Source organism: Bradyrhizobium sp. UFLA05-153 (assembly GCF_054185185.1).
This window is the reverse complement of the sequence record NZ_JBBIAM010000019.1, coordinates 1-114,706: the sequence shown is the minus strand read 5'-3', so window position 1 is coordinate 114,706 and position 114,706 is coordinate 1. Positions and strand designations below refer to the sequence as shown.

Here is a 114,706-nt window from a genome sequence, read left to right as displayed (position 1 = left end):
CGGCGATGAGGTGCTTGGCCGAAAGCACTTGGAGGACGGGCAGTTCGGCTACGGGGGCCAGGGCGTGCGAATACAGGTCCAGCGCTGCCGGCCCGGTCCAAGCACCTTTCACGGTGATCGCTTCGAGGTGGTAGCGGACCAGCTCGCAGATGCGCGCCGAGCCGTCGACATGCGGGATGATCTTGAGCAGGAAATTGGGAGCGGCGAGTTTCCTGGCCTCGGCTTCGATGTCGAGGGCGCGGTGCTTGTAACCCATGGTGCCGGTCGCGATGCGCACCGAGCCGTAGTTCAGGGTGCCGACCAGGGTATCGATCTCGACCGCGAGCTTCGGTTGCGCCAGCTTCTTGGGAAAGCCCCACAGCTCACGCCCGCCGGCGATGGGCGGATGATCGTTGAGGAACATCTGATGGGTAAAGCTGCCGGCCTGACCTTGATAGGATACCGGGATGACCTGGCCGCTTTCGGTGTAGTCGCCAAACCCAGTTGAATCCGGCATGCGGATGAACTCGTAGTTCACCACAGGTTCGGTCAGCTCGAGTGGCGCCGGTACAATCCGGCGCAGCGCCTCGGGATCCGTCCGGTACTGGATGATGAAGTACTCGCGATTGATGAAGCGATAGGGGCCGGGTGGAAAGGCCGGGTTCGTCAACGGCATGGCGAACGCGCTCGTGCGGACGGTCTCGTGTTTCATCGTGGTGAGCTCCAGTTTGGTCGATAGCGAGGGAGCCGCGCTTCTGCGTGGGAAGTGCGGCCGTGTCGCGTGAGGCCCTCAGACCTCGGTGACGTGATCCGGATCGGCCGACGCCAGCGCGGCGGCACGCTCGGCGCGCGGCGGGTAGATCCACACCGTGTTGATCTCGTGCTTGGTCTTCTTTGCAACCTCGCCGACGATCTCGACTTTCCGTTCCCAGCCTCGCGTGAAGAGCGCGCCGGCTTCGCCGAGGTCGAGGCACGTGACGTAGGCCTTCTGGTGATACGGCTTGGTCGGGACGCCCAGGAGCTCTGCGGCGGCGTTGTTGCCCGCGAAGGCGCCCATCCTGGTGGCGTGCTGGCAGGACATCAGCGCAAAGTTGCCGGCATCGTCGCACGCTGCCTTTGCGGCATCGCCGGTGGCAAAGACGCCAGGCACCGATGTCACACGCAGATCCTGATCAACCAGCAGCCGGCCGAAATTGTCGCGCTCGGCGGGGATCTGCTGGGTCAATGGCGCGGCGCGAATGCCTGCCGCCCAGACTACGGTTTCCGCTTCGATGCGTTCGCCATTTGAAAGCGTGACAGCGGTTTCATCGAGCGAGGTAACGCCAGCGCCGACCCGGGTCTCTACGCCGACCTTGCGCAGGGCATCCTCGATGATGGGACGAGGGCCAGCGCCCATATCGGGAGCGATCGCACCGTTGCGTTCGACGATGATCACGCGCGGCTTGGCATCCTTGCCGAGAATCGCGCGAAGCCGCGCAGGCATCTCGGTCGCCGCTTCGATGCCGGTGAAGCCGCCGCCGGCAACGACGACGGTGTCGCGCCCGTTTCTTGCCGGCCGATCCGCCAGGCTGTGCAGATGCCGGTCGAGCGCAACGGCATCATCGAGCGAGTCGACACTGAAGCCATGCTCGGCGAGGCCCGGAATATTCGGACGGAACAGCCGGCTGCCGGTGGCCACGACCAGGCGGTCATAGGAGAGCGTCTTTCGCGTGCCCTTGGCAGTCGCGACCTGCAGCATGCGGGACTTGGTATCGACCGTTTCGGCGCTGCCTTGCACGTAGACAACGTCGATGGACTTGAGAACATCCAGCAGAGGCGCCGTCAGGGTTTCCGGCTTCGCTTCGTAGAGCCGCGGCCGAATCACCAGCGTCGGCTCCGGTGCAACCAGCGCGATCTCGAGTTCTTCCGGCGAAGCGCCCTGAATGTCCCGCACTCGGGCGGCGGAAAGTGCGGCGTACATGCCGGCGAAGCCGGCGCCGATGATGACTATTCGCATGTGATCTTCTCCTGTGGTTGATCTTCGGGCATACGCGCGTTGCCGCCGCCGCTGCTGTTGCGGTTTCGTGTGGTCGACGCGCGAAGACGTGAAATGGAGTCGTTAGGTCTTAAGGGGAGGGGCAGCTCGGCATCGATGACGCCCGCAGCGGCCAGGGGCGGCGAAAGAAGATCGGCTCGGTGGCGTTCGGGCCACCCCAGTTGGCGTAGGGAAGCGGCGCGTTATCGTTGGCGATGATGGACATCGCCGGGGTCGTCCTCTGCAGGGACTGCGGTGGAATTTCCACCTCCTCGCCCGTTGCAGAGGTGAAGCGAACTGCCAACGACAGTCCGTAGACGATTGCGCTTGCGACCAGCCGGCGTCGCGGTGCGATTGCAAAGAGGCTGACGAAGGTCTTCGAGGTCATCGTTCGTCTCCGTCTCTTGGGGTCTCGGGACCCTGATGATTTAGCGGGAGTGAGCTGCAACTGCGCCAGAGCGATTGCGGCACCTGCAGAGCGATTGCTGCTACCGCAGCGTCGCCAGTCGCTCGGTATTTCTCCGGTCAATTGCCCGAACGCCGGGTCGCTTGCGGGAGCCTCGCCAGCCAGTCCTCGAAACGCACTGAGCCGAGCCGGGGACCACTGCCAGGCATGAGAGACTGATCATCGAGCTCCGCGCCGAAATAGCGGGCATGGATGTCGGCGACGACTTTGCGCGGATCCTTCATCGCGATCAGATATTTCCGACCGAATTCGTCGAGGCTAAACCGCTCCGGGCCTGCCAACTCAACCAAACCGTTGACTGGAGCGCCGAGCGTGATGTCGGCGAGCGCGGCGGCGACATCGTCCGAGGCGACCGGCTGAAACAGGGCAGGCGACAGTCTGACGATCTGTCCATCGGACGAGGACTCGACGATTCCGCCAACAAACTCGAAGAACTGAGTCGCGCGCAGGACCGTATAGGGGATCTTGCACGCATTAATCAGGTTCTCCTGCGCCAGCTTGGCACGGAAGTAACCGCATTCCGGAAGCCGATCCGTGCCGACAATCGACAGCGCGATATGGTGCCGGACGCCTGCGGCGCGCTCGGCAGCGAGCAGATTGCGGCCCGAACTTTCGAAGAAGCTCAGAGCGGGCTCGTCCTCGAAAGAGGGCGAGTTCGCGACGTCGATGACGATTTCCGCAGCCGACAGGGCCTTTTCGAGACCCTCGCCCGTGATCGTGTTGACGCCCGTGCTGGGTGCCGCTGGAACCACCTCGTGGCCCTTCTCGCGGAGCTTGCCCGCAAGCTTGGTTCCGATAAGGCCGGTGCCACCAATAACGACGATCTTCATCACTTTCCCTCGATTTATCTGAACACCAATGGCGTTTTCCTGAACGCGAGGGGAGAGTGCGCGCGTGCGGGATGGAAATCCTTGCAGCCGCCCTGAATTGCGGTTGGATATTCCTTGGCTTCTTGTCCAAGCGGAGTGCGAGAAGTGCCGTACTCATTCGAAAATTATTGCTTGGACGCCGGACGCCGCGAGCTCAGGCGAGGCGCCGAACTGATTACGATCGGACCTAAGGTATTCGATCTGTTGCTTTTCTTGATCCAGAAGCGGGAGCAGGTTGTGACAAGAGACGACCTTCTCGAGAGTGTTTGGGAAGGACGGATCGTTTCCGAGTCGACGCTGACCAGTCACATCAACGCGGTGCGCAAGGCGATCGGGGACACTGGCAAGGAGCAGCGCCTGATCAGGACGGTTTCGCGCAAAGGCCTTCGGTTTGTCGGCAAGATCGAAGAACGCGAATTGCCCATCAGCACCCCGATCACTGCCCCGGACATCCCGGCGCCTGCTCTGCCCTTGCCGGAGTCCCCGTCGCTCGCGGTCCTGCCGTTCCGGAACCTCAGTCGCGATGTCGAGCAGGATTATTTTGCGGATGGCGTCGTCGAGGATTTGATCACCGCGCTGTCTCGTATTCGCTGGCTGTTCGTGATCGCCCGCAATTCAAGCTTCACCTACAAGGGCAAGACGGTCGACGAAAAGCAGGTGGGGCGCGAGCTCGGCGTCCGCTACGTCGTCGAAGGCAGCGTGCGCAAGTCCGAGAACCGCATTCGCATCACGGGCCAACTCGTAGACGTCGCGACCGGCACCCACCTGTGGGCGGAAAGGTTCGAAGGGCCGCTCGACGACATTTTCGAGCTTCAGGATCAGATTGCGAACAGCATCGTCGGAGCAGTCGCCTCCCAGCTCGAACGAGCGGAGATCGAGCGCGCCAGACGGAAACCGACTGGCAGCCTCAGTGCATACGACAATTATTTGCGTGCCATGCCCCACCTGCATCGAGGGACCCGCGAGTCGATCGACGAGGCGCTTCCCCTGTTCTACAAGGCCATGCAGCTCGATCCGGAGTTTGCCTCCGCCCATGCAATGGCAGCGTGGTGTCATTTCTGGCGAAAGGTCAACGGCTGGATGACCGATCGAGAGCAGGAAATCGCCGAAGGCCTCCGATTGGCCCGCCTTGCGGTGGAATTGGGCAAGGACGATGCCGTCGCGCTCACCAGGGGTGGACATGCTCTTGCCCATCTTGCCGGCGACGTGGAGGGGGCGATCGCGCTGGTGGACAAGGCCCTTGTGCTCAACCCGAACCTGGCGTCGGCCTGGTTCCTGGGAGGCTTTCTCAGAACCGAGAACGGGGACCCCGACGCTGCGATCGAATTCTTTGCGCGCGCGATGCGTTTCAGCCCGCTGGATCCGGAGATGTTCCGGATGCAGGCAGGCGTAGCGCTGTCGCATTTATTTGCGGGGCGCTTTGACATGGCCTCGTACTGGGCAGAACAGTCCTTCAAGCAATTGCCCAGCTTCCTGGTGCTGGTGGCCATCATCGCCGCAAGCCACGCGCTTGCCGGTCGTGCCGAGCAGGCGCACACCGCGGTCGAGCACTTGCAGAAGCTGAATCCCGAGTTTCGTGTTTCCAGCCTCGAAGGCTGGATTCCGATCCGACGACCGGAGCATCTCGCCCGCTTCCAAGACGGCTTGCGTCAAGCGGGATTACCGGAGTGACCTCATTGCATGCACCGCATGCGCCGCCGCCAATCGCTCGGCGTTTCTCCGGTCAATCGCCTGAACGCTGCGGCGAAGGCCGTTTGAGAGGCATAGCCAAGCTCTGCCGCCACCAAGGCGATCGATGTGTCGGTGTCGCGCAGCATGTTCATGGCCTGCTCGAGCCGGTGTTGGCGCATCCAGGCATGAGGTGAAAGACCAGTGCTTTCCTTGAAGGCTCGGCAGAAGTGAAAGCGCGACAGCCCCGCATCCGAAGCAAGCGCGGAGAGAGAGAGGTCCGCATCGCTATCGGAGCGCAGGCGCTCGATGGCGCGGCGCAGGACTGTCGGTGACAGCCCACCTGCAACTGGCTGGAACGGGGTTGGCGTATCCGCGTGCGCAGCGAGCAGGCGCGTGGCCAGAAGATCCGTAAGCTGATGCCTGAACAGAGCATCCAGGGCCGCATTGCCGTCCAGCGCGTCCGACGCACTCATAAGCAGGCGGGATGTGATCATGTCGGGATGTGCGGTTCGCTCCAGGAGATCGCCCGGTTCGGCTTTGTCGGCTTCATGCGCAATCCGCTCAAGCGTCGTGTGCGGCAGATAAAGCTGGACCACGTCGACAAGCCCGGGAATGTCCCATCGCGCGCTTGACGATTTCCCGGTGCGCCGCTCCAGTCGCTGTACGCCCTGTCTCTTATACACATAAAACTTCAAGATCGGCTTGCTCATGGCGTATGCTCGCGTTTGTGGGGCCGACACTCGCGCTGCTCGGCGTAACTTGCGGGCTGTTACGAAGCCGATGCTTCCTGTCTGCCCGTATCGATGCGCCTAAGCGCCGCGACCTTTCGATCGCGTTCTAGGCGCGGAGAACTACGGGGTCTTTTCCAAACCGGGCGTGCTTTGCCTGATTCTGCTCAAAGCCTATTCGAGCGGCGGATGCGGCGGTCGGCGTGGTCAATGCGGGAAGGCTTGGAAGTGCCGGCTTCACAAACGCACGATGGAACCCGAGAGTGATCTTGTGGAACCTGGCGAGACGAGCGCCAATTGCGTTGGAATCGCTTTGAAAAATCGTCTTGCCGAGAATTAATCGGGGACTCGGCCGACACACCTGTCAGTTGACGAGCTAGTCTGGACGGGTGCTCGCCTACCTCCGATAATGCATTCTCGATCTGGTCGGGCGCAGCAATGGCCCGCCAGGTCAAATTCCACTGGATGAGATTGACACATATGCCACAAGCGGGGGTCTACGGACAGAGGCTCGGGCGGCCCTTGTTTTTGAAGGAGGCGCCCTCGCTGATAACGCATTCGCTGCGCAGCGCCGAGCTCGCGGTCACCGAAACCCGGAATGACGATCCGGTGTGCGATCTTTCCGGCCCCTTTCCCGCCGAGGATGCCTATCTCGTAAGCCTCAAGTTTCGCGACTACCCCGACTGCGAATGTTGGGAACGGGGTCGGTGCGTCATCAAGACGGATGTCCGCGCCGGCGCAACCTATCTTTATGACCTGAAGCGCGATCCACGCTACGTAATTGACAAGCCGTTCCACTCCGTCTTTTTCTATCTGCCGCGCTCGGCGCTCGACGACATGGCCAAACAGAGCGGCGCTCCACGCGTCGGCGAACTTGACTATCAGCCCGGTGTCGGACACGACGACACGGTCGTCCGTCATGTTGGCGCGTCGCTGCTGGAGGGACTGCGTCGGCCGGCCGAGGCCAACCAGCTTTTCATCGATCACATGATGCTTGCGCTTACCGCGCATGTCGCCCAGGCTTATGGCGGGCTGAGGCGAACCGGCGAGCTGGCTCGCGGCGGTCTTGCGCCGTGGCAGGTGAAGCGAGCCTGCGAAAGGCTCGAGTCTGACCTCGGCGGGACGATTTCATTGCAACAAATCGCGGCCGAGTTTGACCTCTCGGTCAGTCATTTTTCGCGCGCGTTTCGATTCTCCACCGGACTGCCGCCGCATCAATGGCTGCTCCATCGGCGCGTGAAAGCGGCCAAGCAGTTGATGACTGTCCGCGATCTGCCGCTGGCCGAAATCGCAGTTTCGGTCGGGTTTGGCAATCAAAGCCACTTCACGCGGGTATTCTCGGCCGCGGTCGGTGTCAGCCCAGGCGTGTGGCGCCGCGAAGCGTTTGGTGCAACAGGAAGCGAAACCTAAGGGACCACGCCTATGGCACAGGCGAGCACCTTCGGAGAAAGGGTCAGGCAGCAGTTGCGCCTGAGGGATGCACCGCCCTCGCTGATCACGCGTTCAATGCGCGGCGTCGATCTCGCGGTCACCGAAACCCAGGATGATACCCCCGTGCCAGGCCGTTCCGGCTCAGTGGCCGATGAGGCCTATCTCGTCAGCCTGAAGCTTCGCAATTACCCGGACTGCGAACTCTGGGATCACGGCAAGTGCGTCACGAAGACGGATGTCAGACCCGGTACAACGTATCTGTACGACCTCAGGAGCGATCCGGGCTTTATCATCAACAAGCCCTTCCATTCCCTCCAGTTTTATCTTCCGCGTTCAGCGCTCGACACCATCGCTAAAGAATCCCGTACACGGCGTGTTGGCGATCTCGCTTGTCAGTTCGGCTTCGGCCATGACGACAAGGTCATGCGTCATATCGGAGCATCGCTGTTGGAAGGGCTGCGTCGGCCGGCCGAGGCCAACCAGCTTTTCATCGATCACATGATGCTCGCGTTCACGGCGCACATCGCGCAGGCCTATGGCGGACTGGAGCGCATCACCGTGTCGAGCCGCGGCGGTCTCGCTGCGTGGCAAGTGAAGCGCGCCTGCGAAAAACTCGAATCCGATCTCGGCGGGCAGCTTTCGTTGCAGCAGATCGCGGCCGAGTTCGGTCTCTCCGTCAGCCATTTTTCACGTGCATTTCGGGTTTCGGCTGGTTTGCCGCCGCACCAATGGCTGCTGCGCCAGCGCGTGAAGGCGGCCAAGCAGTTGATGACTGTACGCGAGCTGCCGCTGGCCGAGATTGCACTATCGGCCGGGTTTGCCAATCAAAGCCACTTCACGAAGGTATTTTCGGCCGCGGTCGGCGTCAGCCCAGGCGTGTGGCGCCGCGAAACACTGGGCGCGCCGGAAGACGATACATAGTCCGCGGCCATCAGGGGGCTCGCTCGATCAACGACGCCTCGCAAACGAGATAGCGTAGGCAGCGCTGCGCGCCGCGAAGATCTCGTCCGGCGGATGACCGATGCCTTCGGCGAGATTTGCCGGATCGAAGAAGAAGGCGTCGCACGCTTCGTTTGGATCGATAGCTGTGATGACGATTGTTCCCAACCGCAGCGCCTCCCGTCTGTCTTCGTCTGGCCAACGGATGGTCGCGTCCATAGTGGGATCCCCGGGACGATCGAGCAGGGCCATCACGCTGAAGCGGGCATCGCCTGCGGCGATCCGATGTTCGAGATCTTCGTGCAAAAAATCCGCAGACTTCGCCTTGGCTTCGTCCTCCGCCAGCGCGATATCTCCGCCGACCGGCGTGACCTTGAACTTGATGAACCGAGTCTCCCCCATCGAATTCGTCGCGGGAAAGGCATGCACGCCCCAGTAGGTTGTTCCAGCAAAGCTCGCCGGCAGCGGGCGCGCGGCGATGTAATCGGCCTGATGCTGCGTTTCGGGATTGGCGGCGGCGAATGCGCTGATTCTCTCCATATCCGGCTTGTCGTCCTCTCGCGGAATGCTCGCGTCGAGGAACGCCAGCATCTGGTCGAGCGTCCTTGCATAATGCACCGGAGCGCTCTGCGTGAGAATGTCGGACCGATGATCAACGTTCCCGAGCCTGAAACTGAAGCCGCGCAGCGCGAGCTTGTCGGTATCCGTAACCCTGGGATTGCCGCTGCCGACCGAGAAGCGCGCCAGTACGCGCGATGGTCTAGTGAAGCTCTGGGATTTCGTAATCTCCTCCGCCTGATCCGACGGGATATAAGCGCCATGGACGCATTGGCCCTTGGCAAAGCTCGCGCGTACCTTTGGTGGATCACCAGCTACCGCTTTCAGGGCGTCGACGATCGACGCGGGCGCGGCGCTGCCGGTCGGGAACTGGGACTTCGCGGGGTCTTTGGTTGACATCGCAACGATCTAGCGAACCTGGTATTTCGTTGCGCCAGAGCGATTGCGGTACTTGTAGAGCGGTTGCTGCTATCGCGACGCGTCGTTGCCAATCCCTAAAAGTCCGAAACCTTGCCGACCGTAAATCCGGCGAAGCGCTCGGCCCGGTAGGGCCTGGGATCGACGATCGGCGCCGCGCCGGTCACCAAGTCCGCGACGAGGTGCCCGGATGCTGGGCCGATACCAAAGCCGTGGCCGCTGAAGCCCGCCGCCAATATCAACCCAGGCAGGCCGGACGCTTCTCCGATGACCGGCACGCCATCGGGTGTCGAGTCGATGTAGCCGCCCCACGTGGCGGTGATCTTCGTGTCCTTCAGTGCCGGTAACAATTCGAGGGCGCGCCGATGCGTGAGTTCGATCGTGCTTTGATCGGGCGTGGGATCGAGGATGCGAACGCGCTCCATCGGCGTCGGGCTGCCCGCGCGCCAACGGCGGAGCGTTTCGTGTCCCGACCTCACGCCCTCGAGGCCGCCGGGGAGCAGACTGCGCCAGCGGCGCGCGAACATCGGCAGGAACTGCGGGGCGAAGCGGAACTGCTGCGCGGTTGGATCGACGCGTCCGCGACCGCTGATGGCGAGCGTGTATCCGCCGTCGCCGCGTTTCGTCACCGAAACGGCGGCGGTGTGGAGCGCGTCCGGTAGGCTCTTCGTGCCTGCCGAGACGGAGAGAATGGACGAGCGGATCGAGGCGAGCGGAAGCCGAATGCCGGCCTGGTGGCAGAAGGACGAAGACCACGCGCCGCCTGCCAGTATGGCGACACGCGTGCGAATCGTTCCGTGCTCCGTCACGACCGCGCTGATCCGGCCGCCCTCGGTCTCCAGCCCGCGCGCCGCGCACATCTGGCGCACCGAGCCTCCACGCCTGAGGATCGCCCGCGCGACCGCCGGCGCTGCATTGGCGGGATCGGCGGTGCCGTCGGTTGGCGAGAAGACGCCGCCCTTCCAGGCGCGGCCCGTCGCCGCGCCGCGCCGCGTCGCCTCGGTCGCATCGAGCATGTGCGTGGTCACGCCGGCCGTACGGGCGAAGTCGCGCCAGCGCGCCCAGCCGTCGAGCTCCGCCTCATCGTTGCTGAGGTACAGGAGGCCGCAGCGAGAGAAGCCGGTGCTCTCGCCGCTTTCGGCGCCAAAGCTCTCCCACAGGTCCAGGCTCTTGGTTGCGATCGGCAGTTCTCGCGCATCGCGGTTTTGCTGGCGGCACCAGCCCCAGTTTCGGCTGGATTGCTCGGCCCCGATCCGCCCCTTCTCCACGAGAGCGACGCTGAGGCCTCGCAGGGTGAGATAGTAGGCGGCAAACACCCCGATAATGCCGCCTCCAATGATCACCACGTCGGCGCTGTGGGGAAGATCCGGCGAGGTCTCGATGTGGCAGAGTGGCGCAGGCATCCTGACGTCCTAGATTTCGCTCGCCGCATCGTATGTCGCGCATCGGCGCGAACGGCGCTGGATTCGATGGCAGCCCAGCATTTTGTGCTGTATCCTCATTATCCTGCAAAACGGCATTCTACCTGAATGATATGACGCCGGCGGTGGCCAACGGATACAGGATAGGTGGGCTTTTGGCTCATTGGACCAAATTTTATGCTGCGCCTTCCGGCGCGTGCTCAATGGAGGATCGTCAATGAAGCTGGACCGGATCGACATCAAGATCCTCCACGAACTCCAGAAGAACGGTCGCATCACAAATGTCGAGCTCGCCGAGTTGGTCAACCTGTCGCCGAGCCCATGTCTCATGCGTGTGAAGAGACTGCAGAGCGAGGGCTACATCGAGGGCTACTCGGCCCAGATCAATGTGCGCAAGCTCGGACAGACGCTGACCGTGTTCACGGAAGTGACGTTGAAGAACCATCGGCAAATCGACTTCGCCCGCTTCCTGGCGGCGGTCGACAAGGTCGATCAGCTGATCGAATGCCATCTCGTCTCCGGCGGATACGATTACATGCTGAAGTTCGTCACCGCCAGCATCGGCGAGTACCAGACGATCATGGAACGCCTGACGGACATGGATATCGGCATCGACAAATATTTCAGCTTCGTCGTCCTGAAGTCGCCCATCGTGCGCTCGCAGATGCCGCTGACCAGCCTCTTTCCTGCCTGATTGCCGGCTGCGCCAGCGCCTCTACTGGTGGCAATAGGCCCGCACCTCTTCGGCGTTCTGCTTCAGATTGTCGAGCCAGGTGGGATCGAGTTTGGGGACCGAAGAGAACAGCAGCCGCGTATAAGGGTGCTGCGGTGCCGCCAACCGGTTCGGCGTGATCTCCTCGACCTTCTGGCCGCGATACATCACGATGATCTCGTCGCAGATTGCCTCTACGACCGACAGGTCATGGCTGATGAAGATGTAGGAGAGGCCGAGCTCGCGCTGCAACTCCTTCAGGAGCTCGACCACCGCGGCCGCCACGACCGTATCGAGAGCCGACGTGATCTCGTCGCACAGGATGAGCGTCGGCTCGGCAGCGAGCGCTCGAGCAAAGTTCACCCGCTGCTTTTGACCGCCTGAAAGTTCTCCTGGCAATCGATGGCGCACCGATTTGGGGAGATGGACCAGATCAAGAAGCTCGCTGACGCGCGCATCGCGCGCTTTGCCCTTCATGCCGTGGTAGAAGGTGAGGGGACGTCTCAAGATGTCTTCCACCGACTTCGCGGGGTTGAGCGCTGTGTCAGCGTGCTGGAACACGATCTGAATCTTGCGGAGTTCGTTGCGGGTACGGCCGCGGCCGGCTTTCCCCAATTCGCGCCCATCGAAGATGATGTCGCCCGCATGGGCCGGCAGGATCCCGGCAATCGCCCGGGCAAGCGTTGACTTGCCACAGCCGGACTCGCCGATAATGCCGAGATTACGCCCACGATCCAGCTTGAGGCTGACTGCCTGGACGGCGCTGATCAACGGTTGTCCATCGCGCCGACGAGGGCCGTAGCCGACTGTCAGATTGTCGACCTGAAGCAGGTGACCGTCGGTCGCGTCCTCGTGTTCAGGCCCGCGCTGTTGTGCCTTCGGCCTGAACGCGGCCAGCAGTTCCCTTGTATAGGGGTGCCGGGCCTCCTCGAGGATTTCGCTGGTCGTGCCCGTTTCCTGGACCGTGCCGTCTTTGAGCACGACGATCCTGTCGGCGATCTGGGCGACGACGGCCAGATCATGCGAGACGTAGACGCCGGCGATGCTGTGCTGCGCCGTGACAGCCTTGAACGCGCGCAGCACCTCAACCTGGGTCGTGACATCGAGCGCCGTGGTGGGCTCGTCGAAGATGACGACCTTCGGTTGGCCGATCAGGGCCATCGCGGCGGCGAGGCGCTGCAACTGGCCGCCCGAGACCTGGTGCGGATAGCGGTTGCCGATCGTTTCCGGCTCCGGCAGCGACAGTGCTTTGAACAGCGAAAGGGCTTTCGCTTGTGCCTCTGCGGTCGACATCAGCTTGTGGATGCGCGCCACCTCGATGACCTGATCCATGATGGTGAGTGCAGGGTTGAAGGCGGCCGCAGCGCTCTGCGGCACGTAGGCGACCCTCGTCCCGCGAATGCCCGCGCGTTCCGCTTCCGAGAGCTTCACCATGTCGACGCCAGCGAGGTGTACTTCGCCGCCGGTGATTGCGCAGCCTTGCCGGGTGTAGCCCATCAGCGTCATGGCAATCGTGGTTTTGCCCGAGCCGCTCTCGCCGATGAGGGCGACGATCTCGCCCTCGGCGATGTCGAGGCTGACGCCCTTGATGATCTCGACCCGTCTGTCTGCGTCGGTCGTTGCCTCAACCCTGAGATTGCGGATCTCGACGAGGTTTCCGGTCATTCGGCGCTCCGGTCGCGAATCCTGCTCGGCAGGTTGTCGATCAGAAGGTTGACGCTAATCGTGAGACTTGCGATGGCGAGCGAAGGGAAGATCACCGCCGGTGCGCCAAAGGGCAGGCCACCGATATTCTCGCGGACCAGCGCTCCCCAGTCGGCGTAGGGTGGTTGCACGCCGAGACCTAGAAAGGACAGGCCAGAGAGCAGGAGCACGATAAAGACGAAGCGCAGGCCGAGGTCGGCAAGCACGGGACCGAGAATGTTGGGAAGGATCTCGGATGCGATGAGATAGGGCAGGCCTTCGCCTCGAATGCGGGCGACCGCCATGAAATCCATCGTGTTGACATTGACGGCGAGAGCGCGGGCGAAGCGGTAAGCTCCCGGGGTGTAGATCACCGAGAGCGTCGCAATCAGCGCCGGGATCGACGAGCCAACCGCGGCGACCACGACGAGGCCAAACAGCTTGCTTGGAATAGAGTTGAGCGCATCGAGAAACCGGCTCAACATGCTGTCGAACCATCCGCCGGCGACCGCTGCAGTCATGCCGAGTGCGACGCCGCTGAAACAGGCGATGGAGACGGCGGCAAGCGAGATGCCGAGTGTGTAGCGTGCTCCCATCAGGATGCGCGAAAAGATATCCCGGCCGAGATAGTCCGAGCCAAACCACAGGTCTCGGCTCATAGGCCCGAAATAGTCGGTATCGACGATCTCGCCAACCGAATGCGGGATGATCTGCGGGGCGAAAAGGGCGACGCCGCTCCAGAGAAGAATGATGCTCAGCGCCGACATGCCTATGAGATTGAAGCGATAGCCCAATCGCATTCCGAACCGGCCGGACAAAGTCGCTCTCGTCATCGCAGCCTCGGATTGGACAGGACGGCGATGATGTCGGCGGCCGTGATCAATGCCAGGTAACCCAGGCAGAAGATCATCGCGCATGTCTGGATCAGCGGCAGGTCGCGGGTCGAAACGGCATCGACCATCAGCTTGGCGATGCCGGGATAGTTGAAGATGGTCTCCACGATGATCACACCGCCGAGCAAATACGATAGCGAGAGTGCGACCGAATTGACGATGGGGCCAAGCGCATTGGGCAGTGCGTGCCTCAGCACCAGCCGGGGGCGCGAAGCGCCCTTGAGGAGAGCCATCTCGACATAGGGCGTGTTCAACGTCTCGACCACGGCGGCGCGCGTCATGCGGATCATCTGTGCCGAAACGCCGAATGTGAGCGTTACGACCGGCATCGCGTAGGTCCGCATCAGGTCATAGAACGACTTGACCTCGTTGGTGAAAGACAGTGCCGGCAGCCATTTGAGGTAGACTGCGAACAGCAGCACCGCGAGGGTTGCGATCATGAACTCCGGCACCGAGATGATGCCAATGGTCGCAACTGTCACGATGCGGTCGTAAAGGGTTCCGCGCCACATTGCGGCGGTGATGCCAAGCGTCAGGGCGAGCGGCACGGCGATCGAGGCGGTCAGTCCTGCAAGCATCATCGTGTTGGCGAACCGTCCGCGTATCAGATTGGCGACCGGGACGTTATTTGCATAAGACGTGCCGAAATCGCCCTGGACGAGCCCGGCCATCCATCTCAGGAATCGGATGATCGCGGGATCATTGAGATGCATGGCCTTGCGCAAACCCTCGACGGCTTCGGGCGTCGCGGACTGCCCGAGCAGGATCGTGGCTGTATCGCCGGGCAAAAGTGCGGTGGCAAAGAAGACGGCAAAGGAAACGATCACGAGCGTAATCAAGGCGATGAGAAGCCGCTTCACCACAAGTGACGTAACTTGTCTTCTCACGCTCGCGCTCCCGCACCACGCCGGGTTTGTTCAGCCCATGGTTCCGATGTCGGGAGCCAGAGCAGGCACCTCGCTATGCGCCGGTCAGGCGGTAAGCCAGACGTACTCGGCGAAGGCGTAGCCCATCATACCGCCGAGCGGGTTGGGCTCCAGTCCCTTCAGCTTGGCGGTGATGGCGTCCACATTGGAGATGTAGGCCGGAATAATGGTGCCCGCTTCTTCCGAAACCAGCACCTGCATCGCGTTGTAGATCTCGCGGCGCTTGGCCTGATCGAGCGAGCCGCGGGCCTCGAGCAGCATCTTGTCGAATTTTTCCGAGCTGAACCGGCTCTCGTTCCATGGCGCATCCGACTTGTAGAGCAGGGAGAACAGGATGTCCGGCGTCGGACGAGGGTTGATGTTGCCGAAGTGGATCGGTGCCTTCAGCCAGTAATTGCTCCAGTAGCCGTCGGAGGGCACGCGCTTCACATCGAGCTTCATACCGATCTGGGCGGCCGTAGCCTGAATGATCATGGCCATGTCGATCGCCGAACCGGCCGCATCGGAGGTGATGACCTCAATGGTCTGACCGAGCACGCCAGCTTTCTCGAAATGGAATTTGGCCTTGTCCGGATCGAACGATTTAGGCTTGAGCGCCGCGTTGTGGTAGAAGTTGGCAGGCGACACGGGTTGATCATTGCCGACGACGCCGAAGCCGCGCAGCGCCGATTTGACGATCTGCTCGCGGTTGACCAGGTATTTCATGCCCTCCACGAAATCCCGGTTGTTGCCGGGCACCATGTCCATGCGCATGTTCAGGTCGGTGTACGTGCCCGACGTGGTCGTGGACAGCGCGAAACCAGTCCGACCTTCGAGCAGGCGCACCGATCGCGGGTTGATCGACGCAGCGAGTTGAATGTCGCCGGACAGCAGGGCATTGATTCGAGCGTTTTCATCAGGAATGGCGAAAAACTCGAACGAATCGACGTTCGGACCGCCTTTGAAGTAGTTGGGATTTCGCACGCCGATCGAGCGCTCGCCGGGTTCGAATTTCTGGCACTTGAAGGCGCCGGTCCCGTTACCTGAGGAGAAATCGGTCGTGCCGTCGGCCACGATCATGAAGTGATGCATGGACAGGATCGTCGGGAGATCCGCGTTGGGGCTCGCCAGGGTAACCTCGACGGTGTTCTTGTCGACGGCCTTGAAGTCGGTCATTTGGGAAGCGATCGCCGCGACTTTCGAACCGGTTGCTTTGTCCCGGTGGCGCTTCAGCGAGAAGATGACATCGTCGGCGCTGAGGTCCTTGCCGCTATGGAAGGTGATGCCCTTCTTCAGCTTGATCGTCCAGGTTTTGGCATCGGCGCTCTCGATCGACTCGGCGAGCTCCATCTGGGGCACGCCAGCCTGGTCGAGGAATGTCAGGCGATTGTAGAAGGAGCAGCAGCGCACATAGTCGGTCGAGAGCGAGGCTTTGGCTGGGTCGAGCGTGTCGGCGGTCGAGGAGGACCAGGCCGCCGCCTTCAGAGCGCCGCCTTTCACGGGTGTCGCCGCCACCGCTTGCGACGCGCGGCCGAAGACCGCGCTGGCGGCAGCCAGTGCCACGCCATTGGCGAGCATGAACTTCAGAAGGTCGCGGCGCGAAGCCCCGCGCCGAATAGCGCTCTCGACCATGGCGTCGTCTGAACAGGACCAGTTCCTCGTCGTGTCGCTCATGTCAATCCCTCGTCGCTGGCTAAGGCTATGGCTCATGCTGCGGTGAGCGGCAGATTGTTCTGTCGCACGATTGTCGTGGGTGCCGGCCCGGTCCCGTTAAAACGACCAGGCCGCAGCACCCCTTAAGGACTGCATTCTTTCCCGCGATCGAAGTCTCGCAGGATAGTCCCGCGGCTGTGTCCGAAAAAACCGCGGGCCACGGCACAAAATTGCGAAGATGCCTCGGTTTCTAGTATTTCGGACCAGCTTGCAGCCGGCTCATTATGCATGCCTACTAATGTTGCAATGCGGCGCGAACTTCGGCATCGGCCAGCGTGTCATCAAGCGTCCTGGCGGTGCGTTCGATGATGGCTTCGATATCGGACTCGGAGCAGCAGAGCGGCGGGGCATAGCCCAACACGCCCGTCGGGAAGGCACGGATGACAAGGCCGTTCTTCCAGGCGCGGTCGAAGATGCGCTTTGCCGGTTCGGCCGCGGCGGGAAGTGGCGTCTTGCGTTGCTTGTCGGTGACGAGTTCGATGGCGGCGAGCATGCAACGGCCCCGCACATCTCCGACAAGGGGGTGATCCCTTAGCGACTGAAGGCCCGCCATCAGGCGTGCACCGGCCTTTGCGCCATTCGCAAGCAGGCCGTTCTCGTAGAGGCGCAGCACTTCGAGGGCTACCGCGGCACTGACCGGATGCGCGGAGTAGGTATAACCGTGGCCAACTGCGCTGGAGCCCGCCGCATCGGCGATCGTGTCGTAGACGTGATCCGACAGGAAAACCGCGCCCATTGGCACGTATCCAGAAGTCAATCCCTTGGCGACGGTCATGAGGTCCGGGACGATCTCGTCCTCGCTGCACGCGAAAAGCGGTCCGGTCCTGCCGAACCCGGTAATCACCTCGTCCGCCACGAAGAGGATGCCATATGCCCGGCACCGCGCGCGCATCGCTTTCATCCAGCCTTTGGGCGGCACGAGCACGCCGCCTGAGCCCTGGATCGGCTCGGCATAGAATGCGGCGACGCGCTCCGGGCCTCCGATCTCCTCGATCTTCGCATCGAGGGCAGCCAGCGAGGCGGCGATGATGGCGCCTCCATCCTCTCCGGCTGGGTTGCGATAGACATAGTGCGAGGGAATCCTGTGCTGCCAGCTTAGCGGCAAGCCGAACCCGGCATGGAAAGAGGGCAGGGCGGTCAGCCCGGCGCCGACGGTCGAGGACCCGTGATATCCCTGTTCGACGGTGATGAAATGCTCTCGCTGCGGCTCGCGGCGAGCGTGCCAGTAGTAACGGATGAAGCGGACCGTGCTGTCGACTGCGTCCGAACCGCCGAGCGTGAAGTAGACGTGGTTCAGGTCACCGGGAGATCGCTGCGCCAGCTCTGCTGCAAGCCGGATCGCTGGCTCCGAGCCGAGGCTGAAATAGCCCGTTGCGTAGGGAAGCTCCTGCATCTGCCTGGCCGCGGCCGCAACGATACTCTCGTGCCCATAGCCGGCATTGACGCACCAGAGCCCGGCAAAGCCGTCGACGAGCTGATGTCCGGAAGCGTCCGTCACGATCGCTCCCCTGGCCGACTTCAGGACTCTAACGCCGGTCGCCTCATGCCCCCGGTAGGATGCGACCGGGTGGACGAGATGAGCCCGATCGAGTTCGATGAGTGAATTGCTGAGCATCAAAGTCTCCGTTTATCCGAAAGCCTGGCTGGCGAGGGCGAATGCCGTGGCTGGCGCGCGGCCGCATCGCGCAACGACAGGGCGCTGCATGGCAATGCCCTCGTCCACCTGGACGAGACCCTTGTCCGAGAGCCAGGCTCCCAATTGGGAGGCCTCGGAAGTATCCACGCGAACGAAGCGTCCTTGCCGCCCGGCCATGAAATAGGCGAGCAGAGCCGTCGCCTCGTCGGCGTTCGCGGCCACGACAGGGCCGATCACCTCAGCTCTGCCGAAGGCGCGCAGCGCCGCAAATCCAGTTATCCTTTGGCCATCACCGAGCACCGCGAGGCGACCGGCCTTCGCAAGAACACGAAGCAGATCTTCCCGGTCTGCACAGTACGCACTTCTGTCGAGTTCGATGATCTCGGAGATATCGCGCGGCTCTGCCGGCCGGACATTGGCAGGCGGGGTGACACGCAAGACCAGTCCCTGATGCTGGACGATCGTTCCGGTCCGGCAAAAGCCGAGTTTCTGATAGAGCGGCAGGCCTTCGCCTGTTGCAACGAGCCTCAGCGCGCGCGATCCCGCCAGCGCGATGGCCGCCTCCATGAGTTGGCGGCCCAATCCGCGCCCGCGAGCGGATTCATCGACGATGACCATGTTGATGGTTGCGACATCCCGCTTGTAGGGCGTCATCAGAACCGTCCCGACAACGGTTGAAGCATTCGCATCGAACGCGACGAATCCCGCGCTCAGATCGAGTGCCAGTCGCCAGTCGTCGAGGCGATGCGGCCATTTGGCTTGACGTGAAAGGCGTAGCGCATCTTCGAGATGTTCGGGGCGGAAGGCGGTGAGCGAGATGTTGCCCTGGGTCATTGACTCGTGTTCCTGTCCGGCACCAGTCTCGTATTTTGGCGATGTGCAGATCGTCTGAAGGCCGCCGCGCGAACGATATCTTCCACCGCAGCCGGCGGAAAAGCCGCATCTTATGCCGCATAGGCGCTCTATTGTTGCGGCTCTGACATTGCGCGAGCGCACCAGGACGGGGATGATGAGCCAATTTCGCCCGAAATACGTGACCTTCGATTGCTACGGCACGCTGACGAATTTCCAGATGGCGGAAGCGGCGCAGGATCTCTATCGCGCGCGCCTACCCGAACTGCAGATGGCTGCACTCGTCAGGGATTTTGCGGCCTATCGGCTCGACGAGGTTCTCGGCGACTGGAAGCCCTATGCCGACGTGATCCACAACGCGCTGGAGCGCGCCTGCAAGCGCAATGACGTCGCCTTCAAGGCCGAGCATGCGCAGATGGTTTATGACCGCGTGCCGAGCTGGGGACCGCATCCCGACGTTCCTGCCGGGCTTTCCACGGTTGCCAAGAAGATTCCGCTCGTCATCCTCTCTAACGCCATGAATGCGCAACTTCCTTCGAACGTGGCGAAGCTTGGGGCGCCCTTTCATGCCGCGCTCACGGCCGAACAGGCTCGATCCTATAAGCCTCGCATGAAGGGCTTCGAGTATATGTTCGATACGCTGGGCTGCGGGCCCGAGGACGTGGTGCACTGTTCCTCTTCCTTCCGTTACGACCTGATGACCGCTCATGATCTCGGCATCAAGAACAAGGTATGGGTCAATCGGGGACACGAGCCTGCGAACCCCTACTACGGCTACGTTGAAATCAAGGACATCGGCGGCCTGCCGGGCGTGTTCGGACTCTGAGCCGGCGGGATCTGCGGTGAAATACGTCTCCTACTGGCACGATACCGCACCAAGCTTCTCAGGCGGTGCCGAAGGTCCCGCCGAGGGGCACTATGACGTCGCGGTGATCGGTGGCGGCTTCACGGGCCTGGGAGCTGCGCGCCAGCTCGCGAAGGCAGGAACCAGGGTCGTTGTTCTCGAAGCAGACCGGGTAAGCAGCGGAGCATCGGGGCGGAATGGCGGGCATCTCAACAACGGTCTGGCCCACAGCTATCTTGCCGCCAAGGTGGAGTTGGGGAAGGATCGAGCCATCGCGCTTTACCACGCGCTCGATGCCTCAATCGACGCGCTAGAGGCGCTGATCGCGGAGGAGGGCATCACGTGCAACTTCCGCCGTGCCGGGAAGCTGAAGCTCGCCTCCAAGCCGAAGCACTTCGATGTTATCGCGCGGAACTTCGAAGCGGTTCATCGCGAGGTGGATCCAGAGACCGCGTTGCTGTCCGCTCAGGACCTGAGTTCGGAGATTGGCTCGCCTTTCTTTGGCGCGATGCTTTCGAAGAAGAGCGCGATGATGCATATGGGGCGCTACGGCATTGGGCTGGCCGAGGCGGCCAAACGTCGCGGTGCCATCATCTTCGAGAAGGCTCCGGTCACGGCGCAGGTGCGGGAAGGATCGCGCCACCGCCTGACGACGTCTCGTGGCAGCGTCACCGCCGATCAGGTGCTGCTGGCGACAGGCGCCTACACCACAGCGAACTTTCCCTACTTCCGTCGCCGCATCGTCACCGTCGGCAGCTTCATCATCGCGACACGGCCGCTGGATGCGGCCGAAATCGCGGCCACCATGCCCGGCAACCGCACTTGCGTCAATTCGATGAATGTCGGCAATTATTTTCGGCTGGCACCGGATAATCGCCTGATTTTCGGCGGCCGTGCGCGCTTCTCAGCGACGTCGGATCAGCGTTCCGACGCAAAGAGCGGCGCGGTGCTCGTTGACAGTCTCACGCGAACCTTTCCGCAACTCGCCGGCATACCGATCGACTATTGCTGGGGCGGGCTCGTCGACATGACCAGCGATCGCTATCCACGCGCCGGCTATCGGGACGGGCTATGGTATGCGATGGGTTATTCCGGCCATGGTGCGCAGCTGTCTACTCATCTTGGCATGATCATCGCCGATGCGATGCTCGGACGCGAAGATCAAAACCCGATGAAGGGCATCGACTGGCCTGCAGTGCCCGGCCATTTCGGCCAGCCATGGTTCCTGCCGCTGGTGGGAATATACTACAAGATGCTTGATCGCATTCAGTAGTCGGAAAGGGACGACCGCGGAAAGGCTGCCTGGACGTGCGAGAGGGCGCGGAGATGCGCCCCCTCCGTTTCGTCACCGCCTAGCTCAACCCACCGATATGGAAGGTCTTCATCTCGAGATATTCCTCGATCCCGGCCTGGGCTCCTTCGCGCCCCAGGCCGGATTGCTTGATACCGCCGAAGGGGGCCACCTCCGTCGACACCATGCCGGTGTTGAGACCGACCATGCCAGCCTCAAGTGCCTCCGCAACACGCCAGGATCGCTTCAGATCTCTGGTGTAGAAATAAGCCGCGAGCCCGAAGGGCGTCGCATTTGCCATGGCAATCGCCTCCTCGTCGGTCTCGAAACGGAAGAGAGGGGCGACTGGACCGAATGTCTCCTCGTGCGCCAGCACCATATCGGTGGTTGCCTCGGTCAGTACGATCGGTGCGGTAAATTGCGGACCCTTGGGCAGCGTCACCGGTTGCGCGGCGATACGGGCGCCCTTGGACAGTGCGTCGGCGACATGGCGGTTGATCTTGCTGATCGCCGCCTCGTTGATCATGGGTCCAATCGCCACACCCGGCTCGAGGCCTGATCCCACCTTCATGTTTTCGACACGGGCGACGAGCTTCTCCGCGAACGCATCATAGACGCCGGCCTGTACCAGGATCCGATTGGCGCAGACGCAGGTCTGGCCGCCATTGCGGAATTTTGACATGATCGCACCCTCGACCGCGAGGTCGAGATCGGCATCGTTAAAGACGATGAAGGGCGCATTTCCGCCGAGTTCAAGGCTCACCCGTTTGACGCTGTCGGCAGCGCCGCGCATGAGCAGCGAGCCGACGCGCGTCGAGCCCGTAAACGAGATCTTGCGCACGGTTTCGTTGGCAATGATCTCCGCGCCAATTTCTGTCGGCAGGCCGGTGAGTATATTGATGACGCCCGCGGGAATGCCGGCGCGCTCGGCCAGCACCCCGAGAGCCAGCGCCGAATAGGGCGTGAAATCCGACGGCTTGATCACGACGGTGCATCCGGCTGCGAGCGCCGGAGCCACCTTGCGCGTGATCATGGCGTTCGGGAAATTCCAGGGCGTGATGATTGCGCACACGCCCACCGGCTCCTTGAGAACGACGATACGCCGATCGGGCGTTGGCGAGGGGATTGTCGTGCCGCCGATACGCCGGGCTTCTTCCGCGAACCATTTGACGAAGGAGGCGCCATAACGGATCTCGCCCTTGGACTCGTCCAACGGCTTGCCCTGTTCGAGCGTCAGAATGCGCGCCAGATCGTCCAGATGCGCGATCATGAGCCCATGCCAGGCTTCCAGAAGTGCGGCGCGCTCGGCGTTGGTCTTCGCACGCCAGGTGGTGTAAGCCTTGGTTGCAGCGACAACTGCGGCGCGCGTGTCGTCCCGTCCCATATTCGGTACGGTGCCAAGAATGGTCTGCGTTGCCGGGTCGATCACGTCGATCGTCGCTCCCGAGAGTGCCCCCAGCCATTGGCCGCCGATGAGGCCCTGTTGCCGGAAGAGATCCTTGTCGTTCAGCTTCTGCATCGGATGATCCTTGTCGATCAGGAGAGACGGGAAAGTACGGCCGCGGTGATCGCCTCGGTGCGCTCCTTGCCGGGAACCGTGCCGATGCCATGGGACGTGGTGGCCGCCAGCGCCGTCATGACGCGTGCTGCGGCGTCGCTCTCGCCAAGATGTTCGAGCATCAACGCGCCGGACCAGATGGCTGCGATCGGATTGGCCGTGCCGAGATGGGTGATGTCGGGGGCTGAGCCGTGAACGGGTTCGAACATCGATGGAGCGCCGCGCTCCGGCTTGATGTTGGCGGAAGCGGCAAAGCCGAGCCCGCCCTGGATGGCGGCGCCGAGATCGGTCAGAATGTCGCCGAAAAGGTTGGAGGCCACGACAACGTCGAGGCTTTCCGGCGCCATGACCATGCGTGCGGCGAGCGCATCCACGTGGTAGCTCGTGCATTCGACATCCGGATAGTCGGCGGCAACCAGCCGTGTCACCTCGTCCCAGAAGACCATCGAGTATTTTTGCGCATTCGACTTGGTGACCGATGCAAGCTTTCCGCGTCGCTTGCGCGCCTGGTCGAAACCGTATCGCAAGATCCGCTCCACGCCGGCGCGCGTAAACACCGAGGTCTCGACGGCGATTTCGCCGGAGGTGCCCTGATGCACGCGCCCACCGGCGCCCGAATATTCGCCTTCGGTGTTCTCCCGGATGCAAAGGATGTCAAACTCGGTTGTCTTCAACGGGCCGTTGACGCCCGGGAGCAGGCGGTGCGGCCGGACGTTGGCATATTGCGTGAACCCCTTGCGTATCGGCAGCAGCAAACCGTGCAGCGACACGGCATCGGGCACCTCCGCCGGCCAGCCGACTGCGCCAAGCAGAATGGCATCGAACTTCCCGAGCGTCTTGATGCCATCGGCAGGCATCATCGCGCCGGTTTCCTTGTAATAGGCGCAGGACCACGGATATCGCGTTCCACTGAGCGCAAAGTCCGAATGCCTGGCAGCAGCCTCGAGCACGGCCCAAGCGGCGTCCGTCACGTCGCGGCCGATGCCGTCGCCGGGAATGAGAGCGATCGCGTAGTTCTTCATGTCAGCCCCTGGATGTGGATGAGCACGCTCTTCGAGCGGCGATTGGCGTGATAGGCTTCGCGGCCGAGATCCTTGCCGATGCCGGACCGCTTGTAGCCTCCCGTCGGCAGGATGTGGTCGCGTGATCGGCCGTAACGATTGACCCAGACGGTGCCAGCAGGAAGTGCGCGCGTGATCCGCATCACGCGTGAGACATCGCGAGTGAAAAGTCCGGCGGCAAGACCGTAGGTCGGGTGGTCGGCGAGCGCCAAGGCTTCTTCCTCGGTCACAAATGTCTGAACCGTCAGCACGGGTCCGAAGATTTCTTCGGCGATGGCGGGAGAGGATTGATCCACCTTCGCAAGCAGCGTCGGCTGATAGAAATAGCCCTGGCCTTCCATCGAGTCGCCGCCCGCCAGACATTCGGCCCCCTTTGCGCGGGCTGCTCGCACGATCGTGTGAATCCTCGATCGCTGTTTCTCGGAGATGATCGGGGAATAAGTCGTTGCGGCATCCCATGTCGGACCTGCGCGAACGACCTGCATATGGGCGATGATGGCTTCAACGAGCGGCTCGGCCACGACGATGTGGGCGATAAGCCGCGATCCGGCGACACAGGCCTGCCCGGCATTTGCGAGGATGCTGCCCGCAATCGCGGCGGCAGCCTGATCGAGATCGGCATCGGCGAAGACGATCTGCGGGCTCTTGCCGCCGAGTTCGAGCGTCATCGGTTTGATGCCCGTGCGCGCGATATTGGCCATGATGGCGGCGCCCGCGCCGGTCGATCCGGTGAAGCTCACTTTTGCGATGTCGGGATGTCCGGTGATGGCCGCACCGGTCGTCAATCCGTCGCCGAGCACGACGTTGATGAGCCCTGCGGGCACGCCTGCCTTCACCGCCAATTGTGCGAGAAGGATGGACGAGAACGGCGTCATCTCGGACGGCTTCAGCACGACTGCGTTGCCCGCGGCGAGGGCCGGCCCGAGCTTCCAGCCTGCCATGGACAGGGGGAAATTCCAGGGTGTGATGGCGCCGACGACGCCGTAGGGCTCGGTCATGATCATGCCGAGATGCTCGTCGTCGGTGGGCACCAGGTCGCTGCCTTCCTTGTCGGCGAATTCGGCGAAGAAACGGATTTGCTCCGCGGCGACCGCGATGTCTCCCGCGACGAGTTGACCGACCGGGCGGGTGGATGAAGCCGCCTCGATCCTGGCGAGCATCTCGGCTTCGCGCTCTATGAGATCGGCCCAGCGCTTGAGGACGCTGGCTCGTTCGCGCGGCCGCACGCCGCCCCAGTTGCTGGTCTTCAGAGCCTTTCTGGCGGTTTGAACCGCCTCATCCACGATGTTCTCCGAGGCTATGGGACAGTCGGCGTAGAACGAGCCGTCCGAAGGGCGGCGCAGCGGAAGCAGACCGGAAGACTCCCGCAGCCGATCGCCGATGAAGTGGCCGACCGGCAGCGAGATCTGATCTGGGTCGAAGCTCAGGCTCATGACACCGTGACGTAGATCTTGCGGACGGTCTCGATGGTCTTCCAGACGCCCGTAAATCCCGGCTTCATGACGAAGCTGTCGCCAGCTCTGAACGTGATCGGATCGCCGCCGTCCGGCGTGATCTCGACCACGCCTGCGAGGATGTGACAGAACTCGAAGGTCTCTTCCTTGATGGAGCGCGTTTCGCCCGGGGTCGCTTCCCATACGCCGGTATGCACGAGCTCACCCTTGGCCATGTCTTGCGCCCAGGTCTTGTAGTGGGGCGTACCGGCAATGAGCCGCTCCGGCGTCGGGCCGGACTCTTTCGGGGCGAAAGTCGGATTGGGATCGATCAGTTTCAGAAGCAATTGGAACTCCTCTCAGTAGCCACGTGTGCGATCAACGAGCCCGATGAGATCGAGGCCCGCCTCATATCGCTTGATGTTGTCGATGACCGCGCGCGCTGCGGTGTCCGCCTGGGTTGCGCTTGCCACATGCGGAGTGAGCATGACTTTCGGATGGCCCCAGAAGGCATGATCGGCAGGCAGAGGCTCGGGTTCGGTGACGTCGATGACGGCGCCGGCGAGTTGGCCGGCATCCAGAGCGGCGAGCAGCGCGAGGTGATCGAGCTGGTCGCCACGCCCCGCATGGACGAGGGCTGCGCCTTTCGGCAACCGCGCAAAGAGCTCATGATTCAGGATCCCCTGCGTGGCCTTCGTGAGCGGCAGCAGGCAGATGAGGATGTCGGTCTCAGCGAGCATCCGGCTAAGTCCAGCTTGGCCGCTATATGTTGCGACGCCTTCGATCGTCTTGTCCGATCGGCTCCAGCCGCTCAAGCGAAAGCCGAAAGGCTTCAGGCTCTCCAGCACGGCCCGGCCGAGCACGCCAAGCCCGAGCAGTCCAACCCGGCGATCGGCAGCCTGCTTCTGCGGCAGAGCCCGCCACTCGCGTTGCCGCTGCAAATCAAGATAGGCAGGGAGGTTGCGGTGGAGCGCCAGCACCGCGAGGGTGACATACTCCTGCATCATCCGGATGATGCCGTTTTCCACCATCCGGACCACCTTCACCTCGGGCGGGATCGCGTTGAGCGGAAATTGATCGATGCCGGCCCCGACTGAAAACAGGACTTCAAGGTTGCGGTACCGTTCGAGGGTCTCCGTCACGGTCCAGCTGATGATATAACGCACGCCGTCGGGATCGACCGTGGCCGGGCCGATCGCGAAGGGCAGGTGCGGGAGCTCGCGAGCGAAGGCCTCACGGAAAACGGCTCCGCGCTGTGCGTCGGAATTGAAGAGAAATGTCATTTGGTCAATGTGGACGCGCGGAGGGTGGCGAACTCGCCGGATTGAACCAAGCTATCGGATCGGGATTCCATCCGGTGCCGAATGCGACCGCGATTTGGTGGATTGTTTCGTTGGACCGCCGTTCTGAAACTTAATCTGCGGCGAGGCTCGGTCTATGCTGATCGCGCCCGGAGCTGAAGCGAGCTCGGAGCAGCCACTCGACCGATGTCAGGCCGACCAGAGGGAGACATGAAGCCCCGCACGACCGGTTCGCTCACGATCGATGCTTTCGATGCGCGCGCGGTCGACATCGACACGGTCGGGCTCGAACAGCTTTACACCCTTTCGATCGGCGTAGGCTGGCCGCACCGGCCTGAGGACTGGCAGTTTCTGCGTGATATGGGCCACGGCATCGTGGTTCACGATGAAATCGGACGGGTGCTGGGATCGGCCATGTGGTTTCCTCATGGGACAGAGTTCGCCACAGTCGGCATGGTTATCACCTCACCCCGCCTTCAGACGCGTGGCACGGCACAGTGGCTCATGAAGCGCGTTCTGTCCGCGTGCAGGGGGCGCGATCTCCGCCTCAATGCCACGCGCGCAGCGCGCAAGCTCTATCTCTCGCTCGGCTTTCGTACCGAGCGAACGGTGTTCCAACGTCAAGGCGAGGCGCGACGCTCCGGCGAGATGCCGCGTCCTTACGAAAGAGCCGAGCTGCGTCGTCTGGACGAGCGGGATCTGCCGGCCGTCGCCGAACTCGATGCGCAAGCGTTCGGCGCCTGGCGCCTCACGCTGCTTGCTGCTCTGCTACCGCAATCCGTGGGGTTCGGGCTCTACCGGAACGGTCGTCTCGCAGCCTTCGCGCTCTGTCGCCCGTTCGGGCGCGGGCATGTCGTGGGGCCGCTGGTCGCGTCAAACGACGAGGACGCGATCATAGTGATCGCACCGCATATCGCCGCCCATGAAGGAGAGTTTCTGAGAGTTGACACGCACATTGCCGAGGGCGAGTTCAGCTCCTTCTTGGCCCGGTCGGGCCTTGCTTTCTTCGACACTGTTACGACGATGTCGCTGGGAGGAGACTTTCGTGATCCGAATACCCGCTATGGAATGCAACCCGTAACTTTCGCGCTCGCAAGCCAAGCGCTCGGCTAAGCCCGATCATTGAGCGTTTCCGCCATGCGCAGGAGGCGCCGTGTGCACGGCGGGTGCACTGGAAGATCAAGCAAAAATCGATCGACGGCAAGCGTGGGCTGCCTCTCTCTCTGGAGTGATCTGACCTCCGCAGAGGCTTAGGGCGATCTTGAGAATCGGGCCGCAAGTCGCAAGGACGACGCGATCAAATTGATCGCGTCGTCCTTGCGACAAGCAACACGCCGGATTCTGCCCACTCAATGCGCGCCGAGATAGGCGGCCTGGATACTCTCGTCCGAGCGCAGCCGGGCAGCACTGCCTTGATCGACGATCGTTCCGTTCTTCAGCACATAGCCGCGGTCGGCGATTGCCAACGCCATATGGGCGTTCTGCTCGACAAGCAGGATGGTGACACCACGCTTGTTGATCGTCTCGATAATATCGAAAATCCGCTCGACGAAGAGCGGTGAAAGTCCCATCGATGGCTCGTCAAGCAAGAGTATGCGTGGATGCTGCATCAGCGCGCGTGCCACAGCGAGCATTTGCTGCTCGCCTCCCGACAGTGTACCGCCGAATTGCTTGCGGCGCTCGGCGAGCCGCGGGAACAGCTCGAGCATCTCGGTCATCCGGCTCGCGATATCGGCCTTCGAGCCGACCGTGAAGGCGCCCATTTCGAGGTTCTCGATCACGGTCAAATCGGCAAAGATGCGGCGCCGCTCCGGGACATGCGCGAGTCCACGTCGCACGACATCGTGCGGCGGCACCGATCGGAGGGAGCGTCCGTCCAGCAGGACGTCGCCGGACCGGATCGGCAGCAGGCGCGAGATCGCGCCCAGGGCTGTCGTCTTTCCGGCACCATTGCTGCCGATGAGTGTAACGATTTCGCCCTCGTTCACAACCACCGACAGGTCGCGGATGGCGTGGATCGCCCCGTAGAACACGTCGATGTTTCGAACCTCGAGCAGAGGACGGGCTGGCGATTCCGATGCATCCATCATGATACTGTTTCGCTTTCCGATGTGGCGGTTCGCGCCGCAACACCGCGACCGAGATAGGCTTCAATCACTTTCGGATGCGTCCTGATGTCGTCCGCCCCGCCTTCCGCGATCTTGCTGCCATAGTCGAGCACGACGATATGATCGGAGACGGTCATGACAAGCCGCATGTCATGCTCGATCAGCACGACCGCAATGCCGAGTTCCGAGCGGATCCGCAGGATCAGCGCTTTGGCGTCCTCCGTCTCTTGTGGATTCATTCCGGCTGACGGTTCGTCGAGCAGCAGAAGCTTCGGCTTCGTGGCGAGCGCGCGTGCTATCTCGAGACGCCGCTGCTCGCCATAGGCGAGACTTCCAGCCAGCGCGTCGGCTTTCCCCGTGAGACCGACGAATCCCAGCAATTGAGATGCGTCCGCGATCGCGGAACGCTCCTCATTTCCGTAGGCGCGCGTGCGGAACAGCGCGCCCCAATATCCGGAACGCATATGCATCGATCGTGCGACGACGACGTTTTCGAGGGCCGTCATTCCCGTGAAAAGACGGATATTCTGGAACGTCCGGGCCAGGCCAGCAGCCGCGACCTGATCTGGTCTGAGGCCGACGAGGTCAACACCGTCGAGCAACGCCGCACCAACGTCTGGGCGGTAGATTCCGGTGATGAGGTTGAAGAACGTGGTTTTGCCTGCCCCGTTTGGTCCGATCACCGAAACGATCGATCCGCGCTCGACTTTGAGGGTGACGTTGTCCACCGCGGTCAGGCCGCCGAACGACTTGCGCAGGTTCGACACGTCCAGGAGGAGATTGTCGGTCACGAGGCGCTCCCGGCATTTCCGGCGGAAATCGGACGTCGTTCGGCGGGGACCAGGCCACGCGGTCTGTACAGCATCATGGCGATCAGGATCAGGCCGAAGATCAAGCGCTCGTATTTGGAGGGCTCGAACTGCGTCGGCAGGTTGGCGAAGGACCAACCGAAAATCTCGAATCCAGTCGCGCGCAAGTGGTTCAGTCCGGCCGAAAGCGATTTCAGGACCTGCAGATTGAGGATCGTGACGAGGCCGGCACCCATCATCACGCCACGTATGGAGCCGAGCCCACCCAGCACGATCATCGCAAGAACCCCGATCGACTGATTGAAATCGAAGCTTTCCGGGCTGACGAAGGTCTGCTTCGCGGCAAAGAGGACGCCCATCGTACCCGCGAAGGCAGCGCCGGTCGCGAACGCGATCAACTTGGTCCTCACCAGCGGAACGCCCATGGCCTGCGCGGCGATCTCATCCTCGCGGATCGCCAACCACGAGCGCCCGATGCTGGAGCTGTCCAGCCTGCGATTGGCCAGCACGGCGACGAGAACCAGCGTGAGCACGACAGCATAGTAGATCAACGCCTGCCATTTGAAGGCCGGGGCCGTGGTGGTTGCGAGCGTACCGGCAACCTCCGTGAGCGGCTGCGCGATTCCCGCGATTCCCTGCGGGCCGTTTGTGATGTTCAAGGGTTTGTCGAGGTTATTGGCGAGGACGCGGATGACCTCGCCGAAACCCAGCGTGACAATGGCGAGATAGTCGCCTTTCAACCTCAGCACCGGCAAGCCGAGCAGCGCGCCCGTACCGGCGGCGACGAAGACGGCGACGATCGCGATGACGAAGAACGCATCGCCTTGCAGCGGAAATCCCGTGCCGAGCAATGCGGCTCCGTGGGGAGAGCTGACAATGGCCCACAGGTAAGCGCCAACCGCGAAGAACGCGATGAAACCGAGATCCAGCAGGCCCGCGAAGCCGACCACGATGTTCAGTCCCAGCGCCAGCACCGCGAATATGCCGACCTGAATGGCGACATCGAGATAGAAGGTGTTGCGCATTCCGACCAGCGGCAACGCGCACAGCAACACGAAGGCCAGCACGGGCATGCCGACGCGCGGATCGCACTTGTCGAAGTCGCTGGCTATGAAGAGCGGCGCAAGAAGCGCGAGGAACGCGACGGTGTCGATCAGGCCGTTGCCGGTGAAGACGAGCACGCACAGCAGGGTTACGACCAGCGTGTAGGCGATCAACCACGCGGATCTGCCGGGAAAAAAGCCGTGGGCCATGAATCAAACCTTTTCCGTGGAGGGACGCCCGAGCAGGCCGGTGGGTTTGAAGATCAGAATGAGGATGAGTATGCCGAACGCGAAAATGTCCTTGTATTCGGTCCCTATGGCGTTGTTCGTCAGGATAGGAACGAATGTACCGATCAACATCTCGATCAGGCCGAGCACGATGCCGCCAACCATGGCGCCGGGGATCGACCCGATTCCACCGAGGACCGCGGCGGTGAACGCTTTCAGGCCGGGTATGAACCCGGAGAACGGATCAACTCGCCCGAACTGCAGTGCATAGAGCGTTCCCGCGACGCCGGCGAGCGCGCCACCGATGAGAAATGTCAGCATGACGATGCGATTGACGTCGATGCCCATCAGGCTCGCCGCCATGCGGTCGGTGGCGACTGCGCGGATCGCCTTTCCAAGGCGCGTTTGGTTGACGGTATACCTGAGCCCCACCAGCATCGCTCCGGCGGCAATCAGGATGACGACCGATTTCATTGGAATGCTGTCGTTAGGTGTCAGCGGCAGCGGAATGTCGAAGAAGGGCATCGAGGGGAATGGCCGGATGAATTGGCCGAACAGGCTTTCGACGAAGCGCACGGCGTCCTGCAGGAAGAGGCTGATGCCGATGGCTGTGATAAGCGGCGCCAGCTTTGGCGTGTTCGAACGTCGCAAGGGCCGATAGGCGACCCGCTCGGCGAGTCCGGCGAGTGCGGCTGAGACCGCAGCCGCGACAATCATGGCGAGCGCCAGTTGCAGGACGGGGTGGAGCGGGGAGCCGGCGAGGACATAGGTGAGCAGTTCGACCGCGACGACGGCGCCCACCATGAAGATTTCAGAGTGGGCAAAATTGATCAGGCCCAGGACGCCGTAGACCATCGTGTAGCCGAGCGCGATCGTGGCATAGAGGAGGCCAAGGATGAGCCCATCCGCCAGGGTCGGTGGAAGCAATTCGAGAGCCAACTGGAAGGACATGTCGAAGTTTTCCGAAGAACGCCATTGCGGCGGGCGCCGCGTCTAAGTCGGGGACCGGAAGGGATGGCCGCGGGGCGGAGAGACCCCGCGGCCGTCGTGGATATCGATCGCGACCTGGTCAGGAGCCGCCGGGGGCGGCGACATCGATGATCTTTACGATCTTGTTGGCATCAGCGGACTTGCCAGCTTCGATCACGACATATTTCGCGCTCGCGATGTCGCCGCGATTGTTGAAGGCGATCGAGCCGGTCACACCGTCGAACTTGACCTCGCGAACGGCCGCTGCGACCTGAGCGCGGCTGGGGATGGCGCCGCCCTTTGCCTTCGCGGCGGCGACGATCGCCTCGATGATCACGCGCGCGCTGTCATAGCCGTAGGCGGAGTATACCTCGGGCTCCTTGTTGAACTTGGCCTTATAAGTCTGTGCGAAGGCCGCGGCGGCCGGCATTTGCGACAGCGGCAGCGCCGTCGTCGTAAAATAGGCGTTCGTCATGTTCTCCGGCCCGGCGATCTTTTGCAGGTCGCCGCTGTCCAGGCCGTCGCCACCAAGGAAGGCCGCCTTGAGGCCCTTTTGCCGCATCTGCTTGATGATCAGGCCGCCCTGGGGGTAGGTGCCACCGTAGTAGATGAGATCGGGCTGGTCGACACGAGCGCGATTGAGGATCGACGAGAAGTCGGTCTCATTCTGGTCCATGCCGGTGGACAGGATGACATTGGCGCCGTTCTTCCGAACCGCTGCTTCAAAAGTCTGGGCGATGCCGGAGCCATAGGCCGACTTATCGTTGATGATGTAGACCTTCTTTGCCTTCAACGTCTCGGTCGCGAAATTGGCGCCTGCCGGCCCTTGAACGTCGTCGCGGCCGCAGATGCGGTTCGCGATGGCGTGCGTCGTCTCACGATCGGTAATCGCCGGATTCGTGTTGGCCGGCGAGACCATCGCGAGATTGTCTTTGGCATAGACCTCAGAGGACGGAATCGCCACGCCGGAATTGTAGTGGCCGACGACGCCGAGCACCGCGGGGTCGTTGAGGATCCGGTTGGCGTTGGCGACACCGACGTTCGGCGTGGCCTGGTCGTCCTCCGGCTGGAGCGAGAGTTGGAAGCCCATGTCGGTCAGCTGCTTGCCGAACTGGGCGACGGCCAGCTGAGCGCCGAGCATGATGCCTTCGCCCGCCACGGATTGTTGTCCCGAGAGAGGCGATTGCGTGACTATCTTGATTGCACCTTTGTCTTCCGCGAACGCCGCGCAGGAGAGCAGCATCAGGCCGGTGGTTGCCGCAACTAGCGTCTTCATCAATTTCATGGTGACTTCCCCCTTTTCGAGAGCGCCCGATCGGCTTACCCAGATCGGCACAAACACGCCTGGGATGGGATCATCGATTGGGGGATTTCCGCTGGCTATTTGGCGGCTTGCGTCATCATGACGTTTGCTTATGCTCACGCAGCATCAAATAGCGCCAGAATGTCTGGTCAGAGCGAAAGGCCTTATGCCATCGGTGTCGGGCATTTGGAGAACTGATTGGCGGCAGCTTCGTCCGGCCCGCGGCCGGCCGGGCAGGGTGGGGCGTTGCGAGATATGGCGAGGCTGGTGACTGCCAACGCTCGACGACATCCCGTCTTCCTGCCGATCAGAGCGGCAGTTGAAGCCTAAAAACTGGACATTTGGCGACCGCGCGCTGCGTTGGCGAACGGCGCCAGTTCGGCAATCGCTGTCTTTCTTGTCGGGGGATCTCCGTCGGCCGTGGCATCCAAATCGGTGCGATGATCCACGGGGGATCACTGATCGAGGCGTCTCTGCTTGCGCCGCCGCGGGGTTTCCATATTATGCTTTTGGAGCATCAAATAGCGTCAGGTGCGAATGGTCCAGGCGAAAGTCATTGTGAAATCGGCGGAGGATTCCGCCAGCGAGATGCAGCGATCCTTTGCGGAGAATCTTCGTCTGGCCTGCAGTTACGCGCCATCCGTTTCGGAGGTCTGTCGTCGCCTCGACATCAACCGTACGCAGTTCAACCGCTATCTGCGCGCGGCGGCGCGTCCGTCGCCCAATATTCTCAATCGCTTGTGCGATTATTTTGGGGTTGAAGCGACGGAGTTTCATCTGCCACCCACGCAGTTCGCGCGCATCATATCGCTCAAGCGGCGTACGTCGAAGCCGCGTCCGCCTTACGCAGACTCCATCGACAAGCTGCGCGCGGCGTCGCTGCCAACGCTGCGGGGCTACGTCGGATACTACTACGTGTACTACTATTCGATGAGCTCGCCGGGGAAGATCCTGCGCGGACTCATGCATCTGTTCACGCACCAGAACCAGGTCTACTACCGGCGCATCGAACACTTCTCCGATCCAGAGCGGCGGGGGGCCGCCTACAAGTGCCGATACTCCGGCGCCGCCTTGTTTCTCGAGGATCGGATATTTCTGATCGATTCCGAGACGCTGACCAGCAACGAGGTTACTCAGACCATTCTGTTCCCTTCACGGCGCAACAAGATCGCCCGGCTGACCGGGCTGATCATGGGCGTGTCGTCCGGAAGCCAGCGCAGAATTGCCTGCTCCCGCGTGCTCTTCGAATGGTTGGGCGCGGAGATCGCAATCCGGCCCGCGTTGAAGAATTGCGGGCTGTTTGCGCCCGATGCGCCGGCGATCCCGCGATCGATACGGGACATGATCGACAATACGATGCAGCCGGGCGTACCGCTGTTTTATCCGGTTGACGCATGATGCAGCAGCCGCCGTTCACGACACCGCGCTAAGCGCGACTTGAAGGCGTTTGCCGCGCGTGATCGTGATCCGGTAGCGCCTCGGACAATTCCAGCCAAAGCCGGACGAGCGCTGCCTCGGCCGTTTCCTCGTCGCCATTCTCCACGCCAAGACGCCAGAGTGGGGCGCCGGCTGCGTAAGCGCCGGGTGTGAGGCCGCCTTGCTCGCACTGGCTAACTGCCCGCAACCGACATCCCCTTCGGATAGCAGCATCGAAAGCATCAAGGAGATCATTGTTGCTCGTGATCGTGCCCGCTCCAAACAGCCGTATGACCGCGCCATCCAACTCCGCCAGTGCGGCTGAAACCATGCGTGCGGGCACGCCGGGAGAAATCGTCAGAATCGACACGCGTACGTCGCCGAAACGCCGTGGGCGAAACTGCGGCGCGCCAATCGGGGGTGTGACGGAGCGAAAGGAGTCTGGCGCGAGGGAGTGGCGCTTGACCAGTCCGGACGCCGCGATCGTGCGCCCAGCGAAAGCGAGCCACACGCCGGGTGGTGCGGTGAGGGCCGATTGAAGTGCGAGTGCAAGATTCGACTCAGCGTCGCCGCCCGTGCCGAGTGGGCGCATCGCACCGCTCAGGATAATCGGAAACGGCGCACCCGCCAGAGACTGACTGAGCGCGGCTCCGGTGAAGCTCATCGTATCCGTGCCATGCGTGACGACAGCGCCGTCGCCGGACCAGCCTTCGAGATGTGAAATAATCCGGTTCCAGTGTTCGCGGCCAATGTCGGCGCTATCGACAAGGGGGTCGAACGAGCAGATCGACAAGCGCGCGCCGGGCGGTCCAAGCGTAGCGGCGGCGTCCTCCAGCACGCCCGCGGCTGGCGTCAGTCCGTCGGCAGACCCGCGCATGCCAATCGTTCCGCCCGTGTGAATGAGCAGGATTTCGCGGCAGCGCTCGTCCGACACCTTGGCTTTGCGATCTGCGTCCGCGTCCATTGACACCGCGCCGCCGATGCCGCCGGGGGCGCCCGACATCATGTTTGAAGGCCTGGTCGCGGCATGCCCTGCCTTCCGGCAAGCGAACGGTCAACCAGTTCGCGTGCGACCAGGTCGGTGACGTCGATCAGCATTTTGTTGGTTTCGATATCCGAGATCAGCGGCAATTCGGTGCAAGCGAGAATGACATGATCCGACGTCAGTCTGTCGACGAGGGTCCGAAGGCGTGGCCGCAGCGAGGGATCACGACTGCCGAGACGTTTCACGTCGAGAATGAGGTTGTGCAGCTCCGCAGTATCGGCCGGCGTCTCGATCGCCACGATTTCCTGCAGCGATCGATAGGCAGACCATGGCCCAAGGCTCGTGACCGGAGCGGCACCCAGAAGGGCAATGCTGTCGACGCGGTTAGATGCAACCCAGGCGGAAAGCGCAGACTGGAAGGACACGAATTCCCCTGGCAGGCCAAGCGAGATGATGCGTGGCGCGAACAAGTTGAGAGTATTGCAGGCAACGGCATAAGCGTCCGCCTGCACGGCTATCGCGGCGATCGTTTGCTTGAGGCTGTGCCAGACAATTTCTTCGTTCTCTTGAAGGTCCATCGACAGCCCCAACGTGGGCTCCGACAAGACCACCACCCGCGGGGCGTCGAGATCTCCGCGGAAATCCCCGCCAAAAAGCGTCTGGTTGCGGGCAAGAACTTTGCTCCAAAGATCGATTCCGGCCTCAGGACCAGAGCCCGCGACAATCCCAATTGACGCGCGCGTCGCCCCTTCTGTCGTCGGCTTCATAGTGTCGCCCTTGTTCGTCGAACACACGCGCGTAGAATCTCATTCGCGACCTCCAAGCCAATTTCGCTCTCTGTCGCTTGATGATGCGAAATGATGCTGGAAGCGCGCCAGAGAGCGTTGCGACTCTGGCGTCATAAGGCTTCACAGGCGGGCAGCGTTGCGTACCCAGCTTGGATTGCCGTAGTTTGGCTGGAGCTAGCTCAAATTGGGCCCATGATGGATTGGAGCGAGAGTTCAAGCGTTTCAATAGGTTAGATGGCGGCGTGTGCACCGGGAAATCAAGGAAAATCTATCGAGGGCAAGCATGGGCTGGTCTCTCTCCGTCAGCGCTGCGAACCATGTACGACAGTCGCTACGTCAAAGCCGTCGCGCGACACCTTAGTGAGACGATCGGCACGCGGTCGAGCACCGTGGGGGATCAGCCGCTCTTGATTCGAGCAACCCCATAGGACGGAAGTTCAAAGCTTCCCACCCTGCGGACGAAGGTGCCGCCGCTCTCGAGCCAGGCAGGATTGCGCGCGGCCGCTTCAAAGCTTCCCGGGGCGAGAACATCCACTCTAGCAGGGCCATCGAAGCCCTTGATCTTCACGCGCTGAGTTTCGCTCGAAAGGTTGGCAAGCCAAAGCACTTGGCCGGCCTTGTTGCGATGGGCAAGAGCGGCAAGCTTTAGAGGTGCAGACGAATCCGTATCGATGCGCCTTGCGCCGCTCGCACCGGCAAGACCTGCAATCACATGATAGATCGGGAGCAGTCTGGCGTTACCACCGTCGAACCACGGTTGGGCATGGGCCAATTTGCGATAGATCATCCCTTGCGCGCCAGTGGCAGAGCCGAGGGCCACGGCGTCGACACCGGCTCTCGCGGCCGCCGACAGATAGCCGAGGCTCCATGCGGCGGCAAAGAGTCCGCGCTGGCGCGGATCAATATCGGAGAGACAGATCCGCCTGTTGTCCGGGTTTGGCGCGACCGCTGCGCCATAGGGGTTGTCACGACATGGAATACTGGTCGGGCCAATGTGATAGGGCACTTTGCCGATCATGGCGCGTGCTGAAGCGAAGATCCACGGAAGAGTCTCAAGAGTCTCCATGACCGAGATGTCGTCTGGGGCATGGACAATGGGACAGCCGGTATGTGTGATGAAGTCAAACACGCCCTGGGGGACGGGTTTGCGGTTCAATTCGGTGAAATAGGAGAGCATTCCACCGCCAAGCGTGGCGTCGGGGAAGGAGGCTCGCGCTGCCGTCGCCATTTCCTCGTAGGTGGGCCCCCAGGGCCTCGTTGTGTTGGGCTGAAACGATTTGAGATCGTGCATCTGGGTGACAACAACGGACGCAGGTGTGAGCCCCGCGGCATTCACTGCGCGCGCGATCGCAGCCACTTCCTTATCGGCCGGCTCCCTGGCCGGCAGAATGATCTCGAGTGTGACCGGAGCTCCCGTTTGCCTTGACAGATCGCGGTAGCAGGCAGCAGCTTCTTCCTGTCCTCGCTCGCGTCCATCGATCTGGCAAACGAGCGACTGAGGCTTCGCCGCGGCGATCAGGTCCACGGCCTCGAGCGCCGCCGCGGCTTCCCCCATCGGCACGCCGAGGCCGATTTGCGGAATACGGCCTTTCGTGCCTGCAAGAGTTATCGTCGTATCGGCAGCGGAGGTCCTCGGCCTCGATTTCGGCGGTTTGCCTGAGATGGTGAGGGTGATTGACTGGCTGAAGCTCTTGCCTTTCTCCAGCGTGTACGGCCAGGGATCGAGCAGGGAGCATACATAGGTCTTGTAGGAGGCATCCATCCAGTTTCGATGGTCCTCCATCTCGAATTTGTTTCCCTCCATCAGAACGGTGACGGCAACGCCGGACAGCGGCTCGTGCTTGAGCGAGCGGATTTCGAAGATGGGCTGACCGGGGCTGATGAGCTTCGGGAATTTGCGCCGCTCTTTCTTTCCATTCGTGTGGATGACCTCAACCGGGCGCCCCACCGTTCCCACGAGCGGATGCAGCACCACAAACCCCGTGCGATTGGTGAGGAAGTCAGAAAGGGGCGTTCCTTCGGCCGAGAACGTCAGTGTGCCATTGCTGTTTGCGTCGATCTTGGCGGAATACCGGATCGCCTGATCTTGGTCCTTGCAAATGGCTTGATAGGCGATGGCAAACCCATCCTTGTTCTGGCGGATTTTCAGGTCTTCGATTGCCGGAGCATAGGTGCCCCAGTCCTTGTCGCGCGCGATATAGGAAATTCCTCGCAAGATCTCTTCACCGTAATAGCGGATGTAGCGTAAGGCGCCGTTGTCGAAGACAGCCGAGATGGGACCTGCGGTCAATTCGCGACGTTTGCCTTCGAGAGCTTCGGTTCCGAAGAGCTTGATTGCGCGGCTCGGCTTCCTCTGGGCCATGGCGGCTCCCTCAAATGACCTTGTCAGTTTGTGGATCGATCAGAACGGCGCGGTTCATATCGATGTCGATACGAACCTGTTCGCCCGGCGCTGTGACCTCGTGAGCCGCGAATTCCGCGGTGATGCTGATTCCCCCGAGCGGCATGCTAACCTGCACCCGCGAGCCCGTCGGTTGGACGAGCTCTATAGTCGACGGCAACTGCACGTGACCTGGCGCAGCGCTCGCGCTGGCTTTGGCAATGTGCTGGGGCCTGAGTCCCAAGATTATGGCTTGACCGTTTGGCGCCTTGCGCCCGGTAGGCAGGGTCAGCTTGGTTCCGTCGCGAAGGGTTACCTCTCCGGCCTCGACGGTGGCGGGAAGGAAGTTCATCTTCGGGCTGCCGAGGAATCCGGCCACGAAGCGCGTTGCCGGCCGCTCGAACAAATCGAGCGGCGTGCCGAGCTGTTCAATCCTGCCGTCGCGCAGCAGAGCGATGCGGTCAGCGAGCGTCATCGCCTCGATCTGGTCGTGAGTCACGTAGATGATGGTGCGGCCGAGCTCCTGATGGAGCCGCTTGATTTCAACCCGCATGTCGTCGCGAAGCTGGGCATCGAGATTGCTCAGCGGTTCATCGAATAAAAAGAGCAGCGCGTCGCGCACGATCGCGCGGCCGATCGCGACGCGCTGGCGTTGACCGCCAGAAAGCTCACGCGGAAAGCGCTGAAGAAGTTGCGCAATGCCGAGCATGTCGGCGGCGCGCTTCACACGCTTGTCGATCTGGGCGGACGCAACTTTCCTCGCCCGCAAGCCAAATGCAATGTTTTCATAGACGTTGAGATAGGGATAGAGCGCGTAATTCTGGAACACCATCGCGATGTCGCGATCGCGCGGGCGTGCCCACGTGACGTTCTGTCCGCCGATTTCGACTGTGCCGGCGCTCGCCTCCTCGAGTCCTGCGATGGTACGAAGCAGGGTTGATTTTCCGCATCCCGATGGGCCCACCAGGACCGTGAATTCGCCCGAGGGTACCTCAAGATCGATTCCCTTGACGGCGTGGTATGTGCCGTAGTGCTTGTGGAGTCCGGTAATCTTCAGATCCGACACGAGTTAACCCTTGACTGCGCCCATGGATATGCCGCGGACGAGATAGCGCTGCAGCGTTGCGACGGTGATGAATACAGGAATGGTCCCAAGCACCGACATCGCGGCGATCTTGGACCAGAAATTCGACTGGCCTCCAAAGTAATGCGTGACCTGGACCGTGTAGGTCGTGACCTCGGTGCGGGTGAGCACCAGTGCAAACAGAAAGTCGTTCCAGGAAAAGACGAAGGTGAAGACCGCGGTGGCGAACAGTCCGGAGCGCGCCATCGGGAATACCACCTTCCACAGGACCTCCCAACGATTGCAGCCGTCGATGAGGGCGCTCTCTTCGAGCTCTAGCGGAATCTCCTCGATATAACCCCGCATCATCCAGATCACATAGGGCAGGCTGAAGGCCGTATAGAGGATGATGAGCCCGATGTAGGTATCGACCCAGCCGAGCCAGACATAGAAGAGGAAGATCGGAAATGCGATGGCCACGGGAGGCATCATGCGCTGCGATATAATCCAAACGCCGAGGTTTTCGCCGCCCGTCTTGAAGCGCGCCAGTGAGTAGGCGGCGATGGTGCCGAAGATCATGGCGAAGACGGTTGATACCGAAGAGAGTACCAGGCTGTTGCCGACCGTTTTGGCATCGCCATCCTTGAACAGCACCGCATAATTGTTGAACTGGATGCTCTTCGGATACCACACCGGTGGAAAAGCGAAGATCTCGCCTGGGGTCTTGAACGAAATGGCAAACAGCCAGTAGATCGGAAAGACAAATATAACGACGAGGAACGCTGCCATGAGATAGCGCAAGACGAGCTTCGTCTCCTTGCGGCGATGAAACGGTGCGCCTTTCATTTTGCCAGCCCCATGCGCCGAATAGCCCAGGTCACGATGACGGTGAGAAGCGCGATGACAAGGAAGGCGATCGCCGCCGTATAGCTCGACTCGAACTGCTTGAATCCCTGGACATAGGTGTAGACGGAAATGGTCTCGGTCATCGTGCCGGGACCGCCCGCCGTGAGCGCCCAGATGATGTCGAAGATGCGGAAGAGGTCGAGGCCACGGATCAGAATGGCGATCGACATCACCGGAAAGATTGCGGGGAGGACAACATAGCGGAAGCTGCGCCAGAAGCGCGCTCCGTCGATCTCAGCGGCTTCGGTTAATGAGCGGTCGACATTGGAAAGGGCGGCGAGCAAGATCAGGAACATGAACGGTGTCCACTGCCAGATCTCGCAGAAGATGATGGCGGGATAGACGAGTCCGGGATTGACTGTCCACAGGGCCGGCACAGGGTGGCCAGCGAACCAGCCAATGATCTGGTTGATCGGACCATAGCGGTTATCGAACAGGAGCCGCCATGTGGCGCCGGCGACGATCGGTGAGATGATTGTCGGCAGCACCAGCAGCGAAACCAGAAGCTGTCGTCCGGGCATACGGTCGAGGAACAGGTAGGCCATGGCGAGGCCGAGAAGCAGCTCGATGGGCAGGGCTATGACCATGATAAGCAGTGTGTGGAGGAGCGACTGCCATAGTCTCGCGTCATGAAAGAGCTGGACGTAATTCACCAATCCGGCAAAGGATGTGTCAGTCTCCAGCATGGTGACGCGCATGAAGCTCACCACCAGCGAGAAGATCAGTGGGAACAGGCCGACCAGCAAGAGCAGGAAGACGGCCGGCAAGATCAGCCAGTATTTGAAGTTGCGGTCGGGATGGGCGATGGCGGCCATGGCTGAATTCGGGATACGTTCCGCTTTGGTCTCGTGCCGTCGTCGACAGTGGGCGGAGCCTCTCCCGCTGGAAAGCGGGAGAGGGGAGAGGGAGCGGCGTGCTTATGTTTTCGGATAGGCGCCGGACTCAGCGGCCCATGCCGCATAGACCGGCTTCTGCTTGTCGACGCCGATCTTCTGCGTAATGTCGTTCCACTGGGCTGCTGCCGCATCGAGGATCGTCTTCGGATCGTCGCCCGCCCACAGCTTTGAAATCGCCTGGCGCAAGACCTCCTCATATTTGTCGGTTTGCAGAAGCGACAGATCGAGAAGACCCGTCTGCGAGGCCTGTTTCAAGGCCGCCAGATAGTCCTTGGCATTTGGCCACAGGGCGAGATAGCCAGGATCCGCATAGTGCGCGTCGCGGAACGGATCGCGTAGCGTATAGGGAAGCTGAACGCGCTGGCGGCTCACATCTTCGCTGTTGAGCCACTGGATGAACAGATAGGCGGCGTCCTTGTTTTTCGAGGTGGACGAAATCGACAACGCAAAGCCTGCAGCGAGCTCGGGATGTCCTCCCGGCGGTAAGGCGTAGCCTACCTTGCCTGCGATAGTTGTTTTCGGGACCCAGTTCAGTGCCTCCTGGTCCGTACCATAACCCTCGGCCCAGCGCCCATAGGGTGGCCAGGAGATGGTCATGGCCGATTGTCCCTGCAGGAAAGTCGCGAGATTCTCCACAAAGCCGAACTGCTCCACGCCTGGCGGCATGAACTTGTTCTCGTTGCGCATGTCGGTGAAGACCTTGACGCCGACATCGGAGTTGATCGTGGCCTTCATGGTGTCAGCGTCGAAGAACTTGCCGCCCTCATTGCGGAAGCGTTCCTCGAACATGTACATCGCGTAGGGAGGCTGCCGGAAGAAGGAGGCGCCGTAGATGCCCTTGTCTTTTAGGATGGCCGTAAGACCAGCTCCGACGACATCGAAATCCGCCCATGTCTTCGGTACCGCGAGGTCCTTGCCGGTCTTCTCCTTGAAGGCCTTCTGTACGGCCGGATCCTCGAAGAGGTCGCGCCGATAGTACATCAGGAAAACGTCGCCATCGTCGGGGAAGCCGTAGATCTTGCCGCCCACTTTCATCTGGTTGTCGCGATAGGTCGGCGCAATCGTCTGTAGCTCGGGAGCGTAGCCGTATTTCTCGACATAGGGGTCGAGGACCTCGAGCGCGCCGGCCTGGGCAAGATCGGGCATCCAGGCAGGTATGACGTTGAGAGCGTCATAGGCGCCGGCTCCCGACTTGTAGTCCTGCATGATCTTGGTGAACATCTCGGCAGTCGCGACCTCGACGACCTTCACGTCCATCCCGGTCAGCTCTTTCCACTTCGGACCCGAGAAGTGAGTGGGATCGAGCGACTGCAGCCCTGCCTCCCAGACAATCGTGATCGTGCGCCCCTTGTATTGCTGCGCGGCCTTGACGGCGGTGTCGGCGGCTGACGCAGCCCACGCCGGCCTTCCCATTGTTGCGGCGAGGCCGGCGACCAGACCAATCTTTCCGAAATCACGTCTATTGATCATTATATCCTCCCGTTCCTTGAATGGCAGAGCCTTTCAAATGTCCCTCGCTCGTTAGCGGCGAGGAATTCTCAATGGGCAAATTGGCGGCGATACTCCTCCAGTTTGCGTTGGAAATTCGGTTTCTCGAGTACGGCGCGATTGACGATACCGCTCGGAATCTGCCCGCGCTGAATGTCGAGCACAGCCCTGACATCGGCTGCGCCATTTCCGGCGAAGCACTGATCGGTCCAGCAAAGTGCGTGAGGCGTCACGATGACGTTGTCGAGTGCGAACAGCGGATCGGACGGATCGGTCGGCTCCTGCTCGAATACATCGAGGGCGGCGCCAGCGATCCGCCTTCTCGCCAGAACGTCTGTGAGCGCGTTTTGATCGACAATTGGTCCGCGCGCAGTGTTGATGAAGAAGGCGGTCTTCTTCATCAGGGCGAGGCGGTCTGCGTTCACGAGATGGCGTGTCTCGGCCGTCAGTGGACAGTTCACCGTAACGATGTCGGCGCGGGCGAAGAGGTCGTCGAGACCGACGAGTTCGACTCCCAGCGCGGCCGCCAGCTTGGAATCCGCAAATGGATCATGAGCGATGAACCTCATGTCGAACGGCTTGGCGAGCCGGAACAGTTCGGCTCCGATATTGCCGATACCGATCGAACCGAGCACCCTGCCGACCAGGCCAAAGCCCATATGCTCGCCACGGGCGGCAAAACCCGGCGGACCTTGCCGGGTAAGCTTATCCTTCACCATCAGCTTTCCGGCGAGTGCCAGAATGAAGGTCATGATCGACACTGCGACAGGGCGGCGCACGCCGTCCGGCGTGATCGCCAACGCGATGTCTGCGGCGGTACAGGTTGGCACATCCACCGTGTCATAGCCGACGCCAAAGCGGGCTATGATGCTGAGCCTGCCGTTTTTGGGGGCGCTTTCGGGCGCAAAGCGGTGAGCCAGCAGGATAAGTGCGTCGAAGCCTTCAAGATCGCTGCTGCGCAGAGGGTTGGCGTTGTCCAGATAGGCCATTTCCACGCCGGGGGTCTCCAGCAGAGGCTTCAGATCGAAATCGGGGTAGACGGCCGAGCCGTCGGGTTTCCTGAAGTCACCTGAAAGGGCAACACGGAATGGCGCGTTCATGTCATGCATCCCTTCCGCAAGGTGGTGATTGCGGCGGCCAACGCATCCCGAAGCACCCACACGTCACCCGAATAGCAGCAGAAATCGAAGCCTTGCTTGTAGAGCGATATGCCGACCTCGGTAGTTGGTACCAGGCGGCCGAGTGCTTTCTTGTGCTTCTTGGCGGCCGCAATCGTCTGCTCAACCGCCTTCAGAAATCTCGGATGGTCGAACTGGCCGGGGATGCCAAGCGATACTGACAAGTCGAAATGGCCGACCCACAGGCAGTCGACGCCATCGACGGCGGCAATCTTGTCGGCATTTTCGGCGCCTTCAGCAGTCTCGATTTGGCAGAACAGTGTTGTCCGCTCGTTGGCAGCCGCAAGCTTCTCGGGTACCGGGCCCTGCCCATAGGCATCATGCGCAATACTCAAGGCAACCCCACGTCTTCCGTCCGGATAATATTTCATGCAACCAACGACGGCCTCTGCTTCTGCGGCAGTGCTAACCATCGGGATCATGATCCCTTCCGCTCCAGCGTCGCAGGCGCGCGCAATGTGGTGATATTCCTTTGAAGGCACACGGACGATGGCCGGCAACCCTGCGGCTTCAAAATAGCGTGCAGCACTCTTGACTGTTTCGAAACCGAAGCCCGAATGCTCCAGGTCGAAAAGTGCGAAATCGCAACCCGCTTGTTTGAGGATATGGCCAATTCCAGGAGTGGCAAACTCGACGATGAAATGACCAAGCTTGGCCTCTGGCGTGCGGGTCATTTGCTTAAGTCCGGCACGAGCCATTGTTCATCCTCCCGTTTGGCGTCTGTTGTTCGATCCCTCGGAGTTGAGATCAAACCCATTCGACGTTCTTGTTCGCGATCAGGTTGGCGCTGGTCCTGTCCGCAAACCGTTCATTTGCCCGCCCTCCGGACCTTCCAGTAGAGCTTGCCAACCTGATCGAGGTGCGAGCGCATGCGGGCATCGGCAAGTTCCGGATCGTGTGCCTTGATCGCTTCGAAGATCGCGACATGCGCGTCGAAGGCGACGCGGTTCTGACCGGGATAGCTGAGCGTCACACGCCTTTGGTCGACGAGCCAATCGATGATGGCTCGGTGCATGACCACATAGATGGGATTCTTGGGGATCGTAGCGATCGCGTAGTGAAATGTTATATCCGAGTCCTCAAAGCGTTGAACGTCACCAATGGACTTGTAGTTCGCGTCAAGCGCATCGCTCAGGTAACGGATATCCTTTGCTGTGGCGTTGCGTGCGGCATCACGTGCCAGGCCAGTCTCAAAGAGGGCACGCGCATCTTGGAAATGACGGACGCCGTCATCGTCGGAGAGCAGATATTTGGCACTGCTCGACAGCGACGTCATAACGACTTCAGCATTGGGCGCTGTGACCCGTGCCCGCGAACCCGCCCGGAGATCGACGAGCCCTGCGCGCTGCAGATGAAACAATGCCTCGCGGATGGCTGTCCGGCCAACGCCAAATTCCGCCATGAGCTGACGCTCCGATGGCAGCTCGGCACCAGCCACCAATTCCCGATCGCGTATCCTCTGCTCGAGGATATCGACAACCTGCTCAAAGAGACGCGATCGTTTGAGCTGAGGGGACATTGGTATACCTAGTATACCAGGGCAGGCTAGGTCCTGCTGTTGCCGCTGTCAATAAGCGCCATGATTGACGAAAGGCGTCCGAGGAGATGGGTCCAGACCTCAAGCGCAGCAAAGGCCGACAGCAAGCCTTCAATGCGAAGCGCCACACGCGGATCGGCGGCCTTTCGCAAAGCGGACTAATCAAACCATGGTTGCCTGCGTCGCCAATCGTGCATGATGACCGAACTGCCGTCAGGCCGCAGCTAGCAGGGACGGGACAAACAGCGGGGCCTCTCGACGAACTCGTGGCCATTATCGATTAGAATGAGGCAAGAGGAACGAACGCATTCCGTTGTCTCGGCCCGCCGAACCGAGGGAGCGTTGAGAGCCTGACGCATATGGTAAGATGGTCTTGGCCGACGTCCATCTACGGCAGATTAGGGTGAGGGGCCATCTTTCGCCATGCTGTGCCGCAGCGAAATGCTTTGGCCGAATAAAGATCGAAAGAGGACACGCTCATGCAGTGGCTCAAGGAAACCTTTCATGTCGACAAGCCGATCATCGCCATGTGTCACTTGCAGGCATTGCCGGGCGATCCCGGATATGATGCGGCCGGCGGGATGAGGAGAGTGGTCGAAATGGCCCAAGCCGATCTCGACCATCTTCAGAACGGCGGTGCCGACGCTGTAATGTTTTCCAACGAGTTCAGCCTTCCTTACCTGACCAAGGTACGTCCCGAAACCACCGTGGCCATGGCACGCGTCATCGGCGAGCTCATGCGCTTCATCAAGGTGCCGTTTGGTGTCAACGTCTTGTGGGATCCCATTGCTTCGATCGATCTTGCAGCCGCTACCGGAGCAAGTTTCATCCGCGAGATCATGAGCGGGGTGTACGCCAGCGATTTCGGGCTGTGGAATACCAATGTCGGTGAAACGGCGCGCCACAAGGCAAGGCTCGCCCCGAAGCTCAGGCTTTTGTTCAACATCGTGCCCGAAGCCGCCGCCTATCTGGGCGATCGCCCGATTGCGGATATCGCCCGCTCGACCGCGTTCAACAACCGGCCTGACGCCATCTGCGTATCCGGCCTCACCGCTGGCGCCGAAACAGACACCCAGGTCCTTTCCACGGTCAAAGCGGCCGTGCCGGGCACAGCCGTGCTTTGCAACACGGGTTGCCGGATCGACAATATCGAACGCCAGCTCGCCGTTTCGGACGGGGCAGTCGTGGGATCGACATTCAAGGTCGACGGCATCTTCGAGAATCCGGTCGATCCGGCGCGTGTCAAGGCCTTCATGGATAAGGTCAAAGCGATCCGCTCTGCCTCGCGCGCGGTCGGTTAGGAAATGTTCGCCCGATCCGGCAGCGGTGCCGGCTCGATCCAGATCCGCTGACCCGCAAAGGTCCGGTACCGGACCAGATTGGACCAAAGTGACGATTGACCAACGCAGCCTCACACGCATCGAGGCATGGACCAAAGAGCTCTGCCTGATACCTGGTCTTTCCGGCTACGAAGATCCGGTGAGCGACTACATCCGGGCCACCTTTTCCGACCGCCGCGTCGAGAGTCACGGCGATGCGTTCGGGAATCTGACCCTCACGGTGAAGGGGGCAGACCCCGCTGCTCCATCGGTGATGGTCTTCGCCCACACCGATCAGCTTGGCCTCGTGGTACGGCGGATCGAAGCGAACGGTTTCGTTCGGGTGGAACGGCTCGGGGGCGTGCCCGAACGTGTGCTGCCGGGCCTCCGCTTGGTGATCATGAACCAGCACGGCAGGCAGATCCCCTGCGTCGTCGGTGTCAAGGCACACCATGCCACGCCGCAAGACGAAAAGGGCCAGGTGCTCGGCTATGACAAGCTCTTCCTCGATCTCGGCGCCACATCGGCGGAAGAGGTGCGCGCCCTCGGCGTCGAAATCGGTGCGCCCGTCACGTACTGCCCCTCTTTCGAACGGTTGGCCGGTACCCGTGTGTCCGGAACGGCGATCGACGACCGCGCCGGCTGCGCCGCGCTTATGGACCTCGTGCAGAGACTTCTGGATGAACCCGTTCCCGCAACGCTGCATGCGGTCTTTTCGGTCCAGGAGGAGTTCAATCTGCGCGGCGCCATGCTTGCGGCCGAGCGTCTCAGGCCAGATGCCGCCATTTCGATCGACATCATGGTCGCCTCCGATACGCCTGATCTCGCGGAGCGCGGCGAACTGCAGCTTGGCGGCGGCCCGGCGCTTGGCCTCTACAGCTTCCACGGGCGCGGCACGCTCAATGGCACGCTTGCGCATCCCGCGCTCCTCAATCATCTCGTGGAGACAGCAGGCCGTGTGGGCATGCCGATCCAGCGCAGCGCTCACACCGGCTGCCTGACCGATTCCTCGTACGTTCAGCTCGTGGGTGAAGGAATTCCCTCCATCGATATCGGCTATCCGACACGCTACACGCATGCGCCGATCGAAACCTGCGACCTTGCCGATCTTGAACAGATAGCGGCACTGCTTGCACTGGCTCTGCGCGATATGAAAGCAGGCTTCTCCTTCGAACGGAGGAGATATTCATGCGCCACCTCCTAGGCATCGATATTGGCAGTTATTCCAGCAAAGGCGTCCTGCTTGATGAGGCCGGTACTATTCGGGCAACGGCGCAGCGCAAGCACGACATGCGTGTGCCGGGGCCAGGACTTGCCGAACATGATGCGCTGCAGGATTGGTGGGAGGGCTTTCGCACGCTGAGCCAGCGGCTGATCGTGGACAGTGGGATCAACCCGGCCGCGATCGCTGCTGTCGGGTGCAGCGGGATTGGCCCCTGTGCGCTGCCTGTGACAGAAGCCGGAAAGCCGCTACGTCCAGCCATCCTGTATGGCGTGGATACCCGCGCCGAAGCCGAAATCGAAGAGCTCAACGCTGAACTCGGCGCACCGGCCGTGCTGGCCCGAACCGGCAATCCGCTGACGACACAGTCTGTCGGCCCGAAGTTACGATGGCTTGCCAAGCACGAGCCTGACACTTTCCGCAAAACTGCGCGGATCGTCGGGTGTCCTACCTTTATCGTTCACCGATTGACGGGACGGTGGGTCGTCGATCACTACGGCGCGTCCTGCTACACGCCATTCTATGACCTTGCCGCCAAAGATTGGCATGACGAGACCATCGAACGGATTTGCCCGGTCGACTGGCTGCCTGAAATAGCCTGGACAACGGAGATTATCGGCCACGTGAGTTCTGAGGCCGCGCGCGAAACCGGGCTTGCCGCCGGCACGGCTGTGATCGCTGGCACCATCGATGCGGCGAGCGAAGCGATCAGCGTCGGTGTGCAAAAGGCGGGTGACCTGATGATCATGTATGGCACTACGGCCTTCTTCATCCAGGTCAATGCCGATCTTGTCGTCGACTCCCGTTTCTGGGCCGCGCCGTTTCTGTTCGAGAACACCTGGAGCGTCATGGGCGGGCTTGCGACTGGAGGCGGTCTCACCCAATGGTTTCGCAAGGAAATGACCGGACTTTGCGACGAGGATTCATCCTTCCAGACGTTGATGGAAGAGGCTCTCAAAAGTCCGCCGGGCGCAAACGGCATTTTGATGCTGCCCTATTTCAGTGGTGAGCGAACGCCAATCAACGATCCGCAGGCCAAGGGACTGATCTGCGGCCTGACGCTCGCGCACCGGCGCGGCGATGTCTATCGTGCGCTGATCGAGGGAATCGGGCACGCCACCCGGCACAATCTCGACGGCTTTGCCGAAATACAGCCGGCTCGAAGCATTTATGCCGCCGGAGGCGGCGTGCAGAATCCACTCTGGACACAATGCGTTAGCGACATTGCGGACGTCCGTCAGAATGTGCGCCGGCAGACGGTGGGTGCTGCGCTCGGATCTGCCTTTCTCGCAGGAATAGGGTGCGGGATCTTCGTGCCGGAGGATATCGACCGCATTAACCCGATTGTGTCTCAAATCGCGCCGAATGAGGCCAACCGCAATCGCTACGAGGTCGATCACGCCGCTTTCAAAGCGCTTTACGTCAACAACAGAGGTATGATGCGACGGTCCACGGCAAGCTAGTCGATGGGGCCGAAGGGAGCTGGCGTGGCTATCACGAGCGTGGCCGATCGCTTCAAGGACGGGCAACCAGCAAGGGCTGCACGTTTTCGCCACCTGCCATCAGGGGATTCGACGGCTCGAAATGCTCACGCAGCTCTCGCCTCCTGACGAGCGCGCGCGCACTGGCAAATGCATCTTTCAGACTTTCGGCTCGACGGAGCGCGACGTTGAAGAAGGCGTCACCGAAATAGGTCCACTTCGCCTTGTCCTCGCAGCCGAACGACGGATGATCGGCGTCGGCCGCTGTGATGACCAAGACATCGGGATTCGCGAGACGAGGGATGAAGACTCCAGAGTAGCAGGCCGAGATGATCACCACCTTGTGGCGCACGCCGGTCTTTCCGAGCATCTCGGCGAGACGGGATGGCGTGAGCGTTTGCACAAGCCGCCCAGCCTTGATTGCAAGGCCGTCTGGCGAGCCATGCGAGGTGAGAATTAGGAACAAAACGTCTTTCTCGGCGTCCAAGCGGCCGGCCGCAACCTGTAACGACCTGGCCAGCGTTTCGGCCGTAGCGCTGCCACCCTTCTTCGAATTGTACCGCACCTCGATCGGGCCAACTTCGAAACGATCTGCGACGACCTTGGCTGCACCGATCGCCTCGCTTTGAAACACGCCTTGATCGCCAAAAAGGCCAAAGGACACTACGCCGACCTTGTGCGCATCCTCGTTGGCATGCACCGTCGAAATCGAAAGCGTGAGGGCCAAGGCAAAAGCAACGAGTGGCGCACCAGGTCGCCTGATCCAGGACTTCGAGGTGATCGTGTTGAAAATCATGGTGAACCTCGCTTTCGGCTGGCAAAGGGGCAAAGATGTTCCGGTGCTCCGCCTGTTGGGCGACACCCCTTCATGTGCACGGCGTGTGCACCGAGAACCCGAAGAGGCGATTTCCGCTTCCAATTCATGCATATATGGTCCTAGAAGAGCCCAACACCGGAAGCTTGGCCAAAACCAGATTTCTCAATCGGTCCAATCATACAAAGGGCCGAGAGTAGAAATATCTCTCTAAAATGAAAAGCTTAGATCGCAAATTTTCCATTGCGCCCATCATGATGGAGCGGAGCGAGAGTTCAGGTGTTTCAAATGGTTGGAAGTGGGCGTGTGCACGATATGTGCACTGGGAGATCAAGAAAGATCTCATCACAGATAACGTGAGCAGGTCTTCCAATATAGGTAGCGCCGTACTGGAGCGGCGGACGTCGGTTACTTTGTTGGTCGACGATTTCGCCGAGGCGCTGAGTAGCAGAAGCGCCGTTCGCTCTGGCTTGCGCGGAAGGCGAAAAGGCCGCCGGTGGGCAGCGAGCACAGGGCGAACCTAACTTAAGCGGATATCTCTTAGCGGTCTCTCGCACACGCTAGCTGCACATAGAGCGCGGCAACCGACGGAGCGCAGGGGCGCCGCCATAAAAATTCGCTATGGCGGCAGACCGCAGTCGTGCTTCCCCAGCTGACGCACGTAAATCTATTTTTTACCGCTAGCCGCCGCCAAAATCGAAGAAGACCACGGAAGTGGCAGAATTTGGAGGACGCACATTTGCAGCAGCAACGGAGCGGGGACATGACGATCGAGTTGAGCCGGCGGGGATTTTGCATCGGAACGGCCCTTATTGGACTGCAAGCCGTTTCCTCAAGCGCCTTCGCCCGAAGCGAGGATGGAACCGTCAAGCTCGGCCTCGTAGCGCCGATGAGCGGGCCGAATGCCCGCTATGGCGCTTTCTCGCTACGCGGCGCGCAAATGGCGGCCAAGGAAATCAACGATGCCGGCGGAGTCGGCGGGCGCAAGATCAACATCATGGCCGGTGACAGCCAGGGGACGCCGGTCGAGGGTGTCTCGGCGACGCGGCGGCTGATCGACCAGGATCAAGTCGACTTCATCATTGGCGACGTCTCGAGCTCGGTGACGCTTGCGATGCAGCCGGTGGCCGAGGATGCCGGCGTGCTCCTTCTCAATGCGGCGTCGTCGAATCCGAAGATCACCTACAAGGCGGGCGTCGGCGGCTTCAAATGGACCTACCGCAACTATCCGACCGACGAGAACCGCGCTTTGATCGTGCTGCAATACGCCGCCGAGAAGAAGGGGTTTACCAAATATGCTGTGCTCTCGGTCGACAGCGATTATGGGCGCGCGGCCATTGAGTTCACCAAGAAGTACCTGCCTCGTTTCAAGAGCCAGATCCTGACGGAAGACTACTACAAGGAAGGCGAAGTGGATTTCCGCAGCGTGCTGTCCAAGATCCGCGATTCCGGCGCCCAGGCCATCATCATGTACGGCAATGCCGATAGCACGCCCATCGTCGGGCGCCAGATGACGGAAGTCGGGATCGCCGGCAAGATTCCGCTGATCGGGAACGCCGAGTTCAATACGGCAAGCTCCATCAAGGCGGCGCCGAAGGCGCTCGAAGGAGCCATCGAGGCGGCGGCCTGGCTTCCGGCCTATGAGTCCGAGAAGAGCAAGGCCTTTGTCGAGAAGTTCACCGCCGAGTTCCGCGAGGCGCCCAATAACCACGCCTATGTGCACTGGGAGACCGTGCACCTGCTGGCCAAGGCGATCGAGCAGGCCCAGAGCATCGACCGCGAGAAGGTCCGCACCGCGCTGTCCAACATCCACTATGCGAGCGCGGTTGGCGAAGTGACCTTCGACGATCACAACCAGGCGCGCTTGCCGATGATCCTTCTCGAGATCGAGAATGGCAAGCCGGTCATCAAGGGAGCCTATTCGGCCGAGATCGACTATCCGAAATAGGGCAGCGCAACGGGATCAACATGTTCTACACGGTCATCGAGCAGATCGTTAACGGCATCGTATCTGGATCGGTCTATGCGATCGTTGCCGTCGGCATGACGATGATCTTCGGCGTGCTGCGCACCATCAATTTCGCCCATGGCGAATACTACATGCTCGGCACCTTCGGAGCCTGGTTCGCGATCGACCATTTCGATCTGCCCTATCCTGTGGCGATCGTGATCGGCGTGGTGGCGACGGCGGTGATCGCCGTCGTCGTCGGCAATTTCGTGATGCAGCGCATCGTGGGAGCACCGGCCGAGGCCGGCGTGCTCGCAACGCTCGGCGTCGCGCTGATCCTGCAGAACACCATCATCCTGGTGTTCGGCGGCAGCTACAAGTTCTTCTCCGGCGGCTATATCGAGCCGGTAAGCCTGTTCGGCTTCACGCTGGCCGAGCAGCGCATCCTGATCATCATCGTCGGCCTCATCGTGTTCGTCGGCCTCGAGCTGATGGTCACCTACAGCCGAATGGGCAAGGCCATGCGCGCGGTGTCGCAGAACATCGAGTGCTGCGCGGTGGTCGGCATCGACGTCCGCCATGTTGCGCTGTGGACCTTCATTCTCGGTGCCGGCCTTGCGGCACTGTCGGGTGTGCTGACCGCGCCCGTGAACGTCAGTGTCTACGGCGGTATGGGGGAGCTCATCACCTTCAAGACGCTGCCGATCATCATCATGGGCGGGCTCGGCAATGTTCGCGGCACCTTCGTCGCGGCGATGATCCTTGGCATCGCCGAGAGCCTGGTTGCCACCTATGTCGGCCTGCAGTTCCGCGACACCGTCGGCTTTGCGACCCTGATGCTGGTGCTGATGTGGCGTCCGCACGGGCTGTTCTCCGCGCAGGCGCGCTTCTGATCGCTGGGATGTGACATTGACCGAGATCGTCCGAGACCAGACCATGACATCAGCCGCAAGCCCGGCCGTGAGGAGGGGACCGGATCTCCGCATTCCCTTCGGCTTCGCGCTCGTCGCGCTGGCCTGTGTCGCGCCGCTGTTCCTCGGCAATTACCCGCTGCACGCGATCATCATCGCCCTGATCTTCCTGCTGCCGGCCCACGGTCTCAACCTGCTGCTCGGATACACCGGCCTGTTGTCGCTGGCGCAGGCGGCGTTCTTCGGCATAGGCGCCTATGCCTCCGCGTTGCTGGCGGTGCATTTCGGTACGCCGTTCTATCTGAATTTCCTCGCCGCCGGCCTCGTCACCGGCGCGATCGCGCTGCCGCTCGGGATCCCCGCCTTGAGGCTGCGCGCCACCTCCTTCGTGATGTGCACGTTAGGCTTCGTCATTATCGGCCAGGCCATCGCCAAGAACTGGATCAGCCTGACGCGTGGCGACATGGGACTGGCGGCGATACCAAAGCCTTACTTCGCACTGGGGCCGGCTTCGTTCACGGTCTCCGGCACCGTCGGCTTCTACTATCTGGTGCTCGCTATCGCTGCGCTGGCAACCCTTGCCGTCTATCTGATGGTTCGCTCTCCGGCCGGCCGCAACATGATCGCGATCCGCGAGAATGAGACGCTCGCTGAATCCGTGGGCATCCCTACCTGGCACTACAAGCTGGTCGTCTTCATGATCAGCGCCGTGTTTGCCGGGCTCGGCGGCAGCCTCTATGCGCACTATTTGACCGTGGTCAGCCCGCTGACCTTCCAGATGTACTACTCGACGACGATGCTGATCATCGTACTCGGCGGCGGGGCAGGGACCATCTCGGGCGTCATCTTCGGAAGCCTGCTGTTCGTCGGCCTCACCGAAGCCCTGCGCGTCGCGCCGGAGCTGCGGATGATCGCCTACGGCTTCTTCCTGCTCGCCCTTGTGTTCTACTTCCCGAACGGGTTCGCCCCCTTGATCGGCCGCTTCTGGTCATTCCTCGAGAGGCGCAAATGAGCGGGCTGCCGATCCTCGACATCTCGGGCCTCTGCAAATCCTACGGCGCCGTGCGTGCGGTCGACGGCGTCGACCTGCATGTCGATCGTGGCGAGATCTGCGGGCTGATCGGACCCAACGGGTCCGGAAAATCGACCTTCTTCGACTGCGCGACCGGGCTTGCGAAGCCCAGCGCGGGAGCGGTGAAGCTCGATGGCCAGGACATCACGGGCTGGTCGCTGAACGACATAGCCCGCGAAGGGCGCATGCTGCGCTCGTTCCAGAAGACAGTGGTGTTCTCAGCGCTCGATATTGAGGAGAACCTCGTGATCGCCGGCCAGATGTTTACCTTTCCGGGGATCTGGTCGACCTTTGGCATCGGCGCCGCCGCGCGCAACCGCGTCACGGCCCTAAGGGAGAGGGCGCGCGAGCTGATCAAGATCGCCGGCCTCTGGGACGTGCGCTTCCAGCCCGCGGGCAAGCTCTCCGGTGGACAGCAGAAGCTGATCCAGTTCGCCTCGATGCTGATGCCCGAGCCGAAGCTCATTCTGCTCGACGAGCCGATGGCCGGCATTAATCCAAAGCTAATCGAGCGCGTGGTCGAGAGCATTCGCCTCGCCAACACCTCCTTCGGCGTCAGCTTCCTGATCATCGAGCACAATATCGACGTGGTGACGAGCCTGTGCAAGCGCGTGGTCGTGCTCGACCAGGGCCGCAAGCTTGCGGAAGGAACACCCGACGAAATCGTCCAGAACCAGGCGGTAAGGGAGGCCTATCTCGGTGGCTGAACCCTCTCTCTCGATCAAGGGTCTGCGCGCCGGCTACGGCTCGCTCGACATCCTCAACGGCGTCGATCTCGACGTGCCACAGGGCCAGTTCGTCGCGCTGATGGGGCCGAACGGCGCCGGCAAGTCGACGCTGCTCAAGACGCTCTACGGCATGACGACCGTCAAGGGCGGCAGCATCAACTGGCAGGGCAAGGACATCTCGGCCTTCAAGTCCCGCGCGATCCTGGCCGAGGGAATCTCCTGGGTGCCGCAGGGCCGCTGCAACTTTCCGGTGATGACGGTCGACGAGAACCTGCAGATGGCCGCCTACACGCTGCGCGATGCCAGAGTGAAGGCGGAGCGCGACTATGTCTATGATCTGTTTCCGATCCTGAAGACGCGCCGGAATACGCTCGCCGGTAACATGTCCGGCGGCGAGCAGCAATTGCTCGAGGTCGCGATGGCCGTGCTGCAGCGGCCAAAGATCCTGCTGGTCGACGAGCCCTCGGTCGGCCTGTCGCCGACCGCGATCGGTATCGTGTTCGACGAGCTCTTGCGCATCAACGCAGCCGGCCAGACCATCCTGCTGGTTGAGCAGAACACCAAGAAGGCGATGGCGGTGGCTCAGCGCGCCGTCATCCTGCGGCTCGGCAAGGTGATCTGGGACGGCCGTCCCGCCGACATCACCCATGACGAACTCGGCGAGCTCTTCCTCACCGGCCGCATGCGCGGTGAGACCGACGTCGAACACTGACGCGATTAACAAACTAAAAGGACGATCACAGTGACGATCTTCGTGCCGGCCGCGCGCGTCTCGCGCATCAAGATATCACCGACCACGGCGGCGTCCGCGCGGGTGCGCGAGCTGAAGGCCGCCGGCCGCGACATCGTCGACATGGCGATCGGCGAGCCTGATTTCGATACGCCCGACGACGTCAAGCAGGCGGCGCATGAGGCGATCGACCGCGGCGAGACCAAATATACCGCCGTCAACGGCACGGTTGCGCTGCGCAAGGCTGTGATCGCCGACTACAAGCGCCGCCTTGGGCTCGACTATGCGGACAATGAGATCTGCGTCGGCGGCGGCGCCAAGCAGATCCTGTTCCTGGCGCTGATGGCGAGCGTGGAGGAGGGCGCCGAAGTCATCATTCCCGCACCCTATTGGGTGTCCTATCCCGACATGGTCATCGCCAATGACGGCAAGCCCGTGATGGTCCGCTGCTCGGAGAACCAGGGCTTCAAGTTGACGGCCGAGGCGCTGGAAGCCGCGATTGCGCCGAAGACGCGCTGGCTGATCCTCAATGCGCCGTCGAACCCGACCGGCGCGGCCTATTCCCGCAGCGACCTCGAGGCGCTCGGTGCTGTGCTGCTTCGCCATCCCAATGTCCTTGTGCTGTCAGACGATATCTACGACCAAATCTGGTACCGCGACGAGCCTGCGACCACGTTGGCGGCAGCGGTGCCGGCCTTGAAGGATCGCATTCTGCTGACCAATGGCGTGTCCAAAACCTATGCCATGACTGGATGGCGGATCGGTTATGCCGCCGGCCCCGCGCCGCTGGTCGCGGCGATCAACAAGCTGCAATCGCAGATGTCTTCCTGTCCGTCGTCGATCAGCCAGGCGGCAGCGGCTCATGCGCTGACCAGCGACCAGTCGTTCGTGCGCGACAGCGTCAAGCTGTACAAGGAACGTCGCGACTACGCATGCGCGCGGCTGAATGCGATCCCGGGCCTGTCGTGCCTCGTGCCTGATGGCGCCTTCTACCTCTATCCCGGCTGTGCCGGCGTGATCGGCAAGACCACGCCAGATGGCAAGGTGATCGAGAACGATCTCGACTTCGTGCTCTATCTGCTTGACGGAGTCGGCGTCGCCGCCGTGCAGGGCGCGGCCTATGGCCTGTCGCCGTATTTCCGCCTGTCGATCGCGACCTCGATGGACGCGATCAAGGACGCCTGCGACCGGATCGAGCGGGCCTGCCGCGCCCTGCGCTGAGCGAAAACGGCGATCCCAGGAAGAAACTCATTGAAATCAATGGGCTAGATAAAGGATAGTGTCGGCACAGATTTGAGGAATAGCGTTCGACAGAGATGAGCGTCGATTTCAGGAAGCTGAAGAGCTTTGTCAAAGTCGTCGACGCCGGCAGCGTCTCGCGCGCCGCCGGCCTGTTGCGGACGGCGCAGCCGGCGCTCTCCCAGCAGATCGCCGCGCTCGAGAGCCACTTCAAGCACAAGCTGCTGCTCCGCTCCAACCACGGCATCGTCCCGACCGAAGCCGGCCTGATCCTCTATCGCCACGCCCAATTGCTGCTGAAGCAGATCGAACAGGCGCAGATCGATATCGATCAATCGACCAAGGCGCTGGCCGGGCGAGTGTCGATTGGCCTTGCGACCTATTCGGCATCGAGCACGCTGTCGCTGCCGATATTGAAGGAGATGTCGACGCTGCATCCGCAGATCATCGTCCATATCAATGACAGCTTTGGTCATGTACTGAGTGAGCTGATCATGACCGGCAAGATGGACATGGCCATGATCTACGGCTCCGGCCCGATCAAAGGCGTCAAGCTGCAACCGCTGTTTCGCGAAGAACTGTATCTTGTCTCGCGCGCCGGGCCGGCGGCGAAAAAGCCAGCGGATGAGCCGCTACCGCTGTCGGCGCTGGCCGACGTCAAGCTGCTGCTGCCGAGCCAGGGCCACTTTTTGCGGCGCCTGATCGATGAATCGCTTGCGCGGGCGCGAGTGACGCCGAATGTGACCTCTGAGATCGAGTCCGTCTCCGCGCTTGGCGCCGCCGTCACCGAGGGGCTCGGCTCGACCATCCTGCCGGCCTCGGTTGCGGCCGCCAGCGCGTCGAGCTTTGCCGGCGTCGAGGTGCGGCGGCTGGTGCGCCCCGCCATCGAGGCGACTGTCTCCTTGTGCGTCTCCGATCATCTGCCGCTGTCGGAGCCGGCGCTTGCCACGCGCGCAGTCCTGCTGACCGTCGTCGAGAAGCTGATGCGCAGCCATCCGCAGGGCATCCGGACCGTCTAGACAACACGCTTGCACTTCAAAGTGCCGCGCCTCGCCATGCTCGGCGGTTGCATCGCGCCGGTTTCGTCGAGCCATAAACAAAACCTATGGCGGCAGACCGGAGTTGTGGTGGTCGCGTGCGACCGCATTTCCTACCTTCGAATACGTCGTGGATTTGATCGCACGATCTGCAGGCGATTTCGACGGATCAGCATCGTCGTGAAGGCGATCGCTTCGAGGAAAAAGATGGCCAAGCTCGCATTCGATACCGGCGGCACCTTCACCGATTTCGCGCTGCTCGACGACAACGGCGAACTTCATCTTCACAAAGTGCTGAGCACGCCAACCAACCCGGCCGAGGCCGTGGTTCGCGGGGTTTCCGAACTGCTCGCCGAGTTCGGCGACGTCGTCGATCTCGACAGCCTTCAGGTGCTCGGTGCCACCACCGTCGTCACCAATGCCGTGCTGGAGCGCAAGGGCGTCAAGACCGGGTTCATCTCGACGGCCGGCTTCCAGGACATGCTGCGCATCCGCAACGAGGGGCGCTACGATCTCTACGATCTGAATCTGAAGTATCCCGATCCGCTGGTGACCCGTGCCAACAGCTTTGGCGCGATCGAGCGGATCTCGGCTGACGGTGACGTCATCACGGCGCTGGAGGAGGAGACGGTCCGCGAGATCGCCGGTCGGTTGCGTACGGAAGGCATCAAGTCCGTCGCCGTCTGTCTGCTGCACGCCTATAAATATCCGGATCACGAGCAGCGCATTGCAGCGCTGCTGCGCGAGGAGGATCCCGATATCTTCGTGTCGTTGTCGTCCGAGGTCTGTCCGGAGGTTCGCGAGTTCGACCGTGCCTCGACTACCGTCGTCAATGCCTATACGCGACCGCAGATGTCGGGCCACGTCGCCCATCTCGAACGCGAATTTTGCGCCAGGGGCATCCATCGCCAGGTGCTCTGGATGACCTCGTCGGGCGGCCTCGTGCCGAGCAGCCGCGCCGCTGAGCTACCGGTGCGACTGATTGAATCGGGGCCGGCCGCCGGCGCCGTCGCCGCCGCTGAGTTCGGCCGTATCGCCGGCGAAGGCAGCGTGCTGTCCTTCGATATGGGCGGCACCACCGCGAAATTGTGCCTGATCCCGAACGGTGAGCCGACGGTCGGCACCGACCTCGAGGTCGCGCATTATCACCGCTTTCGAAAGGGTTCGGGCTTCCCACTGAAAATCCAGTCGATCCGCATGATCGAGATCGGCGCCGGCGGCGGCTCGATCGCGGCGAAGAATCCGCTCGGCCTGCTCGACGTCGGTCCGCGGTCGGCGGGGGCGTTGCCGGGGCCGGCGGCCTATCAGCGCGGCGGCACCGAGCCGACCGTCACGGACGCCGATATCCTACTCGGCTATATGGGCACCGAATCCTTCGTCGGCGGCTCGTTCAAGGTGTCGAGGGACGCCGCGCTCGCCGCGATGACGAAGCTCGCGGCCTCGCTCGACGTCAGCGTTCCTCGCTGCGCCTTCGGCATCCACGATCTCGTCAATGAATCCATGAGCAAGGCCGCGGCGGTTCACGCGACAGACCTCGGCGTCGATCCACGCAGCCTGCCGATGGTCGCCTTCGGCGGCGCCGGGCCGGTGCATGCCTATGGCATCGCGCGCAAGCTCGGCATCAGGCGCATCATCTGCCCGACCGGCGCCGGCGTCACGTCGGCAATCGGCCTCTTGATCGCGCCGGTCGCGGTTGATCTGTCCGCGAGCTTCCCGATGCAGGTCGACAATTGGGACTTTGCCGCGATGGATCGCCTGCTCGGCGATCTCTCGGCCCAAGGGGCTGAGGTCGTGCGCGCCGCCGGCGTTGCGCCGGAGACCATCACCAACAGCTACACGGTCGACATGCGTCACGTCGGCCAGGGCCACGAGATCACGGTCGCGCTGCCGGATCGCAGCCTGCCGCCAAAGCAATTCCATGAGGAGTTGCTCGCCAATTTCTACAAGCTCTATTGCGAGCTGTTCGGCCGCACCGTCGCGGGCTCGTCCGTCGAGGTGATCACCTGGCGCCTGCGCTCCAGCGGCGAGAAGGATCAGGTCACGCCGCCGCACACCCGCCACGCCGCCGAGGCCCGCAAGGGCACCCGCTCGGTCTATTTCAGCGAAGCCGGCGGCTTCGTCGATACGCCGGTCTACGACCACTACAAACTCCCCGTCGGCGAAGCGATCCAGGGGCCGGCGATCGTCGAGCAGCGCGAGTCGACCGCGGTGGTCGGGCCGAGCGGCACGGCGCATGTCGACATCAACGGCAATCTCGTGATCAACATCGCCTAAGGACTACGCCCTCATGTCCGCGAACGCTGCCGACTTCAACGATCCGATCAATCTGCAGGTGATGTGGAATCGCTTGATCTTCATCGCCGACCAGGCCGACATCGTGCTCGGCCGCACCGCGTTCTCGCCGATCGTGCGCGAGAACCATGACTATGTCACTGTGCTGCTCGACAGCCGCGGCCGCGCGCTGGCGCAGTGCACCTGGTCGATCCCGGTGTTCATCACCTCGCTGCCGGTCGCCGCGCAAAAATACTTCCTGCCGAAGTTCCCGGCCGAGACGCTCCAGGAAGGCGACGTGCTCGCCACCAACGATCCGGAGATCGGCACCGGCCATCTGCCCGACGTGACCATGATCACGCCGATCTTCAAGAACGGCAAGGTCGTGGCCTATGCCGGCTCGATCGCGCATCTGCCCGACATTGGCGGCGCTCCCTTGCACTCCGAAGCGAGCGACATCTTCGAAGAGGGCATTCGCTTCCCGATCGTGAAGCTGCACAAGGCCGGCGTCCCCAACCAGGACGTTCTCGACATCATCGCCGCGTCCGTTCGCCTGCCGACCGAGGTGATGGGCGATCTCGAATCCATGGTCGCGGCCAACAACGTCATGGGCCGCGAGCTGGTCAAATTTCTCGACGAGTATGGTCTCGACAGCATCGACGAGCTGGCCGACGCCATCCACACCCGCTCCGAAGCGCAGACCCGGCGCGCGATCCGGCAATGGCCGAACGGCACCTATAGCGCCGAGGTCCTGCTCGACGGCTATGACACCGACGTGACGCTCAAGGCGTCCGTGATCATCCGCGACGATTCCATTCATGTCGACTACACGGGCACATCAGAGCAAATTCTTCACTCGATCAATTGCCGCACCAACTACCGCTACGCCCATTCGGTCTACGCGCTGAAATGCCTGCTCGACCCCGATACCCCGAACAACGAGGGTTGCATCACGCCGATCACGGACGAGGCGCCGCTCGGGTCCATCCTCAATCCCGAGCAGTGGACCGCGGGCAACTCGCGTAACTTGATTGGCCATGTCATTCCGTCTCTGATCTTCAAGGCGCTGGAGGGCGTGGTGCCTGACAAGGTGATGGGCGACAGCGGCGGTGCGCCGATCTGGGCCGCCAATTGCGTGGGTCGGCGCGACGATGGTTCGCAATATGGCTCGGTGCAGAATTTCCACGGCGGGCAGGGCGCCCGCGCCGAATTTGACGGGCTGGACACCCTGAGCTTTCCGTCCAATTGCCGCGTCACGGCGATCGAAATGTTCGAGATCGCGGTGCCTGCGCTCACCGAGTGCAAGGAGCTCATTGCGGACTCCGGGGGCGCCGGCAGGAGCCGCGGCGGCCTCGGCCAGCGCGTCGTGCTGCGCAATCTCGGGCGCAACCCGATGAACATCTACCTCGCGTCCGAGCGCGTGCGGCATCCGTGCTTCGGTGTCGTCGGCGGGAAGTCGGGCAGCACCGGCAAAGTGTCCCGAAATGGGGAACCGCACTTCCCCAAGGGCAAGGTGGTACTGAAGACCGGCGATCGCCTCGAGGTCGAGACACCGGGCGGCGGCGGTTGGGGACGGACATCGGAGCGCGCGGCGGTTGCGATCGAGCTCGACCTCGCCGAAGGCTTGATCACGCCAGCGGCCGCGAGGCAGATTTACGGCTATCAACGCTCCAGTGTGGCGGCGACTGCCGCCGAATAGGGGTATCATGGGTCTCCTCGACGGAAAGGTTGCACTCGTCACCGGCGCGGGAACGGGAATCGGACGCGAGACCGCGATCCTGCTTGCCGGGGAAGGCGCATCGGTTGTTCTGACCGGACGGCGGATCGATCCGCTGCGGGACGTCGTTAGCGTGATCGAGAAATCAGGCGGCAAGGCCGTCGCCCATGTGCTGGACGTGGCGTCGCGCGAGTCGATTTTGGAGACAGTTGCCTGGGCCAAGCGGAACGTTGGGGCGATCGACATCCTCGTCAACAATGCCGGCAGCGCCAGCAAGGTGCTGAACGCCCGCTTTATCAGCGAGGCCGAGTGGAACGCGACGGTGAACGTCAATCTCACCGCGGTGTTCAATCTGACCCAGGCCGTGCTGGAGGACATGATCGCTCGGAAGGAAGGCACGGTCATCACCGTGTCGTCGCTCGCGGTCGTCACTCCGAACCTGCTCGGTGGCGCCGCCTATGGTGCGGCCAAGGCCGGCGTGAAGAATTTCATGACCTTCCTGCACAACACCTACCGCAACCAGGGTATCCGCGCGACGACCATCCTGCCCGGCGAGACCGATACCCCGATCATGGACAATCGAGCGCGCCCGCCGCTCGAGAGCGAACGCGCCGTGATGCTCGATCCGCACGATGTCGCACGCGCCGTGTTGCTCTGCGCCAGCCTGCAGAAGGGCGCCATGATTCCTGAACTGCACATCTGCCCGACTTTCATGCGCGATACGTCCGCGGACATCGAGACCGCTCGCTGGGTCGGTGCGCCCGAGGGGTTGAAGGACAAGCCGAAGAGCTAAAGGAAAAGGATCTCCCATGAACGGAGCCAAATTACGCGAGCGTCTTGCCAAGGGCGAGGCGGTCACCATGCTCACGCCGCACCACACCTCGTCGGGCCTCGCGGTGCGCCTGGTCGAGCTCGGCGCGGATGCGATCTTCGTCGATTGCGAGCACGGCACCTGGAGCTTTGAGGATGTGCGCGTCACCGCACAGGCGATCCGCGGCGCGGGCGGCGCGGCCATCGTTCGCCCGCACTCGCATGAGCGGCCAGTCCTGATCCGCTATCTCAATGCGGGCGCCGACGGCCTGATGGTGCCGATGGTCGATACCGCCGATCAGGCGCGTGCTATCGTTGACGCGGTCCGCTATGCGTGCCCCGCCGATCATGAGAAGCGGCTGACCATTTGCATGATCGAGACGCCGCTGGCGATCGACAATATCGATGAGCTGCTCACGGTGGAGGGCGTCGACGTCTTCTTCATCGGGCCCGGCGACCTGTCCCAGAACATGGGCTTTCCGCCAGCCCCGCCATTCGGTCAGCCGCGTCCGCAGGCCGTGATCGAGCGCGTTGGATTTGCGGTGAAGACGATCCGGGCGGCAGGCAAGATCGCCGGCACGCTCGTCACCGCAGATGAGCTGCCATCATGGTTCGAGCAGGGCGTGCGGTATTTCTACATTCACTCCGATCCGTTCCTTCGCGTCGGGCTGGCCCGCGTGAAGAAGGTGCTCGGCCGATAGGTTCCATCAACCGAAGCGACCTGACCCCAAGTATGTCGACTTGGGTCAAAGTAAGACGTTGCGGGGGAGGGCAGTTCATTGCGGCAAAGTAGACCACTATTGATCCCTCCCGATCGTCTTGGCTGGAATTGGACCAAATTGGCCCATGATGGATTGGGGTGAGAGTTTAGGTTTTTCAAATAGTTAGAAGGCAGCGTGTGCACGACGTGTGCACCGGGAGATCAAGAAAAATCTTGTTACAGCCAATGTGAGCGGGCCTTCTGAAGCGGCCCGTCTTTGTTTGGTGCTTGGGGTAGATCCGCGACTGCTGGAGGCAGCAGTCTGAAGTTTTCGGAGATGGACAGCGTCGCGGCGATCAGACGGAGTTGCAGACGCGGGCTCGGCAGCTCTTGGCGTATTGAAGAAGTCCACGAAGTGACGATCCAAGATTGATGCAGTGCGTCGGCTTTTAGCAACTAATGCTATGCAGTTCGTGTAGTCCGGTTCGGCATTCCACCGGCCGCAATGATCTCCGCGCTCAACACTTCGATCGTCGTGCGATGCCGCATCGCGGTCTGTCGAATAAGCGAAAAGGCGTCCGTCTCCGACAAGCCGTGACCGCGCATGATCTGCAGAACGGCGGCGAACACAATACGCCGGGATCGAATGCGGTCTTCCAGTTTCTCGATGTGGATGGCTTCGTCAACCCTTCGCTGCGCTGAATCGAACGCAACCACTAGCGCGGTGTAAAGTCCGGCCGAACGCAGCGGTTTGATGAGAAAAGAGGCCGGCCGCAAATCGAGCAACCACTTCAGTCGGCTGGGCGTTTCCGTTCCAATCAGCGCGATGATCGGTACGTTGCCTTTCCACAAGGTGGCCTGATCGGACTTGATGGGAATGCTGTCCGCATCCATCAGGATGACATCAACGGCCCGGTTCGCCGGTGGCGGCTCGGCCGGATCGTGCTCCGAAATCGCCATACCGAGGCGGCTAAGTTGGCGGCGCACGATAGAAATCTCGCGCTCATCTCTCATCACCATGAGAGCGCGACGGCCGCCAACAGAGAAGGGCGATGGCTTGGTCATTTCACGACACGCAGATGGGCGGAGCGCTTCGTCATCGTATCATTGCTCTTTTCCAGCCTCGTGCCAATCGTCGTGAGGTCAAGGTTCGAGAGATAAGGATCGGGACGCTCGGGGGCATCCGCCTCCCAGAAGATATTGAACCGACATCCAGGCTCGGAGCGTGCCAACCGTGGTGTGAGGAAGCAGTGGTTATTATCGGGATCGACCCAAACCGGTCCCTGCGGGGAATCGTAGCGATGATTTGCCGCAGCGCGCCGCACGGCGCTGACGTCCGCGGATCCCGCTCGGCGGATGGCGCGGGCGAGCAGCATGACGCAAACGTAAGTCGATTGTCCGTCGACGGAAAGGCTGCTGTCCGCGCCGTGGCGTGCCTTCCACCGCGCCACAAAGCTGCGATTTTCCGCTCCCTCGATGCTCTCGAAATATGCAGATGACGTGACACATCCTACAGAAGCCGCCGATCCGATCAGCTTAAGTTCGGGCTCACAAAGGCTGCAGCTCAGCATCGGGATCGAGAGAGCAGCACGCGCCGCCGCAACGTGGAGCGCGCGCATGAAGGCGTAGCTGGACTCACCAACCAGCGTATTGAAGACGACCGGCGGTTTCCGGTCGATGACTTCCCTGACGATGTGGTCCACGGCCGTCTCGCCGAGTTCCAGCAGGCGTTCGGCAAGGATACGGCCTCCTGCGCTGCTTACGATTTCGCGAATGACGCGGTTCATTTCCCAGGTCCAGATGTAGTTCGACCCGATGCAGAATACGTCCGTCGAGATGTGGTCCAGCATATGGCGGACTAGAGGCACGACGTGCTGGTTGGGCGCGGCACCGACGTAGATGACGTTGTCACTGCTTTCGAACCCTTCATAGCGCGCTGGATGCCAGAGCAGCCGTTCGGTCCGTTCGACGATCGGAATAACCTGCTTGCGTGAGGCCGAGGTGTAGCACCCGACGATATGGCTAACCTGATCTTCGCGAATGAGGTCGGCGCATGCGGTGTGATAGCCGGCGACCACCCCGCCGGGATCGCGCAAGCGAGGCGTGAATGTGAAATCGAACTCGGCGCTTTGATTGATTTCGTCGACCGCCATCAACGCGCTCTTGCGCATCTCGCCGGCCATCATGGCGTAAGGTCCCGATTGGGAAAATACGAGGCCGAGAGGGATGGACGACTTGGTCATGAAGAAGCTGGGCCCTGTGCGGCAACAATCTTCTCGCGAGAAAGTAGGCTTTGCTTCCTTGTATCGTCAATCCGCACTGCGCGTCATTCGTACTGTCAGCATAAAAAAGACGCTAGCCTCGCATTGACAAGGTCGGCAACGCTAATACACAATATCGCGGTACGTGAATGCGTGCATGACGAAAATGTTTTCGCGCGGCCGATGACGTCTGAGTGAAGACTTCCGAGTTTCGTTCTGCAACGCAACCTACGCGACCATCGATAGCAGCGGCATTGATGCCATTCGGGGCCTTTTGGGCCGCGGATGGCTTTTTTCGTTTTGTCTGGCAAACACGCGAAATAGGCCAAGGGTGGAGCATGGCGGTTCGCCTTCCGACGCTGGAGCAGATCGACGATCTAGGGTCCAACTTTGGTCTCGTCCTTACTGCTGACGAGATTGCTGCGTTTCAGCAGGCCTTCAAGGGGCCGTTGGCTTCCTACGGCCGGCTGGACGAGTTGGTGCCGCCGGCGCTGGCGCCGATCGCGCCACGTTCGCCGGGTTATCGGCCCACGGCATCCGAAAATCCCTTCGGGGCCTGGTACTGGAAGACGAATATCCGCACCGGCGCAGAGGGGTTGTTGAGCGGCAAAACGATCGCGATCAAGGATAACATCTGCGTCGCCGGCGTGCCGATGATGAATGGTTCGGCGCTGCTCGAAGGTTATGTTCCCGAAATCGACGCCACCGTCGTGACGCGGATTCTCGACGCCGGTGGCACCATCGCAGGCAAGGCTGCGTGCGAGGATCTCTGCTTTTCAGGCGCAAGCCATACCTGCGCCGGCGGCGTGATCCGCAACCCGCACAATCCGGCTCACAGCGCTGGCGGCTCGTCCGGCGGGAGCGCCGCGCTGGTGGCATCGGGTGAAGTACCGATGGCGCTCGGCGGCGACCAGGGTGGCTCGATCAGAACGCCATCAAGCTGGTGCGGCGTTTATGGCCTGAAGCCGACCTGGGGCCTAGTGCCGACCACGGGCTCGATGCCGATCAGCTACTCGGTTGATCATTGCGGTCCCATGTGCGCTTCGGTCGAAGACGTTGCGCGGCTGCTGACGGCTATCGCCGGTCATGACGGTTGGGATACCCGAACCATTGCCGCGCGCACTGGAGACTATATGGCGGCGCTCGGCGATCCGGCGAGAGGACTGAGCATCGGCGTCCTGCACGAGGGGTTTGGCCATTCCGAGAGCGATCCCGCGGTCAATGAGAAGGTGCGGCAAACCATTGCGGCGCTGGATAAAGCGGGAGTCGAAAGCGAGGAGGTCTCGATCGCCTGGCATCTCGACGGACCGCATGTCTGGAGCGGCGTCATCCTGGAAGGCGCCGCCGAGATGATGCTGAAGGGTTTTGGCGTCGGTAACAACGTCCAAGGCTACTACCCGCTCTCGATGCAGGAGGCGCTTGCGCGGGGCATGGGGACGCGGATCAACGACGTATCGCCGACGGTGAAACTGGTGCTGATGCTCGGCGAATACATGCACCGGCATTATCACGGGCGCTATCATTCCAAGGCGCAGAACCTGCGGGTGCTGCTGCGGCGGGCCTACGACGACGCGCTGAAAAAGTTCGACGCGCTTGTTATGCCGACCATTCCCTTCACTGCAACGCCGATTCCGCCGCCCGATGCGCCGCTGAACACCGTGATCGACGTCGCCCTCAATATGCAGGCGAATACCTGTTCGTTCGATGTTTCGGGACATCCCGCTTTCACCGTGCCATGCGGCCGCGTCGATGGTTTGCCGGTAGGCCTGATGCTGGTCGGGCGTCACTTCGAGGAAGCGACGCTGATACGGTTGGCGCGGGCGATCGAAACCGCCGTAGACTGGAAATCAAATTGAACGAGCCAAATCCGACGCTGGCATGCGTTTTGTCGTGCCGATTGCTTTCGAGGCTATCGCGATGACCGACGACACCTGGCTGAGCACATCGATCATGGCAAAGCGCGGCCTCGCCAAGGGGCAGGCCGGCAAGCACCACGAACTCACGATCGAGAAGCAGGGCACTTTCTGCGGCTTGGTCGGAACGGCGTCGACCGCGTTACTCAATCCGCCGTTACCCGAACGGGTCAGGGTGATGCATGTCGACAAGGGCGGAGTGCGCTGGAGCGACAAGATCACGCTGCCTTACCAGCCGTTCATCGGTACCATCGGGATCTCGCCCGAGATCGAGGCGATTTCGTCGCTGCAGCCCGATTATCACGGCGGCAATATGGACCTGCCGGATGTTGCGCCGGGCGCGATCCTCTATTTCCCCGTGCATGTCAAAGGCGGGTTTCTGTATGTCGGCGATTGCCATGCCGTCCAGGGCGACGGCGAATTGTCGGGCGTTGCGATCGAACAGCGCGCCACCGTGACGATGCAGATCGACGTCATCAAGGGCTGGAGCTTTGCCTGGCCGCGGCTCGAGACCAGGGAGTTTCTGATGACGATAGGCAGCGCCCGGCCGCTGGAAGATGCGGCGCGCATCGCCTATCGCGAACTGGTCCGCTGGATGGGCGCGGAGTACGGCTTCGACGAGATCGATGCCTACATGCTGCTCAGCCAGGCTGGACGAATCCGGCTCGGCAACATGGTTGACCCAAAATACACGATGGGCGCGTCAATTCTGAAAAAATACCTGACTTCATGAAGCATCGGCAACCGCGAGGAGGACTAGCGCTATGAGGGTGAATCGCAGAACGTTCTTGCAGAGTACCGCTGCGATCGCTGCCGCGGGGATGTTTTCCTCCAGCGCATGGGCGGAAGATCCGATCAACGTCGCCAGCATTCACGATCTCTCCGGCGGCCTCGACATCTACGGCAAGCCGATGGTCGACGCGTTGACGCTTGCGATCGAGGAAGCCAACGCGGCGGGCGGCCTCTTGGGCCGGCAGGTCAAGCTGATCAACTATGACACACAGTCGAACATGCAACTCTACACCCAGTTCGCGCAGCAGGCGGCCCTGAAGGACAAGGTCGCGGTCGTCCATGGCGGTATCACCTCGGCGTCGCGCGAAGTGATCCGGCCGGTGCTCGACAAGTTCAAGACGCTGTATTTCTACAATACGCAGTATGAAGGCGGTGTCTGCGACCGCAACCAGTTCGACACCGGCGTGACCCCGGCGCAGACGGTGGAAAAGCTGGTGCCTCATGCCATGAAGAAATGGGGCAAGAAGGTCTACGTCGTCGCGGCCGACTACAATTACGGGCAGATCACATCGCAATGGGTGAAAAAATACGTCACCGAAAATGGCGGCGAGGTGTCCTCGATTGACTTTTTCCCGCTCGACGTCACCAATTTCGGTCCGACCATCTCCAAAATCCAGGCGGCCAAGCCGGATTTCGTCTGGTCGGCACTGGTCGGTGGCGCGCACATCTCGTTCTACCGCCAATGGGCGGCCGCGGGCATGCGCAAGAGCATTCCGATGGCATCGACTACGTTTGCGGTCGGCAACGAGCACATCGTGCTGTCGCCCGATGAATGCAACGGCATGCTGATCTGCTACAACTATTTCCAGGACCTGAAGAACCCCGTCAACGAGAGTTTCGTGGCGAGTTTCCACAAGCGCTTCGGCACCGACTATCCGAACATCACCGAACTCGCGATGGGTACCTATCAGGGGTTCCGGCTGTGGGCGGAAGCGGTCAAGAAGGCCGGCAGCGTCGATCGGATGAAGGTCATCGAAGCCCTGGAGACCGGGATCAGCATCGATGCGCCTTCCGGCAAGGTCACCATCGATCCGCCGACGCACCATTGCGTGCTCGACGTGCACATCGCCGAAGTCGCCGACAAGAAGCTCAAGGTGCTGGAAGATTTTGCCCAGCAGAAGCCCGCCGATACCGCAGCTGTCTGCGACCTCATCAAGAACCCGACCGACAACCAGCAATACGTGATCAAGATTTGAGACCGGACCGGCTCTCAATTCTGTTTCGGAAAGGTGAACGTGGATCTCGCTGTTCTTCTGGCAATCCAGGTCCTGTATGCGATAGCCAGCCTGGCGCTAATCAGCGTCGGGCTGGCGATCATCTTCGGCATGATGCGCGTCATCAATCTCGCGCATGGCGAATTCCTGATGCTCGGCGGATATGCGGCAATCGTCGCCACCAGCCACGGCATCAGCATCTGGATCGCGATGCTGGTGGTGGCACCGATCGTGGTCGGCCTCATCGGCGTCGTCGTCGAGCGGACCATTATCCGTTTTCTCTATGGTCGCATGATCGACACCATGCTGGCTACCTGGGGTCTCAGCCTGTTCCTGGTCGGGCTGACCACGGCGATCTTCGGCAATACCACTGTCGGCATCTCAGCGCCGCTCGGCAGCTTCCAGATCGGCGCCTACCGCACCAGCGCCTACACGCTGTTCGTGATCACCGTCGCGGCCGTAGTGCTGGCTGTGATCTTCGTCGTGATGCGCTGGACGCGGCTTGGCCTGATCGCCCGCGGCACGATGCAAAACGCCAACATGGCCTCGGCGCTTGGTGTCAATCCGCCCCGCGTTTACGCCATCACCTTCGGTCTCGGCGCGGCGCTGTCGGGACTTGCCGGCGCCGTGCTGGCGCCGGTCTCCGGTGTATTCCCTACCATCGGCGTTGCCTATGTCGCCAAATCCTTCATCACGGTGATCGGCGGCGGCGCCGCGATCCTCAGCGGCACGGTGTCGGCGTCGGCGCTGTTCGGCAGCATCAACCAGATCGCGACCTTCGTCACCACGCCGGTTTTCGGTGAAGTCGCGTTGCTCGCGGCCGCGATCATTCTGATCCGCCTGCTGCCGCAAGGCATCACCGGCCGCTTCTTCCGGAGAGGCCTGTGAACGCCCGCGCGCTCAATCTGATCGGCCTTGGCCTCGTCGGCGTGATCGGCATTGCGTTCCTGGTGCTGGTACCGCGTTTCTTCGAACTCGACGTCGTGCTCGAGTTCACGGTCTACATGATCATGGCGATACTGGCGCTGAGCCTCGCTCTGATCTGGGGTTATGGCGGCATACTTTGTTTCGGCCAATCCGCGTTCTTCGGGCTGGGCGCGTATACCTATGCGATCGCGATGTTCAACATCGGCGAGAGCACGGTCCCGCTGCTGCTTGCCGTCATCGTGCCGGCCGCGTTCGCGGCGCTGCTCGGCTATTTCATGTTCTACGGGCGCATCAGCGACGTCTATCTCGGCGTCATTACGCTGACCGTGACGCTGATCCTGTTCAATTCCATTAACTCGACTGCGGGACCGGAATTCCATATCGGCTCGGCACGACTCGGCGGCTTCAACGGCATTCCCGGGATCCCGCCGTTGAATGTGCCCGGCAACAAGCGTGCGCCGATTGATCTCGAAGGCATGTTCTATCTGGCGACCGCCGCATTGCTCGCGACCTATTTCGGATTGCGCCTGCTGCTGGCGAGCCGGTTCGGCCGCATCATCGTCGGCATCCGGGAAAACGAACGGCGTGCTGAACTGCTTGGCTATGATCCGCGCGCCTACAAGCTCGCGACATTCACCATTGGTGGTGCGCTGGCCGGATTTGCCGGGTGCCTGTTCGCCAATTGGGGCAACTTCGTCAGTCCCACGATCTTCGGTCTCGCCCAATCCGCGCAGATCATCATCTGGGTTATCGTCGGCGGGCGCGGCACGCTGATCGGGCCGATCGTCGGGTGCATCGGCATTCAATGGCTCACGACCGCGCTCGGCGCCAACCAGCCCAGCGGCGGTTCGGACTGGTGGGCCAAGATCTTTGCCAACGCGCCCCTGATCTTCGGCATTATCCTGATTGCGTTCGTGCTGCTGGTGCCCAAAGGACTGGTGCCGACGCTCGGCGATATCGGCCAATCGCTACTCGCGTCGCGTGGCAAAGAGGCGAAGCGGCTACAGCCTAAGCGGGCGGAGGAGGGTTGATGGCCGCGCCGCTGCTTCAGACCCAGGATCTCAGCATGCATTTCGGCGGCGTTCGCGCCGTGCTGCACGTCAATTTCTCGCTGGCCGAAGGCGAACTGCGCTGCCTGATCGGCCCCAACGGCGCAGGCAAGAGCACGTTCTTCAAGATGCTGACCGGGCAACTGGAGCCGACCCATGGCCGGGTGCTGTTCCGCGGCCAAGACATTTCGCACGCGCACGCCCACGACATCGCCCGGCTCGGCATCGGCATCAAGACCCAGGTGCCGAGCGTCTTCGATGGCCTTTCGGTCCGTGAAAATATCTGGCTTGCAGCAAACCGCCTTCATTCCCGCGATGAGGCGAGGCGCGTCGTCGACGAGATGCTGGCGAGGGTCGGCCTGACGGAAGCCGCTGAACGCCTGGTCGGCCAGCTGGCCCATGGGCAGCGGCAATGGGTCGAACTTGGGCTGGTGCTGGCGACCGATCCCAAATTGATCCTGCTCGACGAGCCCGCCGCCGGCATGACCCACGAGGAGGTCAACAAGACGGCCGAATTGGTACGCGAGATCAACCGCACCAAGGCGCTGATCGTCGTCGAGCACGACATGCAGTTCATCCGCATGATCGCCAAGCAGGTCACGGTATTCAATCAGGGCAGCGTGTTAGTCGAAGACACCGTTGAGAACATCATGCGCGATCCGCAGGTGCGCGACATCTATCTGGGCAAACAGGCGGCCGCATGATGCTCGATGTACAGGGACTGCGAACAGGATATGGCCGGATTCCGATCCTCAATGGGGTAAGCTTCTCCGTCAATGAGGGCGAATTCATCGGCATTCTCGGTCACAATGGCATGGGCAAGACCACGCTGCTCAAGGCGCTGATGGGGTTTTTGCCGGCGACCAGCGGTCGCGTGATGTTCGGCCATGACGACGTCACGGCGATCGAACCCTATCGGCGCGCGCGGCTCGGTCTCGGCTACGTGCCGCAGGGCCGGGAGATCTTCCCCGGGCTCACCGTCTACGAGAATCTGCGCATGGGTTGCAATACGCAGGACCGCGCGGAAGAAGACATCATCGCGAGCGTACTGGAGGAATTTCCCCGCCTGAATTCGTTGCTCGATCGCCCCGGCGGCGCGCTGTCGGGCGGCGAGCAGCAATTGCTGGCGATCGCGCGCTGCCTTTGCGGCGACCCGCGGCTAATCCTGCTCGACGAGCCGACGGAAGGCATTCAGCCCTCGATCATCGACGAGATCGTCGAAACACTGCAGCGGCTGCGGGCCAGAAGCGGGCTCACCATGATCTTAGTCGAGCAGAATCTGGACTTCATTGCTGCGCTGTCGCAGCGCATCCTGATTATCCAGAAGGGCGCGATTACCCGGGAAGTGGAGCCAGGCGAACTCGGCGACGCAAGCCTCGTCGGAGAATTTGTCGGTATCGCAACGTAAGCCCGCTGCATGCGGGCATGATCAGAGGGAGAATCAAGCCATGGCAGTCAGGAGACCCACACTCGATCAGCTGCGCAGCGTCGCCGAGGACCTTGGCATGCACATGGGTGATGCAGAGCTCAAATCCTACGATGCGTTAATGCAGGCGAATTACGCGGCCTACGATGCGGTCGATGCCATGCCGGACTATGTGCCGGTGGTGAAGTATCCGCGCACGCCTGGCTATCGCCCCGAGGGCGAAGAAAACAAATTCAACGCCTGGTACATCAAGACCGAGATCAAGGGTGCCCCGAACGGCAAGCTCGCTGGCAAGAAGATCGCGCTCAAGGACAACATCTCACTCGCCGGCGTTCCGATGATGAACGGCGCATCGACGCTGGAAGGCTACATCCCCGATACTGATGCCACCATCGTTACCCGTATGCTCGACGCCGGCGGCACTATCGTGGGCAAGGTGCATTGCGAATATTTCTGCTTCTCCGGCGGTAGCCACACCTGTGCGGCCGGTCCCGTGCACAATCCGCACAAGATGGGATACTCCGCCGGTGGTTCGTCCTCAGGCAGCGCGGTGGTGGTGGCGACCGGTGAGGCCGATATGGCAATCGGCGGCGATCAGGGCGGCTCGATCCGCATTCCGGCCGCCTTCAGCGGCATTTACGGCATGAAGGCTACCTATGGCCTCGTACCTTATACGGGCGTGATGCCGATCGAACTCACGATCGATCACACCGGCCCGATGACGAACAACGTGCGCGACAACGCGCTGCTCCTGGAGGTGCTGGCAGGGGCCGACGGACTTGATCCTAGGCAGGGCGCACTCAAGGTCGGAAAGTACAGCGACGAGATAGACGGCGGCGTCAGGGGATTCCGTGTTGGCATCGTGAGGGAAGGATTTGGGCATCCAAGTTCGGAGCCAGACGTCGACGCCAAGGTTAAGGCGGCCGCCGAGTTGTTTCGCAAGCTCGGCGCTACCGTCGAGGAAGTCTCGGTCCCGATGCACCTCGTTGCACCGGCGATCTGGCTACCGATCGCCGCCGAAGGCGCCACCGAGTTCATGATGAAGGGCAACGGCATGGGGACAAACTGGCGCGGTCTCTACAACACCACGCTGCTTGACGCCCACTCCGCCTGGAAGCATCGCGCCGACGAATTGTCCGACAGCCTCAAGATCACGATGCTGCTCGGTCAATATTTCACCAAACACTACCGCGGCCACTTTTATGCCAAGGCCCAGAATTTGAACCGCAAGCTGCGCGCATCCTATGACGAGGCTTTGGCCAAATACGATCTGTTGCTGATGCCGACCCTGCCGATGAAGGCGACGCCGCTGCCGCCGGCGGACGCGCCACGCGAACTTTATATCCAACGTGCGTTTGAAATGGTTCCCAATACTGCGCCGTTCAACGCCACCGGACATCCAGCGATGAGTCTTCCCTGCGGCATGAGCAACGGTCTGCCGGTCGGTCTGATGTTGATCGGCAAGTATTTTGACGAGCCGACGATCTATCGCGCCGCCGCGGCGTTCGAAGGTGCCGGCGACTGGAAGAAGATGTGACCGGATCGAGGCGGCCTGCCGACATGCGAGCAGGCCGTCACACCAGCAACGGAGGCGACCATGGATCTTGGATTAAAGGGAAAGAGCGTGCTCGTAACCGGTGGCAGCAAGGGCATTGGGCTGGCGATCGCCGAGCTATTTGCGGCCGAAGGCGCCAACGTCGCGATCTGCGCACGCAATGCTGACGAAGTTGGCAACGTCGTGAAGAGCCTCTCGACGAAAGGTGGCAAGTCGTGGGGCAGAGCGGTTGATGTCGCCGACCCGGATGCGCTGAAGGGCTGGATCGAAGGGGCCGCCGCCGAACTTGGCGGCATCGATACCATCGTCTGCAACGTCAGCGCGCTGGCGGTTGGCGATACGCCCGAGACCTGGGAGAAATCGTTCCGCACCGACATGATGCATACCGTCAATTCGGTCGCGGCCGCGCTGCCCTATCTGGAAAAGTCGAAATCGGCGTCGATCATCATCGTGTCCAGCGTGTCGGGCTTCGAGGTCGACTTTGCCGCCGGTTCGTATGGCGCCTTCAAGGCGGCCTTGATCCACTACGCCAAGGGTCTAAGCAATCAGCTGATCGCCAAGGGAATTCGCGTCAACGCCGTGTCGCCAGGCAACACATACTTCGAAGGTGGTATCTGGCAGAATATCGAGCGCGGCAAGCCTGATCTTTACAAGACAGCGATGTCGCTCAATCCGACCGGGCGTATGGGCACGCCGCAGGAAGTCGCCGCCGGCGTGGTGTTTTTGGCGAGCCCGGTCGCAAGCCGCATCTCTGGCACCAACCTCATCGTCGATGGTGCACTCACAAAGGCTGTCTAGCGAGCTGTCGACTGGGGTCTCATTGCAGCTCGCTTGGCGGAAGACGTGGTGCTGGCGCTCGCTCAAGGTTTCCGCGACGGCAGTTTCAACGCATGATGCTTTCTGACGCTTGATTGTCGATGGGACCTGCTTTGAGACTTTTGGCTGGAATTAGCTCAAATTGGCCCGTGATGGATTGGAGCGAGAGTTCAAGTTTTTCAATTGGTTAGAGAGCGGCATGTGCACGATGCGTGCACCGGGAGATCAAGAAAAATCTATAGAGGGCAGTGGGCGGCCTCGAAAGATCTGACTTCCGCAGAACTCCCACGCCTGAACCTCGCAAGGGCAGGGCACTCGCCTGCGATTCACGTGCTGATCTTGTCCGTCACGAGGTTGTGCTCTTCGCTCGACTTGCAAGGAGGGGACCCAATTGCAGGCGCGGCAGTTTTCGGCGCAAAGCGGACGTGCGGCCGGACCAGGGCGTCAGAAGAGCCATAGCCCGAGCTCCGTGGGCAGAACCTGTTCGATTACTCAGCCCGCTTCAGCTATTACCATCACGGGAGAGGGTTCGAATCCGAGTTCCGATAAACCATCAAGAAGGCATCGGTTCGCCTTCAAGATGGGTGAAGTGGATATCGAAGGCTTTGTTGGTAATGAAGAGAAAAGTCACATCGTCCGTTTCCGTCGCGCCATGCGATTGCACCATCCCCTCCGGAAACCAGACGAACGTGCCGGGACCATATTCGCCAGCATGCGTACGGAGCACTCCATCGAGAACGTAGATTCCGTGTGAGCAACTGTGCCAGTGCGATATGGTCGTGTAACCGGCGGGGTATTTGATCTTCCAGATCGCCACACCTGTCTTTTCATCGACCTTGCAAGTCTTGAGCGGGAGCTTGCCGTTGATCTCCGGGACATCCAGAATGTCCCAGGCGATCTTGTTGGTATGGAGCGCGAAGTAACCATCGTTCATTGCAGGTCCCCTGTTAGACGTGGGTTGGGGTTGCGAGGAGACGGCTGGTCTCCTCGCCATTCATCTTGTCCGTGACTGTTGACGACCGGTATTCGCGCAAGCGGGGCTACACGGCTACTCTCGCTGCATATTGCGAGACCTCGCGCCGGCCGGCTTGATGCGTGTCGGCGTGCGATTCGCTCGATCGCTCTTTGATGTGATCTGCAACAAACTCTGCATCTCGCCCGATGCCAACAAACCGGCCCGAGCCCCAGGTGTAGAGCCACGGCAATCCAATCACATAGGCGCCGTCGATCGACGTGATGCCTCGCTTGTGGGTTGGATAACCGGTGCCATCGAACATCGGCAGGTCGACCCAGGACCAGTCGGACCGGAAGCCGGTCGTCCAGATGATGCTGGTGATGCCGCTCGCTGCGAGATCGAGCTCCGTCGGTGCCGCAGTGGGAGACCACACCGGTTCATAGTGAGGCGTCACAGGCGCCGCGATTCCATTCTTTGCGATGTGCTCGTCTATCAGTCGGCAGATGCCATTATAGACCCGATCGGCATTGTCGAGATTGGTCTGAAGATCATCGCCAAGCTGCAATCTGGTTCCGCGGCCATCCCTGAGGCGGCCGTAGAGCTTCATGCCTTCGAGGGCGAACTTGCGCAGGTCGACGTCGCGGCCGCCGTCCCGGCCGGTCAGGTAGTGGTTGGCGTTCCTGCGAACACCTTCCTTGAGCGAGTGCTGCTCGACCGGCAGGTCATACTGGCCGAGATCGTCGAGCCAGTCGACCGCGTCCCGGCCCCGATAGAAGCGCGGGCACCGCGGCGCGCTGCCGACGGCGAGATGCACCTTGCGCCCGGCCAGATGCAGATCCTCCGCGATCTGACAGCCCGATTGCCCGCTTCCCACCACGAGGATCTCGCCGGACGGCAACTGATCCGGATTGCGGTAGGCCGAGGAGTGAATCTGGGTGATCGCGGAATCGAGCCGCTCCGCAAACGGCGGTACTTTCGGGACGTGATAGCCGCTGACGGCCAGGACGACGCGATCCGCGGCGATCTCGCCGGCTGTCGTCTCGAGCATGAAGCCGTGACCGGATTGCCTGAGACGCGTGACGGCGACACCTTCGCGAACCGGCGCACAGGTGTGCTTGGCAAAATCCTCGATATAGGAGACGATCTCGTCGCGCAGCATGAAGCCGTGCGGGTCCTTGCCGGCATAGGGAAAGCCTGGAAGCTGGCACTGCCAGTTTGGCGTGACCAGGCAGAACGCGTCCCAGCGCTGCGTCTTCCAGGAATGGGCGATGGTGTTCTTTTCCAGCACGACATGCCCGATGCCATGCTTCTTGAGCTGCGCGCTCATCGCAAGGCCGGCCTGGCCGCCGCCGATCACGACGACCGGATAGTGGGTGTGGAGATCAGACATGATCAGCTCCTGCTATTCTTCAAACGAGACGATGGTGACGGATGCGCCAGGCGTGGCCTCGAATTGGGCTGCCGTTGCTTCGATCCGAGCAAGCTGCCCGAGCGCGCGCGAGCAGAGAAATCCGTATTTTTCGCGAACACGCTCGGCCGCGATGGTCAGCGCGGTGCGGCTCCGTTCGCGGAATTCGGTGAGCGAATAGGTCGCGCCGGCGACGAAATGATCCTTGATGACGAGCGAGGGCGAATAGCAAGCCTCGATCCGCTCATCGGGCCAGCGCACGTTGAAGTGCATCTCAGGCATAGTGCACCTCGCGCATGTCCTGATAGGTCGCCATGTGAGCCTTGGCGGTGCGACTCCAGTCATGACGCCGGGCAACCCTGGCACCATTCGCGATCATGCGCGAGCGCAGGGGTTCGGCAAACGCGCTGAGGACGGCATCCGCGATCGAGCCCGCGTGATGCGGATCGCACCAAGCAACATCGCCGGGGCCGAGATATTCCGTGAAAGGTGCGATGTGCGACACCACCGCCGGCACGCCGCTGGCCATCGCTTCCAGCACGGCCAGGCCAAAGCCTTCGCGCAAGGACGGGAACACCAGTGCATCGGCCAGGCGATAGAGCGACGGCATTTCGGCATCCACCAGCGGACCGGTCTCGATCACCGCATCAGCTGGCAGTCCGGCATCCCGGAGCCGTGACTTGAACTGCTGCCTGTAGAGGTCGTGGTCGAGGAGCGAAGCACCGCCAGCGATGACGAGCTGCGCGGACCGGTGCATGGCGTGCACCTGCCGGAAGGCATCGAGAATGCCGAGTGTATTCTTGCGCTGCTCGACGCCGCCGATCGAGAGCAGGATCGGGCCTGTGCGAAGGCCGAGCCGGGCGCGCAACACCTGGTCGGCGCGTGTCGAGACGGCCGAATAGCACGCCGTGTCGACGCCGTTGCCGACCAGCGTCGCCGCACGGGACATCTCCGCCTTCAGTTGCTCCTGCCAGAACCGACTGACGACGAACAGGCCGTCGGCATGGACGATCGAGCGACGGTCGAGCTCGCAGAGCCGCTCGTCCCTGAATGCATCGATGTGATGAACGGTACGGACATAGCGCTGAATCAGGCCGCGCTGCTTCAGCGTCGCAAGTGCATTGCCGGAAATTCCGTCCTGGGCGTGGAAGACGTCGTACTGCCGATGCGCCAGATCCTCGAAATGCCTGACATAGTCGGCAATTCGCGTTTCGACCATCGCAACGACGTCGCCCGAGGCGAGCGATGCAGGCACCGAGCGCGTCGAGGCAACGGTGCGGCGGAAGAAGCCTTTGCCTGCAGGGTCGGGCGCATGCACGACCGGCCTATGGCCGAGGCGCGCCAGAGCGTCCGCAAGCCCGAGCGCGTGGACCACGCCCCCCCGTGGATTGGTCGAGTGCGTGAGGATCGCGATGCGAAGCCGGGACGAACCACCGCTCATGCCACGCTCCGTTGCGGGCTGCTCTGGCGAGGCGCACAGCCGATCAGCGGCTGCTCCGAAAAATCCCAGACCGTTGCGCGGCCAGAAGCTGTGCGAATGTCGACGGTCGCTCCAGTGGCAACCTCCCCGATGTCCGCTGCCGCGATGCCGCGCCGCTGAAAGCGCGAAAGGGTCTCATCGACGTATTCGGGCTTCGCCGACAGGAGATAGCCAAAGCTCGGGAACGTCAGCAGCCAGCGTTCGAGCGGTGCACCGGCGGGAATCGGAATCGCTTCGACATCCAGCGTGATGGCAACCTGCGAGCACTCGGCGAGCATCGCGGCAGTCCCGACGACACCGCCCTGGCTGATGTCCTTGGCGGCGAGCGCAAGCCCGTCCTCGGCGATGGATGGCAGGATCTCCAGATCGCCCCGCAATCGTTCCGCCGGCGCGTCGGTGGCGGCCTCCCAGTTCGCGAACGGCTCGCGGTACCGGCCGCGCAGATCGATCGCCGCGATGAGCTTGTCGCCGGGCCTGGCGTCGAAGCTGGTGAGAAGCCGCCTGGCGCGGCCGAGGATCGCGACGGCAAACTGGCTTTGGCTGCTTCGAACGTTGGTATGCCCACCGATGACAGGCACACCGAAGGTCTTTGCGGCGGCCTTCAATCCTTCGAGAATGGGCGCGGCGTTGTCCGCACCATTGGACCAGATCGCATTGACGATGGCGGTCGGCCGCCCACCCATCGCGGCGACGTCGGAGATGTTGACCATGGCGCCGCACCAGCCGGCAAACCAGGGGTCGGCGGCGACGAATTCGTTCATGAAGCCTTCGATGGCGAACAGAGTATAGCCGTCGCCATCCGGGATCGCCGCGCAATCATCGCCCACCGAGATGGCGTCGCTGCCCGACAGGTCGAGCGCGGCCGCAACAGCCGCGATGTCGGCCTTGGCGGCGATGCCGCGGCTTTGGCGGAGCCTTTCAGCGAGGCTTGTGAGTGCGGCGCCCGTCAGCATGATCAGGCCGCCAGCTTTGCGAGCGACAGGAAGCCGGTTTCGGGCGTCCGGAACGGCGGGTAGTGATCAAGGTCGGCCTCCATGCGATGGTGCGGCCGGCCATGAAGCTCGAATTCACCGAGCGAGCGCCAATGCATGTGCTGGAACAGGAGAGCATTCTGGCTCTGCACGTTGGCGAGGAAGCGGCGGCAGCCGCGCGCATGGGCGGAGGAGACGGCAAGCCGGATCAGGCCTGCGCCAACGGCGCTGAGCCGGCGATAGCTCTTTTCAACGGCAAGGCGAGAGCCCCACCAGACATCCGCCTCGTGCTCATCGGCGTGAATGCGCACGGTGCCGACGACATCGTCCTCGACCACACCAAGCAGTGACACCCCCACGAGCGGAATGGCGACGTCGTCGACTGGGTCGCGATCATCGCCCGCGAACACGTGCTGCTCCTCGCAGAAAACCTTGCGCCGCAAAGCGGTAGCGGCAGCTCGTTCCCACGCTTCGGTTGCGAATTTGACCTGGAATTCGGGCGCGACGAACGGTTTGAACGGCTCGAACATCATGCGCTTGCTCCGCGCTCATAGGTGGAGAGGGCCGAGCAGGCGCCGCATTTGCCGCAGCCTGCCTTGATGTCGGTTGCGCGCAAGCCGCCAGCGCGAAGCATGTCGGCGAGCGGACGCAGGATCTCGTGCATGAACGCCGGAGACGGCGTCGGATGGCTCTCCAGCGGCGTGCCGGCGATCGGCACGAACGGCACGACGAAGGGATAGACGCCGATATCGATGAGCCGGCGGGATATCGAGAGAATCTCGGAAGGCTCATCGCCAAGCCCGGCAAGGATGTAGGTCGAGACCTGGCCACGGCCGAAGACCGGGACGGCAGCAGAGAAAGCGTCCATATAGGCCTCGATCGACACCTGCGCCTTGCCCGGCATGATCCTTTGGCGCACGGCGGGCCCGATGACTTCCAGATGCATGCCGAGTGCGTCGACGCCTGCCTCCTTCATGCGCCGGAACCAGGCGAAATCATCCGGCGGTTCGCATTGCGCCTGGATCGGCAGGTCGATGGCGGCTTTGACGGCCTGCGCACTCTCCGCAAGGATGCTGGCGCCGCGGTCGGACGTATGCGGCGTGCCCGTCGTCATCACCATGTGGCGCACGCCGTCAAGCTCGGCAGCCGCCTTGGCAACTTCGGCAAGCTGCGCCGGCGTCTTGCGCTCGACCGTACGTCCCGCCGCGAGCGACTGCCCGATGGCGCAGAACTGACAGGTCTTGGTGCGGCTCTGGTAGCGAATGCAGGTCTGGAGCACGGTGGTGGCGAGGACGTCGCGCCCGTGCAGGGTGGCAATCTTCCAATAGGGAACGCCGTCCCCGGTCGTGCGGTCGTAGAATTTGGGCCGCAGCGGGAACGAGACGTCGGCGAGCACGACGCCATCGCGCGAGATGCGGCTGCGCCCAACCTCGTCCGGCCGCTCGACGAGATAGGGACTCTCGAAGGCCGGCGCATTGTGGACCGGAATCATCACAGTCGCGCCGTCGATCGTGAATGGCGTGTGATCCGACGGCCCAGCACCGCCGCGGCGGCCTGTCGCCCCGGTCTTGGGATCAGCGAGCCGAACCCCGAAGGACTGCAACTCGTTGATCAGTTGCTCGGTCGGCATCGCCTTGGGTTGCGGCATCTGCGGTCTCATCTGATTGGTCTCCCGGAATGGGCATGAGGCGGTTCGGGTGAAAGCCGTGCATCGGACGCGCGGGTCTGTCGTTCAGCACCAGCGAAAGCAGCTCCGGCCGGGCGTAGTGGCCGACCGAGTCCATCATCCGCTTGCGCTTGGTGATCAGTGCGAGGTCGAGATCGGCGACGAGGATTCCCTCGCCGCTGGTCAAAGGCGGCACCAGGTGATTGCCTTCCGGGGAGACGATCGCAGTCATGCAGCCGCCGCGCAGGCCTTTGCGCAGGCCTTCCTCGGGCGAGATCTTGGCAATCTGCTCCTCGGTCAGCCAGCCCGTGGCGTTGACCACGAAGCATCCGCTTTCGAGCGCATGATGACGGATCGTCACCTCGATCTGGTCGGCAAAGACCTGGCCGACCAGTGATCCCGGAAACTGGGCGGCGTGGATTTCTTCATGCTGGGCCATCAGCGCGTAGCGGGCGAGCGGGTTGTAGTGCTCCCAGCAGGCCAGCGCGCCGACCCGGCCGACCGCGGTCTCCACCACCTTCAAACCGGCGCCATCACCCTGGCCCCAGATCATGCGCTCGTGGAATGTCGGTGTGATCTTGCGGCGCTTCAGCACAAGCGCGCCGTTGGCGTCGAACACGAGCTGTGTGTTGTAGAGCGAACCGTGATCGCGCTCGTTGACGCCGAGCACGATCACCATGGCATGACGCTTGGCCGCCTGCGCGATCGCGTCGGTGACGGGGCCGGGCACGACGACGGCATTGTCGTAGAGCTGGATGTGCTCGGCGCCGCTCAGGACCGGCGGACGGACAAAGGAGAAATAGGGGTACCAGGGAACGAACGTCTCCGGAAAAACGGCGAACTGGACTCCCTTGCCGGCCGCCTCCACGATGGCCGCCAGAATCCGGTCGACCGTTCCGGTCGGCGTGTCCAGATCCGGCGCGATCTGAATCGCGCCGGCTCTGATCGTGCGCTTCGCTGTCACTGTGCTCCTCCCTCGTCCGTCGCGCGAGCCAACCGAGGTCAGACGGTCCAGGTGTGGATCATGAACGCGTCGTCCCGGCGGTGAAGCAGGATGAGATCGAGCACATCGAGCGGATTGATCGGCCGGATTCCGGGAATGAGCGACGGCTCGCCATGGCCGTAGAGCGCTTGCAGCGCGAACCGGCAGGCATAGACCTTGCCGCCTTCATCCATGAATTTTGCGAGCTGGTTGTTGAAGTTCTGCGCGCCGGGGAACGCTTCGTCGCCGATCTTCGGGAAGCCGCGCTGAATGCCGAGCGTGACGCCGGGCCCGTAAAGCAGGACCGACGTCTCAAAACCCTTCCGCTTGAGGCGCAGTGCCTGAAGAATGTTGACGAGGCCGATGGAGCCCTCGAACGCGACGGTGTGGAAGGTGACCAGCGCCTTCTCACCCGGCTTTGCTTTGACGTCCTCGAAAACCTTCTCTTCATAGTCGACAAGAAAGTCGCCCTTCTGACGCGCGGGCATGTTCACTGCTGGCATAGACACCTCCTGTTCACGTCCGGGCCTCCCGGATCGAGATCAGGTTTTGCAATCAACGTGCCAAGCGGTGTTCTGCACTACAAATCATCACAACATACAATTTGCATTCAATTATGCAGTCATTGTTGACTGGAGACCTGACTGGATTTGAATATGCTTGCGCTATGTTTGAAAAATCCTGCCTGAAAATGCTGAGCAGCGCGCTCGATCGTTGTGCAACCCGCTCAGACTGGCCGCCTCTCCAGGGCACCAATAAAGTGCGATGCGATTGCGTTTATGCTTGCAACAATATACAGTCAATTCTGCTGACGTTATCTCCCGGGACTGAGCAATGGCCGACTGGCGACCCGACCTATCGAACAGCGACAAGCCTCGCTATCTCGCAATCGCAGACGCAATCGCTGACGATATCGCCGCCGGACGACTTGTGATCGGCGATCGCTTGCCGCCGCAACGGAAACTGGCCAAGCGTCTCGATGTCGATTTCACGACCGTTGCGCGCGGCTATGTCGAGGCCCAGAAGCGCGGGCTGATCGAATCGAAGGTCGGTCAGGGCACCTTCGTTCGCGACAAGCCGCGTCCGCGGCGCGCGGCGGCGAGCTTCCCGCCCCGTCCCGTCGACCTGTCGATGAATCTGCCGCCCGAGCCTGACGATCCCGAACTGATCGAGCGCATGCAGGCCGGCGCGGAACATGTGCTGCGCGACATCGTATCGCTGCTGCGCTACCAGGGTTTTGGCGGCTCGCAGGCCGACAAGGATGCCGCATCGAGCTGGCTCGGACGCCGTGCGCTGGTGCCGGCACAGAGCCGCATCTTCGTTTCGCCGGGCGCGCATCCGGCGCTGCTCGGCATCCTCTCGATCCTGGCGAAAGCGGGCGAGGTGGTGTTGTGCGAGGCCATCACGTATCCAGGAATCCGATCCATCGCCGCGCAGCTCGGCATTGCCCTTGTGGGCCTGCCGATGGATCCTGATGGCATCGATCCGGAGGCGCTGACCAACGCCTGCAAGAAGCTCAAGCCCAAGGCCATCTACCTCAATCCGACGCTCCAGAACCCCACGACCCTGACGATTCCGGACCCGCGACGACGCGAGATCGTCGCGATCGCGCGGCGGTTCAAGTTGCCGATCATCGAAGATGACGCCTACGGCTTCATTCCCGAGCACGGTCACGGCCACGCGCCCTTTGCGGCGATCGCGCCCGATCTGACATGGCATGTCGCGGGACTGGCAAAATGCATCGGAGCGGGCTTGCGAGCCGCGTACGTCGTCGTGCCCGATACGCGCTCGGCCTGGCCGTTTGCTTCTGCGCTGAGATCGGCGACCGTGATGGCATCGCCGCTCACCGTGGCGATCGCCACGCGCTGGATCGAGGACGGCACTGCGGACACGATGTTGCGGTTCATCCGCGCCGAGACCTCGGCGCGACAGAAGCTCGCCGCCGAAATCCTGCCCAAGGGGTCCTATCGTGGCGATCCCCTGAGCTTCAACCTGTGGGTTGCGCTGCCCGAACCATGGAACCGGTCGGCTTTCGTGGAGCATATGCGGCAGACCGGCATCGGTGTCGTCGCAAGCGATGCCTTTGTCGTGAGTGATCCGCCACCAGAAGCAGTGAGAATCTGCATCGGCGGTCCTTCGACGCGAACGCAGATTAGAGGTGCGCTCGAGTACACGGCTCACGCGCTCGTCGAAACGCCGGCTCTGGCGTCGTCGTTTCTTTGAATTGTTTCGGCGAACGGCGCCCGATCTAGTCCCAGACTCCGGCGTGCCGATAAGTACCTTACCGAGCCGCCGAAGTCAGCTGGGGCCACTAAGAAGGTGAGCAACAGGCGAAAAGCGACTTCACGCGAACGGCAGCTTCTGACGCAAAGCGGAACACTGTTGATCAACCTGGGGAGCAGTTTGGCGACTTCGGCTCATACCCGTTCAGGGTCGCTGTTGTGCGCAAGGCAGACGCCACTTGATTGAGATGCTTTTCACTGGCTGTAGTTTGCTCAAATTGGCCCATGATGGATTGGAGCGAGAGTTCAGGGTTTTCAACTGGTTAGGATGCCTCGTGTGCGCGACGCGTGCACCGGGAGATCAAGAAAAATCTTGCGACAGCCAAGGAGGAGCACTTTCTGAAGCGGACGGGGCGGCCTTCAGTGGTGCAAGTGCAACGCAGGATTTCGAGAGTTACGGCAGACTGTGCGAGGCTGACGAGCGACCTCAGTTCTCGAAGATGAAAATTGTCACTCAATCGCCACGTAATCGCGTGGGCGTGCTGATCCACCCGAGATCAAACCGCTCCTAGGTTGTGGGTTGGTCGCGTTCCCCGCGACCAACGAGTATAGCGGGCGGATGCTCCTGTGCTCCCATCAGCGGCAGTTGTTGATAGGGTCGGTCGTATGTGCGCTGCCACACATGAGGCACCGCAAGCTGTCAATTCGTCGGCCCGTCGCCGCGAATGGCGAACGTCGTAGCCTTCAGCTTAGTCATACCGAACTTGTCGAACAGCTTATCGTATGTGCCGTCGGCACGGATCGCGGTGAGCGCATCTGCGACGGCCTGGGCGAGTTGCTTGTCGCGGAAGGCGAAAGTGATGTCGGTGCCGGCGATGTCGCGGACCCAGATCTTGGCGATGCCCTTCTGTTCGAGTGAGTTCGCGGTCTCGTTGATGTTGAGCGCGGCCTCGAGCTGCCCGGCGCGCAGCGCCGCCGAGGTGGCGGTGACGGTGGTAAAGGTGCGCAGCTCGATCGGCTTGAGGCCCTTGGCCTCCATCGCCGTGCTGAACTCGCGCGCCTTGCGCTCGGTGTAGGTCGCCGATTCCACGCCCACCACGCGGCCGGCGAGATCCTCGAATTTTTCGAGCTTCAGGCTGGAGGAGGGATCGGTGTAGATGCTGATGGCCTGCTGAGCGTAGGGCACGAGATAGAGCATCTTCGAGCGCTCCTCGGTCCAGAACAGGCCGGTATTGATGGCATCGAAGCGGCCGGAGCGCAGCGCCGGGATCATCGGTGGGAAATCCATGCGCAGGAACACCGCCTCGACGCAGATGCGCTTGGCGATCTCGCGGGCGAGCTCGACATTGAGCCCCTGCAACTCGCCCTTGTCGTCGACGAACTGCTGCGGCGGCAGCGTCGGGTTGATCGACATCTGCCATTTCGGAGCTTCGATCAGGCTCGATGCCGGCACCTTCGGCGTGCAGGTCTGTGCGCCGGCCGCCTGGGTCAGGCCGACCAGAAGGGCGAGGGCGGAGAAGGTTTTTGGAAATCGCATCTGAATACTCCTGTCAAATCATGGGTGGCAGAGGAGCCGTTCTCCGGTCCGGATTCTTCTTCATTGTTCGCGTCATCCGGCGGCCGCCGCATCGCGATCGGCCTGCCGGGTCAGGATCAGCGAAATGTGGCGGGCGGCCGTCACGACCTCGTCGCGCTGGTTGAGGAGATCGAGCATCTCGATGACGATGCCGCGTCCGGGATTCTTGGTCGGCCGCTTCTCGACGAAGCGGAAGCGGACGCGCAAGGCGTCACCGGCGACGATGGGCCCCTTGAACTTCACGTCGTCCCAGCCGAGCGAGGCGACCGAGGTCTCCTCGTAGAGTTTCAACTCCGACTTCAGCCCCTCCATCAGCGACAGGCCGAACAGCCCGTGGCCAATCACGGCGGGAAAGCCGCGCGACTTGGCATAGGCGGCATCGACATGAAGCGGGTGATGATCGCGCGTGACATCGGCAAAGACTGCGATGTCTGCCGCCGTCACCACGTGTGCAGCGGTCTCGAACTCCGCGCCGAGCGCGATGTCCTCATAGCGGAGATTGACGGGAACGCTCGTGGTCATGCGGATCCCTCAGGCGACTTTGCGGGGCCGCGCCGGCAGGGCTCTAAAGCTCAGCGCGATCCCCATCGGCCCGGAGCGGAAGATGCGCGGGTCCATGTCTTTCAGTTGTGGGCTGATGCGTGGCCTGAAACCCATATGGGCGAGAATGTCCTCTTCTAGCCGAACGCCCGGCGCGATCTCGGTCAGCGTCACGCCGCCGTTCTCGAGTTCGAATACCGCGCGCTCGGTAACGTAGCTGACGTGCTGGCCGCGCTGCGCGGCGAGCGAGGCGCTGAAGCTGACCTGGCCGACTTGCGGAACGAATTTGCGGAAGGCGCCGTCGCGCCGGATCGCGAGGCGGCCGTTCTCGACACCGATGTCGAACTTGCCGCCGGTCATGGTGCCGCTGAAGATCAGCCGCTTGGCGTTCTGGGTGATGTCGATGAAGCCGCCGGAGCCGTCGCGGCGCTCGCCGAAACGGGTGACGTTGACGTTGCCGGCTTCGTCCACCTCCGCGAAGGAGAGGAAGGCGCAGGAGAGGCCGCCGCCGTCGTAGAAGTCGAACTGGTAGGCCTGGTCGAGAATGACGCGCGGATTGATGGCGGTGCCGAATTCGCGGGCGTGGCCGGGCACGCCGCCGACCACGCCGGACTCCACCGTTAGCGTGATCAGGTCGGAAATGCCTTCCTCGGCCGCGACATTGGGGATCATCGCGGAGATGCCCACGCCGAGATTGACGACGTCGCGCGGGCGCAATTCGAAGGCGGCGCGGCGGGCGATCACCCGGCGCTCGGTCAGCGGATCTGGCGTGATCATTGCCACCGGCACGCGCGTCTCGCCGCAGCGCGCGGGATCGTAAGTCGTGCCGTAGGTCTGCATCTGCCCGGGCTCGAGCACGACGTGGTCGATCAGGAAGCCCGGGATCTTCACCATCTGCGGATGGATCGAGCCGCGCTTCACGATGCGCTTGACCTGGCAGATCACGGTACCGCCGGCATTGTGCACGGCTTGCGCGATCGAGAGATCTTCCCGCGTCGTGCCCTCGTGCTCCATGCTGATATAGCCGTCCTCGTCGGCCGAGGTGCCGCGGATGATGGCGACGTCGGGCGGGGCGGGGACGCGATAGAGCAGCCAGGACTGGCCGTGCAACTCAAGCAGGTCCACCAGCGGCGCGGTGGTGCGTTTGTTCATGCGGCCGCCGTCCTGGCGCGGGTCCATGTAGGTGTTGAGGCCCACATGGGTGAGCACGCCGGGATGCCTTGCTGCCATGGCGCGGCAGAGTTGGCTCATCACGCCTTGCGGGAAATTATAGGCGTCGATCAGCTCGTCGCGGACGAGGCGCATGAACGGCACCTGGAGTCCGAAATTGCCGCCGATCACGCGCGCGATCAGGCCTTCATGGGCGAGATGGCAGAGGCCCTTCTCGGTCACGGCGCCGACGCCGGTGATGTTGATCAGCGTCAGATTGTGCGGGCCGTGGCCGCCGAGGAAGCGTTGCTCCAGCGCGTCGAGGATGGCTTCGGCCGCGCCCGTGCCGCCATTGCCGCCGACGATCAGCGTGTCGGTGTCGCGAATGAGGCCGGCGGCTTGCTCCGCCGTGATGATGCTCAGCATGAGTGCGCGTCCCGCATCACGCGGCCTCCTTCTCGACCTGGCGGGCGATGATCAGCCGCTGGATCTGGTTGGTGCCCTCGTAGATCTGCGCGAGGCGGACGTCGCGGAAGATGCGCTCGATGCGGTACTCGCGCGAATAGCCGTTGCCGCCGTGGATCTGCAGCGCGTTGGAGACGTGCTTCATCGCCATGTCGGTGGTGAACAGCTTGGCCTGCGCCGCTTCCTTGGCGATCGCCTCGCCGGCATCGTGCAGGCGTGCGGCGTGGTGGATCAGGAGGCGCGCGGCTGCGATGTCGGTCGACATGTCCGCGAGCATGAATTGCACCGCCTGGAAGCCGATGATGGCCTGGCCGAACTGCTTGCGGTCCTTGGCATAGGCGGTGGCATCCTCGAACGCGGCCTGCGCCATGCCGAGCGCCATCGAGGCCATCATCAGTCGGCTGAAATTGAAATTGCTCATGGCCATCTTGAAGGCCTGGTTCTCCGGCCCCATCACGCTGTCGGCCGGCAGGCGCACGTCGGAGAACGTGATCTGGCAGTCGTCGAGGCCATGCATGCCGAGCAGCTCCTCGTTCTTGCCGCGGGCGATGCCGGGCAGGGCGCCGTCGACAAGAAGGCAGGAGATGGAACGGTGGCCCGCCTCGCTGCCGGTGCGCGCGAACACCATGATGCGGTCGGCGACGCCGCCGAGCGTCACCCAGGCCTTGGTGCCGTTGAGCCGCCAGCCATTGCCCTCGCGCACCGCATTTGTGCGGATGCTGGCGACGTCGGAGCCGTGGTCGGGCTCCGAGACCGCGGTGGCGGGAATGATGTCGCCGCTCAGGATCTTCGGGATCAATTCCTTGTGCGCGTCGGTGCCGTGATGGTCGAAGAACAGTACGGCCTCAACGGGGATCGCGAATGCGTTGGCGACCGCGCCGGAGCAGCGCGCCAGTTCTTCTATCGCGATGCAGGCCGCAACCGCATCGAGGCCGGCGCCGCCGGCGCCTTCGCGCAGGCAGATGCCGAACAGGCCGAGATCGGCCATGCCCTTGTAGAGCGTGCGGTCGAAACGGTCCTCGCGGTCGATCGCGGCGGCGCGCGGCAGGATCTCCGCTTCGGCGAAGCGGCGGGCGGTCTCGCGCAGGGCTTTCTGGTCTTGGCTGTAAAAGCGGTCCATGGCGTGCTCCCGTCAGTCGCTGGCGAGCTTGGAATCGTGGGAGACTTCGCTGCGATCACGATCGAGGAAATAGACCGCGACGTCGTCGCCGGGCACGCCATAGGCGCTGCAGACGCCACGGGTCAGCGCCATGGCGGCGGCGCGGCGTTCGGCCTCGCTGCGGCGGAACGCGTGGACCTTGAGCAGGATGCGTTGGCCGGTGGCTTGCGCGCCAAAGACGCCGGCATGCGCGTAGTCGTCCGGCGCAATGGGCAGGAAATAGAGGGTCACCGTATCAGCGGTGACGCCGAACGCCGACATCAGGCCGTCGGTCACGGACCGCGCCAGCGCGGCCTTGCGCTGGTTTGGGACTTGCGGGGCGAGCACTTCGACATAGGGCATCGATCAGACCTTCGCGGACCTGGCCGCAGACGATTTGGATGAAGACGATCTGGACTTCGCGGATTTCCGCGGGACCGGGGCGTCGATCTGGCGGCAGGAGTCGCGCTTGATCAGCCGGGCGCCGACGCGATATTCGCGAACACCCTCACGGCCGTTGCCTTTGGCGTCCATGCGATGCAGCAGCCGGTCGACGGCGAGATTGGCGAGATCACGTGCGCCGTTGTCGACGATGCTGATCGAGGGGCGATGCCATTCGAACCAGGGCATGTCCTCGTAGCAGAGCAGCGAGATATCGGCGGGAATGGCGATGTTCCGTTCCGCGGTGACGCGCAGCACACCGAGCGTTGCCTCGTGATTGGCGACGAAGATCGCGCTCGGCGGGCGGGGAAGGTCGAGCAGCCTGCGGGCGCACGTCGCGCCGGTCTCGGGCACGAAATGGCCGGCATGAATCAATGTGTCGTCCCTGGCGATGCCGGCCTCACGCAGCGCGCGGACATAGCCGGACAAACGTTCGCGGCCGGACGTCGTGTCCTGGCGGCCGACGATCAGCCCGATGCGCTTGTGGCCGAGCTCGATCAGGTGGCGCGTGCCCAGATAAGCGCCTTGCGGATCGTCCGCGAGCACGGTCTCGAGATCGGTTGCGTCATCGCGCCGCACCAGGCAGACGATGGGCACGTCCTTGGCCAGCGCCTTGAGCTGCGCGCCGTTCTTGCCTGTCGGCACCACGATCAGCCCGTCGATGCGGTGATCGACCAGCGTGGTGAGCGTGTCGCTCTCCTGCTGCGGATCGTCGCCGCCGATGCACAGAAGCATCTGATAACCCAGCGCCTTCAGGCGCGCCTGCACCACTTCGGCCATCACCTGGAACGAGGCGTTGGTGAGATTGTGGACGAGAAGCGCCACGAGGCGTGACTGCCCGGTCTTGAGGCCCCGTGCGATCGGGTTCGGCCGATAGCCGAGCCTGCGCGCGATGCGCACCAGGCGCTGCTGCGTGCGCTCGCTGGTCAGGCCGGTTCCCGTCAGCGCCCGGGAAGCAGTGCTGACCGAAACGCGGGCCGCCTGTGCCACATCTTTGAGCGTGACGCTCATCCAACCTGCCGATAGACTGCAAACGATTGCAGAAACGCTATGAGCTTATTCCACGCGGATCAAGCTCAAAAAATGGATGGTGTTGCCCAATGCAGAGCCATTTGTGCAAACGATTGCATAAATCATGCGGATATTCCGCAGACGGCACTCGTCGCCTGAATTCACCCGAGCACCCGGCAGTTCCCTGATGAAGACGTTCCGCGGCACCTACACTGTCATGATCACCCCGTTCGCGGCAGCGGGCGAGGTCGATGTCGCGGCATTGCGCGCCTTCGTCGACTGGCAGATCGCGGAGGGCATTCATGGGTTGATCCCGCTTGGCTCGACCGGCGAGTTCCTCTCCATGGACGATGACGAGAAGGCGCTGGTTGCGGAGGTCGTCATCACCCAGGCTGCGGGGCGCGTGCCCGTGCTGATCGGTACCGGGGCGGAAGATACGCGTGAGGTGGTGCGCCTCAGCCGTCGTGCCGAAAAACTGGGCGCCGACGGCGTGATGATCATCCCGCCGTTTTATTCGACGCCGACCGACGACGAGCTCGTCCATCACTACAAGACGGTGGCCGACGCGATCGCGCTGCCGATCATGGTCTACAACAATCCGGCAACCGCCAATGTCGATCTCAAGCCGCCTCTCGTGGCGAGGATCGCCGAGATCGACAACTGTCTCTATATCAAGGAGTCGACGCTGGAGGTGACGCGCGTGCGCGACATCATCCGCCTCTGCGGCGACAGGATGACGGTGTTCGGCGGCATCCTCGGCTTCGAGTCCTTCGTCGAGGGAGCACAGGGCTGGGTAGCCGTGGCCTCCAATGTCGTGCCGTCCGAGATGGCGCGCATCTTCAGCCTTGTCGCCGACCACGGCGGGATCAAGGAAGCGCGTGAGCTCTATCTCAAATACCTGCCGGTGATCGAATTCGTCGGCGGCCAGGCCTATGTCGCCGGCAGCAAAGCGCTGCTCGGTCATATGGGTTTTGCAGCCGGCAATCCGCGCCCGCCGCGCCTGCCGCTGCCGGCAGCACAGGACGCTGCCGCGCGTGCCCTGGTCAAGACGTTCGATCTCGCGTGGCGCAGCGCGCCAATTGCGGCTGCCTGAACTGAGGTGTGAACGGATGAACCTGCTCGACGGCGTCAAGATCCTCAGCTTCAATCATTACCTCGCGGGCCCGCTGGCCGCGCAGACGCTGGCCGATCTCGGCGCCGACGTCATCGCGGTCGAGCCGATCGAAGGGGCGTTTCAGCGCAACTGGGCGGTCGCCAACCACTTCGTCGCAGGTGACAGCGTCAATCATCTGGCCACGGGGCGGAACAAGCGAAGCCTCGCCGTCGATCTCAAGCATCCCGACGGCATCGCTGCGGTGAAGAAGCTGGTCGCGACCGCCGACGTCGTGATGGAGAATTTCCGTCCCGGAACCATGGCCAAGCTCGGTCTCGGCTACGACACGCTGAAGGCGATCAATCCCGGCCTAATCTATGCCGTGGCAACCGGCTTCGGATCGGAGGGGCCGTACAAGGATCGCCCCGGCCAGGATCTGCTGCTCCAGGCGATGTCGGGTCTTGCGATGCGGACGGGGCGGGCGGACGGCGAACCGACGGCGGTCGGCGCCGTCATCGTCGATCAGCACGCCGCCTCGCTCTATGCCATGAGCATCCTCGCGGCGTTGTTTGCAAGAACCAAGACCGGGAAGGGCCAACTCGTTGAGGTCAACCTTTATCAGGCCGCCCTCGATCTCCAGGTCGAGCCGCTGACCGCCTGGCTGAACGGCGCGCCGTCGCCGACCTCGCGCGGTCCGGCCGGCATCGCGGCGTGGTTCAGCCCCGGACCTTACGGCATTCACGCGACGGCCGACGGTCATCTCGCGATTTCCATGGCGTCGCCCAAGGCGCTCGCGGTCGCGCTCGACAGCGAAGCGCTCGAGCAGTTCGGCGATACCGACAGCTTCTCGAAGCGCGAAGAGATCACGCGTATCGTGGCGGCGCGGCTGAGGCAGAAGCCGACGGCGGAATGGCTGCCCGCGCTGGAAGCCGCGCGGGTCTGGCACGCGCCGGTGCAGGATTATCGCGACCTCGAGACCGATCCCCAGCTCAACCACCTTGGCGTATTCAAGAGCGTCGAGAGTGCAGGGGGCGCGCCGATCCGCATGGTCGCGCACCCCGCGCGCTATGACGGCCGGACGCCCGAGGTGCGGCTAGTGCCGCAGCGGCTGGGTGCGCAGACGCGGGAGGTGCTCGGCGAGATCGGCTACCGCGCCGCGGAGATCGACGCGATGGTCGCCGGCAAGGCCGTGGGAGTGGCGCGATGATCGATTTCTCTGTCCCCGAGGAGACACGCCTGCTGGTCGACACCGTCCGCCGTTTCGTCGAGACGGAGGTGCAGCCGCTCGAAGACGTTGTGGAGCAGACGGCTACGGTGCCGGCGGATGCGCTGGCGATCACCAAGGCCAAGGCGCAGAAGCTCGGCCTCTACGCCATGAACATGCCGGCTGATGTCGGCGGCGGCGGGCTGTCCTGCGTGGAGCATTGCCTGGTCGAGGAAGAATTCGGCAAGACGTCGGACGCGCTGATCCGCCGTGTGTTCGGCCAGGTCTATCCGATGCTGATGGCCTGCAAGGGCGATCAGGTCGAACGGTACCTGCTGCCGACGGTGAAAGGCGACAAGATCTGCGCCATGGCGATCACCGAGCCGGGCGCCGGCTCCGACGCGGCGTCGATTAGCACTACGGCCCATCTAGATGGCGATGTGTGGGTGCTCAACGGCACCAAGCATTTCATCAGCGACGGCGACATCGCCGACTATGTGATCCTGATGGCGCTGACCGACAAGGACAAGCGTGCCCGCGGCGGGATCACGCTGTTCCTGGTCGATCGTGGCACGCCAGGCTTCAAGGTCGCGCGGACCCAGCCGATGATGGGCCATCGCGGCTACGGCCATGCCGAGCTGAATTTCGAGGACTGCCGCATCCCCAAAGCTGCCGTGCTCGGCGAGGTCGGCGGCGGCTTCAAGCTGATCATGCAGAGCGTGCTGCAGATCCGCCTCGCCCATATCGGCGCGCGCGCCGTGGGCATGGCGCAGCGCGCGTTGGAGATGATGCGCAGGCATGCCGGCGAGCGGCGCCAGTTCGGCCAGCTCATCGGCGAATTCCAGATGGTGCAGAAGCTGATCGCCGATTCCGCCGCCGAGATTTTTGGCGTGAAGATGATGGTGATGAACGCCGCCTGGGACATCGACCAGGGCAAGGATGCGCGCGACAAGGTCTCGATGATCAAGGTCGCGGCGTCCGAGATGCAGGGCCGCGTGGTCGACCGCGCCATCCAGGTGTTCGGCGGCATGGGCTTCAGCAAGGACCTGCCGCTGGAGCGGATGTATCGCGACGCGCGCGTCACCCGCATTTATGATGGCACCTCCGAAATCCACCGCATGCTGGTTGCGCGCAGCACCATCAAGAACGGCTTGCAGCTCTAGGAAGAGATCATGTCTCACGCACCTCTCAAGCCCGGCGCTGCCTTCGCATTTCGCAAGACCATGACGGTGGCCGAGCAGGCGATGTTCACCGGCATCAGCGGCAATCTCGGCGGGCTCTATGTCGATGCCGTCCGCGCCAAAAAGGCGGGCGCCTCCAACATGGTGGCCTTTGAGCTTGCCGTGGGCGGTCTTGCCACCACCTGCCTCAACCAGCTCGGCGGACCGACGCGACGGATCGGCAGCATCGCGCTGAATTTCGCGGCGCCCGTGATCGTCGGCGAATCCGTCGAGGCCAGGGCGGAGATCGTTTCGGTCGCCGGCGACGACGCAGTCTGCCGTGTCACCTGCACGCTGTCGCCCTCGGGCGCGACCGTGGTGGAGGGCACCGCGACGCTGGTTCCCTTCGCGAAGGCCTGAGTGATGTACGAGCCAAAGTCCTTCGACGATCTCAAGGTGAATGACAGGGTCAGCCTGAGCAAGACCATCACCGAGGCCGATGGCGCGCTCTATATCGCCGCGACCGGCGATTTCGGCCCCGTTCATGTCGACGAGGTCTATGCCGGCGCGACCCGCTTTGGCCGTAGGCTGGCGCCGGGGATCATGGTCGCGGGCCTCTGCACCAGCATCCTCACCAGCGAGCTGGTCGGCACCATCGGCGTGTCGGTGGAAGACCGCTTCTGGTTCACCGGTCCCGTGTTCTACGGCGACACGCTCACCTTCGACGTCTGGATCGCCGAGCAGCACGACGAGACCCGCACGATCATCTGGGAAGCCAGCGCGCGCAACGAGGGCGGCCTCGAAGTGCTGAAGGCACGCGCGAGCCTGAAATTTCCACGACGGAAACCGTTATGAGCAAGGCAATGAAGAAACCAGGCTTGCGCGGCGTCACGGTCGCGACCGTGCTGCCCTTCAGGGACGACAGCTCGATCGACTGGGACGGTTACGCCCGCGTGCTGGACTATTGCGCGTGTCCGGACGGCATCGCGGCGGTGTTCGTCAACGGCCATGCCGGCGAGGGCGGGTCGCTCTCGGACGACGAACGTCAGGCGGTGATCGAGCGGACACGCCAGCAGATCGGCGGCAAGCCGCTGCTATCAGGCATCATCGCGCATTCCACCGCGGAGGCAATCCATCAGGCCCAGCTCGCGGAAGCGGCCGGCGCCGATTGCGCCGTGTTGTTCCCGCCCGCGCCGCTCGGCGGCGGTGCCTCGGCGACCTCGCGCGCGCCGGTGGCTTTCGTGCAGGCAGTCAGCTCCGCGATCGGAATTCCCGTGTCGATCTTCCAGTATCCGCTGGCATCCGGATTTGGCTACTCGCCGGAGACGCTGGCCAAGATCGCCGCGCTCGACAACGTCATCGCCATCAAGGAGGGCAGCGACACTATCTTCGCCTATGACGAGAACCGGCGGGCGGTGAAGCAGGCCGACGCTTCCGTCGCGATCCTGCCGTCGAACTTCAACTGGTTCCTGCCGCAGCTCGCCGTCGGCGGCGACGGTATTCTCTCCGGCCTCGTCAGCCTCGCGCCGCATCTGTTCGTCGCGCTGTGGCAGGCCTCGCTCGCCGACGACCTCAAGGCGATGCGCGCCGTCAACGAGCGGCTCTATCCGATCGTCCGCGCCATCTACGGGCCTGCGCCGATCATGGACATGCACACGCGCATGAAGGTGGGGCTGAAGGCGCTCGGCCTGATCCGCAACGCCGATCCGCGGCCGCCGTTGCTGCCGGTTCTGCCCGCGCTATGCGACGCCATCGCAACGACGGTCGGAGCCGCGCGCGCGACCGGCGACATCCGTCTGGCATGAGGGACGTGCCGATGCGGGACGAAGCCTTCATCCATATCGTGCGGGTCGACATCGATCCCGAGCACGAGGCTGCGTTCAACGCCTGGTACGAGCAGAAGCATTTTCCCGATCTGCTCGCCTGTCCCGGCTGGCTCTCGGCAAAGCGCTTCGTCTCGATTGGCGATGGGCCGAAATATGCCGCGATGTACGAAGTCGCGGGGCGATGGGCATTCGAGACGCCGGAGTTCCTGAAGGTGAAGGGTTTTGGTCCGTTCGAATCCCTGGTGAAGAATTTCATGCGCATCCAGCTCAGGCCGATGTCTGGACCGGCTTGAGGGGATCGCTGATGATGCAGCCGGCCGTGTCGAAAAGATCCGGTTGGCCGCATCCAAGAACGTTGAGGGGAAGGCCGGCGAGGATCTGGTTTTTGGCGTCTTACTGGAGGTTCAAAATGTTCTCGACACTGCTTCGCTTGATTTCCGCTATTGCGCTCGTTCTCGCATCCACGGCGGTGCATGCCGCCTGTACGCCAGCGATCACTGACGACGATCTGATCGCGCCCGGGAAATTGCAGCTTTCCATCAACCCGACCAATCCGCCGCAGCAATTCGTCGACAAGGACGGCCAGTTGCAGGGCCTCAACGTCGAGCTCGCCGCCGAGCTCGGCAAGCGGTTGTGTCTTCCGGTCGAACTCGTCCGGATGGACTTTCCCGCAATGATTCCCGCGCTCAACGCGGCACGCATCGACGGCATCGACACCGGCATGTTCTGGACCGAGGAGCGCTCCAAGCTGATGTACATGGTGCCTTACGCCATTCAGGCCATTTCAGTCGTGGTGGCTCCCGACAACGGCACAAAAATTGCTACCGAAAACGATCTGATCGGAAAATCGTCCGCCGTCGAGGTCAGCAGCTACCAGATGAACTGGCTCAAGAAGCTCAGCGATGCCAGCGTGGCGAAAGGTGGAGCCGCCGTCGAGATGCGGACGTTCCCCACCGCGACAAACGTAGTCAGCGCTCTGCTTGCGGGACAGGTCGACAATGCCTTGCTCGTCGATAGCGTGGCGCGCGATCTCACCAGCCGCGGCCGCGTGAAGGAAGTGCTGAGCGGTCTCGGCACCGCGCGCACGACGCTGGGTTTCCGCAACAAGGCGGTGGTCGACGCCGTCGTCAAGGCGCTCAACGCGATGCGCGCCGACGGCAGCTATCAGGCGCTGTTCGACAAGTTCGGCCTGACCAGCATGCCGGCCGACCGGCCGCTCGCAATCGCCGGCCCCGGTCCGGCCTGATACCCTACGGAGACCAGCCGATGAGCCATTTCAGTCCGACGGCCGCCGTCAGCTACTTCTTCAACTACTTCCTGATGAAGGGAGTGCTCGTCACCATCGGCCTGACGGTGGCGGCGGTGGTCGGCGGATTGATCCTCGGCATGGGCATCGCGTTGCTGCGCATGTCGTCCAATCCGGTGCTGGCGGGTGCAGCACGCTTCTACATCTGGTTCTTCCGCGGCACGCCGTTGCTGATCCAGCTCGTGGTGATCTACAGCGGCTTGCCGCAGCTGGGGATCAAGTTCAGCGTGATCACCTGCGCGCTCGTCGGGCTCATCCTCAACGAGGCGGCATATCTCGCCGAGATCGTGCGCAGCGGCTTCATGGCGGTATCGGCGGGTCAGCGCGAAGCCGCCTGGGCGCTCAGCCTGTCGCCCTGGGTCACGTTTCGCCGCGTGACCCTGCCGCAGGCGTTCCGGCTGATGATCCCGCCGCTCGGCAACTCCATCAACTCGCTCTTGAAGGCGACCTCGCTCGCCTCCGTGATCTCGGTCGAGGAGCTCATGCGCCGCAGCGACATGCTGATGCAGGAGCATTTCCAGATCCTCGAAGTCTATGCGGCGGCAACGGCGTATTACCTGATCCTCACCTCGGTCTGGGATGCGGTGCAACGACGGTTGGAAAAGCATTTCGGTAGATCGAGTGTTGCGAAATCCAGGAAGGTCGCGACGAGGGCGCCGGTCGCACAGGCTAGCGTGGAGGCCCGGGCATGAGCGAGATGTCGATGAATACGGCGAGTGGTGTCGAAGGCGCGATGGCGCAGCCGCAGTTGCGAGAGGTTCCCGCGGTTCGCATGGAGGCGGTCTACAAGCACTATGGCGACTTCACCGCGCTCGACCAGATCGACCTCAAGGTCGCCAAGGGCGAGAGGATCGTGGTCTGCGGTCCCTCCGGCTCGGGCAAGTCGACGCTCATCCGTTGCATCAACCACATCGAGAAGCACGATGAGGGGCTGATCTGCGTCAACGGGATCGAGCTCGATCGGCAGCGCAAGAACATCGACGCGATCAGGCGCGACACCGGCATGGTGTTCCAGAGCTTCAATCTGTTCCCGCACATGACGGTGCTGGAGAACTGCATCCTGGCGCCGATGACCGTGAACGGCATGTCGGAGTCGAAGGCCAGGGACCTTGCCATGCATTTCCTGACCAAGGTCCGGATTCCCGACCAGGCCGAGAAATTCCCCGGGCAGCTCTCGGGCGGCCAGCAGCAGCGCGTCGCCATCGCGCGGGCACTGTGCATGCGGCCGAAGATCATGCTGTTCGACGAGCCGACCTCGGCGCTCGACCCCGAAATGGTCAAGGAGGTGCTGGAGACCATGAAGAAGCTCGCGGAAGAGGGCATGACCATGCTGTGCGTGACCCACGAGATGGGTTTTGCCCGCGAGGTCGCCGACCGCATCGTGTTCATGAACGAGGGCAAGGTGGTCGAGCAGGCCGCGCCGGAAGAATTCTTCAAGCATCCGAAGTCGGAGCGGGCGCGGACGTTCCTCGACCAGATCATCCACTAGCTGGCGATGTCGGCGAAGATGCGGACATTCAGCGACCGCCTGCGCGGCATCCACGCCGCGACGATCGTGCCGATGACGGTCGATTTCGGAGTCGATGAGGCGCAGCTCGCAGCGCATCTCACGTCGGTGGCGTCCACGCCCGGCATCAATGGGCTCCTAGTCAACGGCCACGCCGGCGAGAATTTCGTGCTGTCGCTGGCCGAGAAGCGGCGCGTGGTGGAGCTGGCGCGCCAGCACGCGCCGAAGGACTGCCTGATCGTCTCCGGCGTCAATCATGAATCGAGCCTGGAGGCCGCGCGCGAGGCGGCTGCGCTGGAGCAGGCCGGCGCGGACGGGCTCTTGGTGTTTCCTCCCAACAGCTGGGCGCTCGGCCACGCCGATGAGTGCGTTATCGAGCATCACCGCCGCATCCGCGATGCGACGGCCGCGCCGCTGATGCTCTATGCCGCGCCCGTCGGCGCGGGTGCGATGGCCTATGCGCCGCCTCTGCTCGAGCGGCTCGTCGCGGATCCTCGCTTCGTCGCGATCAAGGAAGGAAGCTGGGAGGTTGCGGCTTACGAGCATAATCTGCGGCTGGTCCGCAAGCTGCGGCCGGAGTTCGTCGTGCTCGGCTCGGGTGACGAACATCTGCTGACGAGCTATCTGGTCGGCTCGGCCGGCAGCCAGGTCAGCCTCGCCTGCGTGGTGCCGGAGCTTGTGGTCAGCCTCTGGACTGCCGCGGAAGCCGGCGACTGGGAGGGAGCGCGCGCGGAGCACGAGAGACTGTATCCGCTTGCGGTCGCGATCTATCGCGATGCGCCGGGAGGACGGGCAACGGTGCGGCTCAAGGCCTGCCTGAAACTGCTCGGGCGTCTCTCATGTGACGCGGCGCGGCCGCCACAGCCGCCGGCAACAGCAAACGAGTTGCAGGCGCTCGAACAGTCGCTACGGATCGCCGGCGCGCTCTAAGCCGCGAAGAACGAATTGGCCGGCCGCGCGAGACCGAGATGATCGCGCAATGTCGTGCCCTCGTAATCCGCACGGAACAGCCCGCGCTCCTGCAGGACCGGCACGACGAGTTGGACAAAGTCTTCGAAGCCCTCGTGGAAGTAAGGCGGCATCACGTTGAAGCCGTCGGCGGCATGCTCCTCGAACCAGAGCTGGAGCGTGTCGGCGATGCGCTCGGCAGAGCCACACAGCACCCAATGGCCGCGGGCGGCGGCGAGGCAGGCTGTTCCAGAGGCGCCCAGGAGCCGATGATCCCGCCGAAAACGCGGTGAAAAACGTGACCACTCTGCGGACCGAAAGCCGCCAAAGAGCCTAACCAACCATCCCTGGCAAGTCCGGCGCGGGCGTTCTTCGATTCAGTTCTCGTTGGTGGCGGGTCGTCTCAATCTGAAGATTTGTCTGATTTTGAGCAGGCCGTTCACCGTCTATTGAAGTTTTGGCCCATCCCCGCGGAAGATGGACCCAGATGCTTCTCGTTGTGGCAAACGTGAACGGCATGGCTCTCTCATGTCTCCCAGGTTTTTTTGTTCCACTTGCATGGGACGCACGTTCAGGCGAAGGAATAGTCCTTTGCAAATGGTCAGCCGCCAACGAATATCTTGATATCATCGAATGGTACGGACAGAGGTCAATGCATTGAAATTGCAAGCCTATCGCTTTTCCGTGGCTCCCATGATGGACTGGAGCGAGAGTTCAAGATTTTCAATGCGTTAGAGGGCGGCGTGTGCACGACGTGTGCACCGGGAGATCAAGGAAGATCTTGCGACAGCTAATGTGAGCAGGCCTTCGGTACTGGGCTTGCGCCGCTTCAGACAGCGCGCTCGCCAATGGTTGATCCAATCAAGAATTGAAAATTCTTGCGGCATGGTTCAGCCAATAGGTTGGCGCGCGGCAGTGCCCGGGTCATCTGTTGTCAGTGAGCTTCAGAAAGCCGTTGATCCTGATCTCGTTCCACACCTTTTCCTTGAAGAACGGATCCCCTTGGTTGAACCGGCGGACCATCTCGATGTCGTCGGCCTCGACGAGCTGCATGCTTCCAATCCGCGTTTCGCCGTCCGCGGCCAAAATGGGTCCCGCAATAACGATCTTCATCGGGCTCGCTTGTAGGTAGGCCTGGTGCTTGTCGTATAGTGCGAGCCGTCGGTCGACGGAGTCGGGATAGTCGAGGCAGTGAATGGCGAAGAGCATCGCTGTGGGCCTTTCTGTTTGTGGTGGCGTAGGACCTGAAGGGCGAGTCGCTACACCGAGATCGCCGAGCGTCGGTCATCGAGGATCATCGAAGCTCCTTTCTCAGCGATCATGAGTGTCGGGGCGTTGGTGTTGCCCGAAGTAATCGTCGGCATGACGGAAGCATCGACAATTCTGAGGCCGTCTATGCCGTGTACACGGAGGCGCTCGTCCACGACCGAATTCCAGTCCTGACCCATTCGCGCTGTGCCAACCGGATGGAAAATTGTTGTTGCTATGTTTCCAGCGGCAAGCGCGAGTTCCTCGTCGGTATCGAGATGCGCGCCTGGCAAGACCTCCTCCGGCATGTACGGCTTAAAGGCATTCGTCGCCATGATCCGCCGAGTAAGTCGGACGGCGTCCACGGCGACCTGGCGGTCACGCGGATGATCGAGGTAGTTTGGTCGAATCGAAGGATGATTTCGGAAGTCTGGCGATACGAGATGCACCGAGCCCCTGCTTGCCGGTCGCAGGTTGCATACGCTCGCGGTAATGGCTGGGTAGCGATGAAGGGGCTCTCCGAAGCGATCCAAGGAGAGTGGCTGAGCATGGTATTGTAGATTCGGCATTTCCTGAGACGGATCTGACTTTGCAAAGGCACCAAGCTGGCTTGGCGCCATGCTCATGGGACCCCGCCGCAAAAAGGCATACTGCAGCGCGATGCGCGCCTTGCCGCTTAGCTTCGAGGCTAAATGGTTCAAGGTCAGGGCATTACTCACCTTGTAAGTGAGTCGCACTTGAAGATGGTCTTGAAGGTTTTCGCCAACGCCGTGCCGATCGAGCACAACGGGGATCGCGTAATTCTGGAGGCGGGCCCCTTGGCCCACGCCCGAAAGCTCGAGAAGCTGGGGGGATCCAATCGCGCCCGCGGCAAGGATGACCTCGCCGCCGTCATTGAGGTGCGCGATGACATCGGTATCGGATTGATCGAAAGCGACGCCCGTTGCTTGCCCGCATCGAAATAGTATCCGTTTCGCATGCGCGTGTGTGACGACGGTCAGGTTCGATCGATTCCTCGCCGGTCTGAGGAAGGCCTTGCTTGCGTTGACGCGAACGCCGCGACGTTGATTGACCTGAAAGTAGCCGACCCCCGAGTTGTTACCCCTGTTGAAATCAGCAGTTGCGGGGATTCCAACCTCGACGCAGGCATCCCGGAAAACGTCAAGGATCGGCCAATGGAGGCGCTGCTCCTCGATGCGCCACTCGCCGCCGGCATGATGTTCATCGTCCTCGCCGTGAACGAAATCCTCGTGCCGCATGAAATAGGGCAGAACGTCTTTCCAACTCCAGCCGGCGTTTCCCAGCTCGCTCCAGAGGTCGTAGTCCCGAGCCTGTCCTCGCATGTAGACCATGGCATTGATTGATGAGCATCCACCGAGCACCTTGCCGCGCGCGTAACCGATCTGGCGTCCGCCCAAGCCGGCTTCGGGGTCCGTCTTGTAGCACCAGTCGGTTCGCGGGTTGTCGATGCAATATAGATATCCGACCGGGATGTGGATCCAGAGGTAGTCGTCTTTGCCTCCTGCCTCCAGCAGAAGAACGCGGTGCTTGCCGCTTGCGGTAAGTCGGTTTGCAAGGAGACAGCCAGCGGTTCCCGCGCCGACGATGATGTAGTCGTAGAATCCGCTGTTCTCGGCCAACTGTTTCCTCCGGCTCATTGGGTGCTGTGCAGTTTTCAGCGTTGACACCTCCGTGACGGCGGGAGAGCCCGCCGTCACGGCGGATTCACGGTACGAGGATGAGTGAGCCTGCAGTCTTGCGGCCTTCGAGATCGCGGTGGGCCTGCGCCGCTTCCCGAAGAGGATAGGTCTTCGTCTCGATTGCCTTTAAATGTTCGAGGCGGATCGCCTCGAAGAGGGCGTCCGCTGCGGCTTCGAGTTCTTCGCGCTTGGCTGTATAGTGGGCGATTGACGGTCGGGTGACGAAGAGTGAGCCTTTGGCGCCGAGTTGAGCGAGATCAAGTGGAGGGACGTGGCCAGAGGCCGTTCCGAAGCTGATCAAGATGCCGCGGGGACGGAGAGTATCCAGGGAGCCTGCGAAGGTATCCTTGCCGATAGAATCGTATACCGCTGAGACTCCCTCACCCCTAGTGATGTCGCGGACTCTCTCCGTGAAGTTTTCCTTGGTGTAGATGATTGTATGATCATATCCGTTGGCGCGTGCGAGCTTGGCCTTCTCTTCCGAGCTGACGGTCCCGATAACCGTTGCGCCGATATGCTTGAGCCATTGGCCCGCGATGAGTCCGATCCCGCCTGCTGCGGCATGGAAGAGGACGGCGTCGCCTTTTTTCACCTCGTGACAGCGGCGGATGAGATATTCGACGGTCAGTCCCTTGAAAATGAGGCTCGCAGCGACTTCGGTCGGAATGTCGTCGGGCAGCTTGAGAGCGCGAGCGGCCGGAACGTTGCGGGCTGAGGCATAGCCGCCTGGGGGGCCGCCGACATAGACCACGCGGTCACCAGGAACGAAGTTCTTGACGCTCTCGCCGACAGCTTCGACGATTCCAACGCCTTCGACGCCGACACCGCTCGGCAAGGGCAGCGGGTAGAGACCGCTCCGATGGTAGATATCGATATAGTTGACGCCGATCGCGCGCTGAGTGATCTGGATCTGATCGGCTGCCGGTTGCTGAAGTTCTTCCGTCGTCCATTCGAGAACATCCGGAGAACCAACCTTCGAGAATTTCAGTGCATGTGCCGTCACTGGCATTTGAGTTCCCTTTGATTTGGAAGAGGAGAGTTCGGCGAACTCTATCCAAACCCCATCAAAGGAGAGCCAGCACCAATATTGCAGAGTGGTTTTTCACAATTGGAAATTTGCCTGCCGGCCTTATTGGAGGGCCGTTGGCCTAGCCGGAACTGACAGGAGCCTCGGGCCCGGCTATGTTCATTAATTGCGGCGCAGCATCGGTGATCGTCTCTGCGACGTGGTCGGCGAGAGAGCGAACGCGGGTCAACGCGTGGGATTCCGATTGCTGCAGCAGCCAAATGTCGGAAATGAAAGGCGGCTCACTCTCAAGCACACGTACTAGGCCAAGTCGATTGGCGATGAAGGCAGGCAACACGGCCAAACCAAGGCTGGCTTCCGCTGCGACCAGTTGAGCGCCCATCGTATGGGCACGAAATACGAAGTTCGGTTCAGGAGCGATGTCCGACAACCAGCGTGCCAGCGGGAGAAATGCCAGGACAGGATCCCATCCGATCAAGCGATGCTTTTCGAGGTCTGCTGCCGTTCGGGGGACCCCGTGGGCTTCGACGTAGGCGCGCGAACCATACAATCCCAGCGCGATGCTTCCGATGCGGCGCACCAGGTAGTCGCCTTGCGTTGGCCGGACCAGGCGTACCAGGACGTCGGCCTCACGCTGCGAGAGCCGCAGCGGTCGGACGTCGGCTATCACCTCCAGCTGCACTTGCGGATACCGCTGTTGAAATCCGGCAAGCCCTGGGATGATCAGGTGTTGTCCCAGCAATTCGGGGATGGCCAGGCGGACGATACCGGTCAATTGTTCTGATGGCCCCGTGGCGCCTCTCTCCAGCCAGAGCAGTTGGGCCTCCGCCGCTTCTGCAGGAGGAAAGAAGGCTTCGCCGGCTTCCGACAACACATATCCGTCCGGGCGTTTGGCGAACAATGTGGTCTTGAGCGAGCTCTCGAGCGCGGCAATCCGCCGGGCGACGGTGGCTTGGCTCACCCGCAACTCCCTCGAAGCTTCCGTTAGACTGTGCGCTCGCGCCACCGCGAGAAAGTATCGGAGATCGTTCCAATCCAAGCTGGGCTCCTGTTGGACGTCACGCAGGGGCGGTTCTGTCTTATCTCCCAGGCTGCGGGTTATGCGCGGCAGCAAAGCCTGACGCTGCTTGCCGCGACCATATCGCGAAGCCGCAAAGCCGTCTCGGAAGATTGGGCTGCCAAAAACAATTGCAACCGAAGGACATGGAGACAATATTCTGGCCCAATTTCTGGCCCTCGTCCGATTTGCTTACACATCAGCACTCCGCTGCTTCTCGCCGAACCTCTGAACTGCATAGTCCAGGAAGCTCCGCAGCTTCGGTGTCATTCGTTTGTCGGGAGCGTACAGTGCGTGCAACGGACGGGCAGGGGGTTCGTATTTTGGCAAGAGCCTCACGAGACGCCCCGTCTTGATCTCGTCGGCCACGAGTTCGTGCGGCTGCAGAAGCACACCCATACCTGCCACGGCAGCTGCACGAAGCGCTTCGCCGCTATCAGTGGAGAATCTGCCCGTGATCGGGACGGTCTCCCGACCGTGCGGTCCCTCGAACGACCACTGCGTGCGAAGCGACGTGTGCGAGAATACGAGGCATTCGTGGTGCTGCAGATCCTCTGGTTTGCGCAGTTTTTTCGCTGATTTGAGATAGTCCGGCGCCGCGCAAAGAACCATTCGAAGCGAGGCCAGATGTCGCGCCAGCAATGCGCTGTCCGAAAGTGGTCCAGTGCGGAAAACAACATCGAAACCCTCGTCCACCAGATCGACCGTCCGATTGGTAAGACTGATGTCCACGGACACCTCCGGATGTTGCTTCAGGTATGCCGGGATTTCAGGTGCCAGCGCGTGACTTCCGAAGGTAATGGGCGCGCTGATTCTTAGCCGCCCCCGCGGCGTCGAGCGGGTTTCCGCGATCAGCGCTTCGGCCGCCTCCATCTCCGCCAGGATGTTCTTCGCCCGCTCGTAGAACACGCGACCGCCGTCGGTCAGGCTCTGCCGACGGGTCGTGCGGTTCAGCAGCTTGATTCCCAGGCCGTGCTCTAGCGTCCGTATTTGCTTGCCCGCCAGTTGCGAGGACAGGTCAAGTTCGGCCGCGGCAGCAGAAATGGAGCCGAGCTCGACCGCGCTTACAAAAGCTCGCATGCATACCAATCGATCCATTTGAAACAAACCGTTTGTTGTATCGATCAATTTCGCCGATTTATCCAGATTTGTTGTATATCTTACAGTCGCGGCATTGCAATCGGCATTACGCCATCTGCTGGCCCCGGCCAGCTCAAACCTGGAAGAAAATCCAATGCGATCATTCACACAGAGAGCCGTCTTTGCTGCCGCTTTGGGCGGCGCGGCACTAACCTCAACGGGAGCCTCGGCTGAAACGCCCGATAAGCAGAAGCCCACGGTGGTGCTTGTCCACGGCGCGTTTGCCGACGGTTCGGCCTGGAACAAGGTCATTCCCTTGCTCCAGGAGAAAGGGCTGACGGTCGTGTCCGTGCAGAACCCGCTGACCTCGCTGGCCGACGACGTTGCGACCACGCGGCGCATGCTCGACAATCAGACCGGCCCCGTTGTCCTGGTGGGACACTCGTGGGGTGGCGTCGTCATCACGGAAGCCGGCAAGCACGAGCGCGTCAAAGCGCTGGTCTACGTCGCCGCATTCGCTCCATCCGAAGGGCAATCGGTCGCGGGCGTGTCCAAGGATTACCCGACACCCTCAGGTTTCGCGCACATTCTCGCAGACAAGGAGGGATTCCTGACGCTCAGCCTTGAGGGAGTGTCGAAACACCTCGCCCCAGACGTTCCGGCTGAACAAAAACCCGGCTGATGGCCGCGACGCAAACCCCTACGCGTGGAAAGAACTTCGAGGAGAAGGTCACCACCGCTGCCTGGAAGACTAGGCCGTCGTGGTATGTGGTGAGCGAGCAAGACCGCATGCTTCAGCCCGCCCTGCAGAAGGCGATGGCCGAGAAGATCTCGGCTCATGTTGTGAGCCTGCCAGCCGGGCACACGCCACAGATTTCGCAGCCGGCCGAGATTGCAAAAGTGATCCTCGCAGCTACGGCAGGCGCGCCAAAGTAGTGGCGTCCTGGCGCGCTCAGTTGTCGAGCGCTTTTTTTCTTGAACCGTGTCACGGGCAACGAGCGCGGGCGCCAAAGGCGGCCTGCGCTCAAGTTTGCCATTCGGATCCCCCGGCTTCCAGAACCGGGCCATGGCTGCCAGCAGAACTGCAAAATCGTTTTTCATCTTTGACCGTGGAGACGGCCGATCAAAGATTTCAAGCTCTGCATCACGCAGCGCACGGCATCGTTGCGAATACAAACGTCAAGAACAAACCAGGGGGCAACAGATGTCAAAGCTTGCATCGGCACTCTTCCTAACAACAGCAATGATCTCTGCGAGCCCAACATACGCATCGGGCGACGTCATACGGATCGGCGTCCTGAACGATCAGACTGGCCTCTACGCGGAATTCGGTGGTCTGGGCTCCGTGGAAGCTGCGAAATTAGCTGTCGAGGAATTCGGTGGCCGAGTGCTTGGAAAGAAGATCGAAATTGTGGCAGCCGATCATCAAAACAAGACCGATATCGGGCTCTCGACGGCAAGGAAATGGTTTGATGCCGATAACGTCGACATGATCACTGACTTGACCAATTCGGCAATCGCAATCGGCGTTCAGAACTTGGCGAAAGAACGCGGCAAGATAACTATCGCCGTTGGTCCCGGAACGACGCGGCTCACCAATGAAGATTGCTCGCCGACAGGATTTCACTGGATGTGGGACACGTACTCCCAAGCGGCTGGCACCGCCCGGGCGGTTTTGGAGAACGGCGGCAAGAAGTGGTTCATCCTGGCCGCAGACTACGCTTTCGGCCATCAGATGGCTGCAGACCTATCCAGGGCTGTGCAGGACCACGGCGGCATTGTTACTGGAAATGTTCGTCACCCTCTCGGCACCAGTGACTTCTCGTCCTTCCTCCTTCAAGCTCAGGCATCCAAGGCTGAGATTGTCGGGCTGGCAAACGCGGGAGCCGACACGATCAATTCGATCAAGCAGGCGGCCGAGTTCAACCTCGCCGGGAGCGGACAAAAGCTGGTTGGTCTCGTTGTGGTGATAAGCGATATCAGGGCGCTTGGATTAAGCAGTTCCAAGGGCCTCCTGGTAACGACCGCTTACTACTGGGATCGTGACGAAAGTAGTCGAGAGTTTGCGAGCAAGTACCAGGCTCGGACTGGCAAGAAGCCAGGCATGATTCAAGCGGGTGTCTACTCGGGAGTACTGCACTATCTGAAGTCCATGCAGGTCGCGGGCACTGAGGATGGCAAGGCCGTCGCTGCCCAAATGCACAAGCTTCCGGTCCAGGATGCGGTATCGAAGAACGCCCTTGTGCGGCAAGATGGACGGGTGATCCGGAATATGTATCTGGTGGAAGTCAAATCTCCATCCGAGTCCACGGGCGATTGGGATTACTATCGCATCGTCCGAACGATCCCTGGAGATCAAACAGCGATTCCGCTTTCAGAAAGCAAGTGTGCATTGTTGAAGCAGTAGCGGGAGCTCGAGGCGAGCGGCAGGTCCGTATCGGCCGCACTCCGGGAATGCGATAAGCGGGACCCGGGCTCGTGCCATGGTCGCCGGAAGCGTCCGCACAATCGCGATGCTACTTTGCATGGGGTTGTTTTCGATATTTTAGTTGGATCGGACATGCCTCCGCGGACGGGGTCCAAAAGCGTATTGTTGCATTGAGCTGGTGTTGCGGTTAAGCAATTGAGATGGATTGGAAATTTTCTGTCGCCCCCATGATGGATTGGACCGAGATATCTCAAAAAGCGAAGCGCAATCAGGACTTAAGCCGCACCCCGATCGGTCATGTCGTACCAAATGTAGTACTGCCGCTGGTTCGGAGCTCGACGGGTAAACGATTTCGCGCTTCTGCGTTTATATGGCGGCGGTGGCGTAACGCAGCGTAGCAGCCAAAACGGCAGCTGATGCTGGCTCCAGTGATGGTCGACATAATGGCTCGATCCATCCACGTCTGCTTTCAGGAGCGGAGTGGACGTGAAGTAGAGCCGGTCCGGACTTTCAGGTTTTGACCTAAGCAGGCCCATCGGCTCGAATGACGATTTCATGCGTCCGGGCGACGCGGAACGATGGTCATCGGAGTGAACGCATAAACTGCCTGACCATGTTGGTTGTACATCGTCCATTTCATGCCCACGGTGCCTTGCGGTTTGGTCTTCGAGGGAGTGAGGCTTTCGACTTCGCCCTCTAGATACAGGACGTCGCCGGGGCGCACCGGCGCCATCCAACTCACTCCGCCTCCAATCCCGATAATTGGATGATCACCGAAAGGGCGGCTTTCAACCAACAACCTCATTGCAATTGCGGCTGTGTGCCATCCCGATGCCGCAAGACCTTTGAAGAACGTTTTCGCGGCTGAGTCTTCGTCCAAATGCATTGGTTGCGGGTCAAATTCTGCCGCGAAACGTGTGATTTCTGGAGCGGTGATCCGGGCTTCACCGGTCCTGAATTGCATCCCGATGGCAAGGTCGTCAAACCACTCGATCATAGCCATAACCATTCTCCTCCCGGCTACCGAGGTCTGCCCTGGATCGTCTAAACTAGATAGCCGTGCACACCGTCCCACAATAGCTTCAGCGCGGTGATCACCAGCAATCCGTAGCATGCCCGATAGATCTGGCGCTGGTCCAGCTTGCCGTGCAGCCGCCAACCGGCCCACACGCCGGCGGGAACGGCGAGCAGGCACGCCGCCATTATGATCCAGACGTTGTGGCCCGGCCTCACCAGCAACAGCCACGGCACCGCCTTGAGCGCATTGCCGACGGTGAAGAACAGGCTCGTCGTTCCCGCATAGACGTCCTTGCTTAGGCCGAGCGGCAGCAGATACATCGCAAGCGGCGGTCCGCCGGAATGCGCCACCATAGTGGTGATCCCGGAGCCGAGGCCGGCGGCGATTGCCTTCGGCGTCGAGCGCGGCTGCACCGTCACCTCCGAGCCTGCGAAGAACCACAGCCCGACAAAGATCAAGGTGACAACCGCCATCACGATCGCGACCGCACGATGATCCAGCACCCGAAAAAGCAGATAGCCTAGCCCGATGCCGGCCACGAGCCCCGGCAACAGCAACTTGAGGTCCGGCTTCGACCATGTCGAAGGCTTCCAGTAGCGCAGCGCGTACAAGTCCATCGCGATGAACAATGGCGCGAGCAGGCCGCCGGCGGTCACAGGGTCCATCGCCAGCGACAGCAGTGGAATGCCGACAATGGCGAACCCGCCGCCGAACGCGCCCTTCATGAAGCAGATCAGGAAGACGCCGGCAAAAGCGACCAGGATCGTGGTGGTTGTCAGTTCCATGGCTCGTGGTCTTCCCGATGCTCGTGACCGTCGTCGTACGGGGCCACTCCGTCTCGGTACAATCAGTACGCAATCGGAGCAAAACGACAATGATCCGCACTTTGTTTCCGGTTCAAGTACAACATTGCACTCGGTACAACTGCTGTGCGGACCTCGTGGCGCTCAAGTGTCGATCGCATTGGGAGTTTGGCCGCGCAGTCTGAGCTGGCCACCCAATAATGCACCGAGTGCCTCGCCGGGATCGATGCGCGGTAATTCGGCTTCGTTGAAACCGCTCCTCGCGCGCAGCGCATTTATGTCGAGCGCCGCCGTCGTTTCGCGACGATATTGGCCGGGTGCTTGGCCCGTTGACCTCCTGAATGCGCGAGTAAAGTTTGCTTGGCTTGAGAAGCGGAGAGCCAGCGCGATTTCGACCAAAGGCGCGTCGCCTTCGACCAACAGGACTTTCGCGCGCTCAAGGCGCCTCGCAACAACATACTGACGAGGCGATCGCCCCACGGCTTGCTTGAAGGCTCGCGCAAAGTGGAACCGACTAAGGCAGGCGACCGACACCATGTCATCAAGTGTGAGGTCACATTCCAGATGGCGATCGATGTAGTCAAGTACGCGAAAGAGTCTGCGTCGATCGAGCCTTCCTTTAGCCGACGGGCCGACAGATTGGGTGATTGGCACTATGGTTCCCGGTTGAACCAGCCTCGCGGCAAGGGCGACCGATTGTTTGCTTCCAATTTCCAAGACGGCCTCCTACTAGATCCTCGCTGGATTGCACTTGGCGAGAATAGGCAGCCGAACGACCTGCGCGGCATCCGTCAAATGACCAGTCCGGTGACCGATCGTGTCAAGGTGCCGAATTGGCCGTGGAGAGGATGGAAGACAGACCCGATCGGGAGGTGATTCCGATCTTCGAAAAAACTCGCTGCAGGTGGTAGCCGACGGTCCGGTGAGACAGATAGAGTCTCGCCCCTATGACCTTGTTCGAATGCCCCTGGGCAGCGAGCTGGGCGATGTGCAGCTCCTGCGGGGTCAGGTTCTCCCAAACCTGCGCGGTCCGGCGAAGGCTTGCCTCGCCCGCTGCTCGCAATTCTTCTCGCGCGCGATCACTCCAAGGAGACGCGCCAAGCGCATCGAAAATATCTCGTGCCTGGCGCAGCGGAGCACGCGCATCGGCGGAGCGACGGTGTCGGCGCAGCCAGGCGCCATAGGCGAGCAAGAGACGCCCTCGCAGGAAGGGCCAATTCTTCGCAGCTGGCCCAAGACCTGCCAGGAAGTATCGTTCGGCTTCCTCGTTCGCCGCAACCAATGCCTTGCCGTAGGACAACATCGTTTCGACCCACGGTACCGGTTCGGGGGCAGACACGCGTTCCATCTCATCGATGACGCCGCGCGCATCTTGCAGGCGATCCGATTGAACAGCCGCCTCGACAAAGTCGGCCAGCGCAAAGAACTGCAGACCAGCGTTGAAGGCTGGATCGGCAGGCACAAACAGACGCTGCAGATGCTCGAACGCTTCTGAATGCCGGCCGGCGCTGATTGCCGCTATGCCCCGCGCCATTTGCAGCATCGCGAGCAAGAAGCTTGCGCCACTGGACAAAACGAGGCGTTCCGCCTGAGTCGCATATTCTTCGGACCGCTCCAGACTGCCTTGCATGCCGGCAACCTTTGCTTTCACGATGGTGGCGGCTGCCTTCCATACGGTGGATCCTGTCTCTTCCGCAAAACGGATCGCTTCCTCGGCTTCCCTCATTGCGCCGATCCAGTCGCCCACTTCCATTTCGGCCCATGCTTGCGCGAAAAGCGCACGCGCCAAATTGCCAACTCGAGCCTGTTTTCGCAGCTCTGCAGTGGATTCAGCCAGAAAGCTCACACCAAGATCGAATGCGCCGATGACATTCGCGGTGCTTCCCAGGATGCGCGCGATATGAGGATCGTTACCCCTCCTTTCGGACAGCGCCTTCAGTTTTGCGTACACCTCGCCACCCCGGCGAAGTGGCTCGGCATAGGCGCATATCGCGATGCCGCGTGGGTCGAGGTCCAGCAGCTTCAGTCGCCTTGCGCCGGCGAGAACGTTTGAGCACGTGTCGCTGCTCGCGTTGCTCCACCAGCAGCGTTGTGCCGCTCTCCAGAGAAGATTGCTTGCCAGGTCCTTCGCGCCGCTCGCATGCGCCTGGTCGGAAAATTTGACCAACGCGGAGATTCTGCCGGGATCGTTGACCGTCAACGGTTGGCTCATTTCGCGACACCACCCGACTCGCGCTGCACCCAGATCGTCCGATGGATCAACCGCGGCCTCCCGCAACAGATGTTCAAGCAACTTCGGCCGCCCGAGGTCCGTTACAATTTCGGCAGCCTGCAAAAATCGCTCCCTCCTGGTCTCTGCCGTCTTACTTAGTTTTGCTGCATTTTGCAGGACTTCGACGACCACGGTGAGGGCACCTCTGCGCTGCGCTCGACGTGCCATGAGATCCAGTTCGGCGGCCAATTCATCGTCAGGACCCAATGCCGCCGCCGCACGATGCCAAAGCTTGCGATCTTGATCCTCGATGACCCCGGCGAGTGCAGCGTGAACCGTTTGACGCACTGCTAGGTCGGCGGCCTGGTGGATCGCGGATCGCGCGAGAGGGTGTCGAAACCGCACTTCCGCTGCGTCGAGATCGATGAGCTTTGCCGAGACAGCGGGCTCAAGGGCTGCTACATCAATGTTCCGGGCGAGCAGCACTTCGCCGGCGCGCATGATTTCGTAGAGAGAGCTTCCGTCGTTTTCAGCGGCGGTATACAGCAGCATACGCGTGGCCTCGGGAAGGTCGGATAGACGGCTCGAGAATGTGTGTTCCAGCCGCTCCGTCAATGGGATCCATGCGGTCTCGCGGTCATCTTCCGACCGCAAGCTGCGCGGCAGCTCCACGAGGGCCAGGGGATTGCCGGCGGCTTCTCTCAAGAGGCGGCTGTGCAGATTCTTGGAAAGGCCGGGCGCCTGGATCTCAAGCAATCGGGCCGCATCGGCTTCGCCGAAAGCCGGAACGAGATGCCGCAAGGTATCTGCATCGCCAAACGGAAGCTCGAAACCTTCGCGTAAAGCCAGCAGCAGAACTATGGGGTCCGAACTCAAGCGGCGGGAAACAAAGGACAGAACCTGGCGCGTCGTTTCGTCCAACCATTGGGCATCGTCAACCACCAGCAAGATTGGCTTGTGAACTGCGCCTTCAGTCAGGAGTGTGAGCGTTGCAAGCGCAACCAGCCAAATATCCGGCGCTTCGGTGGTTGCGCCGCCCATGCCAAATGCATTGAACAAGGCAGATCGTTGATTGGCAGGCAAAGATTTTGCCTGCTTCATGAGCGGATGCAATGCCTGTTGAAGCCCGGCGAAAGCCAAATGGGCTTCGGCGAGAACGCCCGTCATGCCGAGCACAACGATGCCGCGTTCGCGCGCTTGAGTTTTGGCCTCCTCGAGCAGCGCTGATTTGCCAATTCCGGCTGCTCCGCTGAGAAACAGAGTAGTCCCCCCTTGATCGATCCGGTCGAGAAGCTGATCGATGAGGGCGATTTCCGTTTCTCGTCCCAGCAAGAATGGCGCGCTGGATCGCGGGATACGATCGTGCTGCTTCTGCTGGGGTAACGCGGACTTTTTCAGCCGTTTCGCCATCTTGGGCTTTGCGCTCTACCGGAGACCATTCCAGTCCAATCCCGAGGCATACCCTATCATGCGCCAGCGAAGAGGGCATGCGGCATCCGGCTCCGTTCCTGCTCGCAAGAGTTGGTAGCTCACCGAAACCTGTTTTCGGGGGAGCCCCGAAACACCATTGGCTCGCGTTTGCCGTCGTCCCAGACATGCGGCGCTAACCCTTTGACTTCACTGCCGTTGCGCCAAGGCAGTAGACCTGTCTCTTATACACA

At 61.9% G+C, this 114,706-nt stretch carries 106 protein-coding genes and 1 pseudogene (1 of these 107 cut by a window edge); 46 read left to right on the top strand and 61 right to left on the bottom strand.

The features are described 5' to 3' along the window. The 4 genes from Q2941_RS14310 to Q2941_RS14295 all read right to left on the bottom strand — a co-directional run. Window positions 1–691: the 5' portion of an acetoacetate decarboxylase gene (locus Q2941_RS14310; RefSeq protein ID WP_027526174.1), read on the bottom strand. 110 nt of this gene lie to the left of the window's left edge; the window shows 691 of its 801 coding nt (coding positions 1–691); its start codon is at window positions 689–691; the stop codon falls past the left edge of the window. A gap of 78 nt (window positions 692–769) precedes the next feature. Further along, window positions 770–1,975, bottom strand: coding sequence for an NAD(P)/FAD-dependent oxidoreductase (locus Q2941_RS14305; RefSeq protein ID WP_458192847.1), 1,206 nt, complete (start codon window positions 1,973–1,975; stop codon window positions 770–772). A gap of 109 nt (window positions 1,976–2,084) precedes the next feature. After that, on the bottom strand, window positions 2,085–2,381 hold the full coding sequence (locus tag Q2941_RS14300; RefSeq protein ID WP_027526176.1) for a hypothetical protein: 297 nt from the start codon (window positions 2,379–2,381) through the stop codon (window positions 2,085–2,087). A gap of 137 nt (window positions 2,382–2,518) precedes the next feature. Further along, a complete protein-coding gene (locus tag Q2941_RS14295; protein ID WP_254113014.1) occupies window positions 2,519–3,289 on the bottom strand; it encodes an SDR family oxidoreductase in 771 nt (256 codons plus the stop codon). A gap of 144 nt (window positions 3,290–3,433) precedes the next feature. Between Q2941_RS14295 and Q2941_RS14290 the strand changes: the two genes are divergently transcribed. Continuing rightward, window positions 3,434–4,999, top strand: coding sequence for a winged helix-turn-helix domain-containing tetratricopeptide repeat protein (locus Q2941_RS14290; RefSeq protein WP_458192846.1), 1,566 nt, complete (start codon window positions 3,434–3,436; stop codon window positions 4,997–4,999). Window positions 5,000–5,001: 2 nt separating this feature from the next. On the opposite strand, the gene Q2941_RS14285 is transcribed toward Q2941_RS14290, so the two are convergent. Next, entirely contained in the window at window positions 5,002–5,781 is a 780-nt protein-coding gene (locus tag Q2941_RS14285; protein WP_458192854.1) for a helix-turn-helix transcriptional regulator, read from the bottom strand. 426 nt (window positions 5,782–6,207) lie between these two features. Between Q2941_RS14285 and Q2941_RS14280 the strand changes: the two genes are divergently transcribed. Then, on the top strand, window positions 6,208–7,137 hold the full coding sequence (locus tag Q2941_RS14280) for a helix-turn-helix domain-containing protein (protein ID WP_458192853.1): 930 nt from the start codon (window positions 6,208–6,210) through the stop codon (window positions 7,135–7,137). A gap of 12 nt (window positions 7,138–7,149) precedes the next feature. Beyond that, window positions 7,150–8,079 carry a helix-turn-helix domain-containing protein gene (locus Q2941_RS14275; RefSeq protein ID WP_027526179.1) on the top strand — a complete coding sequence of 310 codons (930 nt, stop codon included), beginning with the start codon at window positions 7,150–7,152 and terminating at the stop codon, window positions 8,077–8,079. Window positions 8,080–8,106: 27 nt separating this feature from the next. Here Q2941_RS14275 and Q2941_RS14270 read toward each other — a convergent pair whose 3' ends face one another. Together Q2941_RS14270 and Q2941_RS14265 are read right to left on the bottom strand one after the other, a co-directional pair. Continuing rightward, entirely contained in the window at window positions 8,107–9,054 is a 948-nt protein-coding gene (locus Q2941_RS14270) for a catalase family peroxidase (protein ID WP_458192845.1), read from the bottom strand. 95 nt (window positions 9,055–9,149) lie between these two features. After that, entirely contained in the window at window positions 9,150–10,475 is a 1,326-nt protein-coding gene (locus Q2941_RS14265) for an NAD(P)/FAD-dependent oxidoreductase (protein WP_458192844.1), read from the bottom strand. A 235-nt stretch (window positions 10,476–10,710) separates the two neighbouring features. Here Q2941_RS14265 and Q2941_RS14260 point away from each other — a divergent pair, with 235 nt between their 5' ends. After that, window positions 10,711–11,187 (top strand): Lrp/AsnC family transcriptional regulator, encoded by a 477-nt coding sequence (locus tag Q2941_RS14260; RefSeq protein WP_027526182.1) that lies wholly within the window; start codon window positions 10,711–10,713, stop codon window positions 11,185–11,187. 21 nt (window positions 11,188–11,208) lie between these two features. Here Q2941_RS14260 and Q2941_RS14255 read toward each other — a convergent pair whose 3' ends face one another. From Q2941_RS14255 to Q2941_RS14230, 6 genes are all read right to left on the bottom strand, one after another. Further along, window positions 11,209–12,870 carry an ABC transporter ATP-binding protein gene (locus Q2941_RS14255; protein WP_458192843.1) on the bottom strand — a complete coding sequence of 554 codons (1,662 nt, stop codon included), beginning with the start codon at window positions 12,868–12,870 and terminating at the stop codon, window positions 11,209–11,211. Beyond that, entirely contained in the window at window positions 12,867–13,721 is an 855-nt protein-coding gene (locus Q2941_RS14250; RefSeq protein ID WP_027526184.1) for an ABC transporter permease, read from the bottom strand. The genes Q2941_RS14255 and Q2941_RS14250 overlap by 4 nt, the downstream gene beginning before the upstream one ends. After that, window positions 13,718–14,668 (bottom strand): ABC transporter permease, encoded by a 951-nt coding sequence (locus tag Q2941_RS14245; protein ID WP_027526185.1) that lies wholly within the window; start codon window positions 14,666–14,668, stop codon window positions 13,718–13,720. The genes Q2941_RS14250 and Q2941_RS14245 overlap by 4 nt, the downstream gene beginning before the upstream one ends. An 84-nt stretch (window positions 14,669–14,752) precedes the next feature. After that, window positions 14,753–16,360 carry an ABC transporter substrate-binding protein gene (locus Q2941_RS14240; RefSeq protein ID WP_027526186.1) on the bottom strand — a complete coding sequence of 536 codons (1,608 nt, stop codon included), beginning with the start codon at window positions 16,358–16,360 and terminating at the stop codon, window positions 14,753–14,755. A 274-nt stretch (window positions 16,361–16,634) separates the two neighbouring features. Continuing rightward, on the bottom strand, window positions 16,635–18,014 hold the full coding sequence (locus Q2941_RS14235) for an aspartate aminotransferase family protein (RefSeq protein ID WP_027526187.1): 1,380 nt from the start codon (window positions 18,012–18,014) through the stop codon (window positions 16,635–16,637). Between the two features lie 12 nt (window positions 18,015–18,026). Continuing rightward, window positions 18,027–18,869, bottom strand: a complete 843-nt coding sequence (locus tag Q2941_RS14230; protein ID WP_458192842.1) for a GNAT family N-acetyltransferase — start codon at window positions 18,867–18,869, stop codon at window positions 18,027–18,029. A 175-nt stretch (window positions 18,870–19,044) separates the two neighbouring features. Between Q2941_RS14230 and Q2941_RS14225 the strand changes: the two genes are divergently transcribed. Continuing rightward, window positions 19,045–19,713, top strand: a complete 669-nt coding sequence (locus Q2941_RS14225) for a haloacid dehalogenase type II (RefSeq protein ID WP_254113005.1) — start codon at window positions 19,045–19,047, stop codon at window positions 19,711–19,713. A gap of 16 nt (window positions 19,714–19,729) precedes the next feature. Next, window positions 19,730–21,004 carry an NAD(P)/FAD-dependent oxidoreductase gene (locus Q2941_RS14220; protein ID WP_458192841.1) on the top strand — a complete coding sequence of 425 codons (1,275 nt, stop codon included), beginning with the start codon at window positions 19,730–19,732 and terminating at the stop codon, window positions 21,002–21,004. Window positions 21,005–21,083: 79 nt separating this feature from the next. Here the strand turns inward: Q2941_RS14220 and Q2941_RS14215 are convergent, their stop codons facing one another. Genes Q2941_RS14215 through Q2941_RS14195 form a run of 5 tightly spaced genes read right to left on the bottom strand, consistent with a single transcriptional unit; the run spans window position 21,084 to window position 26,357 of the window. Further along, window positions 21,084–22,541, bottom strand: coding sequence for an NAD-dependent succinate-semialdehyde dehydrogenase (locus tag Q2941_RS14215; RefSeq protein ID WP_458192840.1), 1,458 nt, complete (start codon window positions 22,539–22,541; stop codon window positions 21,084–21,086). Window positions 22,542–22,558: 17 nt separating this feature from the next. Then, window positions 22,559–23,602 (bottom strand): tartrate dehydrogenase, encoded by a 1,044-nt coding sequence (locus Q2941_RS14210; protein ID WP_254113002.1) that lies wholly within the window; start codon window positions 23,600–23,602, stop codon window positions 22,559–22,561. Next, entirely contained in the window at window positions 23,599–25,074 is a 1,476-nt protein-coding gene (locus Q2941_RS14205; protein WP_254113001.1) for an aldehyde dehydrogenase family protein, read from the bottom strand. Before Q2941_RS14205 ends, Q2941_RS14210 begins: the two co-directional genes overlap by 4 nt. After that, a complete protein-coding gene (locus tag Q2941_RS14200; RefSeq protein WP_254113000.1) occupies window positions 25,071–25,421 on the bottom strand; it encodes a cupin domain-containing protein in 351 nt (116 codons plus the stop codon). Before Q2941_RS14200 ends, Q2941_RS14205 begins: the two co-directional genes overlap by 4 nt. A 12-nt stretch (window positions 25,422–25,433) precedes the next feature. Then, complete coding sequence (locus tag Q2941_RS14195; RefSeq protein ID WP_254112999.1) at window positions 25,434–26,357, bottom strand: 2-hydroxyacid dehydrogenase; 924 nt, start codon at window positions 26,355–26,357, stop codon at window positions 25,434–25,436. Window positions 26,358–26,585: 228 nt separating this feature from the next. On the opposite strand from Q2941_RS14195, the gene Q2941_RS14190 reads away from it, so the two are divergent. Next, the gene (locus Q2941_RS14190; RefSeq protein WP_027526196.1) at window positions 26,586–27,488 is read left to right on the top strand and encodes a GNAT family N-acetyltransferase; all 903 of its coding nucleotides are present in this window, start codon (window positions 26,586–26,588) and stop codon (window positions 27,486–27,488) included. A 236-nt stretch (window positions 27,489–27,724) separates the two neighbouring features. On the opposite strand, the gene Q2941_RS14185 is transcribed toward Q2941_RS14190, so the two are convergent. The 5 genes from Q2941_RS14185 to Q2941_RS14165 all read right to left on the bottom strand — a co-directional run bounded on the left by Q2941_RS14185 (window position 27,725) and on the right by Q2941_RS14165 (window position 32,817). Next, the gene (locus Q2941_RS14185) at window positions 27,725–28,432 is read right to left on the bottom strand and encodes an ABC transporter ATP-binding protein (RefSeq protein ID WP_371260531.1); all 708 of its coding nucleotides are present in this window, start codon (window positions 28,430–28,432) and stop codon (window positions 27,725–27,727) included. A gap of 29 nt (window positions 28,433–28,461) precedes the next feature. After that, window positions 28,462–29,274 carry an ABC transporter ATP-binding protein gene (locus tag Q2941_RS14180; protein WP_051390011.1) on the bottom strand — a complete coding sequence of 271 codons (813 nt, stop codon included), beginning with the start codon at window positions 29,272–29,274 and terminating at the stop codon, window positions 28,462–28,464. Beyond that, window positions 29,271–30,545 (bottom strand): branched-chain amino acid ABC transporter permease, encoded by a 1,275-nt coding sequence (locus Q2941_RS14175; RefSeq protein ID WP_051390012.1) that lies wholly within the window; start codon window positions 30,543–30,545, stop codon window positions 29,271–29,273. Before Q2941_RS14175 ends, Q2941_RS14180 begins: the two co-directional genes overlap by 4 nt. A gap of 3 nt (window positions 30,546–30,548) precedes the next feature. Continuing rightward, entirely contained in the window at window positions 30,549–31,514 is a 966-nt protein-coding gene (locus Q2941_RS14170; protein ID WP_458192839.1) for a branched-chain amino acid ABC transporter permease, read from the bottom strand. 118 nt (window positions 31,515–31,632) lie between these two features. After that, complete coding sequence (locus tag Q2941_RS14165; protein WP_254112997.1) at window positions 31,633–32,817, bottom strand: branched-chain amino acid ABC transporter substrate-binding protein; 1,185 nt, start codon at window positions 32,815–32,817, stop codon at window positions 31,633–31,635. A 555-nt stretch (window positions 32,818–33,372) separates the two neighbouring features. Here Q2941_RS14165 and Q2941_RS14160 point away from each other — a divergent pair. Beyond that, a complete protein-coding gene (locus Q2941_RS14160) occupies window positions 33,373–34,233 on the top strand; it encodes a helix-turn-helix domain-containing protein (protein ID WP_254112996.1) in 861 nt (286 codons plus the stop codon). A 28-nt stretch (window positions 34,234–34,261) separates the two neighbouring features. On the opposite strand, the gene Q2941_RS14155 is transcribed toward Q2941_RS14160, so the two are convergent. The 10 genes from Q2941_RS14155 to Q2941_RS14110 form a co-directional block, all read right to left on the bottom strand. Beyond that, entirely contained in the window at window positions 34,262–35,257 is a 996-nt protein-coding gene (locus Q2941_RS14155; RefSeq protein ID WP_245288168.1) for an asparaginase domain-containing protein, read from the bottom strand. Further along, window positions 35,254–36,003: an aspartate/glutamate racemase family protein gene (locus tag Q2941_RS14150; RefSeq protein ID WP_458192838.1), complete on the bottom strand. Its 750-nt coding sequence runs from the start codon at window positions 36,001–36,003 to the stop codon at window positions 35,254–35,256. Before Q2941_RS14150 ends, Q2941_RS14155 begins: the two co-directional genes overlap by 4 nt. A gap of 418 nt (window positions 36,004–36,421) precedes the next feature. Beyond that, window positions 36,422–38,386: a D-apionate lactonase family protein gene (locus tag Q2941_RS14145; protein ID WP_458192837.1), complete on the bottom strand. Its 1,965-nt coding sequence runs from the start codon at window positions 38,384–38,386 to the stop codon at window positions 36,422–36,424. Window positions 38,387–38,396: 10 nt separating this feature from the next. After that, a complete protein-coding gene (locus tag Q2941_RS14140; RefSeq protein ID WP_027527129.1) occupies window positions 38,397–39,470 on the bottom strand; it encodes an ABC transporter ATP-binding protein in 1,074 nt (357 codons plus the stop codon). A gap of 3 nt (window positions 39,471–39,473) precedes the next feature. Next, a complete protein-coding gene (locus tag Q2941_RS14135; RefSeq protein ID WP_458192836.1) occupies window positions 39,474–40,313 on the bottom strand; it encodes a carbohydrate ABC transporter permease in 840 nt (279 codons plus the stop codon). Further along, complete coding sequence (locus Q2941_RS14130; RefSeq protein ID WP_035664580.1) at window positions 40,310–41,188, bottom strand: carbohydrate ABC transporter permease; 879 nt, start codon at window positions 41,186–41,188, stop codon at window positions 40,310–40,312. Before Q2941_RS14130 ends, Q2941_RS14135 begins: the two co-directional genes overlap by 4 nt. Before the next feature lie 102 nt (window positions 41,189–41,290). Beyond that, window positions 41,291–42,739: an extracellular solute-binding protein gene (locus Q2941_RS14125; RefSeq protein WP_027527126.1), complete on the bottom strand. Its 1,449-nt coding sequence runs from the start codon at window positions 42,737–42,739 to the stop codon at window positions 41,291–41,293. Between the two features lie 68 nt (window positions 42,740–42,807). After that, on the bottom strand, window positions 42,808–43,857 hold the full coding sequence (locus tag Q2941_RS14120) for an NAD(P)-dependent oxidoreductase (protein WP_035664578.1): 1,050 nt from the start codon (window positions 43,855–43,857) through the stop codon (window positions 42,808–42,810). Next, entirely contained in the window at window positions 43,854–44,633 is a 780-nt protein-coding gene (locus Q2941_RS14115; protein ID WP_458192835.1) for an HpcH/HpaI aldolase family protein, read from the bottom strand. Before Q2941_RS14115 ends, Q2941_RS14120 begins: the two co-directional genes overlap by 4 nt. A gap of 110 nt (window positions 44,634–44,743) precedes the next feature. After that, window positions 44,744–45,454, bottom strand: coding sequence for an FCD domain-containing protein (locus Q2941_RS14110; RefSeq protein WP_035664576.1), 711 nt, complete (start codon window positions 45,452–45,454; stop codon window positions 44,744–44,746). Between the two features lie 497 nt (window positions 45,455–45,951). Here Q2941_RS14110 and Q2941_RS14105 point away from each other — a divergent pair, with 497 nt between their 5' ends. From Q2941_RS14105 to Q2941_RS14095, 3 genes are all read left to right on the top strand, one after another. Further along, a complete protein-coding gene (locus tag Q2941_RS14105) occupies window positions 45,952–46,773 on the top strand; it encodes a BtpA family protein (protein ID WP_458192834.1) in 822 nt (273 codons plus the stop codon). Window positions 46,774–46,861: 88 nt separating this feature from the next. Beyond that, window positions 46,862–47,995: a M42 family metallopeptidase gene (locus tag Q2941_RS14100; RefSeq protein ID WP_458192833.1), complete on the top strand. Its 1,134-nt coding sequence runs from the start codon at window positions 46,862–46,864 to the stop codon at window positions 47,993–47,995. Then, the gene (locus tag Q2941_RS14095) at window positions 47,980–49,476 is read left to right on the top strand and encodes an FGGY-family carbohydrate kinase (protein WP_458192832.1); all 1,497 of its coding nucleotides are present in this window, start codon (window positions 47,980–47,982) and stop codon (window positions 49,474–49,476) included. Before Q2941_RS14100 ends, Q2941_RS14095 begins: the two co-directional genes overlap by 16 nt. Before the next feature lie 52 nt (window positions 49,477–49,528). On the opposite strand, the gene Q2941_RS14090 is transcribed toward Q2941_RS14095, so the two are convergent. Continuing rightward, window positions 49,529–50,413, bottom strand: coding sequence for a C13 family peptidase (locus Q2941_RS14090; RefSeq protein ID WP_458192831.1), 885 nt, complete (start codon window positions 50,411–50,413; stop codon window positions 49,529–49,531). 658 nt (window positions 50,414–51,071) lie between these two features. On the opposite strand from Q2941_RS14090, the gene Q2941_RS14085 reads away from it, so the two are divergent. The 11 genes from Q2941_RS14085 (at window position 51,072) to Q2941_RS14035 (ending at window position 63,472) form a co-directional block, all read left to right on the top strand. Then, complete coding sequence (locus Q2941_RS14085; protein WP_458192830.1) at window positions 51,072–52,256, top strand: ABC transporter substrate-binding protein; 1,185 nt, start codon at window positions 51,072–51,074, stop codon at window positions 52,254–52,256. Window positions 52,257–52,276: 20 nt separating this feature from the next. Then, complete coding sequence (locus Q2941_RS14080; protein ID WP_458192829.1) at window positions 52,277–53,149, top strand: branched-chain amino acid ABC transporter permease; 873 nt, start codon at window positions 52,277–52,279, stop codon at window positions 53,147–53,149. A gap of 43 nt (window positions 53,150–53,192) precedes the next feature. Further along, a complete protein-coding gene (locus Q2941_RS14075) occupies window positions 53,193–54,179 on the top strand; it encodes a branched-chain amino acid ABC transporter permease (RefSeq protein WP_458192852.1) in 987 nt (328 codons plus the stop codon). Continuing rightward, window positions 54,176–54,946 carry an ABC transporter ATP-binding protein gene (locus Q2941_RS14070; protein WP_458192828.1) on the top strand — a complete coding sequence of 257 codons (771 nt, stop codon included), beginning with the start codon at window positions 54,176–54,178 and terminating at the stop codon, window positions 54,944–54,946. Before Q2941_RS14075 ends, Q2941_RS14070 begins: the two co-directional genes overlap by 4 nt. Next, window positions 54,939–55,679, top strand: a complete 741-nt coding sequence (locus Q2941_RS14065; protein ID WP_254112990.1) for a branched-chain amino acid ABC transporter ATP-binding protein — start codon at window positions 54,939–54,941, stop codon at window positions 55,677–55,679. The genes Q2941_RS14070 and Q2941_RS14065 overlap by 8 nt, the downstream gene beginning before the upstream one ends. A gap of 30 nt (window positions 55,680–55,709) precedes the next feature. Next, window positions 55,710–56,918 (top strand): aspartate transaminase, encoded by a 1,209-nt coding sequence (locus Q2941_RS14060; protein WP_458192827.1) that lies wholly within the window; start codon window positions 55,710–55,712, stop codon window positions 56,916–56,918. Window positions 56,919–57,013: 95 nt separating this feature from the next. Next, window positions 57,014–57,955 (top strand): nitrogen assimilation transcriptional regulator NAC, encoded by a 942-nt coding sequence (gene nac, locus Q2941_RS14055; protein ID WP_254112988.1) that lies wholly within the window; start codon window positions 57,014–57,016, stop codon window positions 57,953–57,955. Window positions 57,956–58,180: 225 nt separating this feature from the next. Beyond that, window positions 58,181–60,247: a hydantoinase/oxoprolinase family protein gene (locus tag Q2941_RS14050; protein WP_458192826.1), complete on the top strand. Its 2,067-nt coding sequence runs from the start codon at window positions 58,181–58,183 to the stop codon at window positions 60,245–60,247. A 13-nt stretch (window positions 60,248–60,260) separates the two neighbouring features. Then, complete coding sequence (locus Q2941_RS14045) at window positions 60,261–61,943, top strand: hydantoinase B/oxoprolinase family protein (RefSeq protein WP_458192825.1); 1,683 nt, start codon at window positions 60,261–60,263, stop codon at window positions 61,941–61,943. Window positions 61,944–61,950: 7 nt separating this feature from the next. Further along, window positions 61,951–62,754, top strand: a complete 804-nt coding sequence (locus Q2941_RS14040) for an SDR family oxidoreductase (RefSeq protein ID WP_027527110.1) — start codon at window positions 61,951–61,953, stop codon at window positions 62,752–62,754. A gap of 16 nt (window positions 62,755–62,770) precedes the next feature. After that, window positions 62,771–63,472: an HpcH/HpaI aldolase family protein gene (locus tag Q2941_RS14035; RefSeq protein WP_254112985.1), complete on the top strand. Its 702-nt coding sequence runs from the start codon at window positions 62,771–62,773 to the stop codon at window positions 63,470–63,472. Between the two features lie 461 nt (window positions 63,473–63,933). Here Q2941_RS14035 and Q2941_RS14030 read toward each other — a convergent pair whose 3' ends face one another. Together Q2941_RS14030 and Q2941_RS14025 are read right to left on the bottom strand one after the other, a co-directional pair. Beyond that, complete coding sequence (locus tag Q2941_RS14030; RefSeq protein WP_027527108.1) at window positions 63,934–64,536, bottom strand: ANTAR domain-containing response regulator; 603 nt, start codon at window positions 64,534–64,536, stop codon at window positions 63,934–63,936. After that, entirely contained in the window at window positions 64,533–65,714 is a 1,182-nt protein-coding gene (locus Q2941_RS14025) for a transporter substrate-binding domain-containing protein (RefSeq protein ID WP_458192824.1), read from the bottom strand. The genes Q2941_RS14030 and Q2941_RS14025 overlap by 4 nt, the downstream gene beginning before the upstream one ends. A gap of 356 nt (window positions 65,715–66,070) precedes the next feature. Here Q2941_RS14025 and Q2941_RS14020 point away from each other — a divergent pair, with 356 nt between their 5' ends. Genes Q2941_RS14020 through Q2941_RS13980 form a run of 9 tightly spaced genes read left to right on the top strand, consistent with a single transcriptional unit; the run spans window position 66,071 to window position 75,406 of the window. Then, on the top strand, window positions 66,071–67,588 hold the full coding sequence (locus Q2941_RS14020) for an amidase (RefSeq protein WP_027527106.1): 1,518 nt from the start codon (window positions 66,071–66,073) through the stop codon (window positions 67,586–67,588). 22 nt (window positions 67,589–67,610) lie between these two features. Beyond that, complete coding sequence (locus Q2941_RS14015) at window positions 67,611–68,378, top strand: acetamidase/formamidase family protein (RefSeq protein WP_458192823.1); 768 nt, start codon at window positions 67,611–67,613, stop codon at window positions 68,376–68,378. A gap of 31 nt (window positions 68,379–68,409) precedes the next feature. Further along, a complete protein-coding gene (locus Q2941_RS14010) occupies window positions 68,410–69,633 on the top strand; it encodes a transporter substrate-binding protein (protein ID WP_027527104.1) in 1,224 nt (407 codons plus the stop codon). 39 nt (window positions 69,634–69,672) lie between these two features. Then, the gene (locus Q2941_RS14005; RefSeq protein WP_027527103.1) at window positions 69,673–70,539 is read left to right on the top strand and encodes a branched-chain amino acid ABC transporter permease; all 867 of its coding nucleotides are present in this window, start codon (window positions 69,673–69,675) and stop codon (window positions 70,537–70,539) included. Continuing rightward, a complete protein-coding gene (locus Q2941_RS14000; RefSeq protein ID WP_051390128.1) occupies window positions 70,536–71,609 on the top strand; it encodes an ABC transporter permease subunit in 1,074 nt (357 codons plus the stop codon). Before Q2941_RS14005 ends, Q2941_RS14000 begins: the two co-directional genes overlap by 4 nt. After that, window positions 71,609–72,331 (top strand): ATP-binding cassette domain-containing protein, encoded by a 723-nt coding sequence (locus tag Q2941_RS13995; RefSeq protein ID WP_458192822.1) that lies wholly within the window; start codon window positions 71,609–71,611, stop codon window positions 72,329–72,331. Before Q2941_RS14000 ends, Q2941_RS13995 begins: the two co-directional genes overlap by 1 nt. Continuing rightward, a complete protein-coding gene (locus Q2941_RS13990; protein WP_156944762.1) occupies window positions 72,328–73,035 on the top strand; it encodes an ABC transporter ATP-binding protein in 708 nt (235 codons plus the stop codon). Before Q2941_RS13995 ends, Q2941_RS13990 begins: the two co-directional genes overlap by 4 nt. A 40-nt stretch (window positions 73,036–73,075) precedes the next feature. Further along, window positions 73,076–74,590 (top strand): amidase, encoded by a 1,515-nt coding sequence (locus Q2941_RS13985; RefSeq protein ID WP_254112982.1) that lies wholly within the window; start codon window positions 73,076–73,078, stop codon window positions 74,588–74,590. Window positions 74,591–74,650: 60 nt separating this feature from the next. Continuing rightward, window positions 74,651–75,406 carry an SDR family NAD(P)-dependent oxidoreductase gene (locus Q2941_RS13980; RefSeq protein WP_458192821.1) on the top strand — a complete coding sequence of 252 codons (756 nt, stop codon included), beginning with the start codon at window positions 74,651–74,653 and terminating at the stop codon, window positions 75,404–75,406. 571 nt (window positions 75,407–75,977) lie between these two features. Here the strand turns inward: Q2941_RS13980 and Q2941_RS13975 are convergent. The 9 genes from Q2941_RS13975 to Q2941_RS13935 all read right to left on the bottom strand — a co-directional run bounded on the left by Q2941_RS13975 (window position 75,978) and on the right by Q2941_RS13935 (window position 83,389). Continuing rightward, on the bottom strand, window positions 75,978–76,358 hold the full coding sequence (locus Q2941_RS13975) for a cupin domain-containing protein (protein ID WP_254112980.1): 381 nt from the start codon (window positions 76,356–76,358) through the stop codon (window positions 75,978–75,980). A 106-nt stretch (window positions 76,359–76,464) separates the two neighbouring features. Then, the gene (locus Q2941_RS13970) at window positions 76,465–77,769 is read right to left on the bottom strand and encodes an MSMEG_0569 family flavin-dependent oxidoreductase (protein WP_458192820.1); all 1,305 of its coding nucleotides are present in this window, start codon (window positions 77,767–77,769) and stop codon (window positions 76,465–76,467) included. A gap of 12 nt (window positions 77,770–77,781) precedes the next feature. Further along, a complete protein-coding gene (locus tag Q2941_RS13965) occupies window positions 77,782–78,069 on the bottom strand; it encodes an MSMEG_0570 family nitrogen starvation response protein (protein ID WP_458192819.1) in 288 nt (95 codons plus the stop codon). Next, a complete protein-coding gene (locus Q2941_RS13960; RefSeq protein WP_458192818.1) occupies window positions 78,062–79,228 on the bottom strand; it encodes an MSMEG_0565 family glycosyltransferase in 1,167 nt (388 codons plus the stop codon). Before Q2941_RS13960 ends, Q2941_RS13965 begins: the two co-directional genes overlap by 8 nt. Beyond that, entirely contained in the window at window positions 79,225–80,220 is a 996-nt protein-coding gene (locus tag Q2941_RS13955; protein WP_458192817.1) for a sll0787 family AIR synthase-like protein, read from the bottom strand. Before Q2941_RS13955 ends, Q2941_RS13960 begins: the two co-directional genes overlap by 4 nt. A 2-nt stretch (window positions 80,221–80,222) precedes the next feature. After that, a complete protein-coding gene (locus Q2941_RS13950) occupies window positions 80,223–80,771 on the bottom strand; it encodes an MSMEG_0567/Sll0786 family nitrogen starvation N-acetyltransferase (RefSeq protein WP_458192816.1) in 549 nt (182 codons plus the stop codon). Further along, window positions 80,768–81,886 (bottom strand): MSMEG_0568 family radical SAM protein, encoded by a 1,119-nt coding sequence (locus Q2941_RS13945; protein ID WP_458192815.1) that lies wholly within the window; start codon window positions 81,884–81,886, stop codon window positions 80,768–80,770. Before Q2941_RS13945 ends, Q2941_RS13950 begins: the two co-directional genes overlap by 4 nt. Continuing rightward, window positions 81,813–82,868 (bottom strand): Nit6803 family nitrilase, encoded by a 1,056-nt coding sequence (locus Q2941_RS13940; protein ID WP_458192814.1) that lies wholly within the window; start codon window positions 82,866–82,868, stop codon window positions 81,813–81,815. Before Q2941_RS13940 ends, Q2941_RS13945 begins: the two co-directional genes overlap by 74 nt. Window positions 82,869–82,906: 38 nt before the next feature. Further along, a complete protein-coding gene (locus Q2941_RS13935; protein WP_027526573.1) occupies window positions 82,907–83,389 on the bottom strand; it encodes an MSMEG_0572/Sll0783 family nitrogen starvation response protein in 483 nt (160 codons plus the stop codon). 331 nt (window positions 83,390–83,720) lie between these two features. Here Q2941_RS13935 and Q2941_RS13930 point away from each other — a divergent pair, with 331 nt between their 5' ends. Next, window positions 83,721–85,109, top strand: coding sequence for an aminotransferase-like domain-containing protein (locus Q2941_RS13930; protein WP_027526574.1), 1,389 nt, complete (start codon window positions 83,721–83,723; stop codon window positions 85,107–85,109). A gap of 699 nt (window positions 85,110–85,808) precedes the next feature. Here the strand turns inward: Q2941_RS13930 and Q2941_RS13925 are convergent. From Q2941_RS13925 to Q2941_RS13900, 6 genes are all read right to left on the bottom strand, one after another. Then, window positions 85,809–86,645: an ABC transporter substrate-binding protein gene (locus Q2941_RS13925; RefSeq protein WP_027526575.1), complete on the bottom strand. Its 837-nt coding sequence runs from the start codon at window positions 86,643–86,645 to the stop codon at window positions 85,809–85,811. A gap of 72 nt (window positions 86,646–86,717) precedes the next feature. Further along, complete coding sequence (locus tag Q2941_RS13920) at window positions 86,718–87,206, bottom strand: MaoC family dehydratase (RefSeq protein WP_027526576.1); 489 nt, start codon at window positions 87,204–87,206, stop codon at window positions 86,718–86,720. 9 nt (window positions 87,207–87,215) lie between these two features. After that, window positions 87,216–88,799 carry an acyl CoA:acetate/3-ketoacid CoA transferase gene (locus Q2941_RS13915; protein WP_458192813.1) on the bottom strand — a complete coding sequence of 528 codons (1,584 nt, stop codon included), beginning with the start codon at window positions 88,797–88,799 and terminating at the stop codon, window positions 87,216–87,218. Window positions 88,800–88,815: 16 nt separating this feature from the next. After that, entirely contained in the window at window positions 88,816–89,958 is a 1,143-nt protein-coding gene (locus tag Q2941_RS13910) for an acyl-CoA dehydrogenase family protein (protein ID WP_027526578.1), read from the bottom strand. A 12-nt stretch (window positions 89,959–89,970) separates the two neighbouring features. Continuing rightward, on the bottom strand, window positions 89,971–90,339 hold the full coding sequence (locus Q2941_RS13905; RefSeq protein ID WP_027526579.1) for a tautomerase family protein: 369 nt from the start codon (window positions 90,337–90,339) through the stop codon (window positions 89,971–89,973). A 3-nt stretch (window positions 90,340–90,342) separates the two neighbouring features. Next, window positions 90,343–91,428, bottom strand: coding sequence for a LacI family DNA-binding transcriptional regulator (locus tag Q2941_RS13900; RefSeq protein ID WP_458192812.1), 1,086 nt, complete (start codon window positions 91,426–91,428; stop codon window positions 90,343–90,345). Window positions 91,429–91,612: 184 nt separating this feature from the next. Here Q2941_RS13900 and dapA point away from each other — a divergent pair, with 184 nt between their 5' ends. The 11 genes from dapA to Q2941_RS13845 all read left to right on the top strand — a co-directional run bounded on the left by dapA (window position 91,613) and on the right by Q2941_RS13845 (window position 100,454). Further along, window positions 91,613–92,521, top strand: a complete 909-nt coding sequence (gene dapA, locus Q2941_RS13895) for a 4-hydroxy-tetrahydrodipicolinate synthase (RefSeq protein ID WP_458192851.1) — start codon at window positions 91,613–91,615, stop codon at window positions 92,519–92,521. 16 nt (window positions 92,522–92,537) lie between these two features. Continuing rightward, window positions 92,538–93,728, top strand: coding sequence for a CaiB/BaiF CoA transferase family protein (locus Q2941_RS13890; RefSeq protein ID WP_458192811.1), 1,191 nt, complete (start codon window positions 92,538–92,540; stop codon window positions 93,726–93,728). Further along, window positions 93,725–94,888 (top strand): acyl-CoA dehydrogenase family protein, encoded by a 1,164-nt coding sequence (locus Q2941_RS13885; RefSeq protein ID WP_035664238.1) that lies wholly within the window; start codon window positions 93,725–93,727, stop codon window positions 94,886–94,888. Before Q2941_RS13890 ends, Q2941_RS13885 begins: the two co-directional genes overlap by 4 nt. A gap of 9 nt (window positions 94,889–94,897) precedes the next feature. Beyond that, complete coding sequence (locus Q2941_RS13880; protein ID WP_458192810.1) at window positions 94,898–95,305, top strand: MaoC/PaaZ C-terminal domain-containing protein; 408 nt, start codon at window positions 94,898–94,900, stop codon at window positions 95,303–95,305. A gap of 3 nt (window positions 95,306–95,308) precedes the next feature. Beyond that, window positions 95,309–95,740 (top strand): MaoC family dehydratase, encoded by a 432-nt coding sequence (locus tag Q2941_RS13875; protein WP_458192809.1) that lies wholly within the window; start codon window positions 95,309–95,311, stop codon window positions 95,738–95,740. A gap of 8 nt (window positions 95,741–95,748) precedes the next feature. Next, on the top strand, window positions 95,749–96,690 hold the full coding sequence (locus Q2941_RS13870) for a dihydrodipicolinate synthase family protein (protein ID WP_458192808.1): 942 nt from the start codon (window positions 95,749–95,751) through the stop codon (window positions 96,688–96,690). Between the two features lie 11 nt (window positions 96,691–96,701). Beyond that, the gene (locus Q2941_RS13865) at window positions 96,702–97,004 is read left to right on the top strand and encodes a hypothetical protein (RefSeq protein ID WP_458192807.1); all 303 of its coding nucleotides are present in this window, start codon (window positions 96,702–96,704) and stop codon (window positions 97,002–97,004) included. A 116-nt stretch (window positions 97,005–97,120) separates the two neighbouring features. Next, window positions 97,121–97,957: an ABC transporter substrate-binding protein gene (locus tag Q2941_RS13860; protein WP_458192806.1), complete on the top strand. Its 837-nt coding sequence runs from the start codon at window positions 97,121–97,123 to the stop codon at window positions 97,955–97,957. Window positions 97,958–97,977: 20 nt separating this feature from the next. Continuing rightward, window positions 97,978–98,709, top strand: a complete 732-nt coding sequence (locus tag Q2941_RS13855) for an amino acid ABC transporter permease (protein ID WP_027526588.1) — start codon at window positions 97,978–97,980, stop codon at window positions 98,707–98,709. Next, window positions 98,706–99,506, top strand: a complete 801-nt coding sequence (locus Q2941_RS13850) for an amino acid ABC transporter ATP-binding protein (RefSeq protein ID WP_027526589.1) — start codon at window positions 98,706–98,708, stop codon at window positions 99,504–99,506. Before Q2941_RS13855 ends, Q2941_RS13850 begins: the two co-directional genes overlap by 4 nt. 18 nt (window positions 99,507–99,524) lie before the next feature. After that, complete coding sequence (locus Q2941_RS13845; protein ID WP_458192805.1) at window positions 99,525–100,454, top strand: dihydrodipicolinate synthase family protein; 930 nt, start codon at window positions 99,525–99,527, stop codon at window positions 100,452–100,454. Here the strand turns inward: Q2941_RS13845 and Q2941_RS13840 are convergent. The 6 genes and pseudogenes from Q2941_RS13840 to Q2941_RS13815 all read right to left on the bottom strand — a co-directional run. Then, a pseudogene (locus Q2941_RS13840) lies at window positions 100,451–100,711 on the bottom strand (nitrilotriacetate monooxygenase); the annotation flags it as partial. The gene Q2941_RS13845 and the pseudogene Q2941_RS13840 sit on opposite strands and share 4 nt — an antisense overlap. A gap of 685 nt (window positions 100,712–101,396) precedes the next feature. After that, window positions 101,397–101,681 (bottom strand): YciI family protein, encoded by a 285-nt coding sequence (locus Q2941_RS13835; protein ID WP_458192804.1) that lies wholly within the window; start codon window positions 101,679–101,681, stop codon window positions 101,397–101,399. A 50-nt stretch (window positions 101,682–101,731) separates the two neighbouring features. Next, complete coding sequence (locus Q2941_RS13830) at window positions 101,732–103,378, bottom strand: GMC family oxidoreductase (protein WP_458192850.1); 1,647 nt, start codon at window positions 103,376–103,378, stop codon at window positions 101,732–101,734. 67 nt (window positions 103,379–103,445) lie between these two features. Further along, window positions 103,446–104,429 carry a quinone oxidoreductase family protein gene (locus tag Q2941_RS13825; RefSeq protein ID WP_458192803.1) on the bottom strand — a complete coding sequence of 328 codons (984 nt, stop codon included), beginning with the start codon at window positions 104,427–104,429 and terminating at the stop codon, window positions 103,446–103,448. Window positions 104,430–104,568: 139 nt separating this feature from the next. Continuing rightward, entirely contained in the window at window positions 104,569–105,486 is a 918-nt protein-coding gene (locus Q2941_RS13820; RefSeq protein WP_063621778.1) for a LysR family transcriptional regulator, read from the bottom strand. A gap of 210 nt (window positions 105,487–105,696) precedes the next feature. Then, entirely contained in the window at window positions 105,697–106,896 is a 1,200-nt protein-coding gene (locus tag Q2941_RS13815) for a LysR substrate-binding domain-containing protein (RefSeq protein WP_254112963.1), read from the bottom strand. On the opposite strand from Q2941_RS13815, the gene Q2941_RS13810 reads away from it, so the two are divergent. The 3 genes from Q2941_RS13810 to Q2941_RS13800 all read left to right on the top strand — a co-directional run bounded on the left by Q2941_RS13810 (window position 106,844) and on the right by Q2941_RS13800 (window position 108,991). Further along, window positions 106,844–107,266 (top strand): alpha/beta fold hydrolase, encoded by a 423-nt coding sequence (locus Q2941_RS13810; protein WP_458192802.1) that lies wholly within the window; start codon window positions 106,844–106,846, stop codon window positions 107,264–107,266. The two genes, Q2941_RS13815 and Q2941_RS13810, sit on opposite strands and share 53 nt — an antisense overlap. Continuing rightward, a complete protein-coding gene (locus Q2941_RS13805; protein WP_458192801.1) occupies window positions 107,266–107,520 on the top strand; it encodes an alpha/beta fold hydrolase in 255 nt (84 codons plus the stop codon). The genes Q2941_RS13810 and Q2941_RS13805 overlap by 1 nt, the downstream gene beginning before the upstream one ends. Window positions 107,521–107,788: 268 nt before the next feature. Beyond that, complete coding sequence (locus Q2941_RS13800) at window positions 107,789–108,991, top strand: ABC transporter substrate-binding protein (protein WP_027526597.1); 1,203 nt, start codon at window positions 107,789–107,791, stop codon at window positions 108,989–108,991. 574 nt (window positions 108,992–109,565) lie between these two features. Here the strand turns inward: Q2941_RS13800 and Q2941_RS13795 are convergent. The 4 genes from Q2941_RS13795 to Q2941_RS13780 form a co-directional block, all read right to left on the bottom strand. Continuing rightward, window positions 109,566–110,015: a MaoC family dehydratase gene (locus Q2941_RS13795; RefSeq protein WP_458192800.1), complete on the bottom strand. Its 450-nt coding sequence runs from the start codon at window positions 110,013–110,015 to the stop codon at window positions 109,566–109,568. Between the two features lie 41 nt (window positions 110,016–110,056). Next, window positions 110,057–110,815, bottom strand: coding sequence for a sulfite exporter TauE/SafE family protein (locus Q2941_RS13790; RefSeq protein WP_458192799.1), 759 nt, complete (start codon window positions 110,813–110,815; stop codon window positions 110,057–110,059). A 162-nt stretch (window positions 110,816–110,977) separates the two neighbouring features. Then, window positions 110,978–111,550 (bottom strand): helix-turn-helix domain-containing protein, encoded by a 573-nt coding sequence (locus Q2941_RS13785; protein ID WP_458192798.1) that lies wholly within the window; start codon window positions 111,548–111,550, stop codon window positions 110,978–110,980. Between the two features lie 103 nt (window positions 111,551–111,653). Beyond that, entirely contained in the window at window positions 111,654–114,455 is a 2,802-nt protein-coding gene (locus Q2941_RS13780; RefSeq protein ID WP_458192797.1) for an ATP-binding protein, read from the bottom strand. Window positions 114,456–114,706 lie beyond the last annotated feature (251 nt).

Coding starts and splice junctions, on each gene's coding strand:
- Q2941_RS14030 (WP_027527108.1), bottom strand. CDS start 64,536: ATGACCAAGCCATCGCCCTTCTCTGTTGGCGGCCGTCGCGCTCTCATG.
- Q2941_RS13975 (WP_254112980.1), bottom strand. CDS start 76,358: ATGAACGATGGTTACTTCGCGCTCCATACCAACAAGATCGCCTGGGAC.
- Q2941_RS13795 (WP_458192800.1), bottom strand. CDS start 110,015: ATGGCTATGATCGAGTGGTTTGACGACCTTGCCATCGGGATGCAATTC.
- Q2941_RS13815 (WP_254112963.1), bottom strand. CDS start 106,896: ATGACCTTGTTCCAGGCCGAACCGTCGGCAAACGCGCCGTGGACAAGC.
- Q2941_RS14190 (WP_027526196.1), top strand. CDS start 26,586: ATGAAGCCCCGCACGACCGGTTCGCTCACGATCGATGCTTTCGATGCG.
- Q2941_RS14175 (WP_051390012.1), bottom strand. CDS start 30,545: ATGGCCCACGGCTTTTTTCCCGGCAGATCCGCGTGGTTGATCGCCTAC.
- Q2941_RS14225 (WP_254113005.1), top strand. CDS start 19,045: ATGAGCCAATTTCGCCCGAAATACGTGACCTTCGATTGCTACGGCACG.
- Q2941_RS14025 (WP_458192824.1), bottom strand. CDS start 65,714: ATGACCAAGTCGTCCATCCCTCTCGGCCTCGTATTTTCCCAATCGGGA.
- Q2941_RS13945 (WP_458192815.1), bottom strand. CDS start 81,886: ATGCCGCAACCCAAGGCGATGCCGACCGAGCAACTGATCAACGAGTTG.
- Q2941_RS14270 (WP_458192845.1), bottom strand. CDS start 9,054: ATGTCAACCAAAGACCCCGCGAAGTCCCAGTTCCCGACCGGCAGCGCC.
- Q2941_RS13980 (WP_458192821.1), top strand. CDS start 74,651: ATGGATCTTGGATTAAAGGGAAAGAGCGTGCTCGTAACCGGTGGCAGC.
- Q2941_RS13990 (WP_156944762.1), top strand. CDS start 72,328: ATGATGCTCGATGTACAGGGACTGCGAACAGGATATGGCCGGATTCCG.
- Q2941_RS13955 (WP_458192817.1), bottom strand. CDS start 80,220: ATGCTGACGGGCGCCGCACTCACAAGCCTCGCTGAAAGGCTCCGCCAA.
- Q2941_RS13850 (WP_027526589.1), top strand. CDS start 98,706: ATGAGCGAGATGTCGATGAATACGGCGAGTGGTGTCGAAGGCGCGATG.
- Q2941_RS14095 (WP_458192832.1), top strand. CDS start 47,980: ATGCGCCACCTCCTAGGCATCGATATTGGCAGTTATTCCAGCAAAGGC.
- Q2941_RS13825 (WP_458192803.1), bottom strand. CDS start 104,429: ATGCCAGTGACGGCACATGCACTGAAATTCTCGAAGGTTGGTTCTCCG.
- Q2941_RS14265 (WP_458192844.1), bottom strand. CDS start 10,475: ATGCCTGCGCCACTCTGCCACATCGAGACCTCGCCGGATCTTCCCCAC.
- nac (WP_254112988.1), top strand. CDS start 57,014: ATGAGCGTCGATTTCAGGAAGCTGAAGAGCTTTGTCAAAGTCGTCGAC.
- Q2941_RS13800 (WP_027526597.1), top strand. CDS start 107,789: ATGTCAAAGCTTGCATCGGCACTCTTCCTAACAACAGCAATGATCTCT.
- Q2941_RS14080 (WP_458192829.1), top strand. CDS start 52,277: ATGTTCTACACGGTCATCGAGCAGATCGTTAACGGCATCGTATCTGGA.
- Q2941_RS13780 (WP_458192797.1), bottom strand. CDS start 114,455: ATGGCGAAACGGCTGAAAAAGTCCGCGTTACCCCAGCAGAAGCAGCAC.
- Q2941_RS14160 (WP_254112996.1), top strand. CDS start 33,373: ATGGTCCAGGCGAAAGTCATTGTGAAATCGGCGGAGGATTCCGCCAGC.
- Q2941_RS13830 (WP_458192850.1), bottom strand. CDS start 103,378: ATGAGCCGGAGGAAACAGTTGGCCGAGAACAGCGGATTCTACGACTAC.
- Q2941_RS14260 (WP_027526182.1), top strand. CDS start 10,711: ATGAAGCTGGACCGGATCGACATCAAGATCCTCCACGAACTCCAGAAG.
- Q2941_RS13855 (WP_027526588.1), top strand. CDS start 97,978: ATGAGCCATTTCAGTCCGACGGCCGCCGTCAGCTACTTCTTCAACTAC.
- Q2941_RS14045 (WP_458192825.1), top strand. CDS start 60,261: ATGTCCGCGAACGCTGCCGACTTCAACGATCCGATCAATCTGCAGGTG.
- Q2941_RS13915 (WP_458192813.1), bottom strand. CDS start 88,799: ATGCTGAGCATCATCACGGCGGAGCAAGCCGCCGGCCTCATTCGCGAC.
- Q2941_RS14105 (WP_458192834.1), top strand. CDS start 45,952: ATGCAGTGGCTCAAGGAAACCTTTCATGTCGACAAGCCGATCATCGCC.
- Q2941_RS14040 (WP_027527110.1), top strand. CDS start 61,951: ATGGGTCTCCTCGACGGAAAGGTTGCACTCGTCACCGGCGCGGGAACG.
- Q2941_RS14305 (WP_458192847.1), bottom strand. CDS start 1,975: ATGCGAATAGTCATCATCGGCGCCGGCTTCGCCGGCATGTACGCCGCA.
- Q2941_RS14170 (WP_458192839.1), bottom strand. CDS start 31,514: ATGTCCTTCCAGTTGGCTCTCGAATTGCTTCCACCGACCCTGGCGGAT.
- Q2941_RS14205 (WP_254113001.1), bottom strand. CDS start 25,074: ATGAGCCTGAGCTTCGACCCAGATCAGATCTCGCTGCCGGTCGGCCAC.
- Q2941_RS13930 (WP_027526574.1), top strand. CDS start 83,721: ATGGCCGACTGGCGACCCGACCTATCGAACAGCGACAAGCCTCGCTAT.
- Q2941_RS13905 (WP_027526579.1), bottom strand. CDS start 90,339: ATGCCCTATGTCGAAGTGCTCGCCCCGCAAGTCCCAAACCAGCGCAAG.
- Q2941_RS13835 (WP_458192804.1), bottom strand. CDS start 101,681: ATGCTCTTCGCCATTCACTGCCTCGACTATCCCGACTCCGTCGACCGA.
- Q2941_RS14115 (WP_458192835.1), bottom strand. CDS start 44,633: ATGGCTCGTGCCGGACTTAAGCAAATGACCCGCACGCCAGAGGCCAAG.
- Q2941_RS14130 (WP_035664580.1), bottom strand. CDS start 41,188: ATGGCCGCCATCGCCCATCCCGACCGCAACTTCAAATACTGGCTGATC.
- Q2941_RS13790 (WP_458192799.1), bottom strand. CDS start 110,815: ATGGAACTGACAACCACCACGATCCTGGTCGCTTTTGCCGGCGTCTTC.
- Q2941_RS13890 (WP_458192811.1), top strand. CDS start 92,538: ATGAACCTGCTCGACGGCGTCAAGATCCTCAGCTTCAATCATTACCTC.
- Q2941_RS14035 (WP_254112985.1), top strand. CDS start 62,771: ATGAACGGAGCCAAATTACGCGAGCGTCTTGCCAAGGGCGAGGCGGTC.
- Q2941_RS13910 (WP_027526578.1), bottom strand. CDS start 89,958: ATGGACCGCTTTTACAGCCAAGACCAGAAAGCCCTGCGCGAGACCGCC.
- Q2941_RS13920 (WP_027526576.1), bottom strand. CDS start 87,206: ATGACCACGAGCGTTCCCGTCAATCTCCGCTATGAGGACATCGCGCTC.
- Q2941_RS14235 (WP_027526187.1), bottom strand. CDS start 18,014: ATGCTCAGCAATTCACTCATCGAACTCGATCGGGCTCATCTCGTCCAC.
- Q2941_RS14230 (WP_458192842.1), bottom strand. CDS start 18,869: ATGACCCAGGGCAACATCTCGCTCACCGCCTTCCGCCCCGAACATCTC.
- Q2941_RS13880 (WP_458192810.1), top strand. CDS start 94,898: ATGTCTCACGCACCTCTCAAGCCCGGCGCTGCCTTCGCATTTCGCAAG.
- Q2941_RS13995 (WP_458192822.1), top strand. CDS start 71,609: ATGGCCGCGCCGCTGCTTCAGACCCAGGATCTCAGCATGCATTTCGGC.
- Q2941_RS13900 (WP_458192812.1), bottom strand. CDS start 91,428: ATGAGCGTCACGCTCAAAGATGTGGCACAGGCGGCCCGCGTTTCGGTC.
- Q2941_RS13875 (WP_458192809.1), top strand. CDS start 95,309: ATGTACGAGCCAAAGTCCTTCGACGATCTCAAGGTGAATGACAGGGTC.
- Q2941_RS14240 (WP_027526186.1), bottom strand. CDS start 16,360: ATGAGCGACACGACGAGGAACTGGTCCTGTTCAGACGACGCCATGGTC.
- Q2941_RS14150 (WP_458192838.1), bottom strand. CDS start 36,003: ATGAAGCCGACGACAGAAGGGGCGACGCGCGCGTCAATTGGGATTGTC.
- Q2941_RS13935 (WP_027526573.1), bottom strand. CDS start 83,389: ATGCCAGCAGTGAACATGCCCGCGCGTCAGAAGGGCGACTTTCTTGTC.
- Q2941_RS14280 (WP_458192853.1), top strand. CDS start 6,208: ATGCCACAAGCGGGGGTCTACGGACAGAGGCTCGGGCGGCCCTTGTTT.
- Q2941_RS14295 (WP_254113014.1), bottom strand. CDS start 3,289: ATGAAGATCGTCGTTATTGGTGGCACCGGCCTTATCGGAACCAAGCTT.
- Q2941_RS14250 (WP_027526184.1), bottom strand. CDS start 13,721: ATGACGAGAGCGACTTTGTCCGGCCGGTTCGGAATGCGATTGGGCTAT.
- Q2941_RS13950 (WP_458192816.1), bottom strand. CDS start 80,771: ATGATGTTCGAGCCGTTCAAACCGTTCGTCGCGCCCGAATTCCAGGTC.
- Q2941_RS14165 (WP_254112997.1), bottom strand. CDS start 32,817: ATGAAATTGATGAAGACGCTAGTTGCGGCAACCACCGGCCTGATGCTG.
- Q2941_RS14020 (WP_027527106.1), top strand. CDS start 66,071: ATGGCGGTTCGCCTTCCGACGCTGGAGCAGATCGACGATCTAGGGTCC.
- Q2941_RS14125 (WP_027527126.1), bottom strand. CDS start 42,739: ATGATCAATAGACGTGATTTCGGAAAGATTGGTCTGGTCGCCGGCCTC.
- Q2941_RS14015 (WP_458192823.1), top strand. CDS start 67,611: ATGCGTTTTGTCGTGCCGATTGCTTTCGAGGCTATCGCGATGACCGAC.
- Q2941_RS14145 (WP_458192837.1), bottom strand. CDS start 38,386: ATGGCCCAGAGGAAGCCGAGCCGCGCAATCAAGCTCTTCGGAACCGAA.
- Q2941_RS13860 (WP_458192806.1), top strand. CDS start 97,121: ATGTTCTCGACACTGCTTCGCTTGATTTCCGCTATTGCGCTCGTTCTC.
- Q2941_RS13925 (WP_027526575.1), bottom strand. CDS start 86,645: ATGCGATTTCCAAAAACCTTCTCCGCCCTCGCCCTTCTGGTCGGCCTG.
- Q2941_RS14210 (WP_254113002.1), bottom strand. CDS start 23,602: ATGAAGAACTACGCGATCGCTCTCATTCCCGGCGACGGCATCGGCCGC.
- Q2941_RS13845 (WP_458192805.1), top strand. CDS start 99,525: ATGCGGACATTCAGCGACCGCCTGCGCGGCATCCACGCCGCGACGATC.
- Q2941_RS14120 (WP_035664578.1), bottom strand. CDS start 43,857: ATGAACGCGCCATTCCGTGTTGCCCTTTCAGGTGACTTCAGGAAACCC.
- Q2941_RS13965 (WP_458192819.1), bottom strand. CDS start 78,069: ATGCCTGAGATGCACTTCAACGTGCGCTGGCCCGATGAGCGGATCGAG.
- Q2941_RS14050 (WP_458192826.1), top strand. CDS start 58,181: ATGGCCAAGCTCGCATTCGATACCGGCGGCACCTTCACCGATTTCGCG.
- Q2941_RS14275 (WP_027526179.1), top strand. CDS start 7,150: ATGGCACAGGCGAGCACCTTCGGAGAAAGGGTCAGGCAGCAGTTGCGC.
- Q2941_RS14155 (WP_245288168.1), bottom strand. CDS start 35,257: ATGATGTCGGGCGCCCCCGGCGGCATCGGCGGCGCGGTGTCAATGGAC.
- Q2941_RS13970 (WP_458192820.1), bottom strand. CDS start 77,769: ATGTCTGATCTCCACACCCACTATCCGGTCGTCGTGATCGGCGGCGGC.
- Q2941_RS14110 (WP_035664576.1), bottom strand. CDS start 45,454: ATGTCCCCTCAGCTCAAACGATCGCGTCTCTTTGAGCAGGTTGTCGAT.
- Q2941_RS14215 (WP_458192840.1), bottom strand. CDS start 22,541: ATGCAGAAGCTGAACGACAAGGATCTCTTCCGGCAACAGGGCCTCATC.
- Q2941_RS14075 (WP_458192852.1), top strand. CDS start 53,193: ATGACATCAGCCGCAAGCCCGGCCGTGAGGAGGGGACCGGATCTCCGC.
- Q2941_RS14085 (WP_458192830.1), top strand. CDS start 51,072: ATGACGATCGAGTTGAGCCGGCGGGGATTTTGCATCGGAACGGCCCTT.
- Q2941_RS14300 (WP_027526176.1), bottom strand. CDS start 2,381: ATGACCTCGAAGACCTTCGTCAGCCTCTTTGCAATCGCACCGCGACGC.
- Q2941_RS14135 (WP_458192836.1), bottom strand. CDS start 40,313: ATGAAAGGCGCACCGTTTCATCGCCGCAAGGAGACGAAGCTCGTCTTG.
- Q2941_RS13960 (WP_458192818.1), bottom strand. CDS start 79,228: ATGAGCGGTGGTTCGTCCCGGCTTCGCATCGCGATCCTCACGCACTCG.
- Q2941_RS13985 (WP_254112982.1), top strand. CDS start 73,076: ATGGCAGTCAGGAGACCCACACTCGATCAGCTGCGCAGCGTCGCCGAG.
- Q2941_RS13805 (WP_458192801.1), top strand. CDS start 107,266: ATGGCCGCGACGCAAACCCCTACGCGTGGAAAGAACTTCGAGGAGAAG.
- Q2941_RS14070 (WP_458192828.1), top strand. CDS start 54,176: ATGAGCGGGCTGCCGATCCTCGACATCTCGGGCCTCTGCAAATCCTAC.
- Q2941_RS13865 (WP_458192807.1), top strand. CDS start 96,702: ATGCGGGACGAAGCCTTCATCCATATCGTGCGGGTCGACATCGATCCC.
- Q2941_RS14010 (WP_027527104.1), top strand. CDS start 68,410: ATGAGGGTGAATCGCAGAACGTTCTTGCAGAGTACCGCTGCGATCGCT.
- Q2941_RS13870 (WP_458192808.1), top strand. CDS start 95,749: ATGAAGAAACCAGGCTTGCGCGGCGTCACGGTCGCGACCGTGCTGCCC.
- Q2941_RS14195 (WP_254112999.1), bottom strand. CDS start 26,357: ATGACATTTCTCTTCAATTCCGACGCACAGCGCGGAGCCGTTTTCCGT.
- Q2941_RS14255 (WP_458192843.1), bottom strand. CDS start 12,870: ATGACCGGAAACCTCGTCGAGATCCGCAATCTCAGGGTTGAGGCAACG.
- Q2941_RS13885 (WP_035664238.1), top strand. CDS start 93,725: ATGATCGATTTCTCTGTCCCCGAGGAGACACGCCTGCTGGTCGACACC.